113 protein-coding genes and 6 pseudogenes (2 of these 119 only partly in view) are annotated in these 112,346 nt (G+C 66.3%); 55 read left to right on the top strand and 64 right to left on the bottom strand.

The window, feature by feature from the left end; genetic code table 11:
* Positions 1-339: the 3' portion of an anthrone oxygenase family protein gene (locus tag CBI38_RS02005; protein WP_109325950.1), read on the top strand. It extends 129 nt beyond the left edge of the window; 339 of the gene's 468 nt are visible here — the last part of the coding sequence; its start codon lies off the left edge, out of view; its stop codon occupies positions 337-339.
* A 1-nt stretch (position 340) separates the two neighbouring features.
* Here the strand turns inward: CBI38_RS02005 and msrA are convergent, their stop codons facing one another.
* Positions 341-1,051, bottom strand: coding sequence for a peptide-methionine (S)-S-oxide reductase MsrA (gene msrA, locus CBI38_RS02000; protein WP_109325949.1), 711 nt, complete (start codon positions 1,049-1,051; stop codon positions 341-343).
* Positions 1,011-2,204, bottom strand: coding sequence for an acyltransferase family protein (locus CBI38_RS01995; protein WP_109325947.1), 1,194 nt, complete (start codon positions 2,202-2,204; stop codon positions 1,011-1,013). Before CBI38_RS01995 ends, msrA begins: the two co-directional genes overlap by 41 nt.
* Before the next feature lie 253 nt (positions 2,205-2,457).
* On the opposite strand from CBI38_RS01995, the gene CBI38_RS01990 reads away from it, so the two are divergent.
* The gene (locus CBI38_RS01990; RefSeq protein WP_109334800.1) at positions 2,458-3,081 is read left to right on the top strand and encodes a superoxide dismutase; all 624 of its coding nucleotides are present in this window, start codon (positions 2,458-2,460) and stop codon (positions 3,079-3,081) included.
* Positions 3,082-3,205: 124 nt separating this feature from the next.
* Positions 3,206-4,642 (top strand): amidase, encoded by a 1,437-nt coding sequence (locus CBI38_RS01985; protein WP_109325946.1) that lies wholly within the window; start codon positions 3,206-3,208, stop codon positions 4,640-4,642.
* Here CBI38_RS01985 and CBI38_RS01980 read toward each other — a convergent pair.
* Together CBI38_RS01980 and CBI38_RS40240 are read right to left on the bottom strand one after the other, a co-directional pair.
* A complete protein-coding gene (locus CBI38_RS01980) occupies positions 4,627-5,991 on the bottom strand; it encodes a YhgE/Pip domain-containing protein (RefSeq protein WP_109325945.1) in 1,365 nt (454 codons plus the stop codon). The two genes, CBI38_RS01985 and CBI38_RS01980, sit on opposite strands and share 16 nt — an antisense overlap.
* A gap of 69 nt (positions 5,992-6,060) precedes the next feature.
* Positions 6,061-7,509 (bottom strand): annotated as a pseudogene (locus tag CBI38_RS40240) (NF041680 family putative transposase).
* A 300-nt stretch (positions 7,510-7,809) separates the two neighbouring features.
* Here CBI38_RS40240 and CBI38_RS01970 point away from each other — a divergent pair.
* The 5 genes from CBI38_RS01970 (at position 7,810) to CBI38_RS01950 (ending at position 12,899) form a co-directional block, all read left to right on the top strand.
* Positions 7,810-8,337, top strand: a complete 528-nt coding sequence (locus CBI38_RS01970) for a peptidase (protein WP_109325944.1) — start codon at positions 7,810-7,812, stop codon at positions 8,335-8,337.
* A 284-nt stretch (positions 8,338-8,621) separates the two neighbouring features.
* A complete protein-coding gene (locus CBI38_RS01965; protein WP_109325943.1) occupies positions 8,622-9,320 on the top strand; it encodes a TMEM165/GDT1 family protein in 699 nt (232 codons plus the stop codon).
* A gap of 100 nt (positions 9,321-9,420) precedes the next feature.
* A complete protein-coding gene (locus CBI38_RS01960; RefSeq protein WP_109334799.1) occupies positions 9,421-11,097 on the top strand; it encodes an NAD(P)/FAD-dependent oxidoreductase in 1,677 nt (558 codons plus the stop codon).
* 13 nt (positions 11,098-11,110) lie between these two features.
* Positions 11,111-12,559 (top strand): ATP-binding protein, encoded by a 1,449-nt coding sequence (locus CBI38_RS01955; RefSeq protein ID WP_109325942.1) that lies wholly within the window; start codon positions 11,111-11,113, stop codon positions 12,557-12,559.
* Positions 12,552-12,899, top strand: coding sequence for a UBP-type zinc finger domain-containing protein (locus tag CBI38_RS01950; RefSeq protein ID WP_109325941.1), 348 nt, complete (start codon positions 12,552-12,554; stop codon positions 12,897-12,899). Before CBI38_RS01955 ends, CBI38_RS01950 begins: the two co-directional genes overlap by 8 nt.
* 9 nt (positions 12,900-12,908) lie before the next feature.
* On the opposite strand, the gene CBI38_RS01945 is transcribed toward CBI38_RS01950, so the two are convergent.
* The 3 genes from CBI38_RS01945 to CBI38_RS01935 form a co-directional block, all read right to left on the bottom strand.
* Positions 12,909-13,262 (bottom strand): hypothetical protein, encoded by a 354-nt coding sequence (locus CBI38_RS01945; RefSeq protein WP_109325939.1) that lies wholly within the window; start codon positions 13,260-13,262, stop codon positions 12,909-12,911.
* A gap of 58 nt (positions 13,263-13,320) precedes the next feature.
* Positions 13,321-13,911, bottom strand: a complete 591-nt coding sequence (locus tag CBI38_RS01940; RefSeq protein ID WP_109334798.1) for a dihydrofolate reductase family protein — start codon at positions 13,909-13,911, stop codon at positions 13,321-13,323.
* A gap of 118 nt (positions 13,912-14,029) precedes the next feature.
* Positions 14,030-14,338, bottom strand: coding sequence for a type VII secretion target (locus CBI38_RS01935; protein WP_109325938.1), 309 nt, complete (start codon positions 14,336-14,338; stop codon positions 14,030-14,032).
* A gap of 80 nt (positions 14,339-14,418) precedes the next feature.
* Between CBI38_RS01935 and CBI38_RS01930 the strand changes: the two genes are divergently transcribed.
* The 7 genes from CBI38_RS01930 to CBI38_RS01900 all read left to right on the top strand — a co-directional run bounded on the left by CBI38_RS01930 (position 14,419) and on the right by CBI38_RS01900 (position 21,700).
* Positions 14,419-16,059, top strand: a complete 1,641-nt coding sequence (locus CBI38_RS01930) for an alpha/beta hydrolase (RefSeq protein WP_230990055.1) — start codon at positions 14,419-14,421, stop codon at positions 16,057-16,059.
* 104 nt (positions 16,060-16,163) lie between these two features.
* Positions 16,164-16,649 carry an LppA family lipoprotein gene (locus CBI38_RS01925; protein ID WP_109325933.1) on the top strand — a complete coding sequence of 162 codons (486 nt, stop codon included), beginning with the start codon at positions 16,164-16,166 and terminating at the stop codon, positions 16,647-16,649.
* A gap of 103 nt (positions 16,650-16,752) precedes the next feature.
* Positions 16,753-17,520: an SDR family NAD(P)-dependent oxidoreductase gene (locus CBI38_RS01920; RefSeq protein WP_109325932.1), complete on the top strand. Its 768-nt coding sequence runs from the start codon at positions 16,753-16,755 to the stop codon at positions 17,518-17,520.
* An 86-nt stretch (positions 17,521-17,606) separates the two neighbouring features.
* Positions 17,607-18,236: a class I SAM-dependent methyltransferase gene (locus CBI38_RS01915; RefSeq protein ID WP_109325931.1), complete on the top strand. Its 630-nt coding sequence runs from the start codon at positions 17,607-17,609 to the stop codon at positions 18,234-18,236.
* A gap of 62 nt (positions 18,237-18,298) precedes the next feature.
* Positions 18,299-18,625, top strand: a complete 327-nt coding sequence (locus CBI38_RS01910; RefSeq protein ID WP_230990054.1) for a hypothetical protein — start codon at positions 18,299-18,301, stop codon at positions 18,623-18,625.
* Positions 18,622-20,907, top strand: a complete 2,286-nt coding sequence (locus CBI38_RS01905) for a TPR repeat domain-containing protein (protein ID WP_109325929.1) — start codon at positions 18,622-18,624, stop codon at positions 20,905-20,907. Before CBI38_RS01910 ends, CBI38_RS01905 begins: the two co-directional genes overlap by 4 nt.
* A gap of 112 nt (positions 20,908-21,019) precedes the next feature.
* Positions 21,020-21,700 (top strand): hypothetical protein, encoded by a 681-nt coding sequence (locus CBI38_RS01900; protein ID WP_204164864.1) that lies wholly within the window; start codon positions 21,020-21,022, stop codon positions 21,698-21,700.
* Between the two features lie 40 nt (positions 21,701-21,740).
* On the opposite strand, the gene CBI38_RS01895 is transcribed toward CBI38_RS01900, so the two are convergent.
* Together CBI38_RS01895 and CBI38_RS01890 are read right to left on the bottom strand one after the other, a co-directional pair.
* A complete protein-coding gene (locus CBI38_RS01895; protein WP_109325927.1) occupies positions 21,741-22,415 on the bottom strand; it encodes a YoaK family protein in 675 nt (224 codons plus the stop codon).
* Between the two features lie 37 nt (positions 22,416-22,452).
* Positions 22,453-24,009 (bottom strand): TM0106 family RecB-like putative nuclease, encoded by a 1,557-nt coding sequence (locus tag CBI38_RS01890; protein WP_109325926.1) that lies wholly within the window; start codon positions 24,007-24,009, stop codon positions 22,453-22,455.
* A 162-nt stretch (positions 24,010-24,171) separates the two neighbouring features.
* Here CBI38_RS01890 and CBI38_RS01885 point away from each other — a divergent pair, with 162 nt between their 5' ends.
* The 5 genes from CBI38_RS01885 to CBI38_RS01865 are packed head-to-tail and all read left to right on the top strand — an operon-like array spanning position 24,172 to position 27,548.
* Positions 24,172-24,825 (top strand): DUF6474 family protein, encoded by a 654-nt coding sequence (locus CBI38_RS01885; protein WP_109325925.1) that lies wholly within the window; start codon positions 24,172-24,174, stop codon positions 24,823-24,825.
* Between the two features lie 19 nt (positions 24,826-24,844).
* Complete coding sequence (locus CBI38_RS01880) at positions 24,845-25,363, top strand: hypothetical protein (RefSeq protein ID WP_109325921.1); 519 nt, start codon at positions 24,845-24,847, stop codon at positions 25,361-25,363.
* Positions 25,364-25,408: 45 nt separating this feature from the next.
* Positions 25,409-26,074 (top strand): YcnI family copper-binding membrane protein, encoded by a 666-nt coding sequence (locus tag CBI38_RS01875; RefSeq protein ID WP_109325920.1) that lies wholly within the window; start codon positions 25,409-25,411, stop codon positions 26,072-26,074.
* On the top strand, positions 26,071-26,604 hold the full coding sequence (locus CBI38_RS01870; RefSeq protein WP_109325919.1) for a copper resistance CopC family protein: 534 nt from the start codon (positions 26,071-26,073) through the stop codon (positions 26,602-26,604). The genes CBI38_RS01875 and CBI38_RS01870 overlap by 4 nt, the downstream gene beginning before the upstream one ends.
* Before the next feature lie 5 nt (positions 26,605-26,609).
* Entirely contained in the window at positions 26,610-27,548 is a 939-nt protein-coding gene (locus tag CBI38_RS01865) for a CopD family protein (protein WP_109334797.1), read from the top strand.
* A gap of 35 nt (positions 27,549-27,583) precedes the next feature.
* On the opposite strand, the gene CBI38_RS01860 is transcribed toward CBI38_RS01865, so the two are convergent.
* Together CBI38_RS01860 and CBI38_RS01855 are read right to left on the bottom strand one after the other, a co-directional pair.
* Entirely contained in the window at positions 27,584-28,501 is a 918-nt protein-coding gene (locus CBI38_RS01860; RefSeq protein WP_162603310.1) for an NADP-dependent oxidoreductase, read from the bottom strand.
* A 112-nt stretch (positions 28,502-28,613) separates the two neighbouring features.
* Entirely contained in the window at positions 28,614-29,258 is a 645-nt protein-coding gene (locus tag CBI38_RS01855; RefSeq protein WP_109325916.1) for a UdgX family uracil-DNA binding protein, read from the bottom strand.
* Positions 29,259-29,360: 102 nt separating this feature from the next.
* Here CBI38_RS01855 and CBI38_RS01850 point away from each other — a divergent pair, with 102 nt between their 5' ends.
* A complete protein-coding gene (locus tag CBI38_RS01850) occupies positions 29,361-29,726 on the top strand; it encodes a RidA family protein (RefSeq protein ID WP_109325915.1) in 366 nt (121 codons plus the stop codon).
* 139 nt (positions 29,727-29,865) lie between these two features.
* Positions 29,866-30,393 (top strand): MarR family winged helix-turn-helix transcriptional regulator, encoded by a 528-nt coding sequence (locus CBI38_RS01845; protein ID WP_109325913.1) that lies wholly within the window; start codon positions 29,866-29,868, stop codon positions 30,391-30,393.
* A 36-nt stretch (positions 30,394-30,429) separates the two neighbouring features.
* Here the strand turns inward: CBI38_RS01845 and CBI38_RS01840 are convergent, their stop codons facing one another.
* The 14 genes from CBI38_RS01840 to CBI38_RS01775 form a co-directional block, all read right to left on the bottom strand.
* Entirely contained in the window at positions 30,430-31,095 is a 666-nt protein-coding gene (locus CBI38_RS01840; RefSeq protein ID WP_230990052.1) for a TetR/AcrR family transcriptional regulator, read from the bottom strand.
* A 42-nt stretch (positions 31,096-31,137) separates the two neighbouring features.
* Entirely contained in the window at positions 31,138-32,169 is a 1,032-nt protein-coding gene (locus CBI38_RS01835) for an aromatic ring-hydroxylating oxygenase subunit alpha (RefSeq protein WP_109325912.1), read from the bottom strand.
* A 2-nt stretch (positions 32,170-32,171) separates the two neighbouring features.
* Entirely contained in the window at positions 32,172-32,387 is a 216-nt protein-coding gene (locus CBI38_RS01830; protein ID WP_109325911.1) for a recombinase-like helix-turn-helix domain-containing protein, read from the bottom strand.
* A 12-nt stretch (positions 32,388-32,399) separates the two neighbouring features.
* Positions 32,400-33,359, bottom strand: coding sequence for a PDR/VanB family oxidoreductase (locus tag CBI38_RS01825; RefSeq protein ID WP_204164863.1), 960 nt, complete (start codon positions 33,357-33,359; stop codon positions 32,400-32,402).
* Positions 33,360-33,500: 141 nt separating this feature from the next.
* Positions 33,501-35,642 carry a catalase gene (locus CBI38_RS01820; protein ID WP_109325910.1) on the bottom strand — a complete coding sequence of 714 codons (2,142 nt, stop codon included), beginning with the start codon at positions 35,640-35,642 and terminating at the stop codon, positions 33,501-33,503.
* A gap of 132 nt (positions 35,643-35,774) precedes the next feature.
* Positions 35,775-36,509 (bottom strand): oxygen-binding di-iron domain-containing protein, encoded by a 735-nt coding sequence (locus CBI38_RS01815; RefSeq protein WP_109325909.1) that lies wholly within the window; start codon positions 36,507-36,509, stop codon positions 35,775-35,777.
* Positions 36,510-36,619: 110 nt separating this feature from the next.
* Positions 36,620-37,561: an ABC transporter substrate-binding protein gene (locus CBI38_RS01810; protein ID WP_109325908.1), complete on the bottom strand. Its 942-nt coding sequence runs from the start codon at positions 37,559-37,561 to the stop codon at positions 36,620-36,622.
* A gap of 41 nt (positions 37,562-37,602) precedes the next feature.
* Positions 37,603-38,310 carry a class II aldolase/adducin family protein gene (locus tag CBI38_RS01805; RefSeq protein ID WP_109325907.1) on the bottom strand — a complete coding sequence of 236 codons (708 nt, stop codon included), beginning with the start codon at positions 38,308-38,310 and terminating at the stop codon, positions 37,603-37,605.
* Positions 38,307-39,461 carry an LLM class flavin-dependent oxidoreductase gene (locus tag CBI38_RS01800; protein WP_109325906.1) on the bottom strand — a complete coding sequence of 385 codons (1,155 nt, stop codon included), beginning with the start codon at positions 39,459-39,461 and terminating at the stop codon, positions 38,307-38,309. The genes CBI38_RS01805 and CBI38_RS01800 overlap by 4 nt, the downstream gene beginning before the upstream one ends.
* Positions 39,458-40,558: an LLM class flavin-dependent oxidoreductase gene (locus CBI38_RS01795; RefSeq protein WP_109325898.1), complete on the bottom strand. Its 1,101-nt coding sequence runs from the start codon at positions 40,556-40,558 to the stop codon at positions 39,458-39,460. The genes CBI38_RS01800 and CBI38_RS01795 overlap by 4 nt, the downstream gene beginning before the upstream one ends.
* Positions 40,555-41,598, bottom strand: coding sequence for an ABC transporter substrate-binding protein (locus CBI38_RS01790; protein WP_109325896.1), 1,044 nt, complete (start codon positions 41,596-41,598; stop codon positions 40,555-40,557). The genes CBI38_RS01795 and CBI38_RS01790 overlap by 4 nt, the downstream gene beginning before the upstream one ends.
* A complete protein-coding gene (locus CBI38_RS01785; RefSeq protein WP_109334792.1) occupies positions 41,595-42,401 on the bottom strand; it encodes an ABC transporter ATP-binding protein in 807 nt (268 codons plus the stop codon). The genes CBI38_RS01790 and CBI38_RS01785 overlap by 4 nt, the downstream gene beginning before the upstream one ends.
* Positions 42,398-43,249, bottom strand: coding sequence for an ABC transporter permease (locus CBI38_RS01780; RefSeq protein ID WP_109334793.1), 852 nt, complete (start codon positions 43,247-43,249; stop codon positions 42,398-42,400). The genes CBI38_RS01785 and CBI38_RS01780 overlap by 4 nt, the downstream gene beginning before the upstream one ends.
* 5 nt (positions 43,250-43,254) lie before the next feature.
* Positions 43,255-44,289: an NrtA/SsuA/CpmA family ABC transporter substrate-binding protein gene (locus tag CBI38_RS01775; protein WP_109325895.1), complete on the bottom strand. Its 1,035-nt coding sequence runs from the start codon at positions 44,287-44,289 to the stop codon at positions 43,255-43,257.
* Positions 44,290-44,527: 238 nt separating this feature from the next.
* On the opposite strand from CBI38_RS01775, the gene CBI38_RS01770 reads away from it, so the two are divergent.
* On the top strand, positions 44,528-45,277 hold the full coding sequence (locus tag CBI38_RS01770) for an IclR family transcriptional regulator (protein ID WP_109325894.1): 750 nt from the start codon (positions 44,528-44,530) through the stop codon (positions 45,275-45,277).
* A 27-nt stretch (positions 45,278-45,304) separates the two neighbouring features.
* Here CBI38_RS01770 and CBI38_RS01765 read toward each other — a convergent pair whose 3' ends face one another.
* The 10 genes from CBI38_RS01765 to CBI38_RS01720 form a co-directional block, all read right to left on the bottom strand.
* Positions 45,305-46,453 carry an MBL fold metallo-hydrolase gene (locus tag CBI38_RS01765; RefSeq protein ID WP_109325882.1) on the bottom strand — a complete coding sequence of 383 codons (1,149 nt, stop codon included), beginning with the start codon at positions 46,451-46,453 and terminating at the stop codon, positions 45,305-45,307.
* On the bottom strand, positions 46,454-47,584 hold the full coding sequence (locus CBI38_RS01760; protein WP_109325881.1) for an FAD-dependent monooxygenase: 1,131 nt from the start codon (positions 47,582-47,584) through the stop codon (positions 46,454-46,456).
* Positions 47,581-49,230, bottom strand: a complete 1,650-nt coding sequence (locus CBI38_RS01755) for a thiamine pyrophosphate-binding protein (protein ID WP_109325880.1) — start codon at positions 49,228-49,230, stop codon at positions 47,581-47,583. The genes CBI38_RS01760 and CBI38_RS01755 overlap by 4 nt, the downstream gene beginning before the upstream one ends.
* The gene (locus tag CBI38_RS01750) at positions 49,223-50,005 is read right to left on the bottom strand and encodes an SDR family oxidoreductase (RefSeq protein ID WP_109325879.1); all 783 of its coding nucleotides are present in this window, start codon (positions 50,003-50,005) and stop codon (positions 49,223-49,225) included. The genes CBI38_RS01755 and CBI38_RS01750 overlap by 8 nt, the downstream gene beginning before the upstream one ends.
* 16 nt (positions 50,006-50,021) lie before the next feature.
* Positions 50,022-50,771 (bottom strand): 3-oxoacyl-ACP reductase family protein, encoded by a 750-nt coding sequence (locus tag CBI38_RS01745; protein ID WP_109325878.1) that lies wholly within the window; start codon positions 50,769-50,771, stop codon positions 50,022-50,024.
* 2 nt (positions 50,772-50,773) lie between these two features.
* Positions 50,774-51,280 (bottom strand): cupin domain-containing protein, encoded by a 507-nt coding sequence (locus CBI38_RS01740; RefSeq protein WP_109325877.1) that lies wholly within the window; start codon positions 51,278-51,280, stop codon positions 50,774-50,776.
* A 14-nt stretch (positions 51,281-51,294) separates the two neighbouring features.
* Positions 51,295-52,077, bottom strand: coding sequence for an alpha/beta fold hydrolase (locus CBI38_RS01735; RefSeq protein ID WP_109325876.1), 783 nt, complete (start codon positions 52,075-52,077; stop codon positions 51,295-51,297).
* Positions 52,074-53,003: a VOC family protein gene (locus CBI38_RS01730; RefSeq protein ID WP_109325875.1), complete on the bottom strand. Its 930-nt coding sequence runs from the start codon at positions 53,001-53,003 to the stop codon at positions 52,074-52,076. The genes CBI38_RS01735 and CBI38_RS01730 overlap by 4 nt, the downstream gene beginning before the upstream one ends.
* Before the next feature lie 105 nt (positions 53,004-53,108).
* Positions 53,109-54,617: an aldehyde dehydrogenase gene (locus CBI38_RS01725; RefSeq protein WP_109325874.1), complete on the bottom strand. Its 1,509-nt coding sequence runs from the start codon at positions 54,615-54,617 to the stop codon at positions 53,109-53,111.
* Positions 54,614-55,996 carry an MFS transporter gene (locus CBI38_RS01720; protein WP_109325873.1) on the bottom strand — a complete coding sequence of 461 codons (1,383 nt, stop codon included), beginning with the start codon at positions 55,994-55,996 and terminating at the stop codon, positions 54,614-54,616. Before CBI38_RS01720 ends, CBI38_RS01725 begins: the two co-directional genes overlap by 4 nt.
* A 188-nt stretch (positions 55,997-56,184) precedes the next feature.
* Here CBI38_RS01720 and CBI38_RS01715 point away from each other — a divergent pair.
* Positions 56,185-57,260, top strand: a pseudogene (locus CBI38_RS01715) (zinc-dependent alcohol dehydrogenase); the annotation flags it as partial.
* 20 nt (positions 57,261-57,280) lie between these two features.
* Positions 57,281-57,898 carry a hypothetical protein gene (locus CBI38_RS01710; RefSeq protein WP_109325872.1) on the top strand — a complete coding sequence of 206 codons (618 nt, stop codon included), beginning with the start codon at positions 57,281-57,283 and terminating at the stop codon, positions 57,896-57,898.
* Here the strand turns inward: CBI38_RS01710 and CBI38_RS01705 are convergent.
* Entirely contained in the window at positions 57,860-58,399 is a 540-nt protein-coding gene (locus CBI38_RS01705; RefSeq protein WP_109325871.1) for an MOSC domain-containing protein, read from the bottom strand. The genes CBI38_RS01710 and CBI38_RS01705 overlap by 39 nt on opposite strands.
* A gap of 22 nt (positions 58,400-58,421) precedes the next feature.
* On the bottom strand, positions 58,422-58,871 hold the full coding sequence (locus CBI38_RS01700; protein WP_109325870.1) for a DoxX family protein: 450 nt from the start codon (positions 58,869-58,871) through the stop codon (positions 58,422-58,424).
* Positions 58,872-59,003: 132 nt separating this feature from the next.
* Between CBI38_RS01700 and CBI38_RS01695 the strand changes: the two genes are divergently transcribed.
* Genes CBI38_RS01695 through CBI38_RS01685 form a run of 3 tightly spaced genes read left to right on the top strand, consistent with a single transcriptional unit; the run spans position 59,004 to position 61,145 of the window.
* The gene (locus CBI38_RS01695; protein WP_109325865.1) at positions 59,004-59,711 is read left to right on the top strand and encodes an SOS response-associated peptidase; all 708 of its coding nucleotides are present in this window, start codon (positions 59,004-59,006) and stop codon (positions 59,709-59,711) included.
* A 46-nt stretch (positions 59,712-59,757) separates the two neighbouring features.
* Positions 59,758-60,162, top strand: coding sequence for a nuclear transport factor 2 family protein (locus tag CBI38_RS01690; protein ID WP_109325864.1), 405 nt, complete (start codon positions 59,758-59,760; stop codon positions 60,160-60,162).
* A 23-nt stretch (positions 60,163-60,185) separates the two neighbouring features.
* A complete protein-coding gene (locus CBI38_RS01685) occupies positions 60,186-61,145 on the top strand; it encodes an NAD(P)H-dependent flavin oxidoreductase (RefSeq protein ID WP_109325863.1) in 960 nt (319 codons plus the stop codon).
* A gap of 68 nt (positions 61,146-61,213) precedes the next feature.
* On the opposite strand, the gene CBI38_RS01680 is transcribed toward CBI38_RS01685, so the two are convergent.
* The 6 genes from CBI38_RS01680 to CBI38_RS01655 form a co-directional block, all read right to left on the bottom strand.
* Positions 61,214-62,365 (bottom strand): acyl-CoA dehydrogenase family protein, encoded by a 1,152-nt coding sequence (locus CBI38_RS01680; RefSeq protein ID WP_109325862.1) that lies wholly within the window; start codon positions 62,363-62,365, stop codon positions 61,214-61,216.
* A 21-nt stretch (positions 62,366-62,386) separates the two neighbouring features.
* Complete coding sequence (locus CBI38_RS01675; RefSeq protein WP_109325858.1) at positions 62,387-63,370, bottom strand: NAD(P)H-dependent flavin oxidoreductase; 984 nt, start codon at positions 63,368-63,370, stop codon at positions 62,387-62,389.
* Positions 63,371-63,393: 23 nt separating this feature from the next.
* On the bottom strand, positions 63,394-64,035 hold the full coding sequence (locus CBI38_RS01670; protein WP_109325851.1) for a TetR/AcrR family transcriptional regulator: 642 nt from the start codon (positions 64,033-64,035) through the stop codon (positions 63,394-63,396).
* Between the two features lie 11 nt (positions 64,036-64,046).
* The gene (locus CBI38_RS01665; protein ID WP_109325850.1) at positions 64,047-64,808 is read right to left on the bottom strand and encodes a 3-hydroxyacyl-CoA dehydrogenase; all 762 of its coding nucleotides are present in this window, start codon (positions 64,806-64,808) and stop codon (positions 64,047-64,049) included.
* 41 nt (positions 64,809-64,849) lie between these two features.
* On the bottom strand, positions 64,850-66,043 hold the full coding sequence (locus CBI38_RS01660; RefSeq protein WP_109325849.1) for a thiolase family protein: 1,194 nt from the start codon (positions 66,041-66,043) through the stop codon (positions 64,850-64,852).
* Between the two features lie 140 nt (positions 66,044-66,183).
* Positions 66,184-66,984, bottom strand: a complete 801-nt coding sequence (locus tag CBI38_RS01655) for a crotonase/enoyl-CoA hydratase family protein (RefSeq protein WP_109325848.1) — start codon at positions 66,982-66,984, stop codon at positions 66,184-66,186.
* 148 nt (positions 66,985-67,132) lie between these two features.
* Between CBI38_RS01655 and CBI38_RS01650 the strand changes: the two genes are divergently transcribed.
* Together CBI38_RS01650 and CBI38_RS01645 are read left to right on the top strand one after the other, a co-directional pair.
* Complete coding sequence (locus tag CBI38_RS01650) at positions 67,133-68,122, top strand: NADPH:quinone oxidoreductase family protein (protein ID WP_109325844.1); 990 nt, start codon at positions 67,133-67,135, stop codon at positions 68,120-68,122.
* The gene (locus tag CBI38_RS01645; RefSeq protein WP_109325843.1) at positions 68,119-68,904 is read left to right on the top strand and encodes an enoyl-CoA hydratase; all 786 of its coding nucleotides are present in this window, start codon (positions 68,119-68,121) and stop codon (positions 68,902-68,904) included. Before CBI38_RS01650 ends, CBI38_RS01645 begins: the two co-directional genes overlap by 4 nt.
* A gap of 100 nt (positions 68,905-69,004) precedes the next feature.
* Here CBI38_RS01645 and CBI38_RS01640 read toward each other — a convergent pair.
* The 3 genes and pseudogenes from CBI38_RS01640 to CBI38_RS01630 form a co-directional block, all read right to left on the bottom strand.
* Positions 69,005-69,862: pseudogene (locus CBI38_RS01640) on the bottom strand (alpha/beta hydrolase); the annotation flags it as partial.
* A 103-nt stretch (positions 69,863-69,965) separates the two neighbouring features.
* Positions 69,966-71,519 carry a succinic semialdehyde dehydrogenase gene (locus CBI38_RS01635; RefSeq protein WP_109325842.1) on the bottom strand — a complete coding sequence of 518 codons (1,554 nt, stop codon included), beginning with the start codon at positions 71,517-71,519 and terminating at the stop codon, positions 69,966-69,968.
* A gap of 80 nt (positions 71,520-71,599) precedes the next feature.
* Entirely contained in the window at positions 71,600-71,995 is a 396-nt protein-coding gene (locus tag CBI38_RS01630) for a low affinity iron permease family protein (RefSeq protein WP_109325841.1), read from the bottom strand.
* A gap of 310 nt (positions 71,996-72,305) precedes the next feature.
* On the opposite strand from CBI38_RS01630, the pseudogene CBI38_RS40505 reads away from it, so the two are divergent.
* Both CBI38_RS40505 and CBI38_RS38765 read left to right on the top strand, forming a co-directional pair.
* Positions 72,306-72,642: pseudogene (locus tag CBI38_RS40505) on the top strand (hypothetical protein); the annotation flags it as partial.
* On the top strand, positions 72,536-72,787 hold the full coding sequence (locus CBI38_RS38765) for a hypothetical protein (protein ID WP_230990306.1): 252 nt from the start codon (positions 72,536-72,538) through the stop codon (positions 72,785-72,787). The pseudogene CBI38_RS40505 and the gene CBI38_RS38765, both read left to right, overlap by 107 nt.
* A gap of 6 nt (positions 72,788-72,793) precedes the next feature.
* Here CBI38_RS38765 and CBI38_RS01610 read toward each other — a convergent pair whose 3' ends face one another.
* The 7 genes from CBI38_RS01610 to CBI38_RS01580 form a co-directional block, all read right to left on the bottom strand.
* A complete protein-coding gene (locus CBI38_RS01610) occupies positions 72,794-73,774 on the bottom strand; it encodes a 2-hydroxyacid dehydrogenase (RefSeq protein ID WP_109325834.1) in 981 nt (326 codons plus the stop codon).
* Positions 73,771-75,111 (bottom strand): glucarate dehydratase, encoded by a 1,341-nt coding sequence (gene gudD, locus CBI38_RS01605; protein ID WP_109325833.1) that lies wholly within the window; start codon positions 75,109-75,111, stop codon positions 73,771-73,773. The genes CBI38_RS01610 and gudD overlap by 4 nt, the downstream gene beginning before the upstream one ends.
* A 144-nt stretch (positions 75,112-75,255) precedes the next feature.
* Entirely contained in the window at positions 75,256-76,266 is a 1,011-nt protein-coding gene (locus CBI38_RS01600) for an ABC transporter ATP-binding protein (RefSeq protein ID WP_109325832.1), read from the bottom strand.
* Positions 76,259-77,287 (bottom strand): ABC transporter ATP-binding protein, encoded by a 1,029-nt coding sequence (locus CBI38_RS01595; protein ID WP_109325831.1) that lies wholly within the window; start codon positions 77,285-77,287, stop codon positions 76,259-76,261. Before CBI38_RS01595 ends, CBI38_RS01600 begins: the two co-directional genes overlap by 8 nt.
* Positions 77,284-78,294 carry an ABC transporter permease gene (locus CBI38_RS01590; protein ID WP_109325827.1) on the bottom strand — a complete coding sequence of 337 codons (1,011 nt, stop codon included), beginning with the start codon at positions 78,292-78,294 and terminating at the stop codon, positions 77,284-77,286. The genes CBI38_RS01595 and CBI38_RS01590 overlap by 4 nt, the downstream gene beginning before the upstream one ends.
* 12 nt (positions 78,295-78,306) lie before the next feature.
* Positions 78,307-79,233, bottom strand: coding sequence for an ABC transporter permease (locus tag CBI38_RS01585; protein ID WP_109325826.1), 927 nt, complete (start codon positions 79,231-79,233; stop codon positions 78,307-78,309).
* 68 nt (positions 79,234-79,301) lie between these two features.
* Positions 79,302-80,882, bottom strand: a complete 1,581-nt coding sequence (locus tag CBI38_RS01580) for an ABC transporter substrate-binding protein (protein ID WP_109325825.1) — start codon at positions 80,880-80,882, stop codon at positions 79,302-79,304.
* A gap of 364 nt (positions 80,883-81,246) precedes the next feature.
* Between CBI38_RS01580 and CBI38_RS01575 the strand changes: the two genes are divergently transcribed.
* From CBI38_RS01575 to CBI38_RS01505, 15 genes are all read left to right on the top strand, one after another.
* Positions 81,247-82,257 (top strand): 2-hydroxyacid dehydrogenase, encoded by a 1,011-nt coding sequence (locus CBI38_RS01575; RefSeq protein WP_109325824.1) that lies wholly within the window; start codon positions 81,247-81,249, stop codon positions 82,255-82,257.
* A 340-nt stretch (positions 82,258-82,597) separates the two neighbouring features.
* Positions 82,598-84,124 carry an ABC transporter substrate-binding protein gene (locus CBI38_RS01570; protein WP_109325823.1) on the top strand — a complete coding sequence of 509 codons (1,527 nt, stop codon included), beginning with the start codon at positions 82,598-82,600 and terminating at the stop codon, positions 84,122-84,124.
* Positions 84,121-85,125, top strand: a complete 1,005-nt coding sequence (locus CBI38_RS01565) for an ABC transporter permease (protein WP_230990050.1) — start codon at positions 84,121-84,123, stop codon at positions 85,123-85,125. Before CBI38_RS01570 ends, CBI38_RS01565 begins: the two co-directional genes overlap by 4 nt.
* Positions 85,122-85,928, top strand: a complete 807-nt coding sequence (locus CBI38_RS01560; protein WP_109334790.1) for an ABC transporter permease — start codon at positions 85,122-85,124, stop codon at positions 85,926-85,928. The genes CBI38_RS01565 and CBI38_RS01560 overlap by 4 nt, the downstream gene beginning before the upstream one ends.
* Positions 85,925-87,340 (top strand): ABC transporter ATP-binding protein, encoded by a 1,416-nt coding sequence (locus tag CBI38_RS01555; RefSeq protein ID WP_109325822.1) that lies wholly within the window; start codon positions 85,925-85,927, stop codon positions 87,338-87,340. Before CBI38_RS01560 ends, CBI38_RS01555 begins: the two co-directional genes overlap by 4 nt.
* Positions 87,341-87,569: 229 nt before the next feature.
* Positions 87,570-88,616, top strand: a complete 1,047-nt coding sequence (locus tag CBI38_RS01550) for a TauD/TfdA family dioxygenase (protein WP_109325821.1) — start codon at positions 87,570-87,572, stop codon at positions 88,614-88,616.
* Positions 88,613-89,599 (top strand): ornithine cyclodeaminase, encoded by a 987-nt coding sequence (locus CBI38_RS01545; RefSeq protein WP_109325820.1) that lies wholly within the window; start codon positions 88,613-88,615, stop codon positions 89,597-89,599. The genes CBI38_RS01550 and CBI38_RS01545 overlap by 4 nt, the downstream gene beginning before the upstream one ends.
* Positions 89,596-90,981: an alanine racemase gene (locus CBI38_RS01540; RefSeq protein WP_109325807.1), complete on the top strand. Its 1,386-nt coding sequence runs from the start codon at positions 89,596-89,598 to the stop codon at positions 90,979-90,981. The genes CBI38_RS01545 and CBI38_RS01540 overlap by 4 nt, the downstream gene beginning before the upstream one ends.
* Positions 90,982-90,990: 9 nt before the next feature.
* Entirely contained in the window at positions 90,991-92,061 is a 1,071-nt protein-coding gene (locus CBI38_RS01535) for a PLP-dependent cysteine synthase family protein (protein WP_230990049.1), read from the top strand.
* The gene (locus CBI38_RS01530) at positions 92,058-93,473 is read left to right on the top strand and encodes an MATE family efflux transporter (protein WP_109325806.1); all 1,416 of its coding nucleotides are present in this window, start codon (positions 92,058-92,060) and stop codon (positions 93,471-93,473) included. The genes CBI38_RS01535 and CBI38_RS01530 overlap by 4 nt, the downstream gene beginning before the upstream one ends.
* A 144-nt stretch (positions 93,474-93,617) precedes the next feature.
* Complete coding sequence (locus tag CBI38_RS01525; protein WP_109334788.1) at positions 93,618-94,037, top strand: Hsp20/alpha crystallin family protein; 420 nt, start codon at positions 93,618-93,620, stop codon at positions 94,035-94,037.
* Between the two features lie 166 nt (positions 94,038-94,203).
* The gene (locus CBI38_RS01520; protein ID WP_109325805.1) at positions 94,204-94,539 is read left to right on the top strand and encodes a J domain-containing protein; all 336 of its coding nucleotides are present in this window, start codon (positions 94,204-94,206) and stop codon (positions 94,537-94,539) included.
* An 86-nt stretch (positions 94,540-94,625) separates the two neighbouring features.
* A complete protein-coding gene (locus CBI38_RS01515) occupies positions 94,626-95,120 on the top strand; it encodes a hypothetical protein (protein ID WP_109325803.1) in 495 nt (164 codons plus the stop codon).
* Positions 95,121-95,226: 106 nt separating this feature from the next.
* Complete coding sequence (locus tag CBI38_RS40500; RefSeq protein ID WP_109325795.1) at positions 95,227-95,844, top strand: MerR family transcriptional regulator; 618 nt, start codon at positions 95,227-95,229, stop codon at positions 95,842-95,844.
* A gap of 130 nt (positions 95,845-95,974) precedes the next feature.
* Complete coding sequence (locus CBI38_RS01505; protein WP_109325791.1) at positions 95,975-96,739, top strand: GAF and ANTAR domain-containing protein; 765 nt, start codon at positions 95,975-95,977, stop codon at positions 96,737-96,739.
* A 23-nt stretch (positions 96,740-96,762) separates the two neighbouring features.
* On the opposite strand, the gene CBI38_RS01500 is transcribed toward CBI38_RS01505, so the two are convergent.
* Positions 96,763-97,437: a helix-turn-helix transcriptional regulator gene (locus CBI38_RS01500; RefSeq protein ID WP_109325790.1), complete on the bottom strand. Its 675-nt coding sequence runs from the start codon at positions 97,435-97,437 to the stop codon at positions 96,763-96,765.
* A gap of 92 nt (positions 97,438-97,529) precedes the next feature.
* On the opposite strand from CBI38_RS01500, the gene CBI38_RS01495 reads away from it, so the two are divergent.
* Both CBI38_RS01495 and folE read left to right on the top strand, forming a co-directional pair.
* Positions 97,530-98,018: a DoxX family protein gene (locus CBI38_RS01495; RefSeq protein ID WP_109325789.1), complete on the top strand. Its 489-nt coding sequence runs from the start codon at positions 97,530-97,532 to the stop codon at positions 98,016-98,018.
* 82 nt (positions 98,019-98,100) lie between these two features.
* The gene (folE, locus tag CBI38_RS01490) at positions 98,101-98,697 is read left to right on the top strand and encodes a GTP cyclohydrolase I FolE (RefSeq protein WP_109325788.1); all 597 of its coding nucleotides are present in this window, start codon (positions 98,101-98,103) and stop codon (positions 98,695-98,697) included.
* 14 nt (positions 98,698-98,711) lie between these two features.
* Here the strand turns inward: folE and CBI38_RS01485 are convergent, their stop codons facing one another.
* The 5 genes from CBI38_RS01485 to CBI38_RS01465 all read right to left on the bottom strand — a co-directional run bounded on the left by CBI38_RS01485 (position 98,712) and on the right by CBI38_RS01465 (position 103,824).
* A complete protein-coding gene (locus CBI38_RS01485; RefSeq protein WP_230990048.1) occupies positions 98,712-99,593 on the bottom strand; it encodes a metallophosphoesterase family protein in 882 nt (293 codons plus the stop codon).
* Between the two features lie 99 nt (positions 99,594-99,692).
* Positions 99,693-100,868: a molecular chaperone DnaJ gene (gene dnaJ, locus CBI38_RS01480; protein ID WP_109325786.1), complete on the bottom strand. Its 1,176-nt coding sequence runs from the start codon at positions 100,866-100,868 to the stop codon at positions 99,693-99,695.
* A gap of 23 nt (positions 100,869-100,891) precedes the next feature.
* Positions 100,892-101,485 carry a nucleotide exchange factor GrpE gene (gene grpE, locus CBI38_RS01475; protein WP_109325772.1) on the bottom strand — a complete coding sequence of 198 codons (594 nt, stop codon included), beginning with the start codon at positions 101,483-101,485 and terminating at the stop codon, positions 100,892-100,894.
* Positions 101,482-103,332 carry a molecular chaperone DnaK gene (dnaK, locus tag CBI38_RS01470; RefSeq protein ID WP_109325770.1) on the bottom strand — a complete coding sequence of 617 codons (1,851 nt, stop codon included), beginning with the start codon at positions 103,330-103,332 and terminating at the stop codon, positions 101,482-101,484. Before dnaK ends, grpE begins: the two co-directional genes overlap by 4 nt.
* Before the next feature lie 105 nt (positions 103,333-103,437).
* A complete protein-coding gene (locus CBI38_RS01465) occupies positions 103,438-103,824 on the bottom strand; it encodes an Hsp20/alpha crystallin family protein (protein WP_109325769.1) in 387 nt (128 codons plus the stop codon).
* Positions 103,825-104,015: 191 nt separating this feature from the next.
* Here CBI38_RS01465 and CBI38_RS01460 point away from each other — a divergent pair.
* Positions 104,016-104,836 (top strand): annotated as a pseudogene (locus CBI38_RS01460) (glycogen debranching enzyme); the annotation flags it as partial.
* Here the strand turns inward: CBI38_RS01460 and CBI38_RS01450 are convergent.
* From CBI38_RS01450 to CBI38_RS01440, 3 genes and pseudogenes are all read right to left on the bottom strand, one after another.
* Complete coding sequence (locus CBI38_RS01450) at positions 104,806-105,177, bottom strand: hypothetical protein (RefSeq protein WP_109325766.1); 372 nt, start codon at positions 105,175-105,177, stop codon at positions 104,806-104,808. The pseudogene CBI38_RS01460 and the gene CBI38_RS01450 overlap by 31 nt on opposite strands.
* 71 nt (positions 105,178-105,248) lie before the next feature.
* On the bottom strand, positions 105,249-105,968 hold the full coding sequence (locus tag CBI38_RS01445) for a GAF and ANTAR domain-containing protein (RefSeq protein ID WP_109325765.1): 720 nt from the start codon (positions 105,966-105,968) through the stop codon (positions 105,249-105,251).
* A gap of 48 nt (positions 105,969-106,016) precedes the next feature.
* Positions 106,017-107,447 (bottom strand): annotated as a pseudogene (locus CBI38_RS01440) (HNH endonuclease signature motif containing protein).
* Between the two features lie 229 nt (positions 107,448-107,676).
* Here CBI38_RS01440 and CBI38_RS01435 point away from each other — a divergent pair.
* Genes CBI38_RS01435 through CBI38_RS01425 form a run of 3 tightly spaced genes read left to right on the top strand, consistent with a single transcriptional unit; the run spans position 107,677 to position 109,351 of the window.
* A complete protein-coding gene (locus tag CBI38_RS01435) occupies positions 107,677-108,246 on the top strand; it encodes a DUF6230 family protein (RefSeq protein ID WP_109325764.1) in 570 nt (189 codons plus the stop codon).
* Positions 108,240-108,680: a DUF6114 domain-containing protein gene (locus tag CBI38_RS01430; RefSeq protein WP_257792466.1), complete on the top strand. Its 441-nt coding sequence runs from the start codon at positions 108,240-108,242 to the stop codon at positions 108,678-108,680. The genes CBI38_RS01435 and CBI38_RS01430 overlap by 7 nt, the downstream gene beginning before the upstream one ends.
* A gap of 23 nt (positions 108,681-108,703) precedes the next feature.
* The gene (locus tag CBI38_RS01425; RefSeq protein WP_109325763.1) at positions 108,704-109,351 is read left to right on the top strand and encodes a nucleoside/nucleotide kinase family protein; all 648 of its coding nucleotides are present in this window, start codon (positions 108,704-108,706) and stop codon (positions 109,349-109,351) included.
* A 9-nt stretch (positions 109,352-109,360) separates the two neighbouring features.
* Here CBI38_RS01425 and CBI38_RS01420 read toward each other — a convergent pair whose 3' ends face one another.
* Positions 109,361-109,747: a nuclear transport factor 2 family protein gene (locus CBI38_RS01420; protein WP_109325762.1), complete on the bottom strand. Its 387-nt coding sequence runs from the start codon at positions 109,745-109,747 to the stop codon at positions 109,361-109,363.
* The gene (locus CBI38_RS01415; protein ID WP_109325761.1) at positions 109,747-110,691 is read right to left on the bottom strand and encodes a tyrosine-protein phosphatase; all 945 of its coding nucleotides are present in this window, start codon (positions 110,689-110,691) and stop codon (positions 109,747-109,749) included. Before CBI38_RS01415 ends, CBI38_RS01420 begins: the two co-directional genes overlap by 1 nt.
* 225 nt (positions 110,692-110,916) lie before the next feature.
* On the opposite strand from CBI38_RS01415, the gene CBI38_RS01410 reads away from it, so the two are divergent.
* Positions 110,917-111,693, top strand: coding sequence for an SDR family oxidoreductase (locus CBI38_RS01410; RefSeq protein WP_109325760.1), 777 nt, complete (start codon positions 110,917-110,919; stop codon positions 111,691-111,693).
* Positions 111,694-111,737: 44 nt separating this feature from the next.
* A protein-coding gene (locus tag CBI38_RS01405) for an SDR family NAD(P)-dependent oxidoreductase (protein WP_109325759.1) crosses the window boundary here: on the top strand, positions 111,738-112,346 show its 5' portion. The gene runs 183 nt beyond the window's last position; only the first 609 of its 792 coding nucleotides appear in the window; the start codon lies at positions 111,738-111,740; its stop codon lies beyond the right edge, outside the window.

The following is a 112,346-nucleotide window of genomic DNA, read 5'->3' as shown; positions in this document are numbered from 1 at the left end:
CAGGCGATCAACCGTGCAGCGCCGAATGCGTTCTTCATAACCGCGTTGTTCGGTACGGCGGTGACCTCGATCGCGCTGGCGGTGGCGACGGTGGTCCGGCACGACGCCTCGGCGAGCTACGCAGTGGTGGCGTGCGTTCTCTATTTCACCGGGATCGTGTTGACGGTGGTCTATCACGTCCCTCGCAACAACGCGCTGGACGTGGTCGATCCCGGCGGGAACGACGCAGCGGACGTCTGGGGAAACTACGTGCGCGGGTGGACTGCGTGGAACCACGTCCGCACGGTCAGTGCACTGTCGGCCTCGGCGGTCCTCGTGTGGGCAGCGACCGGAACCTGAGCTACGACGGCGGAAGCACGTCCGTCTGAGAGGGGACCTCGTCCTGCTTCAGCACTCCGACGGGGCAGCTGACTCCGGTGGCGTGCACCGGGCAGTAGCCGCCGGGGTTCTTGGCGAGGTACTGCTGGTGGTAGTCCTCCGCGTAGAAGAACTGGGTGAGCGGGGCGATCTCCGTGGTGATTGCCCCGTAACCGGCGTCGGCGAGGCGTTTTTCGAAAGCCTCGGCCGTCGCTTCCGCGATCTCGATCTGCGACTCATTCATCGTGTAGATCGCGGACCGGTACTGCGTGCCCTGGTCGTTGCCCTGCCGCATGCCCTGGGTGGGATCGTGATTTTCCCAGAACTCCTTCAGAATTTCAGCGTAGGAGATCACGTTCGGATCGAACACCACGAACACGACCTCGGTGTGCCCGGTCCGACCGGAGCAGGTCTCCTCGTAGGTGGGATTCGGGGTATAGCCACCTGCGTATCCGACAGCGGTCGTGTACACGCCGTCGAGCTGCCAGAACTCTTTCTCGGCGCCCCAGAAACATCCCATCCCCAGCACCGCAGTCTGCATTTCTTCGGGGAACGGCGGCTGCAGCGGATGACCGTTCACGAAGTGCGTCGCCGGAACCGGCATCGACCGATCCCGGCCGGGGAGCGCACCCTCGGCGGTGACCATCGTCGACTTAGCGGTTGCCCGACCCAGCAGCTCGTCGTACCAAGACATGACTCGATGCTACGCGCGCAGTCGCAGGCGTTTCCTCGACCGATGTCGCCGTTTCACCCTGGTCCGGAATGTGCGCGGCAACCCACCGCGAGGCAGGCAATTCCACCCATCGGTACAGCGCCTCCGAGATCAGCGCGGTCACCAGGAGGAAGACGACGATGGCGCCGGTCGCGCCGAAATGACCGACGGTGTGCTCGTACACCCGGTACAGAACGAGCGTATGGACGAGGTAGATCGCGTAGCTGCGCGTCGCCGTCCAGCGGACGACGGCCCAGTGAGCGGCCGGGCCGTCGTACCGGCCGACGAGCACGACGCAAGCGGTGACGACGGCGAATGTCCACAGGTAGTGCTCCCCTGCCCAGTACACCCGGAAGTCGGTAGCGAGGTGTATGACGTTCACCTGGGCGAGCCCGGCGATGATGATCCATCGTGGCTCCGCGAGCCTGGCCCACCCGAGGTAGATGAGTTGACCGAGGAACACGGCCGGCAACGTCGCGGCGATCTTGGAGAGCATCGGGACCGTGTAGGGCTGCGGCACGTACAGGTTGTACAGCAGGATCAGGGCGCAGATCGCGGCGCCGGCGAGAGGCATCGCGATAGGGGCGGTACGTAGGACCGGCCGCGCGGCGACGCAGGCCACATAGAAGAGAATCTGCACGGCCAGGGTCCAGGTGACGCCGAGTACCGCGACTTCCGGTTTGAGGAAGAATCCGCCGAGCACGAAGCTCAGGAGGGCGTCGACGTTGGAGATTCCGTCCTGCCCGCTGAACATGCCGTTGATTCCCAGGCGTACCAGGACGACGGCGGCGAGAATCGCCACCCAGAATGCGGGCAGGATGCGCCCGAGCCGGTTGAACAGGAATCGCCCGGGCGGGTGACGAATGGCCGAACGGGTGATCAACACCCCGGTCAGCATCATGAATACAGCGACACCGAGAAAAGACAAATGCTGATTCAGTCCGGCCCGTTCGATGAATATCTGATAGACGACGTCGATGAACCACCATCCCGTTCCGAGATCGTCGATCAGATAGAACGAGATGTGCGAATAGATAACGGTCAGGACCGCGAAGAAACGCAGCAGATTCGCGCCCGTGAGCTCCACGCGCGGGGCGGCCGCGTGTGAATCTGCAACAGGTATCAGCAAAGGCACCGCGACAGCTTAAGGTTCCGTTCACCGGGCAGACGAATTTTCACGACCGCCGAAGCCGCCGTGTCAGATTTTTCGGGTAGCCGAACTTTACTGTGAGGGAATCGCCCCCTGTGCCCCGGTGTTGCGCACGGTGTACCAATGAGATTGGGTATATACCCGAGAACGATTGGAAAAGGCGGGTGCGTGACGCATGCTCACGCGGCGTTCGCACCCGGAAGAATCAGGGCCACACGCCCACAAAGAAGGGACCCTCGTGTCTGAATACACGCTGCCGGAACTCCCCTACGATTACGCAGCTCTCGAGCCGCACATCTCCGGCAAGATCATGGAGCTGCATCACGACAAGCACCACGCCACCTACGTCAAGGGCGCCAACACCGCCCTCGAGAAGATGGCCGAAGCCCGCGAAGACGGCACCATCGCCGACAAGGCGCTGCTGCTCTCCCGCAACCTGGCCTTCAACCTCGGTGGACACACCAACCACTCCATCTTCTGGAAGAACCTCTCCCCCAACGGTGGCGACAAGCCCACCGGCGAGTTGGCCGCCGCGATCGACGACCAGTTCGGTTCGTTCGACAAGTTCCAGGCTCACTTCACCGGTGTCGCGACCACCCTGCAGGGTTCGGGTTGGGCACTGCTCGGCTACGACACCATCGGCCAGCGCCTGGTCATCGAGCAGATGACCGATCAGCACGGCAACATCACCGCCGCGCTGATCCCCGTGGTCATGCTCGACATGTGGGAGCACGCCTTCTACCTCGACTACCAGAACGTCAAGCCCGACTACGTCAAGGCTTGGTGGAACATCGTGAACTGGGCAGACGCCGAGGAACGCTTCACCCGCGCCCGCACTCAGGGCGCCGGCCTCATCGGCTGATCTCCTCTCTTCTCTCACGAGCGCACAGAACGCCTCCGGGCATTTCTGTGCGCTCGTGCCGTTCTGGCGCCCTCACCACTCCGGAATTCGTCCGAGTTGGCCGTGCGTCCAATAGCCTTGATCCGTGACCGACAACAGCACGCCACGCAAGAACTCCGCCGTCCACGCCTTCCGCGACGATGCGCTCGGCGATCTGGACGCCACCGGTATCGCGGAGCGGATCGCGTCCAAGGAAGTCTCGGTCCGTGAGGTGACCGAAGCGGCAATCGCCCGCGCCGAGTCGGTCGAACCTTCACTGTGCGGGCTGGCGTTCCCCGACTTCGACCGCGCCCTGACAGAATCGGGACGCCCCCACGAAGGCGTGTTCGCCGGGGTGCCGACGGTCATCAAAGACAACGTCGACGTCGCCGGCCAGCCCACCCAGCACGGCAGCGCAGCGTTCACCGCCACTCCGGCCCGGGCCGACAGCGACTTCGTGGCGCAGTACCTGTCCACCGGAATCGTCTCGCTCGGAAAGAGCCGGCTACCGGAATTCGGGTTCAGTGCCTCGACGGAATTCATGGATGCAGAACCGGTGCACAACCCGTGGAACCTCGCGTACTCCCCCGGCGCCTCGTCCGGCGGTTCGGCCGCGCTCGTCGCGTCCGGGGTAGTTCCGATCGCCCACGCGAACGACGGCGGCGGCTCCATCCGCATTCCCGCCGCGGCCTGCGGGCTCGTCGGACTCAAGCCGTCCCGGGGTCGCACGGTGCCCGATGCCATGGACAAGACGCTGCCCGTCAGGATCATCTCGCAGGGCGTCGTCACCCGGTCGGTCCGTGATACCGCTCGGTGGATGGCCGCGGCCGAACGCTACTACCGCAATCCGACGCTGCCGCCCATCCGATTGGTGGAGGGGCCCAGCACCATAAGGCTCCGCATCGGGGTGGTCGTCGATTCCGTCACCACGTCTCCCACCGACGACGAGACACGAAAGTCGGTTCACGCCACCGCCGACCTGCTCGCCGAGCTGGGACATCACGTCGAGGAAGCACCGATGCCGGTGCCCCAGTCCTTCGTCGACGATTTCTGCACCTACTGGGGATTCCTCGCGTTCGTCATTTCCAACAACGGCAAGCGGATGCTCGGGCCGGATTTCGATCGAGCCGCTACCGACAACCTGACACGCGGGCTGGCTGCGATGTACCGAAAGAAAATGGCCAGAACACCCCAGATGCTCTACCGGCTGCGTCGTACGTACCGCGAGTACGCCCGGGTGTTCCAGACGTACGACGTGGTGCTCTCACCCACCCTCGCACACACGACACCCGAACTCGGATACCTCTCCCCCAGTCAAGGTTTCGAGGAACTATTCGACAAGCTCATCGCCTACACGGCGTTCACGCCGCTCAACAACGCATCCGGTGGCCCTGCCATCTCGCTGCCACTGCACGAGACGTCGCAGGGGCTTCCGCTCGCCTCGCATTTCTCCGCGAATCACGGGGACGAGCGCACACTGCTCGAGTTGGCGTTCGAGTTGGAGCAGGCAACTCCCTGGCGACGCATTCAGGATGCGCGCTGAAAGTTACCTCTTCGCAGGCTCATCCAGACGACAAAGCCGGCGAGTAGCACCGTGGTGCACCCGAATCCGACGGCCAGGTGACCGGCGGTCAGGATCGGAGTCGAGCCACTGACGCTGCGCGACACCGCGACCGGATCCGCGAGAACTGTCGCCAACTGCGTCTGCTGCGCCCCGGACCGGGCCGGCATAGCGGCCACGCCGGCATTGAGATCGGTCGACAGCTGCCCCGACAGTGCCTTCAATTTCGCGAAGCCGTCGACGATCTGCGTCGTGGCACCGGCCAGCAGCTCGGGAGCCTGATCAGCGATCGGGACGATGCCATCGTTCAGTTGGCGCGCGCCACTGCTCAGTTCGGCACTTGCGTCGGTCAGCTGTCCCATCGCCACCCGGACGAGTTCACCCAGGTCGGTGTCGGGGCCGACTTGCTCACCCAGAAGCCCCGGGACCGAAGTCAGCTGACCTGAAAGCAATCCCAGGTCCGCACTCACCTGCTGTAGGGCCGGAACCACCTCGGGCGCGACGGGAGTGGCCGCGAGAACGCGGATCGCCGCATCGATTCTCGTGCGCATCTGCACGGCACTGTCGTTCGCTTCACCCAAGGTCAGTCCCAGCGCGCTCAGCCGATCTGCCAGGTCGTTCGCCGTTCCGGCCGTCTCGTCGACCACACCCGCTACCTGATCCGCCACACCGAGGAGTTGCACTGCGCCCGATCGCGCCGTCTCGAGGTACGGCAGCAGCGTGTCGGCGCCTGCGGTGAGTTGCTGTGCCGCATCGTCCGCCGCGGACGTGCCCGCCGCGAGAAGTCCGGCGGCCATCCCCGCCTGCTGAAAGGTAGTCCGTGACTTCGACATGTCGGCCAGCAGGTCGGCGACACCGTCGGCACCGACCTGAGAAGACACCACCTCGGACAGTCTGAGGGATGCCGCCTCGTCGGAGCCCTCCACGTCGAGACCGAGGGTGGCCTGCCGCGGTTTCGTACCCCAGATCGACGACACGGCGGCGCTGAAGTCCTCGGGCACGGTGACGGTGGCGAAGTAGTTGCCGGTCTCCGCCTCGTCGGCCGACAGCACCGCCCAGTCGAAATCCTGATTCGCTTCGAGATTCTCGATCAGGGATTCGCCGGCCCGCACTGCCTCCCCCTCGACCGTGGCACCCGCATCGGCGTTCACGATCGCCACCGTCCGGCTGTCCGGCGCGTCGCCGAGAAACAGGGCGCCGAGGCCGGCCGCGGAGACGGCGACGAGCGCGGTCAGCCCGAGTGCGGCTGTGCGCCGGGGTGTGAAGAACTGTCGCATCGTGTCGGTTGCGGCGTGGTGGCCGACGGATTTCCCTGGGCGCTCAGACGTCATTCCGGTGAGGGTAGGGGGCTTTGATAGCGCGCGGTTGTGGGCTTTCTGAGGGTTCTCTGAGCTTGATCTTTAACCTGGGCAGGCGGCCCCGACGGGTTTTCTAGCTTTGGTTTCGGCGCGTTTGCCCACGTGGTGATGCGGTGCGCGGTGGGTGTTTTTCGATCCGGGTGGGCGTCCGGGTCCGGGTCGACTGGGTTTCGGTGCACTGGCCGGAACAGGCATCGTCGCGCGGGTGCGCGAAAACCCTCGACGAACCTGTGCCGGCGTCAATCGTGTTGGTGGGACGGGTCGTTCCCACGGGCGGCGTAGGTCCTCGGCCAGAGGACGGGCGAGCCGGAGTTGGGCGTAGGCCACCAGCACGATCCAGGTCCAGCGGTCGGCCGCCTCGGGACTGCGGAGCTTCGGGGCGGTCCACCCCAACGTCTGCTTGAAGAAACGGAAGGTGTGTTCGAGGTCGAAGCGCCGCAGAAACATCTGCCACAATCGGTCGATATCGGCGGTTCCCGCACCAGGATGTGAGTACCAGAGCCACACCGGTTTGGGATGCCGGTCCCGGGCAGGTGATCGACCGTCAGCCGGATCACCGTGCCTTCGACGATCGGTGGCGGTCCCGGGTGGTCCGCCCACGAGCCACGATGGACGAGCCTCGGGTGCAACCGATTCCACGCCGCAGCGGTGGCTGTTCCGTAGCGATCGGTGTCGGTGCTGGTGGTGGTCTCGGGTTCGGGCCAGGTCTGGGGTCGGCGAATTTGAAGTCGGAACCGTGCCGGGGTGGGCGCCCGGTACGGCCCGGTGGCGGCGCCGGGAAGCACAGCACCCGGTCCGAACGCATCCGACCCAGCACCTGCACCGGGAGATCGGCGAGCACGAACGCCAGCCGGGCCAGCTCGTACCCGGCGTCGAACACCAGCAGAATGTCCGGGTCGCCGTCGCGGTGGTGCCCGGCGTCGCGCAACCGCGTGATCACTTCACGCACCTGGGTGGCCGTCACAGCGGTTTCGTCGTCGTCGGGGCGTAGGCGGACCGCGTCGAGCACCGTCGTCCACGAGGTACGGCCGGTCTCGAGGGCGGCGACGAACGAGTACGGCCACCCCGGGATCAGCTGTGCCTGATTCTTCCCGCGGCCGTAGACGTGGCAGAACCCCGCTGCGGACTCGTCGGTGCATCCGGGCGCAACCAGGCACTGATGTCGACGGCCAACACGATCCGGCCGCCGCGATCACGCGGGATTGTCAGCCCGCCGAGGGCGCGGCGCAGCCGAGTGTAATCTATTCGGCCGCAGTTGATTGCGTCGTACAAGGCGCCGTGACCGCGCCGATGCTCGGCGGCCAGTGACAACTCGACCAGGGTGCGAACCGCGGTGCCGGAACACAGCAGCGCATCGGTCAACTCGAACAAAGCATCACCTCGGGCCGGCAGGGACCGGTAGAACTCTTCGCGGAACGACACCAGGTCGACACGCGGATCGGGGACCGATTCTTCCCCGACCGCCCGCCGATCGGGCACACTGATACTCACGGCCACCGCCTGTCTTCGTCTCGAAAGTTCTCTGGAAGGAACTTCAAGATGATCAGGCGGTGGTCGCCTCATGCCGCTGCGACACGCCGAACAACACCAGCACCAACTGCCCCACGCCACGGCAGAGGTTAAACGACAAGCTGAGGAACGGGCGCCCCCTGCCGACGGGTGAGCACTCCTGTGCGTTAGCACTCATATGCACTTGTGTGCCAGGCATTGTTCGGTGCATTCTTCAAGTACCCAACGAGGTGTGCGCACGAGGCATGTTTCCAGCACGTCATTCACACCGAGGAGGCAGAGATGAACAGGGACGGCTACATCGGCATCTCGCCCTTCCAGGCCGCAGGTACTTTGCGCGGATTCGTCATTTCGGGGCGTTGGCCCGACACCACCAAGGAATGGGCGCAGCTGCTTGCCCTCGCGGTCCGGGTGGCGTGCATTCCGGGGCTTCTGCACACCACGACGGTGTTCGGCGCCCGCGAGGATCTGCCGGAGGAACCGGAGCCCGAGACCGTCGGCCTCGTGGTTGCCGAGGGCACGGTCCTCGGTGAGTTCGCGCTGGCTCCCGGGCGGTTCGCGGACCATCAGCCACCGGCATTGATGATGCTGCACCCACCGTCGGAGACCACGCCGTCGTTGCCGGAATGTGCAGGCGCGGCATCCGGTTGCGTCCTGCTGCCCGGCCTGCCTCACCTGGGTCTCGACCACCGGGCGGCGTGGGTGGAGGCGGAGGCGGACGGCACGGTCACCTCCATGGTCAGCCGAGTGGGCATCGACCCGATCAGCGACCCCGACACTGCCGTTTTGGCGATGCTGCTGGCATCGTGAGGGTTCCCGAAACCTCACGACGAGGTTGCCCAAACTTATTGTCGCCTTTGCGTTTTCGGATCCGCCCCGCTAGCGTGAAGGTCAGCGAAGGGGAGTAGCCCCCAATCGCCAGTGTCGACATATCGGTACTGTGACGCGAGTCACCGGACCCGGCCTGGTGAACCGGCACCGAGAGGCCTCTCGGTGCCGGTGGGCGAGACCTTCGGCCGAGTGGGCGCGCCAGTGCCTGCCACGCCGGGGGACCCATCTGTCAATCCTCCGACTGACTGCTCTAGGAGGATGTTGTGCTGGCCGCCGTGCTGCTGAGTTTCGGGGTGATCTTCGTCGCCGAACTGGGTGACAAATCCCAGCTGATGGCGATGACGTTCGCGCTGCGCTACCGGTGGTGGGTGGTGATCTCGGGCATCACGGTCGCGACGACGGTGGTGCATCTGGTGTCGGTCGCCGTGGGTCACAGCCTCGGAGTCGCACTTCCCACCGGCGCGATCAGTGTGGTCGGTGGGGTCGCGTTCCTGATCTTCGGTGCGTGGACATTGCGCGGTGACCGCCTCAGCGACGATGAGCAACTCAAGGCCGGCCGCACCGCCCGCTCCGCGTTCCTGGCGGTGACATCCGCCTTCTTCCTCGCCGAACTGGGCGACAAGACGATGCTCGCCACCATCACCCTCGCCACCGACCACGACACGGTCGGCGTGTGGATCGGCTCGACTGTCGGCATGGTGGCGGCCGACGCCCTGGCTATCCTGCTCGGCGCGGTCCTGGGCAAGCACCTGCCGGAGAGAGTCATCCGCATCGGTGCTGCGGTGTCGTTCTTCGCCTTCGGGGCCTGGTTGCTGCTGGCAGGTCTGCTCCCGGGCAGCGCGGCGGGCCCACTCGCGGCCGGCGCCGTCGTCGTCACCGCCGTCGCTGTCGTAGCTGGTCGTACCGTGTGGTCCCGTCGCCGGACGCACGCTCCGGTGAAGGATCAGGAGTTGCTGCATTGACCGCACTCCGGTGTCTTCCCGGCGAGTCGACAACGTCACGCAGTACGGGCGATACTCGACGCGAAAGTTGCTCAATGTTCTCCGCGGACGAGAGGCGTGTGTGAACCATCCAGTTGCGAGCGCCAAACCCGCGCTTCTCACAGTCGACGACGATCCGGGAGTATCTCGCGCCGTCGCGCGGGACTTACGGCGCCGGTACGGCGAGAAGTACCGCATCATCCGCGCCGAGTCCGGCGAATCCGCACTGGAAGCGCTGCGCGAGCTGAAACTGCGCGGCGACCCCGTCGCGGTCATTCTCGCCGATTACCGCATGCCGGCCATGAGCGGAATCGAGTTCCTCGAGAAAGCCATGGACCTCTACCCGGTGGCCCGTCGCGTGCTGCTCACCGCATACGCGGACACCGATGCGGCGATCGAGGCGATCAACGTGATCGACCTTGACTACTACCTGCTCAAACCCTGGGATCCGCCGGAGGAGAAGCTGTATCCGGTGGTCGACGCGTTGCTCGACGCGTGGGCGTCGTCGGAGCGGCACCCGGTGGAGGAAACCAAGGTGATCGGCCACCGCTGGGCGGCCCGGTCGTCGGAGGTGCGCGAGTTCCTCGCACGCAACCAACTCTCGTATCGCTGGTACATGTCCGACGAACCGGAAGGCGAGCGACTCCTCGCCGCCGCAGGTGCCGACGGACTGCGGTTGCCTGTCGTCATCTGCCCGGACGGTGATGTCCTGGTCGAGCCGGCCGACACCGAGCTGGGCAATCGGCTGGGGCTGCGGACGTCGCCGTCGGAGAACTTCTACGATCTCGTCGTCGTCGGAGGCGGTCCCGCCGGGCTGGGCGCCGCGGTCTACGGCGCCTCCGAAGGTTTGCGCACCGCGCTCGTCGAGCGGACGGCAACCGGCGGGCAGGCGGGTCAGAGCAGCCGTATCGAGAACTACCTCGGATTCCCCGACGGCGTGTCCGGCGCCCAGCTGGCCGACCGCGCCCGTCGGCAGGCAACTCGGTTCGGGGCCGAGCTGATCACCACGCGCGACGTGGTGGCTCTCGAGGTGAACGGCTCGGCGCGCACGGTGCGATTCGCCGACGGCCACACCATCGACGCGCACACCGTGATTCTGGCCACCGGGGTCTCCTATCGGCGCCACCCCGCGCCCGGGATCGACGAGCTCACCGGACGTGGGGTCTTCTACGGGTCGGCCGTCACCGAGGCGGCCCGCTGCGCGGATCAGGATGTGTACATCGTCGGCGGCGCCAACTCTGCCGGGCAGGCCGCGATGTACCTGGCGCGCGGTGCGCGCACCGTCACGATCGTGGTCCGGGCGAAGTCGCTCGAAGACTCGATGTCGTATTACCTGATCCAGCAGATTCAGCAGAACCCGCGAATACGCGTCCGGCCGTGCACCGAGGTGGTCGGAGTGGAAGGGGACGGCCACCTCGAGAGGATCCGGCTGCGCGACAATGCTGGTGGGTACGAGGAGACCGTCGATGCCGGGTTCCTCTTCCTGTTCATCGGGGCCGCCCCGCGCACCGAGTGGCTCGACGGTGTGGTGATTCGCGACGAGCACGGATTCGTGGTGTCGGGCCCGGATCTCGTCGTGGACGGGAAGGCGCCGAGCGGCTGGCCACTCGACCGGCTTCCGCACCACCTCGAAACCAGCGTCCCCGGAATCTTCGCCGCGGGCGACGTTCGGTCGGAGTCGGCCAAACGGGTGGCGTCGGCAGTCGGTGAAGGGGCGATGGCTGTCATGCTCGTGCACCGCTACATCGGACAACCGTGACCGGGGGCAGACCGTGACCACACTTTCCTGTTCCCCGGAGGAGCTGAGAACGCTCTTCCTGTTCGAGAAACTCGACGATCACCAACTCGGCCAGCTGTGCGCAAGCGGTCGCGTCGAGCTGATCGAACCGGGTCCCGTCTTCGCCGAGGGCGATGCCGCGACCTGCTTCTACGTGCTGATGGAAGGCGAACTGGTCCTCGGCAAGTTGTCCGGGGGCGAGGAGATCGAGGTCAACCGAACCTCTCAGCGCGGCGTGTACGCCGGGGCGTGGCAGTCGTATCTCGGCGATCGCGCACCTCAGACGTACACGACATCGTTGCGGGTCACCACGCCGTCCCGGTTCTTCGTGTTGGACGCCGACCGCTTCGGCGCCCTGATGCACGAGTGGTTCCCGATGGCAGTTCACCTCCTCGAAGGGCTGTTCTTCGGCACAGAAAATTCCCGTCAGATCGTCGACCAACGCGAGCGGCTCCTCGCCCTCGGCTCACTGTCTGCAGGATTGACGCACGAGCTCAACAACCCGGCGGCCGCCGCAGTCCGGGCGACGGCCTCGCTCCGCGACCGGGTGTCGCACATGCGGCAGAAGCTCGGTGTCATCGCGTCCGGGGTGTACGACCGGCAGGCACTCGCGACACTGATTCGGTTACAGGAGGAAGCGGCTGAATTGGTGGCGAAAGCCCCCACACTCACACCGCTGGAAGCCGCGGATCGTGAAGACCAGCTCGGCGACTGGTTCGACACGCATGGCGTCTCCGGCGGCTGGGACCTCGCTCCCACGTTCGTGCAGGGAGGCCTCGACATCCCCTGGCTCGAGCGGATCGTGGCGAGCGTCGACGACGACGCGGTGGTCGAGAGCACGATGCGGTGGCTCAACTACACCATCGAGACAGAGCTTCTGATGAACGAGATCGCCGATTCGACGGCCCGGGTGTCGACTCTGGTGAATGCCGCGAAGCAGTATTCCCAGATGGACCGTGCCCCGTACCAGCGCGTCGACCTTCGCGAACTGCTCGACAGTTCGCTGGTGATGCTGGGACGCAAGATCGGCGACTCGGTCGCGGTGGTGAAGGACTACGACGCTTCCCTGCCTCAGGTTCCTGCCTATGCGGCGGAGCTCAACCAGGTGTGGACGAACCTTATCGACAATGCCGTCGCCGCGATGCAGGGGCACGGCACTCTCACCGTCCGCACCCGGCGGGACGGCGACATGGCGCTCATCGAGATCGGCGACACCGGTCCCGGTGTGCCGGAAGAGATCCGCTCGCGCATCTTCGAACCCTTCTTCACCACGAAGCCCGTCGGAGAAGGCACCGGCCTGGGCCTCGACATCTCCTGGCGCATCGTGGTGAAGAAACACCGCGGCGATCTCCGCGTGCACTCCGAGCCGGGTGATACCCGCTTCCAGGTTCGCATCCCGATCGAGCCGGAAGTGACAGCGATGGAAGGAGATTCGCATGGGTGAAGTGGAAGGCATCGACACGAGCGTCGCACCGAGCGGTACCGGTTGCGTCGAATGCGACGCCGCCGGTGGGTGGTGGGTGCACCTGCGGCGCTGCGCACTGTGCGGACACGTGGGATGCTGCGACTCCTCCCCGGCGCAGCACGCCAGCCGGCACGCCGCCGACACCGGCCACCCGGTGGTGCAAAGCTTCGAGCCCGGCGAATCGTGGTTCTGGAACTACGCCACCGATCAAGCGTTCCAGGGCCCGGAACTGGCTGCACCGCAGCATCATCCGCTCGAGCAGACCATTCCGGGCCCCGCCGACCGCGTGCCGCAGGACTGGCAGAAACACATCCACTGATCTGCCGACCTAGAGACCGGCACCGTTCACTTGTGCTGCGGTCGCAGCGTCCTGTTCGTCGTAGCGGGCAAGCGTCACCTCGAACGTCGCCTTCATCGCCGCGGCGTGGCGTTCGTGCGCGGCGAGAACACCGACCGCGGTGTTCTCGTCCGCCACACCCGAACCGCCCACGGCCGTCGCCCGAAAGCGCTCTGCCAGCGCCGCGGCCGACCACAGATGCGTTTCGCCCAAACCGAAGTTGTCGGGTGCGAGTTCCCGGTACGCCCGCAGTCGCAACTCCGCCATGTCCGACTCCAGCGCGTCACATGCCGCGATGCAGCGCAGCAGCGCCCCGCGATCGACTTCCATCTGATTCCCGGTCATCCGTCCCCCCACCGTTTTGCCTGCGCCTCCCGTGCGCACGCGAAGACAACCTACCCGCCTACTCCACAGGCCGGTAGGTGCACACGTGTACGCCCGTATTGCTCGTGACCGAGGAGACCAGCTCGAGAGTCCGGAGCCCGCCGTTCTCGGGGAAGATCGACTTGCCGCCGCCGAGGATCACCGGCTCGATCATGAGCCGTAGTTCGTCGAACAGGCCCTCGCTCAGGAGGGTCCGCGCCAGTGTGGCGCTTCCCATCACCAGCAGCGAGCCGTCACCGCTCTCCCGCAGCTTCCGGATTTCTGCGACAGCCTCGCCACCGGGAATGCGGGTGGTGTTCTCCCAGTTCAGTTCGTCGTCGCCGAGTGTCGAGGACACCACATACTTCGGGATGGCGTTCATCTGGTCGGCGAACGGGTCGCCTGCTCGCTCCGGCCACGCCGCGGCCATCGTCTGCCACGTGCGCCGCCCGAACAGCAACGCCTTTGCCCCGCTCAACGCGTCGTCGAAAGCGGTGCCCATCGCCTCCGGATCGAAGAACGGATGCGACCAGCCGCCGTGGGCGAAACCACCGTCGGTGTCCTCCTCCGGGCCGCCGGGCGCCTGCACGACACCGTCCAAACTGATGAAGTCCATGATCACAACGCGCACGGGACTCACTCCTCTTTTTCGTTACGGGGATGACGAAGGGATAGACCATCGAGCCGTTCGAAACTCATCGCGCCCGCTGTAACCACGAACAGAACGGTGTCCGGGCTTTTCTCCGCACTCAGGGGAGGAGGCGCGACACTGCGTCGGTAATGGCCCTGTCCTGCCCGTCATAGCGAGCGGCTGTACCGGCGAGGTTGTCGGCAATTCTGGCGAGGTCGCCGAAAAGCGCCTCTCGCCGCGTATCGAGATAAGCGCAGAACTGCGGGAAAGCCGCCCGCGACGTGGCAGCCCACGCCGCAGATGATCGGGCGATCACCCCGTCGATGGCCGCGAGCGCCGTATTCGCCTCCGTGAACACCCCCTCCATCTGCCCTGCTACGACACGCAGTTCCACGACATCGACGTTCACAGTTTGCCACTCCCCCACGACATCCCCCTTTACGAATCCGGCCGTGCTCCGCTACCTTACGTGCACAGTGGCACCCGGGGGGGACCGTGGATCTGAAGATGATTCGTGAGTGGGACACCGTCGCGCTCGAACAGTTGGAACAGGCTCTGTCGGCACGCATCACCGCCATCGACGACGTGCGGCGGCGGATTACCGAACTCGGTGATCTGCGCGGTTGGGAGGGCGAAGCCGCGCAGGCAGCACGACGTGCTTTTCAGGTGGTAGTGCAGGACCTCGCCGACGAGAGTGCGGTGATCGGCGCGGTCCGGCGGGTCACGGCGGACACGTTCGACGCTGTTCTGCACGTCCAACTCGAGGTCGCCGCGCTGATGACTACGGCGGACGACAATGCGTTCGTTGTGTCCGATGCCGGTGCGGTCACCGATGCGCCGAATTCTTCCGAACGGCGGCAGCACGAGTTCGCGGTCCGGGATGCCCTCGAGTCGAGTGCGCGAGCGCTGATCCTCGAGGCCGAGGACATCGACGCCGACGCAGCCCACGTGCTCACACACGCGATGAGCAGTGGCTTCGGAGATCGGGGCGCCGGAGACTTCGAAGCAGCCGATCAGCAGGGCAGACTGCCTGCCCCGGCGCCACCGCAGAACGCCTCCCCGCTGGAGAACCGGAAGTATTGGGACGCAATGCCGGAGTCGCAACGCAGGGAAATACTCGAGCGCCATCCCGAGTGGGTCGGAAGCAGTGACGGCCTCCCCTCTGCGGCGCGGCATCAGGCGAACCTCAACCAGTTCGACGACGAGCGGGTCCGGCTGACAGCCGAACGCGACCGGCTGCAGTCGATTATCGACGACGCTCCGTTCGGCGGTGCATTCACCAATGCTGATGCGGCGCTGTGGTACACCGAACAAAAGATGAAAGATCTGCGCACACTCGAGCAGGTCGTCGCGAAGAATCCGGACGGCCGGCTGATGCTGCTCGACCTGAAATCTGGAGAGCGAGGCATGGCGGCCTTCGCGGTGGGTGACCCCGATACCGCCGAGCACATCTCGGTGACGGCGCCCGGACTGAACACCACCATCGTCGACTCGTTCGAGGGAATGGTCGGCGAGGCACGTTCGTTGGGAGACACCAGCGTCGAGCAGTTGCGTCTTCAGGGCCGGGGAGACGAGACGGTCGCGACGATCGCGTGGTTGGGATACGAGCCGCCGCAGACAATGGGACCGGGGACTTTCGACACGGTTCGAGGCGTGCTGGACGTGACACAGAGCGACCGGGCCGCTGCCGGAGCGGTCAAGCTCGCCGCCTTCTACGAAGGGGTGAATGTTGCGTCTCGGCAATCGGATCCGCATCTCACCGCATTGGGACATTCGTATGGTTCCTACACGACTGGCCTGGCACTCCAGGATCCCAGCCCCGGCCAGCCGGTCGATGACGCAGTGTTCTACGGATCTCCTGGCGTCAACGCCGACGACGAGTCCGACCTCGGGTTGCGCGACGGGCACGGATACGTGATGGAAGCCGCCGACGACCGATTCGTCACCGAGGTAGGCAAGACACACAGGTTCGGCCCCGATCCGGGCACAGTGAGTTTCGAACAACTCTCGGTCGACGAGGGCATGAGCCCGGACGGGATTTTTCGCGACGGCGCACTGGGGCACAGCGGGTATCCGCACCGGGGAACCATGTCGGAGTACAACATGTCGGCAATCGTGGCCGGGCTGCCAGAGAGGGTGGTTCGGTGATTGCCGACCGCCGTCGCCCGGCTCACCGGGCCGCCGCAATTGCCGTGGGGATTTTTCTGACGGCCGTCACAGGAGGTGCTGCCGTCACAGGATTGGGGAGTGCAATGACAGACAACCCGTACAACGGCACTGCCGCCGACATTGCGGCCGCCGAGGGGCGGATGCGCCAGTGGTCTCCGCTAGAGGACGCGGAAGCGACGGTCGCGAGCGTGGCGCACCAGATCGCTGACGCCGCCGCAACCATCGTGCCCACGCTTCGCTGGGTATCGGCGGGCGACCGGACTCAGGGAAGCTGCTCAGTGCCGTTTGCGAGTACCGCCGGGATGTCGGTCTTTCTTCCCGACATGTATTCGACGAGTCCCATCCCCGACGCCGAGTGGCCCGCAGTGCTCCGGGCGGCTCGAGACATTGCGACGGCACACGGATTCGCGCACATCGAGGTACGGGCAGATCGACCGGGAGACCACAACGTGCGACTCCACAGCGGTGACGGCAACGAGATTCGTCTCGGCACAGCGCGAGCCGCACTGGTCAGCGGTCGAACAGGGTGCCGCTACCTGCGAGCGGACTTCGGGAATTCCACGGAGTAGCCGGTCGGGCACACCTTGCCTCTGCTGCCATGAGCTGGCCGCGTTATGGTGCAGGTCACCAGGGTTGACCAACTCGGGTCAGCCGGAGAAAAGGATTCGAACAGTGGAAATTCAGGGAACCGCCGCATTGGTCACGGGAGCAGCGTCGGGCCTCGGTGCCGCCACCGCCAAGCGTCTCGTCGACGCCGGAGCCACCGTCTTCGGACTGGACCTGCAGCAGTCCATCGAGCGCGCCGGCGACACCGTCCCGGAAGGCGTGACCCTCCTCGCCACCGACGTCACCAGCGGCGACGAGGTCCAGGCCGCAGTCGCGAAGATCGTCGAATCGGGGCTGCCGCTGCGCATCGTGGTCAACTGTGCCGGTGTCGGATGGGCCGGGCGCATCCTGTCGAAGAAGGGCCCCCACGACCTCGAACTGTTCCGCACGGTCATCACCGTCAACCTGCTCGGCACGTTCAACGTCATGCGACTGGCCGCCGACGCCATCTCCAAGACCGACACCGTCGACGAGTCCGGGCAGCGCGGCGTCATCATCAACACCGCGTCCGTCGCCGCGTTCGAAGGCCAGATCGGCCAGATTGCCTACTCCGCTTCCAAGGGTGGCGTGCACGGCATGACCGTCCCCGCCGCCCGCGACCTCGCCCAGTTCGGCATCCGCGTCAACACCATCGCCCCCGGCATCATCGACACCCCGATGCTCGCCGGCGTCACCGACGAGTATCGCAAGGGACTCGAGGCCGGGGTCCCGTTCCCCTCCCGCCTCGGCCAGCCCGCCGAATACGCGCAGCTCGCTCAGATGATTGTCGAACACGACTACCTCAACGGTGAGACCATTCGTATGGATGGCGCGCTGCGCATGGCCCCGCGGTAGGCGGCTCCGCCGCCCGTGCGCGGTTAACGAGTCTCTGGACTCTTCACCCGCGCACGGGGCGCGAAGCGCCCTGATGGGAGGACGGCATGGGTTTCTACATTGATCGGATCGTTCCGCGGCTCGTCGACATCAGCTGTGGATTGAAATTCACGGAGCCGACGCGCCGACGGGTCTGCGCCGGACTGCACGGGCGCGTTGTGGAGATCGGCTTCGGCTCCGGCCTCAACGTCCCGTTCTATCCACCGGATCTCGATTCCGTGAGCGCCGTCGAACCAGCCGATCTCGGCTGGAAGCTGGCCGCGAAAAGGCTGAGCGTGTCCCCGGTAACTGTGGACCGCGCCGGTGTGGACGGTCAGTCGCTCCCGTTCCTGGACAACAGCTTCGACAGTGCATTGTCCACCTGGACGATGTGCACCATTCCCGATATCGACGCCGCACTGCGTGAGGTGCGCCGAGTGCTGAGGCCGGGCGGAACCCTGCATTTCGTCGAGCACGGCCTCGCCCCTGACGCCGGGGTCCAGAAATGGCAGCACCGGCTGGAGCCCATCCAGAAGACCGTGGCCGGTGGTTGCCACCTCACCCGCGACATCCCTGCCCTGCTCACCGACGCCGGTTTCGACATTCGGGAACTCGACGTCTTCTACGAAAAATCCACTCCCAAGGTGGTCGGCGCCTACTCCCTCGGGTACGCGGCCGCACCGCCCGCTAGGCTCTAGCGCTGACGGTGGGGGGAGCCGGCCGAAGTGGCCGGCAGTCGAAGGGGGCCTTTGCGGGGACGTTGAAAGCTGATCTGGACCAGCTCGAAAAGCTGGGAGCAGTATTGCGCGGCCTGGCCGGGGAGGCGGGCAGTTTACGAGTCGGCCCCGCGGCAGGCCCTTTCATGTCGAGCCCGGGCGGCGTCATGTCTTCCGTCCTCGAGGCGTGCAGCATCTCGGGTGATCTCATCGACGGATCCCTCGTCCCCGCTCTCGTCGAGCGGCTCGGCGAAACCGGTGACGTGATGATCAACGTCGCCCGGGAATACCGGGATCAGGACGACGCGTCCGCCGACCGATTCGTCGCTGCGTACACAGACGCCACAGGTGACTGGAACGCTGAAGGATGACCGTCACCCGCACGCAGCTCGAATCGTGGGATCCGTCGCTGCTGACCGAGGTCGGTGGCGCGTGGATTGCGCTCGGCGTCAAGGTCGAGGACCTGTTCGGCCGTTACGTCGACGGCGTCACGAAGGTGAACGACTCATACTGGGAGGGCAAAACCGCAGAGGCCGCCCAGGGTCGGGCGAATGCCGACAAGAAGACCGCCCTCGCCCTCGTCGATCACCTCGAGGCGCTCGCCAACCGGGCGAAGCAGGGTTTCCACGAAGTGGATGCGCCATTGCAACGCGCCCGGATGGCGATCGTCGGCGCAGAAGCAGCCCAATTCCGCGTATCCGAGGACTTGGTCGTGACGGATCCGGTCAATTCCGAGGCGGACGCCGCTCGAGCGAACGACATGGCCGCCTGGCAGCGCGACCTGTCCGACGCAGCGACAGCGACAGTGAATGCCGATAGGACTGTCCGGGACGCCCTGAACACGGCACGTGACGGCCTGCGAGCGGCCTTCACGTCCGCCGCCGCGCTCGGTGCAGACCAGGGTCGCACCGATGCGGCCGACCTCGTGTCCGACCCGGGCGGGTTTACCCCGGAGCAGGTCCGGAGGCTGGGCGAGGCGGGTGCCCTGACGCCCGCACAGCTCGATGCAGTGAACAGCGGAAATGCCGCTACCATCCCCGCGTCCCAGATGGAGTACCTGAACCAGGTGAGCCGGTCGCTCGACGGGAAAAGTCCGCAAGAGATCCAACAGATCATGGAGAAGCTGCCGCCCGACGCCCAACGCTCCCTCGCAAACTCGCTCCAGCTCATCTCGAACGAGAAAGTCACCGCCACCGTCACCGGCGACTCCGAGGTGCCGACCAAGGGCGGAGGAGCCCTGCTGCCGGACAAGATGCGGGAATCGCTCACCCGGGACGACCTCGTCATCCGCGACTTCAAGATGGTGGGCTCCTCGGGCGCCTCCAGCGTCGAACTGAACGGTGTCGCGGACAATCAGGCCATCGCGAAGGTCGTCGAGGCCGGTGATCCGCAGTACCAGGTCGGCAGCGGCCTCGATCAGCACCTACTCGACGTAGGTCGCCAGTACCTCGACGCCCAGGTCGCGCACGAACAGAACCCCAATCACAAGTTCGAGTACTTCACCGTCGACGGCCGCGGCACCGAGAACACGGCCATCACCGAAGGTATCTTCGCGGCCGTCGCGGACGACAAGATCGCCGTCGAGAATGCGGTCACTCATCCCGACACCGGCCAAGGACTGGTTCGCGATGTGCTGGTTCACAATTGGTCCGACAACGGGCAGGCAGCCTCGACGCTCTTCGAGTTCAGGGCCGGTGATGCAACCGTCGAAGACACGAACAACCCGGCGGACGTCGCCGCCGCCACCCGCACCGGCAGCATCATGTCGGCCGTCGCGGAAAACATGAGCACCGACTGGGACACGCTGAGGAACATTCCCGGTACCGAAGGCCAATCCGTCGGGCAGGTCAACCCGGACCTGCTTCGGACCGTGTCCCACAGCATGAGCCCGTATGTCGGAGACCTCGCCGGTGCCGGGAGGCCCGAGACCCCCGGATTCGATATCGGCACCTGGGCAGATCCCGCCGACAACAACCACTTCGGCGGCTCGTCGAACGTTTTCGCGGTCCTCAACACCGACCCGGAAGCAGGAACACATTTCACCCAGTCGTCGATGCAGGAAATCCTCGCCGCAGAGGGCCGGTACGCGCACGACCCCTCGGCGCCCCTCTCCGGTGGCGACCTCTCCACAGCGGGTCGAATCCACGGCCTCATGGACAGAGGACTACTCCTCTCGACCGAGGACAGCTACAGCGACAAAGCCGAACAGGCGCAAGCCATTTACGACCGCAAAGCAGCGGCGTACGGCGCCCTGACGAGCCTCGGTGGCCAAGGAATAGACAGACTCCCGGGCGGTGAATACATCAACACCATGATCGACGCGGGCGGCGACCCTCTGAAGGACGCCATCATCGGCAAGGCACCGGGTCCGGCACCGTCAGTCGCCCTCGAAGCCCCCGACTTCTACCGCGATTACTACAACATTCTCCAAGCCGCACCCGTTCTTCCCGAATCGTTCCCCCAGAAGTATCCGTGGGCATTCGACGGGTCGGGCAATCTCCTTTCCTGGGATGACGTGCAGTCGAATCCCGATATGGCTCCGCGAATGAAAGATGGTTACCAGACCATGTTCAACCAGCTCGGAGACCCCGCCGATGGGAACGGGCAGCGCATCCGAAACGGCTACGACGACGTGGTGCGCAATGACGGCTGACAGGGGCGCACGAGTCACGTGTTGGGCCGCGGCGACGCTGATACTCGCATCAGGATGCGGGACGAACCCGCGCAATAAACCGGCACCGGCACCAAGCGTGCAAGACGGAGAAGTGCTGTATTCCCACGTTTGGTCAGCGGATCCGGGAGTTGATCTGTTCAGCCGGGGTGTCGAATTGGTACGAGCGAGCTTCGAGGCCGGCGAGTACACGGCGTTCGTGGGTCTGGAGAATTCGTATCCCGGATTCGGCGGCGCGGTGCGCGGTGAGGCCAATCACGGCGATCCCGACATCGAGTACTTCATGACCTCGCTGGAGGTCCAGACCGATACGCAGGCTCCGGGAACAAACTTCGCGCACATCACTGACTATGGGTCCACCGAGACTTCGGTAGCGGCAACGGTCTGCCATTACTACCTTTTCCCGGAAGACGATACGACGAATATTTCGCTCAATCCGCTCAGCATGGCGTTCCGTATCGAACTGGAGCGAGCCGGGGTGGACGCCGGGCCGGCTGGCATCCCCGATACCGACCCCGCCCGGAAGGACCCGCGCGCACACCGAGTACCGACTTGGAATGTGTTCGGCGATTGGAAGATCACCAGGCTTCACTACCTGCGCCCGTTGAACGGGGACGTCATCCCTCAGGGCTGCACCGACTGGTGGCGGCAGCAGTTTCCGAACTTCAGCCCGAACGCGGGCGGCAACCTCGTGCCCCCACCCGGATTCGAACCTCCCACCATGCCGGTCGCCGTGCAGTATCCGGAGTGGATCGGGCCCGCGACGCCGGAGTAGGCGACGTCACCGCCCGGGAGTGCAGGTACTCGACATCCGCTCACAGTCGGCGGCGTCGACGGTCGTCGATGTAGAACAGCACGAGTGCCCCGCACAGAAGGGCGGCTGGGATCCAGGCGGCGGCTCCGCCGAAGTAGCGGGTGGCGAACGCCCCGAGGACGGCTCCACCGGCGAAGCTGCCGACGATGGCGGCGTACACCCGTGTGTGCTGGCGCGATTCGGGGACCTTCTCGATGTATCCGGCGTACGCCGACTCGGTGAAGCGCATGAGGTTGCCCGTGGTGGCGACAGCGATGTACGACAGCGAACCGATGGTGCGGAACAGACCGAACTGCATGGCCGCCACGAAGGAGATGGGTACGGTCACCGCCGCGTTGGGGACCTTCGCGGGAATGAACGCGACCGCGACGAGGACGACGATTTGCGCGACCATGGCAATCCGGATGGGGTGGTCGAAGACGCTGTGGGCGAGTTCGCCTTTGAGTAGGTGGGCGAATGCGACACCGACGATGAACGCGAGGATCGGCCACAGGTGTGCCCGTGCGGCGTGGAAGTGCCTCTCCGACAGGTCGATGGCCATGAGGATGACGTTGCCGGTCTGGGCGTTCGCGAAAACTCCGCCGCGGCTGATGTAGGTGTAGGCGTCGAGGAAGCCGCCGGCGGCGGTGAGCAGCAGAGCGAACCGCAGCGTCGTGGATGTCTTCGGCACTTCCACCTGACCACCCCTACCGAATCGGCCCCTGCCTTGCAGCCTAGAGGTCGGACGCGAGCGGGATCTCCGACTCCGCTCGATCCGACATCCACTCGCGCAGCACTTTCGTGGCGATCACATCGTCTTCGTTGTATTGCAGGAGTCGCTCACGCTGGGTGAGGTCGGGTTCACCGTCGTAGCCGACGGCTTCGCGGTACCAACTCATCGAGGCCTCACCACCGGCGTCGGCGTCACGCCACCTGAAACCTGCGACAGGAGCGATCTTCTTCAGTCCTTTGCCGCCCGGGCAGATGAATTGATCGCTGACCGCTTGGTAGATGTCGACCCATTGTGGGCTGTCGATGAACTCGCGGATTTCGGCCTCGGTGGGGATGCCCGGGACTCCGGCGAATCGGCGGGCCGAATCGAGCAACCACTTGTCCTCGGCCGCACGTGAGTAGCAGTAGGCGGCGAACGTCTTGCCGCTCAGGGCCGCGGCCTCCCGTTCGGCCATCAGCCACGTCCAGAACTCGGCGAACGACCGCGCCTCGTCCTGTGTCGGTACGGGGTCCCAGCTGACGAACGGTCGATACACCGACACCCCGTCCATATTGAGCAACGTTCCCCACAGGTAGGCACCGTGTTCCTGGTAGCTCTCCATGTCGACGTCGATCTCGATGTCGGCGCGGGTCACCCGGATCTGCGGAAAGCGCCGAACCAGTGGCGCACCCGCCAGCCAGGCTTTTGCCGTCACCACCGCGTCCTCGAACGCACCGTGCGGCCAGTCCTCGAGAGGTTCGCGGTCCCAGGCGGCAAGGTCGTCGATGGTGTGACAACCGGCCTCGCGCAGCATGTCGGCCCGCGACCCGGTGGCCACCAGGCTCACGTCGTGCGTCAGCGTCAACTGTTCTTCGCAACCGGGCCACCAGGGGCACGACCGGCATTCGCCGATCCGAGACGGCACCGTCGCCGATTCCCCCCGCGCCACGGACAGTCGGTCGGCGAAGCGCTCGTCGTAGTCGGCGAGGATGGTGCTGAGATCGTGCACGAAGATCACGTCGGAGCCGTATCCGATCGCCCCGGCCAGGCGGGCCGGACTGGCCAACCCGTGCCGCTCGAGCATCCGGTACACCTGTGCCACACGCATCTGGTCGCGGACCTGACTGCGGGGCTTCCTGGTCGGATCCTCACGCGGCTCCCACTCGAACATGCCGGACGTCGTCGCGCCCCGACCGGGATCCGTGACCTTGTGGTTGACGACGATCACGGGGATGTACCCGCCGCGGTCCGCGTCCCGGATGAGAATCTCGCAACGGGCTTTGCGGCCGGTGTCCCGTTCGAGCGGCAGCACGGCGCCCCAGATCCGGTCCGCGCCTGCCCTGCACGCGGCCACCGTGTCTTCGGCACGAGTGCGCATGCTGCCTTCGGCGTCGATCACTACCCACCGCTCGGGATCGTATTCGACGAGAAGCCGACGAATGTCTTCGCGGCGGGCGGCGGCCGCATCCTGCCGCTGACGGACGCCGATGTCCTCCGGCGCAGCAGCCAGGGCGGCGGGGAAGGCGGCGTCGAGATGCACACGGTGACGGCACCGCGTCAGTGCGCTGGCATCGATCACCGGCCCGGGCACCTGTCCGGGAGAGGCGCCGGGTTCTGTTTGCTGACCGATATGGGAACACACGATGACGAAGATTATGTGCTCCCCTAGGCTGATCCCGAAGCACCGGATGCAGTTGGTAGCGTGGGCTGCGCAGAAACACCAGGAAAAGGGGTCTTTTCGATGGGGTTGTTGAAGAAACGTAAGTCCCGAGCCACCCGTAAGGCAGAAGCTAAGGCACTCAAGCACAAGGCGGGAGTGGAAGCGAAGCTGAAGGCACGCAACGAACGCAGGCGGGACAAGGCCGCGTTCAAGTCCGCGCGCAAGCTCGAAGCTGCCGAACTGAAATCACAGAAGAAGATCGAGAAGGCTCAAATCGCTACCCTCAAAGCTCAGGAGAAGGCGGCCGCCCAGAAGGGCTTCACCGTGGCCTCCGTTCGCAAGTATCTCGGTGTCGCGCGACTCCTCACGCCCGTGCTGCTCCCCATCGTCTACCGCGCCGCAACCGTCGTGCGCGGCCAGATCGACGCCAGGCGCGCCGATCGAATGGGCGTCGGCATCGACCAACTCGCCAACTACACGGGTCACGGTGCCAAGCTCAGCGCCCGCATCGCCGGTGCCGAAAGCTCCACTACCGAGATTCTCGGTCAGAAGCCTGACGACGCCGAGACGCAGAAGTTCGCCGGCGCAATCCGCGAACGCCTCGGCGATCTGAATACCGCCGTCCGCGCGGCGGAGCAAATGCCCCAGGCGCGCCGGAAGGCCGCTCACCAGGCCATCTCGTCCGAACTCGACGGTGTCGAAGCGGATCTCCTCGCCCGCCTCGGCGTGCGCTGACCGACTTCGACGCACTTTCATGTCCCCCGCCCGCTCCGACGCGACCGCCACCCTCAGAGGCGCGGCCGTCGGTGCGCTTTCGGCCGGTCTCGCGGTCGCGGCGCACGGCGCGGGTGGGGGCGGATTTCCCGCATCGGCAGCACTGACGTTGCTGCTCCTCGCCTGTAGCGGCGTGGGCGCGATCACCGCGAACCTGCCGCCGCGTTTCCACAGCAGCTCGGCCCTTCTCGGCGCGCTCGGTTTCGGACAGGTCGCCGGCCACCTCACGCTCGCAGCCACAGCACACGTGCACGCAGTTCTCCCCGCTGCACCGATGCTGCTGGCGCACGCAGCCGCCACCGTCGTCTGCGCGTTGCTCATTGCCAGCGCCGAACGGCTCTACCGTTCGCTGGTCCACGTATGGCGGGTGGTGTTACGCGGGGAGCCTCGACCCGTCGCGGTCGCTGCTGCGCTCCCTCACCCCGTCCCCCGCAGAAACCCCGTCGACGCACTACTCCGAGCGAGCATCTCCCGTCGCGGTCCCCCTGTTCTGGTCTGAACCTTCATCTCACTTCGCCTTCAGACCAGTAAGGACCTTGTTTCGATGAACTCCCTAGTTTCGCGTGCCCTTTTCACCGCCGGCGCCGCCGGTGGTGCCATGTTGCTCACGGCCGGTGTTGCCGCCGCACACGTGACGGTCGCGGCTCCAGGCGCCGAGCAGGGCGGCTACTCCGTCCTGACGTTCCGGGTGCCTACCGAATCCGAAACGGCTTCCACCACCGCGCTCACTGTGACACTTCCGGGCCTCAAATCCGCTCGCACCGAACCGCTGCCGGGCTGGACGGCCGTCGTCGCCAAGGACCCGGGTTCCAAGCTCGCGACCTCGGTGACGTGGACGGCCGATCCCGGTGTCGGGGTGGCACCCGGCCAGTTCCAGCAATTCGTGCTGTCGGCCGGACCGCTGCCCGAACAGGACGAGGTGTCGTTCCCGGCAGCACAGACCTACAGCGACGGCAACGTCGTCAACTGGGATCAGCCCGCCGGCCCGGATGGTGCCGAACCGGACAAGCCGGCACCCACGCTCACCCTCGCGGCCTCCAGCGGGGAAGACGGCAGCCACGACGCCGTGTCCTCGTCGGGTGACGACCACGAGTTGGCGGCCCAGGGAACCGACGACACCGCCCGTTGGTTGGGTGGTGTCGGGCTCGTCCTCGGCGCGCTCGGTGCGGCCCTCGGTCTCGGCGCACTGGTTCGAAGTCGTCGCTCATGAAGGCGCGCGCAACGCTCACCTCGATGAAGGTGATCGCCGTCGGACTGCTGGCGATGTTGGCGAGCATGATCGGTGTCGGCTCCGCCACCGCCCATTCGGTGGTACTCAGTTCCAACCCGGAGAACGGTGCACAGATCGCGGCAGCGCCCGAACGGGTGAGTGTCACGTTCAACGAGGCGCTGCAGGAGTCGTTCGCGTCGCTCACCGTGGTGGGCCCCGACGGCAACCTGTGGACCAAGGGCGACCCCTCGGTCGAAGGGGCCACCGTGAGCGCGGAGCTCGGTGAACTGGGCCAGGCCGGTGACTACACCATCGCCTTCCGCGTCACCTCCGCCGACGGACATCCGGTGAGCGGAACCCGAACATTCACGCTCACCCAGGCGGGGTCGGGCACACCGGGCGCCGCCGCCGACAGTTCAGGTGATTCGGGCTCCGGAGGCATCCCGTTGTGGCCGTTCGTCGCCGCGGGTGTGCTCGTGTTCGGTGCCGGGCTGTGGTTCGCGCTCCGCACACCGCGCGAGCGGAACTGAGCACGGTGGGCACGGCGCGGCAGTGGTGGCTGCTGTTCGCCGTGCCCACCTCGCTCGTGGGTGTTGCCGGTGGGTGGGCGCTGGCTCGACCGGAAGACCCCAGCCCGTCGAGCGCTGTCCGGGCTCTGTGCTTGATCCTGGGGTCGGTGGTCCTGGGACTGGCCGCACTCGGGTGGTGGGGCCGGACCGACAGCCGACCCCTCGTGCAGGACGCCAACCTGTGGCGACTGTTGACGGCCGTGGCCGGATCGTGGATGGCCGCCGAGGCGGTCGTGTTCGCCATGACGGCGGCGGAAGCCGACGCCCTCCCGCTGTCCGGGTTGACGGTCGGCCGGTTCGGTGCCTACGTCACCGACATCAGCGCCGGACGTATCGACCTCGCCGTCTTCGCGTGCACGGCCGCAGTCACCGCATGGTCGCTGTTCGCGTTTCGGCATCCCGGGGCTCGTCTTCCCGTTGCGGTCGCTGTCCTGACGGCCTTCGCCATCGTCGCGCGCCCGGTCACCGGGCACATGTCGCAGCAGGTCCTCGGTTCGGTACTCGACGCCGTTCACGCCCTGGCAGCCGCCACCTGGTTCGGCCTGCTGACCGCCATGGCATTGACGCTGCGCTCACGGGGTGACTGGTCGAGGTGGCTGCCCCGGTACTCGGACGGCGCGGTGTGGTGCGTGTGTCTGCTCACCCTGACCGGTGTCGTGGACGCGGCTGTCCGGTTGGGCGGGGTGTCGGCCCTGACCGACACCGGCTACGGTCGCATCGTGGTCGCCAAGGCCGTGGTGCTCGCGGCACTGCTCGCACTGGGGTGGTGGTGGCGCCGCACCTGGGTGGGCCGAGCCGCCGCGCATCGGATGAGCGCAGACGACTCCTTGCGGCGCGCCGCAGTCGAGGTGGTGGCGATGGCGGTGGCCTTCGGTCTCGCTGCCGCCCTCGCCACCACTGCCTGACCCCCCCCCTGTGAGTACTTATTAACAACCCGTTGTTAATAAGTACTCACAGGGGTCAGAACGAGCTTCCCCCGGCTGCCGCCCTTCTCACCCTCACGATGGGCGTCCGCAGCACTGGCGAGGGCAAAGGTGCGGGCGGGTGGCAGTGCCAGTGCTCCGTCCGCGGCCGCACTACCGAGGCGTCGCAGGATTTCGGCGCTCCAGTCGTCGGAGGTGCCGGAGGAGAAGGTGATACCGAGCTCGAAGGCCGCCCCGTCGGACAACGTCACGATCCGCTCGGTACCGCCGCGCAGCTCGACTGCGGCCGGCAGCCCCCCGACTCCGGCATCGAGGACGGCGTCGACACCTTGCGGTGCGAGTTCGCGCACCCGCTGGGCCAAGCCGTCACCGTAGGTCGTCGGGACGACGTCCAGTGCTCGGAGTGCGTCATGGTGGCGTTCGCTGGCGGTGCCGATCACCGTGACTCCTCGTTGCCGAGCCAATTGCACGGCCAGGGTTCCGACTGTTCCCGACGCCCCGTTCACCAGAAGTGTCTCACCCTCACGCAGGTCGAGTAGTCGCAGTCCGCGATCGGCGGCTTCCCCGGCCACGGGAATCGTGACGGCGTCCGTCCAGCTCAATTCGCGCGGTTTAGGAACGATGACGGTGGCGAGCACGTAGTCGGCGTAACCGTCGGTGTCGGACCAGCCGAACATTTCGTCCCCGACCACAGCCCCGGTCGCAGACGGACCGACGGCATCGACGACGCCGGCCACCTCACTGCCTGGAATTTTCGGGAACTGCACCGACATCACCTCGGCCATCGAACCCGACCGCACCTTCCAGTCGATCGGGTTCACCCCGGCGGCGCGGACAGCGAGGCGCACCTGATTCCCCGTGGGTTCCGGAACGGGAACATCGACCACTTCGAGTACGTCGGGACCACCGTAGGAGGAGTAGGAGACGGCCTTCATGGTCTGATTCGGATTCGTCATAACCACCATGTTGTCTCGCGGGGCGGTCGCTCGCCTACCCCTGTGAGTACTTATCGACAACGGGTTGTTAATAAGTACTCACCGCAGGGCCTCACAGGGCAAGGGCTGCCTTCTTCAAGTCCTCGACGAGTCCGGAGAACGCCTCGTCCCGATCCGGTCCGCGCAGGACGGCGGACGGGTGGATGGTGACGAAGACGTCGGGATCGCCGGCGACGTCCACTTCACCGTCGAGATGCAGCCGCTCCCCGCGATGCGTGGTGAGCCGGAACGACGGTCCGAGCAGCGCCTGGGCGGCGGTGGCGCCGAGGCACACCAGGACATCGGGCTGTACCGCGTGCAGCTCGGCGACGAGCCACGGCCTGCACGCCACGATCTCGGTGCGGTTCGGCTTCTTGTGGATGCGGCGCTGACCGCGTTCGGCGGGTACGTACTTGAAGTGCTTGACCGCGTTGGTGACGTAGGTGAGATCCCGGTCGATGCCCGCCGCTTCGAGGGCCTTGTTCAGCAGCTTGCCCGCGGGCCCGACGAACGGTTGCCCCGCGCGGTCCTCCTGATCACCCGGTTGTTCGCCGATGAGCATCATCCGGGCGGAGCGCTTGCCGGCGCCGAAGACGGTTTGCTCGGCGTCGCGGTAGAGATCGCAGCCGCGGCATCCGCCGGCGGCGTCCGACAACGCGTCTAGGTCGACGGTGTCGGGCACGAACGGCGCTGCCGACTGTTTCGTGGCTCGTGGCATGCGGGTCGAGTACCCGCAGGAGGGGTCTTCATTCGCCGGACCTGCCAATTAGTTTAGCGCTAAGATATACTGAGTCGACGCCTACTTCGAAAGCGAGTCCCCATGTCCATGACTGAAGTCTCCGCCCATCACCCCTACAGCCCGGCCGTGGTCGCCGGAGGGTTGGCCTTCGTTTCGGGTGCCCTGTCCGTCGACGCCGAGGGCGTTGCCGTACCCGGGCGCACCGAAGCTCTCGACGCCGCCGTGGACCGGATGGTCGATCGCCTCGCCACCGTGGGTGGTCAGCTTCAGGACGTCGTGAAGCTGACCTACTACGTCACCGACCTGACCCTGCGTGAAGAGGCCAACCGGCAGTTCGAGCGCATCTTCGACGAGCCGCGCCCAGCCCGCACCTTCCTCGAGGTGAGTAGCCTCCCGTACGGCGCGATCGCGGAGATCGACGCCGTCGCCGCAGTCGGTGGCCGCTGAGCCACTCCCCCGACCAGACGACCGCGGGTCCCCGTCCTCGACACACCGGACGGGGACCCGCGGCGCGTCCCCTCCTCCCGACAATCCGATACCTTGGGACTCAACAGTTCAGGACCCACAAAGTTCAGGAGGCGCCCCGGTGACGCAACGCCCGGTTCCCGACCGTGACGCCGTCGACGACATCGTCGATCAGTGGGCGCACCAGTGGCCTGAGCTGGATGTGAGTCCACTGAAGGTTCTGGGCCGCTTGCACCGTTCGTACCTGCGTTACCAGGCCTCGCTGGCTGTCGTGTTCGAAGAGCACGGCATCAACATGGCGTCGTTTGATGTGCTCGCCGCGCTGCGGCGTTCGGGTCCGCCCTACCGGATGACGTCCGGGCAGTTGGCGGAGTCCGCTCTCGTGACCACCGGGGGCGTGACCCTTCGGGTCGACCGGCTGGAGAAGGCGGGTCTCGTCGAGCGTGAGCGGGACGCCGAAGACCGCCGGATCGTGTACGCACAGCTCACCGACGAGGGCCTTCGGGTGATCGAGAAGGTGGCGGAGGCCCACTTCGCGAACGAGGCGCGAATTCTCAGTGGTATGTCCGCGAAGGATCAGGCGTCACTCGCGGAACTGCTCCGCAAACTCGAACATTCGATCGTCGACAACCAGACGCCCCTCACCTAGGGAGACAACCAGACGTCCCTCACCTGGGGACCTGGTTCAGCAGGCCGGCCTCTCGACGAGTTCGGTGTCGCAGTCGAATCCGATGAAGCGTTCGGCTGCCGCCGTCATCTCGACGATGAACCGACGTTGCTCGTCCGGGGAGGCGCCGATCAGGTGGGCGGCTCCCCGCCACTGCGCATCCGACAGCTTGCGGGCGAGCTGGGCGGCCTCGGCGCAGGGCCGTGCGATCCCGGCCTCGTCCAGCCTTTCGATGAAGCGGGTGTACCGGGCCAGGATCCGGGTGTGCGCCTGCGACAGCTGCTCACCGACCACGGGGTCGACGGCCGCCCGCGCTTCGATGACGGTGAAGAGCCGGCCGACGCTGTAGACGGTGTCGATGAATGCGGCAGTGGCCGCGCCCAGGACGGTACGAGGGTCCGCGTCCGGCGGTACCGCGGTGCGCTGCGCTTCGAGGAACTTCTCGAACACGGCGGCGGCCACCGCATGAAATGCGTCCTTCGTGGACCGGAAGTGCCGACGGAAGTCTGTCACCGACCTGCCGGCGTTCTCCGCGATGACCGCCTCCGTGGTCTTGTCGTATCCGAGCTCCGCGAAGCAACGACCCGCCACCTCGATCAACGCACACCGATCCGCAACGCCGTCGTTTTCGTGCACCGCTCGCGCCTCCTCGTACCGGCCGGCTCCCGACGTGTCGGCCGTCACACATTCTTGGTTGACACTTCATTCAAGTCAACCCGCGCGACCTTACGCTCCAGCGAGCGCCTCCGCCTGCGCTGCGGCCTGGCTCCGGTAGAGACGGCGCAGGCGAATGACCCCGAGGTCGTGCTGGTAGAGGTTCTCGGCCTGGTCGGCGTCGGCGGCCATCGCCTCGAGCATGACCCGGTCCTGTTCGAGAACCGCCCAGTGCCGCTCCTCGAGTTTCGTGCGGTAGAGGAAGCGCCAGACGTCGCGCTCCCAGCCCTCCACCCGGCGGTACCGCCAGAAGAAGACGGCGGTGGTCTCGGCGTCGATGGGCGTTCCCATCCCGACGATGCCGAACGATCCGCCGGGGCCTGCGGTGGGCGGGTACGGGATTTCCAGGTCGACCCAGTCGACTCCGGTCCGGCAGAATTCGACCCAGTCGAAGTTCACGCCGCGCTGATCGGTCTTCTCGAAGAAGAACCCGCGATCGGTTTCCCGGATGCGGAACTTGGCGGACGTTTCCCCGCCGAACATCGAATGCGACTCGCGGTGCAGGAACGCGCCGTGCATCGGATCGAGCAGGTTCTCGAGGGTGAAGCGCCAGGGCGCCTTCCATTCGGCGTAGCAGAGGAAACGGGAAATACCGTCGTCCACCAGGCGTTCGGGGAGGTCGAGGGGACCCGGTTCGGCGTCCGGATCCGTGCCGAACCATGCCAGGACTGCGCCGGCCACCTCACGCACCGGGAGGCTGGTGACGAGCCGCTTTCCCTCGAGATTGCACCCGGGCATTCCCGGCACGGACACGACGGTTCCGCCGACGTCGACCTGGACCCCGTGATATTTGCAGGCGACCCGGTCGCCGAGGTGCTGTCCCTGCGACAGCGGCGCTCCGCGGTGCGGGCACCTGTCGGCGAGCATGCGGAGGCTTCCGTCGGACTGACGGAAGAGAAGCCAGTCCTCGCCGAGGCGTCGCACCTTCTTCATGTCGCCGCGCGCGACGAAGTCCGAGGGACAGACCGCGTGCCATTGGTTCCGCATGCCGGTGGCGAAGATCTCGTCGCTGGTCAGTGCCGTCTTGTTCAGTCGATTCACCATGTTCAGGCCGCCATCCGTCGCATCTCGTCTGTGAACGTGTCGGGGGTCCACGGTTCCCCAGTCGGGCTGCAGATACCGAGGTCGTTCAGCCCCTTCACCAATCCCTCGAGGTGGTGCACACCGGTACCGAAGACCTCTTCGATGGCACCGGCAAGCTTGAGCTCGTACGGAGTGGGGCCCGTGGTGCCGGCCTGCCGCGGTTGCAGGTAAAGACTCATGGTTCTTCCCTTCTAGAGGTCCAGCACCAGCTCGTCGGAGCGGGCGCGGGAAACGCAGATCATCATGGTTGTGCCGGACTCCTGCTCGGCGCTCGAGAGCAGCGAGTCACGGTGATCGGGGGTGCCGCACAGGACACGGGTTTCGCAGGTACCGCAGATGCCTTCCCGGCACGAGTTGGGGACGTCGACACCGGCTTCCTCGAGCGCGTCGAGGACGGTCCTGTCGGCGGCGACGGTGGTGGAGATGCCCGACCGCTCGCAGACGACCCGGACCGGCCGGTCACCGGCCAGCGTGTCGGCGGGTATTTCCTTGGCTTTGAAACGTTCGAGCTGAATGGACCCTTCGGGCCACGCGGAGGCGACGTTCTCGATGGCGGCGAGCAGGCCTTCGGGTCCGCACGCGTAGACGAGGGTGTTATCGCGAACCTCGCCGAGGAGAGCGTTCAGGTCGAGGATGCCGTCCACGTCTTCGGTGACGACCTGCACCCGTTCGCCGTGCGCGGACAGTTCGTCGAGGAATGCCATCGACGCGCGGGAGCGTCCGCCGTAGTGCAGTTCCCAGGCGGCGCCCATCCGCGTGGCTTCGCCGATCATTGCGAGGAGCGGTGTGATTCCGATTCCACCGGCGACGAACAGGTAGCGGGGAGAGGGAAGGAATTCGAAGTTGTTTCGCGGTGGGCTCACCGGAACGGTGTCGCCGGGACGCAGCGTCTCGTGAATGTGCCGGGACCCGCCGCGACCGTGTGCCTCGTGCAGGACCGCGACTCGGTATCCGGTCTTGTCGTCGGGATCGCCGCAGAGGGAGTACTGCCGCACGGTGCCGCCGCCCAGGTGCAGATCCAGATGGGCACCCGGGGTCCACTCGTGGACGGCCCCGCCGTCGGGCCGTTCGAGGCGGAGCGAGACGACGCCCGAGGACTCGACCCGCATCTGACGGACCATCATGGGGATGGTGTCTGCGTCTGTTGTCATCGATACTCCTGCACTCGGCATTTCCTTAGTGCTCAATAATTTAGCACTAAGATGTATCGTGCGCCACAGTTGCAGGAATTTCGTTCCTACGAACGAACGGTGACCCGGCCGTAGGGCCGGGTCACCTGGTACTGCTGTCGATCAGACGGTCCGCTCCCACACCCGGTGCGACCGCATCAGCGTCGTCATGCCGTCGAGCAGCCCCTCGGTCTCGTCCGCCACGACGATTCCGGGAGCATCGGCCGAGATGCCGGCGCCGACGAGCAGATCGCGGCCGGCAGGCCACCCGCCGATCGCCTTGCAGTGACGGAATGCCTCGGAGACGAGCACCAGCAACCGAGGATCGGACGGGGATGCGGCGAGGAGGATCGCGTCGAATTCCACCGAACGCATCGTCAGGAACGTGCGCGACACCGGTACCGCCTCCTTCCCCGACCCGAGTTCACCGCCGTGGGGTCCGATGACCAGCGGAACCATCCCGCCCGCATCGATCGTCTTCACGGCTGCGGCCACCTCGGCGAGGTCCGACGTCTCGTCCGCGACGATGCCGATGATCCGGCCGTCGACCGGCCACTCGGCGCCCACCTGGGACAGCGCGGGGCTGACGATCGGCGGCGCCTCGTGGGCGACGGTCGGCTCGGGGGCCGGGAGTCCGAGGCCGGCAGCGACCTCCGCACACAGGCCGGTATCGATCTCGGCGAGAACGCGGAGTGTCCGCTCCTTGATGGCCTGCTCGTAGCACTTCCCCAGTTCGAACGTGTACGCCTGCGCGACGTGGGCGCGTTCGATGTCGGTGAGGCTGGCGTAGAAGAGCCGGGCCTGCGAGAAGTGGTCGTCGTAACTCGCGGGGGCGCCCCGGAGTTTCGTCGACTCCGGCATCGGCACCGGCACCTCGACGAAGGCGCTGGTGTCTGCTCCGGCCAGGAACGGGCATCCCCCGTCGAGCGAATTGGGCCGGTACGGCGCGACCCCGGGGTGCACTCCCGTCTGGTGCATGCCGTCGCGCAGCATGTCGTTGACCTCGGTGTGGGGACGGTTGATCGGTATCTGCCCGAAGTTCGGGCCACCGAGCCGGCTGATCTGTGTATCGAGATACGAGAACAACCGGGCCTGCAGCAGCGGATCGTCGGTCACGTCGATGCCGGGAACGAGGTGGCCGGGATGGAACGCCACCTGCTCCGTCTCGGCGAAGAAGTTGGTCGGGTTCGCCGTCAACGTCATGACGCCGATCGGCTGCACCGGAGCCAATTCTTCCGGCACGATCTTCGTGGGGTCGAGGAGGTCGATTCCATCGAACATCTGGTCGGGAGTGTCCGGGAACGCCTGGATTCCCAGTTCCCACTGCGGGTAGGCACCGGCTTCGATCGCATCGGCCAGATCGCGTCGATGGAAGTCGGGGTCCATGCCGTTGATGATCTGCGCTTCCTCCCAGACCAGCGAGTGCACGCCAAGCTTCGGCTTCCAGTGGAACTTCACCAGAGTGCTTTCGCCGTCTGCATTGATCATGCGGAAGGTGTTGACACCGAAGCCTTCCATCATCCGATACGACCGCGGGATGCCCCGGTCGGACATGTTCCACAGCGTGTGCGCCGTCGCCTCGGTGTGGAGGGACACGAAGTCCCAGAAGGTGTCGTGGGCGCTCTGGGCCTGCGGTATCTCGCGGTCGGGATGCGGTTTGCCGGCGTGAATGATGTCCGGGAACTTGATTCCGTCCTGGATGAAGAAGACCGGAATGTTGTTGCCCACCAGGTCGAAGGTGCCCTCGCTGGTGTAGAACTTGGTGGCGAAACCGCGGGTGTCCCGGACGGCGTCTGCCGAACCACGCGAGCCGAGAACAGTCGAGAACCGGACGAAGACGGGAGTTTCGACGTCTTTGCCGAGGAATGCGGCCTTACTGATCGGCTCGGCGGCGCCGTAGCCGCGGAACACACCGTGCGCAGCAGCGCCCCGGGCGTGGACCACCCGCTCGGGAATCCGTTCGTGATCGAAGTGTGTGATCTTTTCCCGCAGATGGTGATCCTGAAGGAGGGTCGGTCCCCGCTTCCCCGCTTTGAGCGAGTGGTCCGTGTCGTACAGACGCGCCCCCTGCGCGGTCGTGAGGTACTCGCCCTTCTGTCCCCTCGCCGTCTCCGCACCCTTGACGGGCTCACCCGTCGCGGTCCGCAATGCAGGCGACCGCTGATCGGACTTCGGTGGAAGCGGCTCTCTGGGCTCGGTCGGCTCGTCGACCGACGGTGTTCCCGATCCGGGTGTTCCTGGGATCAACGGCTTCTTCTCGGACACGTAAGTTCCCCTTCGCTGTCGCTCGAGCAAGGCCGGTGCCGCATCGCTGTTGTACGGCGCCGCTCTCGATGCAGAGTGCCCAGACGGGAGCCGCGCAACCCATCCGCTGCCCGCGCCCCTAGGACGCGGGGGTCAGTGCCGGCCGGCGTACCGTTCGCGTTCGGCTTCGAACCGTTGCTCGTAGGCGGAAGCGAGGTCGTGCAGCGCCTGGACGCAGTCGCCGGTGAAGGCCGGTGCATGCATAGGTGCCAGGGTTGAGGGTTCGAGGTCCGCCAATGCGCGGATGGTCGGTTCGAGCGCCGGTGTCAGGCACGTCGCCCTCCCGTTGTCCTCACCGTCCAGCGCCGGACCGAGCAACTCCTCTTCGGTCAGGGCGGGATGATGACCGAACGCGGTGAACAAATCTCCACAGAACAGGGTCGACGTCGTCTCCTCGAACATGAGTCCCGCATCCCAACCGTGCGGGACATGCGGGGTGTCGATGTGGCGCACCCGCCGCGTCCCCGTCTCGAGGACGTCGCCGTCGTCGAGGGGCCGAGGCATACGGTCGGCCAGGTCGTTCACCTGCACGAAGCAGCCCATCGCCCCATGTGCGACCTCGGCGTGCGGCGCAACCCCGAGCCACGAGTTCATCGCGCCGCACTCGTCGGCCTCGACGTGGCCGAACGTGATCCATCGCAATCGGTCGAGTGGGATCAGCCGAGCGACCGCCTCGGATGCCGAGGGGAAGAGGAACCGCTGTCCGGTGTGGAAGAGCAGCGGTTCCTCACCGTCGACGAGGAACTGGTTCATGATCAGGTTCGCGTCGTCGATGTACGTCGACATGCGGTAGATGTCGGGTGCGATCTCGGTGATCGTGGTGTCCATGTCCGGCCTCCGCAAGGGTGACGGTGTCCTGGAACACCACCCTCCCCCTCCCCGTCCGCGGAGACAAGGGAACCGCACGAGTCGCGGACCCTTGGCCGCGGGAGCCCCGCCTACACGGCGGCGCGATCGGCGGTGACCAACTCGCCGATCTCCGGTACCACGGCGTCGCGGACCCGGATCGACCGCGGGAGGAGTCCGTTGGCCAGCAGGAGGTCGGCGGCGTGTTGCTGTTCGTCCAGGAATTCGTCGGTCACCGGGTGGATGCCGAAGGGCCGGCCGCGCAGCGCCGCTTCCCAGGCATCGAGACTGGCGGTGCCGCCACGCCGCTCGACGTCGTCGACGAAGAACTGCGCCGCTTCGCGCGTGTGTGCCTCGATCCAGGCGTCCGACTCCTGCAGCGCCTCGACGACGGCCCGCAGCTGCTCGGCGTTGTTTTCCGCGAAGGCGCGGCGGGTGAACCACAGCGAGGGGTGGCTGAAGAGTCCGTCCGTTTCGACGAGCGTGCGCAGTGCGTGCTCGGCTTCGATCTCCGCCAGCCCCGGGTATGCGCCGACCCACGCATCGATGGTTCCGCTGACGAGTTCGCCTCCGCCTCCGCGCACGTCGGTGTCAACGGGAACGATGTCGGACCAGGTGAGCCCGGCCCGGTCGAGCGCGAACAGGAGCAGCGTCGTCTGCCATGAGCCGTGTGCGATGCCGACGCGCTTTCCGCGAAGATCCTCGACGGCGTCGATGCCGGACTCCGCCTTCACGACGAGGCGGCCGTTTTCGACGCGGGGCCCGGAGATGCCGATGTAGACGAGGTCGCGGTCGTGCGCCAGGCCGGTGATCGGCGGGGTGAATCCGGTGCCGATGACGTCGTAGCCGCCGTCCTCGAACAGCCAGTCGGAATGCAGGGTCGGAAGGGCGTTGGTGGGATCGACGGGCGGCTTCGACGGAAGGTTGCGCAGATCCACCCATTCGACGTCGGGTAGCCGACGCTCGAGGATTCCTGTGTGCCGCAGCACGAAAAGCGAGTTATTGTGCGGGAAGTATCCGACACGGACTGTCATGGCCGTTGCCTGTTCTGTTCGATTTGGGGAAGGTGAGGACATCAGAGGAGGCCGCGCCGGCGGGCCTCGTCGGCGAGCCCCGAGCGTCCCCACTGCACGGCGAGGTTCGAGGGGTCGAATTCGACCGAACCGCCGAGAGATTCGGCGATTGCCTGGAATTGTGCGCCTTCTTCGAGGAGAACGACGAATTTTGCGAGCTCGAGCAGGCCGTTGCGGCCGATCACGTTGACACCGCCGTTGGCCTCGAAGATGGCCACGAGGTCCGGGTCGTCCTGCAGGCGCTCGAGGATGAAGTCGCCCGCCGACTGCGAACGATCGATGTGCGGCGGAATCTCCCGCGAGAGCGTCAGTCGCTGTGACGCGGCGTACCGGATCGGCAAGGTGCGGTGGGTTTGCGCCCAGCCGCCGAGCCACGGTGTGTGGATGTGGACGACGCTGGTGATCTCGGGATGCTGCCGGAAGACGGCGGCGTAGCCGGTGACGAATCCGGCAGAACCGTTACCCGACAGCACGTCACCGTCGAAGGTCGCCACGACCGGTGACACGTGGGGATCATCAGCCCACGGGCCGGGATCGTTCAGCGCGACGGCGATCTCGGTGCCCGGGACCCGTTCGACGAAATTGACGGTGCCGTTGGCCGACACGGTACCGGTGCTCCGGAATACGGCGAAAGCCTTGTCCGCGGCGCGCCTCGCTGCCTCCACGAAGGTGGTGACCTCGGAGTTCACGCGATGCTCGGTTGTAGTCATGGTGTGTCCTGTCCGAAAATGGGAAGTGGTTGGCGTTGCAGGAGGGGAAGAACTTCTTCACCGACGCGGTATGCCTCCTCGAGGTGAGGGTTGCCGGCCAGGATGAAGGCGTCCACGCCGAGCTCACGCAGTTCGTCGAGACGTTCGGCGACCTGTTCGTAGCTGCCGACCAGTCCGAAGGCCGGGCCGCCGCGGATGAGGCTGAACCCACACCACACGTTCGGCTGAACTTCGAGATCGCGGTACCCGGTGATGTGTTCGGGCACCCACCCCTTGATACGGGCCGCACCGACGGAATCACCCTGCGCCGCACGGTCGGCGGCACCCTTGTCGACGAACGCCCAGCCCTTCTCGATCTCGGCCCAGGCGGCCTCCTCGGTGTGACGAGCGACGACGTCGATGCGCACCGCGAACTTCGGTGTGCGGCCGAGCTTCGCGGAATGCTCACGCACACCGTCGAACTTGGCTCGCAGGTCGGCGTACGGCTCGAGCCAGGAGAGGTAGTAGTCCGCGTGCCGTCCCGCGGCAGCCACCGCGGCGCCGGAGGAACCGGAGAAGTACACCTCGGGAAACGGTTGACCGGCGAGGCCGGGTGGCAGGGCGGCGCCTTCCGTGCGGAAGAAGCGGCCGTCGAAATCGAACGGACGTCCGTCCCACACGCCCCGGAGCACGTCGAGGAACTCCGAGGTCCGGGTGTAGCGGTCGTCGTGATCGACCTTGTCACCCCACCACAATTGCGGGGCGCCGCCACCGCCGCTGATGATGTTGTAGACCAGTCGCCCACCGGTGGCCCGCTGCAGGCTCGCCGACATCCTCGCCGCTTGCAGGGGGTGGAGGAAACCGGGCTGGAAGGCGACCATGAAACGGTACGTGGTGGTCTCGGCGGCCAGCGCGGCCGCTGTGGCCCACGGATCGTCCGTCATGGGGAACGACGGCAGCAGCCCGCCGAGAAAGCCGGCAGACTCGGACGCCTTCGCCACGGCCGCCATGTGGTCGATGTACCCGTAGCCGTCGAGTTCACCGTTCCGAATCGCCGGCGCGATGTTGCCGGGACCGTATCCGCCCGCATCGCCACGGTTGTAGCGACGCGGCGTGCGCAGTGACGCGTGGTCGCCCTCCATGCCTATGCGCCAGTAGAAGTCGATACTCATGCGTGTACCTCCTGACCGGCGAGGGTGCGTCCGGCGGGGTCGACGAGATGGAGCAGGTGTTCGCCCGCACGGTGAAGTTCCTCGATGTGTGGTCGGCCGGTGAGGACGAAGCCGTCGATATCCCGGAACGACGACAACTCGCGGGCCACGTCCTCATAGCTGCCGATCAGGCCGATGGGCTGGTCGTAGCCGAGGCGGTCGAACCCCGACCACTGGGAGTTCTCGCGTGCGAGAGCGCGGCTGTCGCCGCTCACACCGTCCGGGTGCGCCTCCCGCCACAGCCGCTCGACGCGCGCCCACGCCTCGTCCGTCGTCTCACGCGCAATGATCGGCAGCCGCAACAGCTTTCGCACCGACCTGCCCTGCTCGAGTGCACGGTCGGCCAGGGTGCGCGCGGACGTCTCGTACCCGGTGTCGGTCAGCATGAATTGGTGGACGTCACCGTGCTTGGCAGACAACCTCACAGCCTCGTCCGAATTCCCGGTGAGGTGTACGACGGGGAAGGGAAGCCCGGAGAGGATGCCGCGGAATCCGCCGTCGATCACGTCGTAGTGGTTTCCGGCGAAGTCGTATCCGGTGCCGCCGAATCCGCCCGGAAGGACCTCGCTGTCATTCCACACACCGCGAGCCACGGTCAGGAACTCGTCCGCACGCGCGTACCGGTTCCGACCCGTCACCCGGTCGCCGCGAGCGCGGGCGTCGGCCGGGTCGGTCCCGACCTTCAGTCGCCACTCGAGCCGTCCACCGGAAAGCCTCTGCAGGGTCGCGGACATCTTCGCCGCGTACACCGGAGTGCCGAAGGCGGGATGGAATTCGACCGCGACCCGCGCGTGCCGGGTCTGCCGCAGTGCCGCCGCGGCCACCACCCAGGATTCTTCACCCGACGGGTCGTAGGGAGCGATCACTCCGTCGACTCCCGACAATTCCGCGGCGTGGATCACCTGGGCGAGTTCGTCGAAGGGGCCGAGCTTGCCCGGACGAGGATCGGTGGCGACCGTCACCGGACGATCGGCCCCGAACCCGCCACGAGTGTTCAGCCCGGATGCGACCCGGCGCCCGTCACCGCGGGACGGTAACTCCCAGTAGAAGTCCGTCACGTCGTGGGCTCCTTCTCCGCGGCGAGCTGCGCGTTGGCCTGCTCGAGGGGTTCGCGCGACACCCAGGATTCGAGGTCGAAATCCCTGGCGAGGAAGCCGTGGGCGTACAGGAACTGTTTCTGGACGCCGAGAAGGTCGACCCGCTCCTCGGACAGGTTCAGGTGGAGCCCTTCGTGGAAGTTCTCGCCGTACGCCGCGACGACGCCTTCCGGTCCGGACTGTGTCTCGGTCTGGAAGACGGCACGTACCTGTTCCACGTTCGCCGCCGCCCAGTCCGCGGCACGCAGGCTCTCGGCGAGGAAGCCGATCACGATGTCGGGGCGGTGTTCGAGGAGGTCGGCGTGCACGGTGACCGGGCGTGGGGTGCCATTGTTCACCCGATCCCGCAGCGTGGCAGTGGAATCGAGGTCGACCGCGACGACCAGCCCGTGCTGCCGAGCCACGTCCTGGGCGCGGGCGCCCTTGACGTACACGGCATCGACATCACCCGCCAGCAGCGACTCGATGCCCCAGGTGGTGTTGCGGTCGGGATTGGCGGTGCGCACCTGCGGAGCCGCCGTCGTCGCAACCTCCACGAGCTTTACGTCTGCGAAGGAGAGCCCGCCGAGGCGCAGCGCGGAGGCGACGCCGTGCAGTGCCATCGCACGCGGGAAGCTCCGTGCCCGGTCGGCGGCCCAGGCGGGGATGCCGACGCGCAGCCCGGCCAGCTCGGCGGCCGCGCGGATACCGGACTCCGGGCGCACGAGAATCGCCTGCGCCTCGTCGATCCAGGTGAGTCCGATCAGCCGGGTCGGTGAACCTTCGGCGCGTGCGGCGAGGGCCGGCACGTTGCCGCCTTCCCGGATGAGGCCCGGCAGTCGGTGATCGAAATGTCGCACGGCCAGTTCGGGACCAGCGTCCTGCAGGACACCGAATTCGACTCCGGCGGCGTCCGCGGTCCGGCCGAGCCAGCCGAGATTGTTCGCGAGGCCGCTCGCCGTGGGTACCGGGCAGCGGGTGTACCAGAGGGTGTCGAGCGCAGTTCCGGTCGTCACAGTCATGAGTTGTCCTTATCTGGTGGGGAATGGCGTCCCACTCCCAGTTGGGCGAGGAAGGTCGCGCGGTAGCGGAGCGAGTCGGGATCGTTTCTGTCCCGCGGACGCGGGAGGTCGATGTCGACGTCCACCGCGAAGCCGCCGTTGTCGAGGATCAGTACCCGGTCGGCCAAGCGCACCGCTTCGTCGACGTCGTGCGTGACGAGCAGAACGGCCGGGCGGTGACGGGCCACCAGGTCGCCGACGAGGTCCTGCATCTGTAACCGGGTCAGCGCGTCGAGCGCGGCGAAGGGCTCGTCGAGTAGCAGCAGTTCTGGTTCGCGGACCAGGGCACGGGCGAGTGCGACCCGTTGCGCTTCGCCGCCGGACAGGGTGGCGGGCCAGGCTCGCTGTTTGTCGCCGAGATTGACTTCGGCCAGCGCACGCTGGGCGTTTTCGCGGGTGACGCGTGACCGACGTTGCCCGACCGACACATTCGCCAGGACACGCTTGGAGGGGATCAAGCGCGGTTCCTGGTACACCACCGTGCGTTGCCGCGGCACCAGAACGTCGCCGCTGTCCGGCGGCTCGAGTCCCGAGAGCAGTCGCAGGAGTGTCGTCTTGCCGGTACCGCTCGGGCCGAGCAGGACCACGAACTCGCCGCGGGTGATCTCGAGGTCGATTCCGGCGAGTACGTGCTTGTCGCCGAACGACTTCCGCACTCCCTTCAGCGACACGGCAAGTGGGGACCCGGCTCGTCGTTCCGCTGCGGTGGTGGCGGTGCGTTCGCGGGGGGCGAGCGGCGGCAACGGCGCCTCTGTGGTGTTCATCGGGTCACCGACAGTTGCCGCCACGGCATCGCGAACTTCTCGATCACCCGGACGACGGCGTCGAAGATCAACCCGAGAACCGCATACAACACGATGCACAGAACCATGTAGTCGGTGCGGTTGTATTCCTGCGCGAGGGTGACGAGGTACCCGATCCCTTCGCGGGTGCCCACCTGTTCGGCGGCGATGAGCCCGGTGATGCTGAGCGACAGGCAGATACGCAGCCCCATCAACACTCCTGGCAGTGCGGTCGGCAGGATTGCGCCGAACACCAGCCGCCCGCCGGTGAGCCCGAACCCGCGGGCGGCCTCGACCATCTTGCGGTCGACGCCGCGCACTCCGAGGTAGGTGTACGCGTACATCGGAGCAAGGGTTGCCACGGTGATGAGGACGACCTTGAACGTCTCGTCGATGCCGAACCACGCGATGAACAGCGGAACGAGCGCAAGGAACGGCACCGCCCGGTTGATCTGCATCGTGGAGTCGATGAGCTCCTCACCGAGTGCGGAGAGTCCGGACAGCACTCCGAGCACGAGCCCGATGACGACGCCGCAGCCCACACCCAGCGCCGCGCGTTGCAGCGACGCGATCCCGAAGTCGAGTAGCTGGCCCGACTCGTACAGCTCCGCGAAGGCCAGCCACACCGCAGGCGGTCCGGCGAGGATCTCGGGGCTGAGGATGCCGGTGGAAGACCCGATCCACCACCCGGCCACGAGCAGCGCGGGGACGAGGAATCGGAGGGGGATCGAGATCCACCGGGGCCGTTCCCGGGTGCGGCGATAGCGGGGTGTCTCCAGTGTCAGGGTTCCCGGCGCCGTGTCGCGCGCGGGTTCCGTCAGGGTCACCACCGAACTCACTTACCCTCGGCCGACGCGCTGTCGAGTGCGGCAGGGAGATCGAAGATGACGTCACTGCCCTTCAGCGGCCGCTGAATGACTCCGTTCTCGGCGAACAACGCCGCGATGGACTCCAGGTCGGCGGCATCGGCCGCCGTCGGGTACCGGAAGTTGGTGATGCGGCCGCCCAACTCGATCGCGTCGTCGAGTCGCTGACCCGACAGCGCCCGCGGCCCGGTCTTCTCGAACACGTTCTCGAATGACGCAGGATCCTGGCGCTGCTTCTCCGTGAGCTGCTGCGTCACTTCGAGGAACTTCGCGACCTCCTCGGGATGTTCCTCGAGCACCTCGGTACGGCCGGCGATGATGGTGCTGTCCACCGAGCCGATGCCCGCTTCGGTGACGATTTCGACCGCCCCCTTCGCCTTCGCCTCCTGGTACGGGATCAGGAACGACGCCCAGGCGTCGACCTGCCCGGTGGAGAACGCCGACGCGGCGTCGGCCTGCTGCAACGGCACCCGCTCGACGGAGTCGATAGGAACACCCGCCTGGGTCAGCGCCTTCAGGGTGATGTACTCGCCCTTACCGGCGGGGTTCACCGCGATCCGCTTCCCGGCGAGATCCGCGACCGTCCTGATCCCGGATTCGGGCCGGGCGATGATGCCTGCCTGATCCTTGTTGTACGGGTCGGAGGTCGCGAAGATCCGCACCCCCACATCCTTGGACAGCGCCCCCACCACCGGGCTGTACGCGCCGGTCTGGATGTCGAGTTCACCGGTGTTGAAAAGTTTGAGGTTGGAACTGAATCCGGGTGTGGTCTTGACCCATTCGATCTTCGCACCGAGTGATGCAAGGGCATCGTCGTAGGTTCCGTCGCGCTTTCCGACAGCGATGGCGCCCGAGTTGCCCGGATCGAAGACCTTCAGAGTGACGTCCGCACCGGCACTGGCTCCTCCGGGCTCCTCGGAAGAACCACACGCCACCGCCAACCCGGCCAGCGGGATCATGGCGAGCGCGGCGGCGGCTCGTGGCAGTCGACGTAAGCGGGACATGTGGGGAACTCCTTCAACGGATGAATCGTCAGGTGTGACGACCGTTGACGCTATGTCCCCCGCCCCCGATTTCCTCCTGTTTGTTTTCTACAGATCGGAAACCTTGACAAGTCCCGGAAACCCAGTTCACCGGCGTGCGCTGGACATTCGGCACACGCGAGGCCCGCCGTTTTCCGGCAGGCGGAAAGTATGGTGCCTTCTGCCCGGGACGCCGTTCCGGCCGACGAAAGGACCTTTGGTGACCGACTCACGTGCTGTGGGAGTTCGGACGGTGTCGCGGGCCCTGACGATGCTCTCCTGTTTCGGTGGGGGTGAGGAGCTGGGCGTCTCGGAGATCGCCAAACGCCAGGACCTCGCAGTGAGCACCACCCATCGCCTGCTCCAGTCCCTGGTCGATGCCGGCTTCCTCGACAAGGATGCGACGTCGGGCCGGTACCGCCTGGGAAGTGCCCTGGCCGCGTACGGTCACATCTCTTACCGGCAGCACCGCATCTACCTGTCCGAGCCCTATCTCGAGCAGTTGGCGGCCACCACGGGGGCGTCCGCCTCACTGGCCATGCGGCACGGTCACGACGTCGTGCTCTTGGGCTTCAGCCGGTGGCGGGAAAGTGACGGGCATGTGCTGCAGGGTGTTCGGCTTCCCTTGCACGCCAGCGCCTTGGGCAAGGTGTTCCTCGCGTGGTCGGACACCGACGACGCCGAACTCGCCTCGCTACCGCGGACGGCCACCACGTCCCGCGCTATTACGGACGTCGCCGGAATTCGAGAGGAACTGCACCGCACCCGTGAGCGTGGCTACGGTTTCAACGACGAGGAGCTGACCCCCGACTTCCGCACCATAGGGTTGCCGATTCGCGACTCCGACGGAGTCGTCCGGTTCGCTCTCGGACTGCGCGGACCCACCGAACTCATGATCGACCAGCGCATACCGTTCTTCGTGGAACTCGCCCGCGTCACAGCCGGGGAAATCGCCGCCGTCCTGTTGTGAGAGGGCAGGGCGGCAGACAAGAATCGCTCAGCGACGCTGCCCCACGCCGACCTGCACCAGATCGTGCCCGACGGTCACGGTGCCGGAATACGTCGATGACACGCCGCTGGTCCATTGATCGTCGGTGACCTGACGGGGGTCGCCCGGTCCGATGTGCGACAGCACCACCTGGCGGACTCCTGCTTCGGCCGCGACACGTCCTACGTCCTGAGCGGTGGTGTGTGCGTGAATCATGTGCTCGACGAGGGCGGGACCGGAGGTGGCGGCGTAGAAATCGACGTCGATCACCTCGTGGACCAGGATGTCGGATCCCGTCGCGAGCCGAACGACGTTGGGTGACTTCGCGGTATCACCGGAGAACGTCACCGCTCCATCCTCCGTGTCGAAACGGTACGCGTACGACGGGAAGACGGGCCCGTGCGGGACCAGGGTCGCGGTGACACGCACCCGGTCGTCTTCGAATACGGGGAACGGCTCCATGTCCGGTGACGTGTTGTCGGCGGACGCCCCAGCCGACACCGGGGGCAGTACGTCGTGCAGGGCGAGCCGCTGCCCGTAGTCGGACTGCGCACCCTTCTCGGCATTGCGAATATTGATGTCGTAGGCGAACGCGTCGAGCACTCCGGAGAACAGCTGGGTCAGGCCAGGAGCCGGTGCACCGGGACTCTGGACGGGAATGCTCGCGCCACCACGCGGGACGGGCAGCTTTCCCGCCGACCCAGGGCCGTACACCGGCACGACGTTGCGGAAGGTGTACGACGGAGTGCCGCCCGGGAGCCAGAAGACGTTGAACAGGTCCGCAATGTGATCGCTGTGCATGTGTGTGATGAACACTCCACCCAGAGAATCCGCATCGATACCTGCCTGGATCAACTTTCGACTCGACCACGGACCCGCATCGATGAGATACGGTCTGTCGCCGACGACGAGCACGCTGGCTGTGCCGCTACGCCCGGGTACCGCAATGGGACCCGCCGCTGTTCCCAGCATAATTAGCTTCGTCGTGTATCCGTCGACGTCGCCGGACAGCTCGTAGGCGTCCGGTGGTGTCGCACCACTCGGCTGCGCGTCCGAGGTGTGTGACGCACAACTCGTCGCTGCGACGGCCGCCGCAGCCGAACCGAGCAGAGCCAGTGCACCGCGTCTGGAGATCTGGTGCCGTCGTGATGTTTCCATTCACGCTCCTGCCCGCATGGTGGCCGGCTCGAGCGGCACCCTCCAGGCGTCGTATTCGTAGACCCAGTCGCCGTTGCCTGCGACCTTCAGCCATTCGTTGGACCGGGAGCCGCGCTGGATGCGTGAGGTGCGCTGCAGGCGGGTGTGCTGGTAGGTCTGCAGCGCGACCGCGGGTTCGTCGAACATGCCGAGGCAGCGGGCCAGTACCACGGCGTCTTCGATGGCCATGCCGGCGCCCTGTGCCATGAATGGCATCATCGGATGTGCCGCGTCGCCGAGGAGCACCGAGGTTCCGTCCGTCCACGACTCCAGCGGGTCACGCACGTAGAGAGCCGATTTCAGGACGTCGTCGCAGGCGTCGAGCAGGGCTCGTGCGTCGGGGTGGAAGCCGCGGTAGAGGTCTTGCAGCTCCGTGACCGAACCCGGGGTGGTCCAGGATTCCTCGGTCCACTCCTCCTGACCGCAGGTGGCGAAGACGAAGATGTCCTTGCCTTGGTTGAGGGGGAAGGTGACGATCTGCGTCGACGAATCCGGCCCCCACCACTTGGTGAAGCAGTCGAGGTTCGGGAGTTCACCGACGCGTTCGGTGGGGACGACGGCACGGAAAGCCACGACTCCGGTGAACGTCGGTCGCTCCTGTCCGAGAAGAGCGGTCCGGACCGCGGAGTGGATACCGTCGGCACCCACGATCACATCTGCGGAAGCCTTACTGCCGTCAGTGAATTCGATCCGTCCGTCGCCGACGCCGCTGACCCGCCGGCCCATTTCCACGACGCCCGGGGGCAGCCGATTCTCGAGGGCAGTCATGAGGTCGCCGCGGTGCATCGTCAACTGCGGTGCACCGTACTGCTGTTCCGCTGTATCACCCATCGGTAGCCGCGAGGTTTCGACTCCGGTGTCCCAGGTTCGGCTGAGCCGGAACTGGGGCCGGGCCGCGGACTCGCGGATTTCTGCACCGACGCCCAGTCCGTCGAGTGCGCGGACCGCGTTCGGGGTGAGGTTGATGTCGGCGCCGACGCGCGCGAACTGCTTCGTCTGCTCGTACACGGTGACATCGAGACGGAGCTCGCGGAGAGCGATGGCCGTGGCCAATCCCCCGATTCCGCCACCGCACACTGCGACCGTGGTCATTTCGCATCCTTTCCGGGCACTGTGACGGGAGGCGTGAATGGCGCGGGCATGTCGCCGTACGCGGCGAGATCCACCTCGACGATCACCGGCGCCTGCCGCGAGACCGCGTCCGCGAGCACGGCATGGGCCTCTTCGGCACCGCCGATCCGCAGGTACGGCACCCCGATCGACTGGGCGAGCAGCGGGAAGTCGGGCGTGACGAGGTCGACCGCGTAGGTGTCGTCACCCCCGCCCTTCTGCATGTTGCGGAGCACGCCGTAGCCGCCGTCGTTGAACACGAGCAGCACCAGCCACGGCTTCTCCTGCGCCATGGTGAGGATCTCGCCGAAGTGGACGGCCAGGCCGCCGTCGCCGACGAGCGCCAGGGTGGGCCGGGTTTCGTCGGCCAATGCGGAACCGATGGCCATGCCCAGACCCTGCCCGATGCCACCGCCGCGGGGGAAGACGTTGGACTTGGGGTCGAACATCGGCAGCAGCCGGTTGCCCCAGGAACTCGACGCAATGGTGACGTCACGGGCGATGACGGAATCCTGCGGGAACGCGGCACGCACTGCGTCGCACAGCACGGCGTGATCGCCGAGTCCGGCGCGCTGCTTGCTGCGGACGAGTTCGCGGGTGGTGCGGGCACGTTCGGTCCAGGCGGCGTCGACCGGAGCCAGATCGGTGAGTGCCCGAAGGAACGTTCCGATCTCGGCGGTTACCCCGGCCTGTGCGGGGTACACGCGGCCGAGCGCGGCGGCATCGACGTCCACCTGCACGTGCACGGCGGGAACGGGCATGGAGTAGTCGCCGGTCTCGTTGGACCGGAAGTGGGTTCCCAGCGACAGCAGCAGGTCGGCGTCCTGGAGGAGTTCCCGGCCCACCGGCGTGTTGCCGTAGTTGCCGATGCACAGTGGATGGTCCTCGGGCACGGCGCCGCGCCCGGAGTTGCTGGTGAGCAACGGGACTCCCCACAGCTCCACCAGCTCGGTCAGCTCGGCACCGACTCGTGCGACACCGCCGCCGGCCCAGATGACGGGGCGCTCGGCCGCAGCCAACAACGACCGTGCCGCGGCGAGTTCGTCGGCGTCGGGGGTCCGGACGCTCTCCGACACCTGCTCGACCACGTCGATGTCGTGCTCGGCGTACTGGAGGTCGATCGGCCACTCGATGCTCGCCGGTCCGCCGGGCGTTGCCAGAGCCTGGGCGACCGCCTCCCGCAGCGTCTTTCCCGCACTGTCGGTGTCGAGGATGGTGGCGGCATGCTTCGACGTCGCCGTCAGCATCCCCAGCTGATCCTTGGTCTCGTGGATGAATCCGCGACCCGAGCCGAGGTACCGGCTCTCGACGTTGCCCGTCACATGCAGCACCGACGTACCGGCACTGAGCGATTCGATCAGCGAGCCGGCCGCGTTGCCAGCACCGGTGCCGGTGCTCGTGAGGGCGCAGCCGAGTCCGCCTGTGGCCCGGGCATACCCGTCGGCCGCGCTGACCGCGGTGGCCTCGTGCCGGACCGGCACGAACCGCAGGTGCTTGCTGACCGCCTGCACCAGGGGCTGATTGTGGACGCTCACGATGCCGAACACGGTGTCGACACCGGCCTCGCGCAGCACCTGGACGAGCAGGTCGCCGCCATTTCCTACGGACATGGTGTTCCTCTCAGACATAACGGGCGACGCCTCCGCAGACGTCGAGGCTGGTGCCCGTCACATAGGACGAGCGGGGAGACAGCAGGGTCACGATCATGGCCGCCACCTCGTCGGCGCGGCCGAACCGGCCGAGTCCGATGCCGCGGTCCTGGGCGATCTCCGCCTCCCATTCGGCGAAGGTGGCGTCGGTGCCGGATTCCTCGTAGCGGCGCCGCCACTGGCCGGTGTCGACCAGTCCCAACGACACCGAGTTGACGCGGATGCCGTCGGCCGCGAGTTCCAGCGACAGCGACTTGCTGAGGTTCAGCAGTCCGGCCCGGGCGGCGCTGGTGGTGACCAGCCGCGGCTCGGGCTGCCGCGCGAGCACCGCCGAGATGTTGACGATGGCCGCGGCGTCGGACTTGCGCAGCAGTGGCAGGGCGGCCTCGACGGTGTTGAGGACGCTGGAGAACTTGAGGTCGAGTTCGTCGCGCCAGTCGTCGAGGGTCGCCTCACCGCGCGGGACCATGCGGGACTTGCCTGCGTTGTTGACCAGACCGTCGAGGCCGCCGAACCGCTCGACCCCCGCCTCGACGAGTGCGGCGACCGCGGCCGGGTCCCGCACGTCACAGGACGCGGTGAGAACGCGGTCGCTGCCGGGCAGCGGTGCGATGACGGAGTCGAGCCGGTCGCGGTCGCGCGCGCAGGTGACGACGTTGGCACCCTCCTCGAGCAGCATCGCGACGGTGGCGAGCCCGACTCCCGAGCTTCCGCCGGTCACCAGGTAGGTGCGGTCTTTCAGTTGCAGGTCCACGACGTGGTCCCCTTCTCTAGTGCAGGACGAATCCGCCGTTGACGACGAGTTGCTGACCGGTGATGTACGACGCCTCGGGCCCCATCAGGAACGCGACGGCGCCGACCAGATCGGACGGTTGCTGCGGCCGCTCGAGTGCCCGGTTGAGGCGGTACAGCTCGTGCCGGTGCTCCGGAACCTTCTGCGCCGATTCGCTTTCGGTCAGACCGGGCGAGACGGTGTTGACGGTGATGCCGTGCGGGCCGAGGTCGCGTGACATGGCCCGGGTGAGGGCGGCCACCCCACCCTTGGAGGCGATGTAGTGCGCAAGACGGGGTGAGCCGTACAGGGCGGCGTCGGAGCCGATGGTGACGACTCGTCCGCCTCCGTTCCCGATGATGGCGGGAATGATCGCCCTGCTCACGAGGAAGGTGCCGCGCAGGTTGACGCCCAGCACCTTGTCCCACTCGTCGATGTCGAGTTCGTGAATCGGTTTGCCGCCCACTCCATCCGCGAGGGCCGCGTTGTTGACGAGCCCGTACAGAGGGCCACCGGAGGTCACGGTGGCGGCCATTGCGGAGACGGCTTCGGCGTCGCACAGATCGACGTGGACGAACTGTGCCTTCACGCCGTCGGCGCGCAGGCTCTCCACCGCCGACTCTCCCCAGTCTTCGCGAATGTCGGCGAGCCACAGATCGGCGCCGTCCTCACCGAGCCGGCGGGCGATGGCCAGACCGAGGCCGCGCCCGGCACCGGTGACGACGATGGATTTCCCGTCGAGATTCACGATCAGTCCCGTGTCACACCGTGCATGGCCGACGTCTCGGGGTACGTCGGGATCTGCGGCTTCTGCGCGCCGATGATGACGCAGAACAGGGCGTCCTTGTCGCCATTATTCTTCAAGCTGCGCGGAACCCCGGCCGGGACGACGATCATGTCTCGGTAGCCGAGGGTGCGCTTCTCCACCTTGCCGTCGCGGTGAACACCGACCTCCACCTCGCCCTCGAGGACGAAGAAGGCTTCCTCGGCGTCGTGGTGGGTGTGCTCGGGACCCTCGGCGCCAGGGGGAAGGAGCATGTTGGAGAAGGTGAATCCGCGCGACGGGATGGTCCGGTTGTCGTTGTCGTGGTTCCCGGTGGCTCCGGAACCGACGTAGCGGATCTGTGCGCGCTTGAACTGGTCACCGGCCTTGGCCTGGAAGCCCAGGGTGTCCCAGTCCTCGTGGCGGGAGCCACGGGTCAGGATCAGCGAATCGGTGAATTCCTTCAGGTCGGCGGTGCCGTAGTCGAGTGTCATGTCGTGCTCCTTCTCTAGAGGTGGTTGCGTAGGCGTTCGGTGATGAAAATGAAGGACTCGACCCAGGCGTTGAACGCGTCCGGTCGCTCCTGGTTCGCGAGATGTCCTGCACCCCTGACGGTCACGAAAACGGCGCCCGGAATACCGCCCGCCAGCACCTGGCTCGCAGGAATTCCCGTCACGGTGTCCTCGTCTCCACTCAGGACCAGGGTCGGGATGTCGATCTTCGCGAGGTCGGCGGTGTGATCGGTGGCTGCCATGGAGTCGGCGGCGTACCCGTAGCCGGGGAGCCGGATCGACGCGGCCATGATCGCCGTGGCCTTCGCGGTCAGTTCGGCGCCGGCCGTTCCGGACAACAGGCGTGGGGCGCGTTCCCCCGCAAAGGCTTCGGCGCCTTGCTGAGCAAGCGTTGCAGCCCGGGTCCGCATCCGGCCGGCAGTCTCGCCGTCGGCCCCCGAACCGACGGTCGAACTGCCGAGCAGGAGGCTTCGCACGAGGTCGGGATGACGCAGGGCGATGCGGGTCGCGATCACCCCGCCCCACGACATACCCAGGACGTGTGCCCCAGCATCACCGCAGCGGTCGCGGATCACGTCGGCCGCTGCGTCGGCGTAGTCGTCGAGGTCGAACGGACGGCCCGGGTCCTCGCTGCGGCCGTACCCGGGAGCGTCCCAGGCCAGCAGTCGCAGCGAGTCCGACAGTTCGTCGAACTGCGGTGCGAAACTGTCTGCACTGCCACCGATGCCGTGCAGCATCAGCAGTGCGGGGCCGGAACCGGATTCGACGACGTGCGTCACGACGCCCGCCCGAGGTCGAACCGCTCGAACGCGCCGGGGTCGGGGATGCCGGCCATGTGGTCGCGGACCTGCTTGGACGGCGGGCCCGCGGTGCCCCACAGGTCGGAGAGTTCGGGCACCCGTCGCCACACCTTGCACAGCCACCGGTCCTCGTCGACCTGCGCGATGCCGGAGGTGTACTCGCACACCAGCCCCGCCGGGTCGGCGAAGTACGAGAAGGTGTTGTCGCCGGGGCCATGCTTGCCGGGACCCCACAGCGGCACGGTGCCGTGGTGCCGAAGCCGCCCGATGCCGCGCATGAAGTGGTCGACGGTGGGCATCTCGTAGGCGACGTGATTCACCGACGTCCACTCGGCCTGGTTGAACGCGATGCTGTGATGGTCGGTGTTGCAGCGAAGGAACGCCATCTGGTGCTCGGACCAGTCGGAGACCCGCATGCCCAGGACGTCGCAGTAGAACTTCACCGCGGCGTCGATGTCGACGGTGTTGAGGACGACGTGCGTGACGCCCACCGGGACGGCGTCCTCCCGGCCGAGCTTCGGGACCGCCAGCGCATCGGCGAGCAGCTCGACGACGCGACCTTCGGGGTCGACGAGGCTCACACCGTATCCACCACCGAGGTCGTCGACGGGGCCCGGCCCGCTGACGATCGGCACACCCCAGGACTCGAGTCGGCGGGCGGCCTCGTCGACCTCTGCGGGTGTGGCGACTGCGAAGGTGATGCGGCCGAGGCCGTTCCGCTCGGCCTGGGTGAGCTGCAGCGCGTGGTGGTGCTCACCGGTTCCCCGCAGCCAGGCACCGGTCGCACCCTGATCGACAACACGAAGGCCCCAGACCTCCGAATAGAACTCGGTGGATTCCGTGCTGGCTTGCGTCCGCAGCTCCACGGAGCGCAGGCACCGCAGCCGGGCTATGGGTTGATTCATCGCGTGCCTCCAGTTGCTTAGGTCTCAATATCTTAGCGCTAAAGTATTGGGCCGTACAGAGCTGGTGGGAGATTTTTCTGTACGCCCTATCTACGAGCGGGTCGCTCAATCAGCCCACGGGTTGGGTTCTTCGTCGAGGCCCCAGTAGATGCTCTTCTGCCGCGAGTAGGCGGCGATACCGCTGCGCCCCTTCTCGACTCCCAGCCCGCTTTCCTTGACGCCGCCGAACGGCGTGGAGATGCTGAACTGTTTGTAGGTGTTGATCCACACCGTCCCGGCCTGTAGTCGGCGGGCGAGTTTCCAGGCCCGGCGATAGTCGCCGGTCCAGATTCCCGACGCCAGCCCGAACACCGAATCATTAGCCTGTGCCACCAGATCGGCCTCACCGTCGAACGGCAGGACCACCAGCACCGGCCCGAAAATCTCCTCCTGACACGTGCGTGACGTGTTGGGGAGCCCGTCGATGATCGTCGGCAGGTAGTACGCGCCGTCGCGGAGCCGTTCGTCGTCGGGGATCGCCCCGCCGCACAGCACTCGTCCGCCCTCTTCGCGAGCGAGGTCGACGTATGCGGCGACGCTGTCGCGGTGCTTGCGGTGCACCATCGGTCCCACCTGGGTGTCGGGGTCACGGCTGGGACCGAGTCGCAGTCGCTGCGTCTTGGCCACCAGTTTCGCGAGGAACTCCTCGTAGATCCGGCGGTCGACGAACAACCGGGATCCGGCGATGCAGCTCTGCCCGGTCGACGAGAAGATCCCGTACATCACGCCGTTGACCGCCGCGTCGATGTCGGCGTCGTCCAGCACGATGGTCGGCGACTTACCGCCCAGCTCGAGCGAGACGGGCATCAACTTCTCGGCCGCGGCATGGGCAATGGCGCGGCCGGTGTTGGTGCCGCCGGTGAACGTCACTTTCCCGACACCGGGGTGGTGGACGATCGCGTCACCGACCACCGAGCCCTTCCCCGGGAGCACCGACAGCAGTCCGGCGGGCAGGCCGGTCTCGTCGAGAATTCGAGCCAGTTCCAGCGACACCAGCGGTGTCCACTCGGCGGGCTTGAGGACGACGGCGTTGCCCGCGGCGAGGGCGGGCGCGATCTTCTGGGCGTCGCTGGCCACCGGCGAGTTCCAGGGCGCGATGGCACCGATCACGCCGATGGGTTCGTGGACGCTCATCGTGAGGTAGTTGCCGCGCGGCGTGGTCAGGTCTTCGTCGGCGGTCTCGAGGACCGCAGCGAAGTACCGGAACGTACCCGCGGCACTGCCGACCAGCGCAGTGGTTTCCGCGACGGTCTTGCCCGTGTTGTAGCTCTGCAACAGTGCCAGCCGGGATGTGTTCGCCTCGATCGCGTCGGCGATGCGGTGCAGGAACTTCGCCCGCTGATGCGGCAGCAGGCTGCGCCAGGCTGGGTCCTCGGCGGCGGCGCGACCCCGACGGACCGCCTCGTCGACGTCGGTGGTCGTCGCCTGGTGCACGACCTGCAGGACCTCGCCGGTGGACGGGTCGGTGACCTCGAAGGCCGGCCCGGTCCCCTGCCGCCAAGTTCCGCCGACGAAGATGCGATCGGCGATCGGAGCGAACGGCAGCGTCGCTTCACGGAAGTCGAGAGCGGTCACTGTGAAATCTCCTCGAGGGTCTTCTCGCGGGTTTCGACGGCGAAGAAGCCGACCACGAGGGCACCGATCAGGGCCACGGCCGCGAACATTCCGAAGACCATGGTGAGGGAGCCGCCGCCGCCGAGGATGGCGCCGACGACCAGCGGTCCGACGATGATGCCGAGGCGACCGCTTGCGCCGCCGATGGCGCAGCCGATGGCCCGCATCCGGGTGGGATACAGCTCGGCGGTGTAGACGTACAGCGCCATGTTGACGGCGAAGACGAACAGGGCGGATCCGGCAGACCAGAACAGCACCTTGGTTGCGGTGTCCGCACCGGTCGCGGCCAGCAGGAACAGCAGCGACGAGCACAGGACCATCGATGCGGTGATGCAGATGCGGCGTCCGAGGTTGTCGATGAGGAACGCGACGAGGACACAGCCGAGCAGACCGGCGACGCTGGTGACAATGCTGTAATGCAGCGCCGTGTCGACGCTGACGTCGAACGCGGAGTGGTAGAGCGACGGCAGCCAGGAGGCGATGCCGTAATTGACGAAGTAGGCGCATCCCCAGATCGCGGCGAGCATCAGCGTGCGGCGCAGGTAGACGCCCTGGAAAGCTTCGATGAACCGGCCGCGGCGGACGTCGACCGCGACAGCGGGCAGCGGTTGCGGGGTAGGCAGAGTCTTGCCGTACCTGTCGGTGATCTCACGTTCGATCTGCGTCATCGCCTTGTTCGCGTCTTCGAAGCGTCCGCGGGAGGCCAGCCAGCGCGGCGATTCCGGGAGTTTCCACAGCAACGGCAGCAGAAGGATGGGCAGCGCGCCGAGGGCGAACAGGATCTTGTAGCCGAAGTTCGGCACCACCCAGGCCGACACGACGGCCGACATGACGAGGCCGACGGGGAAGATGACCTCGTAGAGGAGGACGAAGCGTCCTCGTTTGTGGGCCTTGGTGATCTCGCCGATGTAGCTTGCAGCCACCGGGACTTCGGCGCCGAGGCCGATACCCTGCACGAATCGGAAGACGAGGAACAGCATCAGGCTGTCGGTGAACGCCATCCCGAGACTCATCACCGCATACAGGGCGAGTGAGGCGATGATGACGTTGAGGCGTCCGACGCGGTCGGCGAACCAGCCGCCGGCGAGTGCGCCGACCAGCATGCCGATACCGCCGATCGCGATGACCCAGGCGATCGAGGACGGAGTGAGGTTCCACTTGGGAGTGAGAACGGGAAGCGAGTAGGCGATCATCAGCTGGTCGAATCCGTCGAAGAACGTGACGGCTCCGACGATGACGCGCGCCTTGATGTGCCACCTGCTCATGGGCAGGCGTTCGAGGCGGGCGCTGATCATCTCAGCTGTGGCAGCCATGGCGGGCGATACCGTCGTCATGAGCATCCTCAGGGTTGTGTCGAGGCATTTACTTAAGCCCTCAAAGGCTTACCGCTAAGATGTAATCTCACGCACAAGACATCCGTCAACCCTTGACTTTAGAAGAAACACGTTGTTCACATCCATTCACCCACCGTGAACGCTGGGCCGCCCCGCCGCGCCACGTGTTTTGTTCGGGCCGACGCGGTACTTGCCCCAACGACGCGATCGTGCGGGTGGCATTGGCCGCGATCTGCGGATCGGACCTGCATCTGTACCACGGCATGATGCCCGACACCCGGGTCGGCATGACGTTCGGCCACGAGTTCATCGGCGTCGTCGAGGAGGTCGGCCCGTCGGTACAGAACGTGCAGCGCGGCGACCGGGTGATGGTCCCGTTCAACGTGTACTGCGGTTCGTGTTACTTCTGCGCACGCGGCCTCTACTCGAACTGTCACAACGTGACCCCGAACGCCACCGCTGTGGGCGGCATCTACGGGTACTCCCACACGTGCGGTGGCTACGACGGTGGACAAGCGGAGTTCGGGTGCGTGCCGTTCGCCGACGTGGGCCCCGCCAAAATCCCCGAATGGATGGACGACGAGGACGCGCTACTCCTCACCGACGCCCTCGCCACCGGCTACTTCGGTGCACAACTCGGCGACATCGTCGAAGGCGACACCGTCGTGGTGTTCGGAGCGGGGCCGGTCGGGCTGTACGCGGCCAAGTCGTCCTGGCTCATGGGTGCCGGGCGAGTGATCGTGATCGATCACCTCGAGTACCGACTGGAGAAGGCTCGCACGTTCGCACACGCCGAGACCTACAACTTCGCCGACTACGCCGACATCGTGGTCCACATGAAGAAGACACCGACCATCTCGGGGCCGATGTGGCCGCCGACGCCGTCGGTGCCGAGGCCGACGGCAACTTCCTTCAACACGTCACGGCCGCCAAGTTCAAGCTGCAGGGCGGTTCCCCGATTGCCCTCAACTGGGCGATCGATTCCGTCAGGAAGGGCGGGACGGTTTCCGTGATGGGCGCCTACGGTCCGATGTTCAGTGCCGTCAAGTTCGGTGATGCGCTGAACAAGGGGCTGACGCTTCGCATGAACCAGTGCCCCGTGAAACGCCAGTGGCCCCGCCTGTTCGAGCACATTCGCAACGGTTACCTGAAGCCCAACGATATTGTCACGCATCGCATTCCGCTCGAGCATATCGCCGACGCCTACCACATCTTCTCGGCCAAGCTCGACAACTGCATCAAACCGGCCATCGTGCCGAACGCCGGCTGATCGACGAGGAGGACCTGATCATGGCCTATACAGCCGAGACACCGAAGCGTCCACTGACGAGCGACGAACTACGCGCGCGCATTCCGGGTTGGGGTGTGGACCTCGACCCCAAGGACCGGCCCGCGGTACCGAAGGAGCGTTTCGACCCCGGCGCGACGGGCGCCCACTGGGATTTCCCGGAGTGCCAGGAGGAGAAGTGGCCGCGTGAGCGGTCGATCGGGCATCAATTCCTGACACCCGTATTCGGCACCTCGTGTCCTCCCAAGGGCCTCTCCGGCGCCATGCGGAAATTCGCGTTCCGATACAGCGAGGGCCGGGCTGCGCACTGGCTCATTCTGCTGGCCGCCGACCGGGTTGATGCACTGGAGAGCCACCTGGTCTCGTTTGCGACCCTGCATCCCGACAACCCCATCACCCAGACGGGCATTCGCAGCGAGCTTTCCCATCACGGTGTGTCGTCCCGGCTCGGGAAGAAACGCGTCGACCTGAACCACCAGTGGATGGACCCGTTCATCGTCGCGGCGCCCTGGGTACTGTCCGCAGCCGGCGTCGCCTACGCCGTGACGGGCGTCCTGCAGAAAGTCCGGCGACGCTCGAAGTCACACCGGCGCGAGTGGCCTGTGCGGCTCGGGCGGTAACTCGAGGGAAATGGCGTCGCCGGGCCGGACGTCGCCGCCTTCGAGGACGATCGACATGATGCCCGACTTGCGGACAATCGTGCCGTTCACGTCCCGGTCCACCGTGTGCGACAGGAGACCTGCGCGGAACGCCTCGATCTGCTTGCACGGATTCCTCAGACCCGTCACTTCCACCACCGCCCGCGCGCCCAGGTGAAGACGAGTTCCTGTCGGCAATGCGAGCAGGTCGATACCGCGGGTGGTGATGTTCTCGCCCAGCTGACCGGCCTGGACCTCGAAGCCGAGGGAGTTCAACTCGTCGAGAAACTCGGCGTGCATGAGGTGCACCTGCCGCAGATTCGGCTGCGTGGGATCACGCCGCATCCGGTAACGGTGTCGGGCGGTGACGCCCTGGTGAGCGTCACCGTCCACACCGAGTCCGGCGAGCAGGTGGACGGCGCTCTCGTTCGACTTGCTGAACGAGTGCCCGCCGCTCCGGCTCACGGCCGTGATCGTTCCCACGCACTCCAACCCTGCCGACCCCTCAACGCCGGATCGGCATGATCGTACGGACCCCTGCGTCGCGCAGCCACAGCCCGCCCCACACGAAGATGCCGACGTAGACGGGGAACAGAATGGTGCTGAACAGCGGTTGCTCGGTGAGCATGTTGGTCGCCACCGCGCCGCCGAGATATCCGGTCAGGAGGACGGCACCGAGAATGCTCGTCGCCGGAACCAGGTACAGCACGAGGCAGACCAACATCACGATTCCGATCACGACGGCAATGTTCTCGTCGAAACCGAGTTCGGCCATCGCGTCGCGAACGGACTGAATGTTCGCGATGTGGATGATCGCGTCGAAAAGCAGAAAAGCGGTGACCAGACCGGTGATGATCAGCCCGGCGATCCTCGCCTTACGCCCGACCGGCGCCGCGTTCTCGGCAGAACGAAGCGGTCCGGCGGTCTTTGCGGTGGAATGTGGTGTCGAGGTCATGGCGATCTCCGAAGGTAGAAGGTGACGGGGTGGGGAGCGTGTTCCGTTCCCTCGAAAAGACAGACTGCCGGGCCGAGGAAAACTCATCGCGGCTCGCGGACCGGGGCGAGAACCCGAGCGAGGAGACCGAAAGTGTGCGGACGGTACGCCAGCACCACCACGGACAAGGAACTGCGGTCCATCTTCGAGGTCGCCGAGATCGTCGGTGAGGAGCTGGGTCCGTCCTACAACGTCGCTCCCACCCAGCAGGTCCGGGTCGTGCTGGAACGCCCGCCGCGTGCCGAACCCGACGCCGACCCCGTCCGTCAGCTCCGGACTGCGAAGTGGGGGCTGGTGCCGCCGTGGGCGAAGGACGTGAAGATCGGCAACAAACTCATCAATGCCAGATCCGAGTCGATCACGGAGAAGCCCGCATTTCGGAAGGCCGCCGCCCGACGGCGCTGCATCATTCCCGCCGACGGTTACTACGAGTGGTTGAAGCGAGACGACGGCACCAAGATCCCGTACTTCCTGCACGGCGACGGGGTGCTGGCGATGGCCGGCCTCTACGAACTGTGGCCCGACCCCTCCCTTCCGGAGGGCGACCCGAACAGGTGGCTCTGGACCACCACGGTGCTCACCACCCAGGCCACCGACGTCCTCGGCCACATTCACGACCGTTCACCGGTGGTCCTGCCACCTAGCTTCCAGGAACACTGGCTCGACCCCACCCTGACCGAGCGCGAACAGGTCGATGCACTGATCGCGTCGATTCCCGAGCCCCGTCTCGAGCCATACGAGGTAAGTACCGCCGTCAACTCCCCGCGCAACAACGGACCCGAACTGCTCGAGCCCGTGTGACGGATCCGTTCTAGCGCTCGTTCAGTTGGCGTGTCATGCTGGCCGGATGAACGCCGCACTCCCAGTAGCCCCGCGCGTCGTCACCCGCTGGCACCAGGTGGTCGACAACCACGACTTGGGCGCCCTCGACGCCCTGATCGCGGAAGACGCGGTGTTCTCCTCCCCCGCCGTGTTCACACCGCAAGAAGGAAAAGCCAAGGTCCTCGCGTACCTGCGCGCGGCACTCACGGTGTTCACCGGCACCGGCTTCCACTACCGCGAGGAGTGGTACGGCGACCGCTCCGCCGTCCTCGAATTCGCCACCGAACTCGACGGCGTCCATGTGCACGGCGTCGACATAGTGCACTGGAATGACAACGACCAGATCACGTCGTTCACAGTGATGGTCCGCCCGGTGAAAGGTCTGCAAGCGCTCATTCCGCTGATGGCCGCCCAGCTCTCCCAGTCGTAGAACCCCCACAGCAAGGAGCTTTCATGAGCCTGTCCCCCATTCTCCGAGACCGGTTGCGCCTGCCCGTCGTGGCCTCGCCGATGTTCATCGTGTCCGGTCCCGACCTGGTGATCGCCCAGTGCACCTCGGGCGTGGTGGGCTCGTTCCCGTCCCTCAACGCGCGGCCGCAGCCGGTACTGCGGGAGTGGCTCACCCGCATCACCGAAGAGCTCGCTAAGCACGACGCCAACAACCCGGAGTCGCCGTCCGCCCCTTACGCGGTGAACCTGATCGTCCACAAGAGCAATGACCGGCTCGACGAGGACCTCGCCACCGTCGTCGAGTTCGAGGTCCCGATCGTCATCACCTCCCTCGGCGCCCGCACCGACGTCAACGACGCCGTCCATTCCTACGGCGGCATCGTCCTGCACGACGTCATCAACAACAGGTTCGCGAAGAAGGCCGTCGAGAAAGGTGCCGACGGCCTGATCGCCGTCGCCGCGGGTGCGGGCGGACACGCAGGCACCCAGTCGCCGTTCGCGTTGCTGCAGGAAATCCGCGAATGGTTCGATGGCCCCGTGTTGCTGTCCGGCTCGATCGCCCACGGACGTTCCGTACTCGCCGCACAAGCCGCCGGCGCCGACCTCGCCTACATCGGATCCGCCTTCATCGCCACCGAGGAGGCTAACGCCGACGCCGCCTACAAGCAGATGATCGTCGACTCCACCGCCTCGGACATCGTCTACTCCAACCTCTTCACCGGCGTGCACGGCAACTACCTCCGCGGCAGCATCGAAGCGGCCGGATACGATCCCGCAACCCTCCCGGTGTCGGATGCGAGCGCAATGGATTTCGGCACCAACGAAAAGTCGGAGTCCAAGGCGTGGCGCGACATCTGGGGTGCCGGTCAGGGAATCGGCGCGGTAGACGCAGTCCTCCCGGCAGCCGAGGTTGTCGAGCGGCTCACTCGGGAGTACGCCGACGCGAAGTCCCGCCTGCTCTAGGCGCTTCGCGCCTGTGAGTGGTTAAGGAGTCCAGAGACTCGTTAACCACTCACAGGCGGCGGAGCCGCCTACTGTGACGCGATATCGCGCCCGATGATTTCCTTCATGATCTCGGTGGTTCCGCCGTAGATCGTCTGGATACGGCTGTCGACGTACGCGCGGCCGATGGGGTACTCCATCATGTACCCGTAGCCGCCGTGCAGCTGGACGCAGCGGTCGACCACTCGCTTCTGTAGTTCACTGGCCCACCACTTGCCCTTCGACGCGTCGACGGCGGTGAGTTCACCTGCGTTCAAGGCGAGTACGCACCGGTCGATGTGGGATTCGGTCACCTCGATCTCGGTGATCATCTCCGCCAGCGCAAACCGGGTATTCTGCAGATCGCCGATCGGCTTGCCGAACGCCTTGCGCTCGAACACGTAGTCCCTGGTCCACTGGTATGCCGCCTTCGCCGCGGCTATTGCGTTGACCGCGATCGAAATACGCTCGAGTGGCAGGTTTTCCATGAGATGGACGAAGCCGCGCCCCTCGGTGCCGAGCAGATTGATCGCGGGCACCCGCACGTCCTCGAACACGAGCTCCGCCGTGTCCTGACCGGCCAGTCCGACCTTGTGCAGCTTGCGACCACGACCGAAGCCGGGCATGCCCCGCTCGACGACGAAGAGCGAGAACCCCTTGGAACCGGCGTTCGGGTCGGTGCGGGCGACGACGATGACGAGATCGGAGTGGATACCGTTGGTGATAAACGTCTTCTGGCCGTTGATCACCCACTCGTCACCGTCCCGCACTGCGGTGGTCTTCACGCCCTGCAGGTCGCTGCCGGCGCCTGGCTCGGTCATCGCGATCGCGCCGATCAGCTCACCCGCGGCCATGCCGGGCAGCCACCGCTGCTTCTGCTCGTCGGTGCCGAGGTTCACGATGTATGGGATGACGATGTCGTCGTGCACGCTGAGGCCCGAACCGAATGACGTCGTCGCGGTGCGGGCGATTTCCTCGGCGACGACGTACCGAAAACGGTAGTCGCTGACGCCGGAGCCGCCGAACTCCTCCGGCGCACCGAGCCCGACGAGGCCGGACTTGCCGGCCGCGAGCCACGCCGATCGGTCGATCAGCTTGTCGGACTCCCACCGTTCGTAGTGGGGCTCGATCTCCCGGGCGAGGAACTCGCGCACGGTTTCCCGGTACGCCTCGTGATCCTTCTCGAAGATGGTGCGCTGCATGGTCTCTCTCCTAGGATTCGATCACACGCCGACGGAAACCGACAGACCCGCGAGACGTTCCGCGATCAGCGCCTCCGCCTCGCGGACGATGCGTTCGACGAGTTCACCGGCAGTGGGGATGTCGTGGATGATGCCCTGGACGGTGCCGACGGTCCATATACCCGCGTCGGTGTCGCCGTTCTCGAACACCGTGCGGCCGCGGGCACCGGCGACCAGCTCACGGACGTCCTCGAACTTGCCGCCCCGATCGAGGATCTCCACGACCTCACGGCTCACGGTATTGCTCGCGACACGCGCCGTGTTACGCAGCGGCCGGAAGATCAACTCGGTGTCGGTCTCCTTACCCGCGACGATCGCCTCCTTGATGTTCTGGTGAATCGGGGATTCGGCGGTGCACATGAAGCGGGTACCCATGTTGATTCCGTCGGCGCCGAGGGCGAGTGCCGCGACCAATCCACGGCCATCCGCGAACCCGCCCGACGCGACCATCGGGATGGTGATTTGTTCCGCGGCGGCCGCGATGAGCACCAGCCCGGGGATGTCGTCCTCACCGGGGTGGCCGGCACATTCGAAGCCGTCGATGCTGATGCCGTCGACACCGGTGTCCTGGGCCTTGATCGCGTGCCGCACGCTGGTGCACTTGTGCAGCACCTTCACGCCCGCGGCGTGGAAGTCGGGTAGATGGGGGGCAGGGTTGGAGCCGGCCGTCTCGACGATCTTGATTCCGGATTCGATGATGACCTGCCGGTACTCCTCGTACGGCGGCGGCGTGATCGCCGGCAGAATCGTCAGGTTCACACCGAAGGGCTGGTCGGTGAGCTCGCGGGTGCGGGCGATCTCCTTGGCGAGGTCCTCCGGAGTGGGCTGGGTCAGCGCGGTGAGCAGGCCCAGCGCACCGGCGTTGGCGACGGCGGCGACGAGTTCGGCGCGACCGACCCACTGCATGCCGCCTTGAACGATCGGATGGCGGACGCCGAAGGTCTCGGTAAACGCTGTGGAAAGCATGGGACGGCTCCTCTGGGAAACGGTCAGTGGGCGGGTCGGTAGCCGACGGTGTGGAGAGCGATGTCGACGTAACGCTCGGCGACCTGCTCGGGGGTCAGTGCCCCACCGAGCTGGTACCACCGTGGAATGGACTGGAGCATCCCGAGGAGAGCGCGCACGGTCTCGGCGACGTTGGTGGCGGAGAACGCACCCACGGCAACACCCTCGGACACCAGGTCGATCACCATGAGCTCGAGTCGTTTTCGCGTGGCCGCGTACCGACTCCGGCTGTCCACGGAGACGTGGCGCAGCTCGGTGTCGAGGCAGACGTGCCGCCCACGGTTCGTCATGTACAGGACGATCGCCTCGACGACGTTGGAGAATTGCGCGACCACGTGGTCGCCGGCCTCGCGGGCGGCTGCCTCGGCGCGGTCGTTGAGTTCGCGCATCTGCAGTTCGAACAGTGCCACGAGAACGGCTTCCTTGCTCTCGTGGTGGTAGTACAGGGCGGGGACGGTCACCCCGACACGACGGGCAATTTGCCGCACCGTCGTGCCGTGGTAACCGTTCTCGTTGAACAACTCCAGTGCCTGCTCGAGGATGGGCGTCAGCGGCAGGGCCTCGAAGGTCCGCCAGTCGGCGAACATCGGCTCCGTGGTGATCATCCCGTCCTCGCGCAGTGTCACAGGGTTGCCGATCAGCGCGGTGCCATGCGGATGGCGCCGTCGAGACGGATGGTCTCACCGTTGAGCATGGGGTTGGACACGATGTGCGCGGCCAGAGCGCCGTACTCGGACGGGTCGCCCAGACGCGACGGGTGCGGCACCTGCTGTCCGAGGGACTGCTGCGCGGCCTCGGGGAGGGAACCGAGCAGCGGGGTCTTGAACAGGCCCGGTGCGATGGTGTTGACGCGGATCAGCAGCGAGGCGAGGTCGCGGGCGATCGGCAGGGTCATGCCGACGACGCCACCCTTCGAGGCGGAGTACGCGGCCTGACCGATCTGGCCATCGTAGGCGGCGACGGAGGCGGTGTTGATGATGACGCCGCGCTCGCCGTCGATCGGCTCCGTCTTCGCGATCCGCTCGGCAGCAAGACGGGTCACATTGAACGTGCCGATCAGGTTGACGGTGACGATCTTGGTGAAATCGGCGAGCGGGAACGCGCCGTTCTTGCTGACGGTCTTGATGGCGTTGCCGATGCCGGCGCAGTTGACGGCTACCCGCAGCGGGCCGAGGGACTCCGCGACGTCGAGGGCGGCGGACACGTCGGCCTCGCTGGTGACATCGCCCGCGGCGAAGCGGACGCGGTCGCCGAGTTCCTTGGCGACGGTCTCACCGTTGGAGGAGGGCAGGTCGACGATGACGACGCTGGCGCCGTCGGCGAGCAGGGCCTTGGTGGTAGCGAGTCCGAGGCCGGAGGCGCCGCCGGTGACGAGAGCAACGCTGTCGTTGACGATCATGTTGTGCCTTTCGAAATTGCAGGGGTGGTCAGAAACGGTGATCAGATGCGTTCGATGATGGTGGCGTTGGCCATGCCCGCGCCCTCGCACATCGTCTGCAGGCCGTAGCGTCCGCCGGTGGCCTCGAGCTGGTTGACCAGCGTGCCGAGCAGGCGGGTGCCCGAGGAGCCGAGCGCGTGGCCGAGGGCGATCGCACCGCCGCGGGGGTTCAGCTTGGCCGGGTCGGCACCGAACTCGTGCGCCCACGCCAGCGGCACCGGGGCGAACGCCTCGTTGACCTCGTAGGCGTCGATGTCGTCGATGCTCAGCCCCGACTTCGCGAGGATCTTCTTCGTCGCCGGGATCGGAGCGGTGAGCATGAAGACCGGGTCGTCGCCGGCAACGGAGAACGAGTGGAACCGCGCCCGCGGCGTCAGGCCCAGCTTGGCGGCCATCTCCTCACTCATGATCAGGGCACCGGACGCACCGTCGGTCAGCGGGGACGAGTTACCGGGGGTGATGTGCCACTGCGCCTCGGGGAACCGGGCCGCGTACTTCTCGGAGTAGAACGACGACTTGAGCCCGGACAGCCCCTCTGCCGTGGTCGAGGCGCGCACGGTCTCGTCGACGAGGTGCGTCACCGTCTCACCGGCCGCGTTGGTGACGTCGATCGGCAGGATCTCCTTGTCGAACAGCCCCTTCGCGGCGGCCTCGGCGGCGCGGCGATGCGACTCGGCCGAGTAGGCGTCGAGGGCGTCGCGGTCGAACTTCCACTTCGCGGCGATCAGTTCGGCGGAGATGCCCTGGTTGACCAGGCCCTCGGGGTAGCGGGCCGCGATGCCCGGGCCGGACGTGTCCTGCCCGAGGGTCGTCGTGCCCATCGGCACGCGGGACATCGACTCGACGCCCGCGGCGATCACGATGTCGTAGGCGCCGGCGATGACGCCCTGCGCAGCGAAGTGCGCCGCCTGCTGGCTCGAGCCGCACTGGCGGTCGATGGTGGTGGCCGGGACCGACTCGGGGAAGCCGGCCGACAGCACCGCGGTGCGGGAGATGTTGAGGGCCTGCTCGCCGGCCTGTCCGACGCAGCCGCCGATGACGTCGTCGACCTGCGCGGGGTCGATGCCGTTGCGCTCGACGAGGCTGCGTAGGACGTGCGCGAGGAGTTCGACCGGGTGGGTGCCGGACAGGGCGCCGCCCGGCTTGCCCTTACCGGAGGCGAGGCGGACGACGTCCACGATGACAGCGTTGGTCATGAGAGTTCCCTTTCGAGGAGGAGAAAAAGTGGTGGTGGCCCGGTGTCCGGGGTCGACAGAACACCGGGCCGAGTTCTGGTGCCGTGAGTACTTGTTAACCGCCCGCGGTTAAGAAGTACTCACAGGCGCGAAGGGCACATTCAGCGGCCCTGCCACACCGGCTGGCGTTTCTCGGCGAACGCGGTGGGCCCTTCCTTGGCGTCCGCGCTGGAGAACACGACGGCGAGCGCGGCGTTGTTCGCCTCCCACGCCCGGTCGCCCCAGTCGTCTTCGGTGGCGGTCCGGTGGATCATCGCCTTCGATTCGCGCACAGACAGCGGCGCGTTCGCGGCGATCTGCTCGGCGAGTTCGAGCGCGACGTCGAGTGCGGTGCCGGCCGGGGCGACCCGGTTGACCAGGCCCAATTCCTTGCCCTGCGCCGCGGTGATCGGCTCGCCGGTGAGCGCGATCTCCAGCGCGACCTTCTTCGGAATCTGCTGCTGCAGACGGATCACCCCGCCCGCCGCCGCGAACAATCCGCGCTTGACCTCGGGCAACCCGAGGGCCGCCCCTTCATCGACGACCGCGAGGTCACTGGCCAGCACCAGTTCGGTGCCACCGCCCAGGGCGAACCCGTTGACCGCGGCGATGGTCGGCTTGCTGATCCAGTGCTGCGCGTATCCGGCGAAACCCCACTCCGGATGCCCGTCCGCGGAGATGGCCTTACCGACGGAAAGTTCCTTCAGGTCCGCGCCTGCGCAGAACGCGCGACCCGACCCGGTGATCACGACGACCCGCACCTCCGGGTCGTTCTCGGCCTGCTCGAGCAGATTGCCCACCGCGGTCGACAATGCGCCGTTCACCGCGTTGAGCGCCTTGGGGCGGTTCAGCGTGATGATGCCGATGCCTCCGCGCCGCTCCCACAATGCGGCTGCCTCCGTCGTCTCCGTCATTTCCGGCACTCTCACCCTCCGACTCGCGCATGATTACTGATCGCTCGTTAAAGTTAGTACCATGGCGACGGGGCACGGTCAATGGCCAGCTTTACCTAGCGCACGTTAAGTTGCGTCTGGTATGGATAGTCCAGGGACCGACGGAGGAGATCGCCACGTGTATGCCCAGCAACTGACTGTTCAATCCGGACCGAGCGGTGTCCGGCTCGCCGAGATCGACGAACCCGACGGATCCGGTCTCGTCGTCGTCGATATGCACGCCGCCGGGGTGGCCTTTCCCGACCTTTTGCAGACCACGGGCAGCTACCAGGTGGTGCGCGACCTTCCGTGCGTGCTCGGTGTCGAGGGCGCCGGAGTGGTACGAGAAGCTCCGGAGGACAGCGGTTTTCGCGCCGGACAGCGGGTGGCGGTACTCGCCTCCGGTGGCGCGTGGCAGCAGACCGTGGCCGTGGAACCCCACTCCGTGTTTCCGTTGCCCGACTCGGTGTCGCTCGAAGCCGGCGCCGGTTTTCTCCTGAACTACCTCACCGTGCACTTCGCCCTGGACGAGCGCGCGCGGTTCCGCGCCGGCGAAACGGTTCTGGTCCATGGCGCCGCCGGGGGTGTCGGGGTGGCCGCACTTCAGGTGGCGGCCGCTCTGGGACTCGAGACGATCGCCGTGGTCAGCACCGAGGAGAAGGCCAGCATCGCGAAGGCCCACCGCGCCGACCACGTCGTCCTCCTCGACGGGTGGAAAGACCGTGCCCGGGAAATCACCGGCGGCCGCGGAGTCGACATCATCCTCGACCCGGTAGGCGGCGACCGGTTCACCGACAGTCTGCGCAGCCTCGCCCCCAACGGGCGACTCATGGTCCTCGGTTTCACCGGCGGCGAGATCCCCACGGTCAAGGTCAATCGCCTTCTTCTCCGAAATATCTCGGTCCTCGGAGCCGGGTGGGCCGAGTACGTGCGCACCGATCCCGGCTACACGAAGCGGCAGTGGGCCGCCCTGGAACCGCTGCTCGAATCCGGTGCACTGCAGATCACCGAACCCACCATCTATGCGTTCGAACACGCTGCCGACGCCCTGCGCGCCCTCGAAACCCGATCGGCCGCAGGCAAAATCGCGCTGTCCCTCCTCCCCCACGACACCGAAGGACCCTCATGACTTCCGACCTACCCGGTGTGGACACGACCGTCGACAACGGCGTCCTCCGCATCACGCTCGACCGGCCCTCCCGCATGAATGCCGTCACCACCGAAACACTCGATGCCGTTGCGGACGCGTTGGACAAGTTTTCGGGTGACGCCGAGGTGCGGGTTGCCGTCCTCACCGGGGCAGGCCGGGCGTTCTGCACGGGCGCCGACCTGGTAACGAGTCCCGACGTGTCGGGCCCACCGTCCACCGCCACGATCGACGCCGCCAATCGCGTCGTCGCCGCGGTCCGGGCGTTCCCCTGTCCCGTGATCGGCGCCGTCAACGGTCCGGCAGCCGGTGTCGGGGTCTCCCTCGCGCTGGCCTGCGATCTCGTTGTCGCTACCGAATCGAGCTACTTCCTACTGGCGTTCACGAAGGTGGGTCTGATGCCGGACGGAGGCGCCACCGCCCTCGTCGCCGCATCGATCGGCCGAGCCCGCGCCATGCGGATGGCCCTACTGGCCGAACGTCTTCCGGCAAGGGAGGCCCTCGACGCCGGTTTGATCTCGGACGTCTATTCCGACGACGAGTTCGCCGACTCGGTGGATGCCCTGACCCGACATCTCGCCGACGGACCGCCGCAGGCCTTCCACCTCACCAAAGACGCCGTCAACGATGCCACGCTGACCGAACTCGACAGCGCCTGTGCCCGCGAGCGCACGGGACAGGAAGTGCTGCTCGCCGCGCCCGACTTCGCGGAAGGCGTTGCGGCATTCCAGGAGAAGCGGCCGGCAGTGTTCGGCCGGGTCTGAGGAGCTCCGAGACGGTCGGCGGCCGGCCCTCGCCCACAGTGCGGATCAGGAATTCGATCTGGTCGGCCACCACCTTCTCGAAGAGCTCACCGAAGTAGACGTCGAAGTGACCGCCCGGGTACTCGCGTACCTCGGCATCCGGGGTCTTGGCCGCGGCCTTCCGAGCGCTACGCGTGAAGGTGACAACGTCGTTGTCGGCGATGGCGAAGAAGACCGGACAACCGATCTGCGCGACCGCCCTCGTCGGCCGGTAGAGCGCCGCCTGCAACGCGACGCGTCCGGGAGTTTCGTTGCGCCACGTCGAACCGGGCGGGTCCATGGCGCGATATCCCGCCTCCGCATCGGGGGTGGTGATGGCCGCGAACGACCCCGGCGGCCCGACGACGGGGAACATGTGCGGCGGCCGACGTCGTAACTGCGCGAGCCGATCCCGCAGGTAGGCCACCGACATGCGGGCCAACCCCGCGATGCCGAGCCTGCGAAGGTTCGTCAGCCCGTCGACGTACGGCACCTGCGACACCACGGCCGCCACCCGGTGATCCCGCGCGGCCGTCGTCAGGACGAGACCGCCGGCCAGCGAGGTGCCCCAGATCGCGATGCGGTCGGGGTCGATCTCGGGACGGCTGCGCACGTAGTCGAGAGCGCTGGCCCAGTCGACGAGCTGACTGTCGAGGTCGAGGAGTTGCCGGGGTTCCCCTTCGCTGGCACCGAAGTAGCGGTAGTCGAATACCAGTACCGCGAATCCCGCGGTCGCGAACCGCTCGGCGTACGCGTCGAGTCGTTGTTCACGCACGCCGCTCCAGCCGTGCGCCAGCACGACACACGGAAGCGCCGCCGAGGTGGGCGATGGGGGGCGATAGAGCCAGGCGACGCAGCGCTGTCCGCCGGAGGAGAACTCCACGTTCTCACGCTGGATGCCAGGGCAGGGGTGTTCGGCTGGTGTCGGCCGAGAATTCATGAGGGGCGCCTCCGCGGGTGTAACCATCACCCACAGCCTCCACCCGGGAATTCACCGGCGACAGGCGCCCCAGGGTGGGTAAACGACCACCCCGGGGCGAAAGTCAGCGTCCCGGCACGTACTGCAGCGCCTTCACGAACGGTGGCATGATCTTGGCCCACACCTTGGGCGGCAATCCGCGCGGTCCGCCGAGATTGAGAAGACGGGTGGTGGCGATGGTCTGAGGTTCGGTGTACTTGAGGAGCCCGTCCGCACCGTGGCGGCGCCCGACCCCGGACACTCCCATCCCACCCATCGGCGCGCCGGTGCTGCCCCAGGCGGGGGCATAGCCCTCGTCGACATTGACCGTTCCGGCGTGGATGCGCGCCGCGATGGCCTCACCCTCCGCCTTGGTTCCCGCCCACACGCTGGCGTTGAGCCCGTATTCGGTGTCGTTGGCACGTTCGATCGCCTCGTCGACATTCGCCACCGGGTACACCGACACCAGCGGTCCGAACGTTTCCTCGCGGTAGCATTCGGCGTCCTCGGGAACCCCGGTGAGGACGGTCGGCTCGTAGAACAGCGGTCCGAGATCGGGGCGCGCCTTGCCGCCGGCCACCACGGTGGCACCCTTGACCACGGCGTCGTCGACGTGGCTGGACACCGCCTTCACCTGCGCCTCCGACACCAGGCTGCCCATTTCGATGCCGAAGTCGTAGCCGGCGCCCAGTGACATGTTGCGCACCCGCTCACCGAACATGCGGGTGAACTCGGGGGCGATGGATTCTTCCACGTAGATGCGCTCGATCGAGATGCACAGCTGACCGGAGTTCGAGTAGCAGGCGCGCACGGCGGCATCGGTGACCTCGCGGAGGTTGGCACCGGCCGTGACGATCATCGGGTTCTTGCCCCCGAGTTCTGCGGAGAAACCGATGAGCCGGCGACCGGCCTGCTCGGCGAGGAGCTGCCCGGTCTGCGAGGACCCCGTGAACATCACGTACTCGGTGTTCTCGACGAGCGCCGTGCCGACGACCGAGCCCGGCCCGGGGACCACGGCGAACAGGTCACGCGGGAGTCCCGCCTTGTAGAGCAGGTCGACGCAGGCCAGCGCGCAGTACGGCGTCTGACTGTCCGGCTTGAGCACCACCGCATTGCCGGCGAGGAGGGCCGCGACGGCGTCGGACACTGCGAGGGTCATCGGGTAGTTCCAGGGAGAGATGACGCCGACGACGCCCTTGGGCTGGTACCGCACCACGGTCTTGGTGAGCACCGGCAGCATCCCGGAGACGCGGCGGGGGCGGAGCAGCTTCGGTGCGACGCGCGCGTAGTGGCGGGCCGTCATCGAGATGTCGAGGATCTCCTCCTGGGCGGCCGTGCGGGATTTCCCGGTCTCTGCCTGCGCCATGTCCATCAGGGCGTCGCGGTGCTCGAGCACCAGTTCGCGGTACCGGTGGAAGATGGCGGCCCGTTCGGTGACCGGCCGCTGTGCCCAGTCCTTCTGCGCGACCCGGGCACGAGCGATGGCGTCCACGGCATCCTGGGCGGTACCGATCGGGACGGTCGCCAGTTCCTTACCCGTGAATGCCTCGACGACGGAACGCGTCGGACGATCCGCCGCATCCGGGATGGCGATGAGATCGGCGAGCCGCGCGAATGTGGCGGCGGACGGAACAGGCATTTCGTACCCCTACTGGTTAGTAGTTTTTGCGGTTACACATAACCTACCTGCTTGGTGTGCCAAGTCACAGGGGCGGATGGCTAGTGCCGGTCTTCGAGCCCGACAGCCTCCCGCAACTTCTCCTCCACCTTCTTCAGCTCGGGGTTGTCCTGGGCGGAGGAATCGAGCAGGGCGGCGAGCGCCTCGGCGATGACGTTCAGCTTCTCCTGCAGAGCCTCCGTGGCGCGGCGGCTGGCATTCTCGAGCAGGACCACGAGGAGCAACGTGAAGACGGCGCCGACGGTGTGGATGGCGATCTGCCACTCGTGAAGGTCCTTCCAGAGCGGAATGCTGACGACCCACAGCGCGACCACTCCGGCGCAGACCCCGAAGAACGGCGCCTGGCTGACCCGGACTTCGATCTGCTCCACGAACCTGTCGAACGCCGAACGCTGATCGGTGGGCTGCTGACGTGCGGCCTTCGCGTTGCGCACCATCTTCGGAGTCTAGGCTCAGCTGCCACTCCCGATATGCCCGTTTCACCCGAGCCGCCTCGATGACGGCGTCTAGGGAGACGACTCAGCAGCCGTCGCGGTGGAGCGCCATCCGGGCCGCGCTCGGTTACATCGTGGAGTGCGGGGGTCCGGAGGCTGCTGCACCAGTGCGTACTACTCGAAGTGCGCGGATGCGCGTGCCGCTGATGCAGCGCCGCTCTATGTCCCCGGTTATCGATCGATCGGAGCTCGATCGCGACGACAACGGCGTCGCGTGTGAATGAGAACCTCGACCGCCGGCGTCGCCCTTTCATTGGTGGCAGCGATTCCGGGCGTGAAGTCTCGGGCGCGGACCGCGCCGATGCAAGCCGGGAAAGCTTCGCGCCGACAAGGGCTACGACTACGACATTCACCGACGGTGGCTGCGCGAACGAGGCATCATCCTGCGGATCGCCCGCCGCGGCATCGAGCAAAACGATCGCCTCGGCCGGTACCGATGGAAGATCGAACGCACCATGCGCCTGGCTCACCGGCTACCGGCGCATGACCATCCGCTACGAGCGCCACGGCGAACACTTCGCCGGCTTCCTACACCTCGCCGCCGCACTTACCCTCCTTCAAGAAGCTCCCCACAAGAGACACGCTCTTGACCGATCGGTCGGCAATGGTCGCGGGCGCGTCCTCGACGCGCACCCGCAGCTGAAGAGGCGGCTGGACACCGTCCCGACCGAGGGACCGGCCGTCGAGTGGCGCGCGAAGGCGCTGACGATCGCCGAAACCTGCGGTAACTATTGACGGACGCTAACCGGGGCGGACGGTGCGCAGAACGGTCTGCCCGGCGTCGAGCCGGCGGATGTTGTCGGTGATATCCCGGACTCGTCCGACGAAGGTGTGCCGGGTGACGCCGGACGAATGCGGTGTCATGAGAAGGTTGCGCAGTTCCCGGAACGGGTGCGCGGCCGGGGCACCTCGACCGTTCGGGTCGGGGTCGGCGTACCAGACGTCTACCGCCGCCGAGGCGATGACGCCCGTCGCGAGAGCGTCGTAGAGCGCCCGTTCCCGAATCAGCGGGCCGCGGGCGACGTTGATCAGCACACCACCGGCTCCCAGTGCGGCCAATTCCGCGGTGCCGATCATCCCGCGGGTCGCGGAGTTCAGCGGCGCCGACACCACCACGATGTCGGACTCGAACATCAGCCGCAGCAGCGACGAGTGGTCGCCCGCCCACACGAGTCCTTCCGCACCGGCGTCGACACGTCCCCGGCCGGTGACGGCGCTGCCGGACGAACCGAATGCCCGAAGCAGGTTCCACGACCGCCTGCCGATGTGACCGAACCCGACGAATCCGATGCGGGCGTCGTGCATCGACGCCGGCTGCGGGATCGCGTCGTCGTAAACAGAGCTGGCCCATCGGTCGCCGCGCAGTGAACGATCCTGATCGAGAAGTCCGCGTCGCAGCAGAACCGCCGCCGACACGATGTATTCGGCGATGGAATCTTCGTGATGAAAGGTGTTGGCCACCAAAGTATCAGCGGGGAGGGTGTCGAAGTCGACCTTGTCGGTACCCGCGCCTGCTACGTGCACCAGACGGAGTTTCGGTGCGGCGGCGGCCATCGCGGCGGTGAACCTGCCACCCACGTACACGTCGGCGTCGGACACATCGGTGACAATCAGCGGTTCGTCGAACCTCTGATGCCAGGACACGAAAGCCCCGGACGGCAGGCCGGATTCGAACAGATCCTTGTGTGGCAGCAGGTTCCGGTCGCCGACGACAATCTTCACCGGCCGCGTACCAGTGCGGGCCGCTTGCTGTCGAAAGTCCAGTCCGGCACGAGGAACTGCATGCCCACCGAATCGTCGCGGGCGCCCAGACCTTCACGGAGATAGAGTTCGTGCGCCGCCTCCACCCGATCCATGTCGAGCTCCACGCCGAGACCGGGCGTGGTCGGCACGGTCAGGTATCCGTCCTCGATGGCGAACGGCGCCTTCGTGATCCGCTGACCGTCCTGCCAGATCCAGTGCGTGTCGATGGCGGTGATGTCACCGGGCGCGGCCGCTGCCACATGGGTGAACATGGCGAGGGAGACGTCGAAGTGATTGTTGGAATGCGACCCCCATGTCAGCCCCCAGGCGTCGCACAGTTGCGCCACCCGAACCGAACCCGCCATCGTCCAGAAATGTGGGTCGGCCAGGGGAATGTCGACGGCTCCTGAGCGGATGGTGTGGCCCAACTCCCGCCAGTCGGTGGCGATCATGTTCGTGGCCGTCGGCAGTCCGGTTGCCCGCTTGAATTCACTCATCACTTCACGGCCGGAGAAGGTGCCCTCGGGACCCACCGGATCCTCCGCGTACGCGAGGACGTCACGCAATCCCCGGCACGTCTCGATCGCCTCTGCCAGCAACCAGCCGCCGTTGGGGTCGAGCGTGATGCGCGCGGACGGGAACCGTTCGGCCAGCGCGGTCACCGCCGCCGCCTCTTCGCGCGGGGCGAGCACCCCACCCTTCAGCTTGAAATCCTCGAAACCGTAACGCGCATGGGCCGCCTCGGCGAGGTGGACGATCGCCTCCGGGGTCAGGGCTTCCTCGTGCCGCAGACGAAACCACTCGTCGGACTCGCCCTCACCGGACAGGTAGTCGAGGTCGGTCGCCGTCCGATCGCCGATGAAGAAGAGGTAGCCGAGCGCCTGTACGCGGTCCCGTTGCTTGCCGTCACCGAGCAGGCCCGCGACCGGGACACCGAGGTGCCTGCCGAGGAGATCCAACAGGGCCGACTCGACCGCGGTCACGGCGTGAATCGCCACGCGCAGGTCGAAGGTCTGATTGCCGCGTCCGGCGGCGTCGCGATCCGCGAACGTCCGGCGCATGTCGGCGAGGACGGCGTTGTACTCGCCGATGCTGCGACCCGTCACGATCAAGCGGGCGTCCTCGAGGGTGCGCCGGATCGGTTCACCGCCGGGTACCTCTCCCACGCCGACGTTGCCGTCGGAATCGGTGAGGATCACCAGGTTGCGGGTGAAGTACGGGGCATGCGCGCCGGAGAGGTTCAGCAACATACTGTCTCGGCCTGCAATCGGGACCACACGCATGTCGGTGACGACCGGGGTGTCGGCTGTTCTCATTCCCTACCTTTCGAAGCACGAGACCGCCGGTGACGCGGCTCACAAGAATCGTATGGGCGGCCATCGATACGTGTCCAACACTTGTTGAGCATCGATCGATGCACATCGTGCATCACCTCAGCTGTCGTCCCCGGCCGGCGAAAATCACCCGACCGCGAGGGGCATGCCCAGTTCCGCACGACCGCGGGGATGGTGACATTCGGCGATGTGGTGTGCCTCTCGCGCGTCCACGGCCTTCGGAGGGATCGTGCTCGCGCAGATGTCGGTCGCGTGGGCGCAGCGAGTGCGGAACCGGCAGCCGGACGGCGGGTTCAGCGGCGAGGGCACCTCGCCGTCGAGAATGATCCGGTGTTTCCGCGAGGCGGCGTCCAGCTTGGGCGCCGCGGACATCAGCGCCTCCGTGTACGGGTGGGCGGGACGGTCGAAGACGGCGTCCGTCGCACCCGTCTCCACGATGCGCCCCAGGTACATCACCGCCACCCGATCGGCGACGTGCCGGACCACGGACAGGTCGTGGGAGATGAACACGTACGAGATCCCGAGTTGCTTCTGCAGATCGCCCAGCAGGTTCAGCACCTGAGCCTGGACCGAGAGGTCGAGTGCCGACACCGGTTCGTCGCAGATGACGACGCTCGGGTTCAGTGCCAGGGCGCGTGCGATTCCGAGCCGCTGACGCTGCCCGCCGGAGAACTCCTGCGGATACCGGTTCTCGTCACTCGCCCGCAGCCCGACGAGCTGCAGCAGTTCCCGCACCCGTGCGGTGCGGTCCCGACCCGACTTGTACAGATTCTTGTGGGTTCGCCACGGTTCGGCGATGATCTCGCCCGCCGACATGCGGGAGTTCAGCGAGGCGTACGGATCCTGGAACACCATCTGCACGCGGCGGCGCAGGGCCAGCAGATCCTTGCCCCGCAGCGAGAACGGGTCGACCCCGTCCCACGTCACCGAACCGGAGTCCGGGCGCTCGAGCATCATCAATGTGCGGGCCAGAGTGGACTTGCCACAACCGGATTCGCCCACCAGGCCGAGAGTCTCACCGCGAGCCAGGTCGAGGTGGATGCCGTCGAGAGCGCGTAGCTGGTTCTTGCCTGCCTTGTTGGCGGGGACCTTGAAAGTTTTGGTCAGCCCCCGCACCTCGAGTATCGACTCAGACACCGGTTACCTCCTCGGGGAAATGACATGCGGATCGACGACCGGCTCCTCGGACCTTCTCGAGCGGCGGCCGGGTTGTGCGGCAGAGATCGCGGGTCAGCGGGCACCGGGCCTGGTAGACACAGCCCGAGGGAATGGAATGCAGGTCCGGCGGGGTTCCGCCGATGGACTTCAGATCCTCTCCGCGCACCGCGCGCACCGGGACCGAATCGAGTAGGCCCTTGGTATACGGGTGGCGCGGATGGGCGAATACCTCGGACACCGGGCCGGTCTCGACCACGTTACCGGCGTACATGATTGCGACGCGGTCGGCTTCCTCGGCGACGAGAGCGAGGTCGTGGGTGATGAGGACGACCGCCATGTCGTGTTCGCTGCGCAGGTCGCGCAGCAGGGACATGATCTGTGCCTGCACGGTGACGTCCAACGCGGTGGTCGGCTCGTCGGCGAGCAGTACCGACGGGCTGAGCGCGACGGCCATGGCGATCAGCAGTCGTTGGCGCATGCCCCCGGAGAACTGGTGCGGGTACGAGTCGGCGCGGGAGTCGGGTTCGGGGATGCCCACCCGGCGCATCAAGGCGATCGCTTCCCGGCGAGCCTGTTTGGCCGTCATACCGCGGTGGAGCCGAAACGGCTCTGCCAGTTGCTTACCGACGGTGTAGACCGGGTTCAGCGCGGTCAGGGCGTCCTGGAAGACGATGGCGAGTTCGGTGGCGGCCAGGGCGCGGCGGGTCTTGGTGTTTGCGGTGACGAGGTCCACCTCCCCGAGGCGCACCGAACCGCTGGTGATGTCCGCGATCGGCTCGAGCAGACCGACGAGTGCCTGGGCGGTCATCGATTTGCCACACCCGGATTCGCCCAGCAGGGCGAGCGTTTCACCACGGCGGGCGGTGAACGACACCGTGTCGACGGCCCGGACGGTCCCTGCGGGGGTACGCAGGTCGACGGTCAGATCCGAGACCTGGAGGGCCACACGGTCGGTCTCTGCGACCTCGGGAGATTCGACGGCTGCTGCGGGTGCGCTCATGAGACAACCTTTCGGGTGGGGAGAAGGCGCGAACGGCGCGAGCGGGGCACGGTCAGGCGCCAGCGCTGGCCCGGGTCGGTGGCGATGCGCGCCCACGCCGCCAGTACGGTGGCTGACACCGTCGTGATCACGATGGCCAGACCGGGGAAGAACGACAGCCACCACGCGGTCTGCAGGTACGTGCGGCCCTGCGACACCATGAGGCCCCAGCTGATGTCCGGTGGCTGAATGCCGATGCCGAGGAAGCTCAGTGACGATTCGGCGAGCATCACGTAGCAGAAGTCGAGGGTCGCGACGGTGAGGAGAGTCGGCAGGAGGATCGGGAACACGTGCCGGCGGATGATTGCTCCGCTGCGAGCACCGAAAGTCCTTGCGGCGTCGACGAACAACCGGCTCTGCAGTTCTGCCGACTCGGCACGGGCCGTGCGCAGGTAGATCGGAATGCGGGTAATCGCCAGCACCAGAACGATGTTCGCCGCACTCGGTGAGAAGACGTACAACACCACCACGGCCATCAGCAGGGAGGGGAAGCTCATGATGACGTCGGCGACTCGCATCGCCGTCGTCTCACGCCATCCGCGGTGGTAACCGGCCCACATGCCGACCAACGAGCCGATGACGCAGGACAGCGCGACCGCGGGTAGTGCCACGAGAAGAGTGGTGCGGCACGCGACGACGAGCCGGGCGAGCATGCTGCGGCCGAGCGGATCGGTGCCGAGGATGTTCATCCAGCCGTTGGTCACGTCGAAGGGCGCGAGGGTGGATTTCTCGAGGTTTTGGTCCGTGGCCGCGTCGCCGACCAGCCAGGGACCGAAGACGGCCACCAGGAACACGATGACGAGGATCGCCGCGGCCACCGTGGCCATCCGGTCACGCAGCAGCAGCCGCCACAGCGGCATCTTTCCTGCCGCCGGTTTCTCCCGCCTGCCGGGTGCGGTCGGGGCCGGTTCGCTCGGCAACGGGACTGCGGTGGGCTCGTCCACCCGGGGAGGGTTGTCGATGGACATGTCGGCGGCCTCCTAGACCTTGGACTTCTCGCGGACACGCGCGTCGAGAAGCGCATACCCGGCGTCGATCAGGATGTTGAGCACGAAGATGCTGACCGCGGTGACGAGGACCGCGGCCTGCAGCACCGCGAAGTCGCGCTGCAGAATCGCGTCGATCATCAGCTTGCCGATGCCGGGCCACCCGAAGATCGCCTCGACCACCACGGCGCCGTTGACCAGGCCGACGGTGAGGTCGCCGGCCACCGTGAGCGCGGGTGCGGCCGCGTTGCGCAGCGCATGGTGGGTGACCACCCGCAGGTCGCCAGCGCCTTTGCTGCGGGCAAGACGTACGTATGGTGCGGAGAGCGCGGACACCATCGCACCGCGCACTACCTGGGTGAGCACGCCGAGCGGTCGGATCAGCAGCGTGGCGATCGGCAGGATCCACGACAGGGCACTGCCCGTTCCCGATGTGGGGAGCACGCCGAGCACCACGGCGAAGATCCACACGCCGGTGATGGCGAACCAGAAGTCGGGGATGCTGGCGGCGGTCATCGACAGCAGGCTCGACACCCGGTCGGCCGGCGAGTTGGGCCGGTACGCGGCCCAGCACCCGATCACGACCGCACCGATCACCGCCAGCAGCATGGTGAAGAACGCGAGCTGGAGGGTGGCGGGGAAGGCCCGGAGCGCCATGGCGGCGGCGGATTCGCCCGTCCGCAGCGACTCACCGAAGTCGAGGTGGATGACCCCGGAGAGGTAGTCGAGCATCTGGCTCAGGACCGGCTTGTCCAGACCGTTCTCGGCGGCGAACTCCGCCCGCTGATCGGGTGTGGCCGACACCGGCAGGTACAGGTTGGTCGGATCACCGGTGAGACGGGCGAGGAGAAACACACCGAACAGCACGACGAGCAGTGGAACGAGACTGGTGTACACGCGTCGACGCAGGAATGCGAACACGGGTCACCGCCTTTCGGACGGTATCGATCGGGACATCAGGATTCCTCCGGGTGGGCTGGGGAGAGGGGTTAACTGCTCGCATCGGTGTCGGCGCGGGTCATCTCGCTCAAGCGCATCTCGTCTCCCGTCGCCGAGTTCGGCTCGTACCGGACGGACGGTGACTTGGCGAGCACCGCATTCATGTGTGCGATGTACGCGAACTGGCGGAGCTCTGTCGGTTCGTCCGCGAGAACCGCCGCGAAGGCGTCCTGGCGGGCGTCCCCGACGAGCTCTTCGGCCGCGTCGATCCGAGCGTCGTATGTGTTTGTGCCGAAATAGCTCTGGTAACCGTCACTGCGCATGTACTGGTCGACGGTGAACTGCGCGTCACCCGCCTGGTTGCCGTGCTGAATCATCAGCAGCACCGGACCGGCGTCGGGAAACGGGCGGATCTGGTACTGCATCTGCCCGGCCGTGTCCATCATCTCGATCTTGACGTTGAGACCCGCCTCGCTGAGCGCGTTCTGGATGGCCTCGATGGTCTCGTTGATCTTCGGGAACTGACCGGTGCGGCCGATCAACCGAATTTCCTTGTCGACCGGGACGCCGTCGGCCTTCGCCTCGGCGACGAGGGCGGCCGCCCGGCCGGGGTCGTACGGTGTGGGCTGCAGAGCCGGATCGAATCCGACGATGCTGCTGCCGACCAGCTGCGCTGCCGGATCGCCGAGCCCTTGGAAGAGCGCCTTGACGATGCCGCTGCGGTTGACGGAGTAGTCGATCGCCTCGCGGATGCGGTAGTCGTCGAGCGGCGGTTCGTTCGCCTGCATCCGCAGCGCCGTCGTCTCGTTGTTGGGGTACGCGACCCCCAGGTCGCCCGCCCCGTCTTCCGGGCCAAGATAGGTGGCGAGTTCCGCCTCGTCGTTGGTGACCATGGCGGCGCGCACACTGCCCTCGGTGCGCCACTGGTAGATCGCGCGCGCATACTCGGGCACCGAACCCCAGTAGGTGTCGTTCCGGACCAGCGACAGGCGCTGGCCGTGGTCCCAGTAGTCCACCCGGTATGGACCCGTTCCGATGGGTTCCCGCACCTTGTCCTGCGCGTCCGTGGTGGTGGGCACCATCTCCACGAACGAGATCCGCAGCGGAAGGATGGGATCGGCGGTGGGCGTCGTCACCGTTACCGTTCCGGGGTCGACCGCCGCGACCACCAGCGGGTCGTCACCGAAGACGTACCCGTCCACATCGCAGCCGATGGTGGAGTTGACGGCCCGGTCGATCGAGAAGGCGGCGTCCGCGGCGTCGAACACGCTGCCGTCGCTGAACGTCACGCCGGGGCGGATGCGGAACGTCCACACGTTCCCGGACGTCTGCTCCCAGGACTCGGCGAGTTTCGGTTCGAGGTCTCCCGTGTCGGCATTGCGCTCGACCAGGGGTTCGGTGATGTTCGACCGCACCACGACACCGGTCGAGGTGAGGGACGCGTCGCAGGGTTCGAGCGTGGGCGGCTCCTGGGGGAGCACGATGCGCAGCGTGTCGGGGCTGGCGGCATCGCTGTGGTTCGAATTGGCCACTGAGCAGCCGGCGGCCAGCGCCGACACCGTCATCGCGGCTGTGGCTGCAATGGCGGCGCGGTAACGGGTTCCCTGCTGCAACGAACGTGCAGGGCTCATGGTGTCCTCCGTAGGATGTGTCGCGACTGTCCGCGAATGAAGAGGGCCCGTCTGTGACGGTAGACACACGCTAGAAGCGGCCCGGAACAGCGTCAACAGCGGTAAGTCGAGGTTGCCGCGCCAAAAGGCCAGGTGAGCCCCGTCACACGACGTCCGCCGAGGAGACTGCGATCACCCCCGGGCAGGCCCGTGACCGGTGGATATCCGGTGGCGCTCCCCCTTACCGTCGCCAGAGAGGCCGTCAATCATGCCGTTTCGGTATCGGTCCATGTTATTTACGTGTTGGACAGGCATTGGGACCCGGCTTAACGTTCGAGTATCCCGATGCGTGGAGACTCGCTCCACCTCGTGCGAGGAGGACCGAATGGCGACGGCAGAGACTTCTCCGAATTCGATTGCGGCGCAGGATGTTCACCTCGGCGGAGTGCTGATGGTCGGACCGCTGAAGCCCTCCCTCGCGGCGACGCTCACGGAGCGGTACAACGCACTCGACCTGCCCATGGGCGACGGGCGGTCGAATTTCCTGCGCGAGCACGCCGAGTCCGTCACTGCGGTGGTCACATCCGGCCGGACCGGAGTCGATGCGACGTTGATGACCGCCCTCCCCCGCCTCGGGGCGATCGTACACTTCGGAGTCGGTTACGACACAACAGATGTCGCGCTCGCCGAGGAACGCGGCATCGGCGTGAGCAACACTCCGGACGTGCTCACCGACTGCGTTGCCGACACCGCCGTCGGACTGCTGATCGACACCCTTCGAGGGTTCTCGGCCGCTGACCGCTACGTGCGAGCGGGGCGGTGGCCCGTGGACGGCAACTTCCCTTTGACCCGCAAGGTGAGCGGCACCCGCGTCGGCATCGTGGGGCTGGGGAGAATCGGCTCGGCGATCGCCACCCGACTCGAAGGATTCGGTTGCTCGATCTCGTACCACAACCGGCACGAGGTGCCCGGCTCTGCGTACACGTATGTCGATTCGGTTGTGAAACTCGCCGCGGGAGTCGATGTACTGGTGGTGGCAGCGGCCGGAGGTCGGGGCACCGAGAAGCTCGTCGACCGCGCCGCGCTCGAGGCGCTCGGTCCCGACGGCTATCTGATCAACGTTGCCCGCGGCACGGTCGTGGACGAAGAGGCACTCGTCGAGTTGCTCACCGAACGACGCCTGGCGGGGGCGGGTCTCGACGTATTCACCGACGAGCCGCACACTCCCGAGGCGCTGCTGGCCCTCGACACCGTCGTCCTCCTTCCCCACGTCGGGAGCGGCACCGTCGAAACCCGAGCCGCCATGGAGGCGCTCACGTTGCGCAACCTCGACGACTTCCTCACCTCGGGCACACTGACCACCCCGGTGGTGCAGCCGAAGGTACTCGCCCGCTGAGTCACCGGCTACCGGGTTTACGGAATGCCGAAGTCTCGGTTTCCGCCGACCGAAGTCGAGGGCTGTGAGTTCCCTCACAGTCGATGTCCGGGCCGACATAACTTGTCACTCGTCCAGTTTTCGTACGCGACTTGAACGCCGTTCGGGATTTTTCCCGCTCAGCCAGGCATCGCGTTGCGTCGACGGACTGGGGGGCGCACCCGAAACAGTCGCGACTGCACCCATGCGAGATCCCGGCGGCGCATCCCGCCGGAAACACCGTCCTGTTTACAGGCACCGACAAGTTAGGTTATGCATTCCATGCTTTGTTGGTGTTCGTTGAACTCGAAGGTGTGCACACGTGACTTTCTCCCGTCGGCAATTCATCTCTGCCGGACTCGGCACGACGGCGTTGATCGCCCTTGCTGCCTGTAGTTCCTCCGAGTCTTCGGATGGATCCGGAAATCCCAGTTCGGGTGGCACGTTGCGGGTCGGCGCACTGGGACAGCCGTCGAAGATCGAACGCGACCCCCATCAGACGCTGAGCAATGACAGCGACTTCTTGATCACCTCGCTGGTATACGACGCACTCACCGTCCCCGGCGAAAACCCCAACGTGGCACCGCGCCTGGCGTCCGAATGGACTCAGCTCGAGGATCTCCGCAAGTGGAAGTTCACGCTCGCCGAGGGCGCGACGTTCCACGACGGAACACCGGTGACCTCCGAGGACGCGGTGTGGTCGCTGCGGCGCCTGCGAGAAATCGCCGGCGAGACCAAGGTTCCTGTTGCTTCCGTGGAGGACATCGTCTCCGACGGCCCCTCGGCCGTCGTGATCACCACCGCCGCACCGAACCGCGAGCTTCCCCTCCTGCTGCGGTTGATGACGTTCGTCGTGAAGAAGGACACCACTGACTTCACCACGCCGGTGGGTACGGGACCGTTCAAGCTGGAGTCGTACCGCGACGGGAACGCGCGCCTGGTGCGCAACGAGAACTGGCACGGCGGCACCCCGCTCCTCGAGGCCATCGAGGTGACGCGCTTCGACAGCACCACGGCGATGGCCAACGCGGTGATTGCTCAGCAGATCGACCTCGCTTCCAACGTCGGAGCCGTGGCGGGCCGCACCGCCGACGGGCGCGACAACCTCACGGTGGTGCGCCGTCCCAACGACGTCGTGATCCCCATCGTCATGCGCACGTCCGACGGTCCGTTCGCCGATCCCCGGGTGCGTGAGGCACTTCGACTCGCCGTGGACAGGGACGCCATGGTCAAGCAGGTGACGTCCGGGTACGGCACCGTCGCCAACGACGTGCTGGGCACCGGCGATCCCACCTACGACTGGTCGCTGAAACAGCGCAGCCGCGATATCGAGAAGGCGAAGCAGCTGCTCCGCGAGGCCGGCTTCGATACCGGCCAGACGTACACCCTCTTCACCAAGGAGGAAGCGGCAGGCGAGGTCGACTCCGCCAAGCTGTTCTCCACCCAGGCCCGGGACATCGGTGTGACGATCGACGTGGTCACGCAGGATGCCAACGTGTTCTACGACGAAACCTGGCTGAAGGCTCCGCTGTACACGGCGAACTGGGGCACCAACGACTCCGTCATCTTCTTCGCCAGCAAGGTGATGTATTCGGGCACCAAGTGGAACGAATCCGGGTTCCGCGATCCCGAGTTCGACGCCGCCTACCTCGAGGCGCTGGCGGCTCCTGACGACGACACCTACGCCAAGGCGAGTCGCACTCTGCAGGAGATCGAATACGCACGAGGCGGTTACCTGGTGTGGGGCATGGCCGACGGAGTCGACGTCGCCTCCTCGAAGGTGCAGGGCCTGCCCCAACTCGGCGGATACGGACGCGTACAACTGGAAAAGACCTGGCTGTCGAGTTGAGCGAGTCCACCACCACGGCCACGTCGGCCGCCACAGTCGTGGCGGCCGACGCCCGTCGGTTCACCACCTTCGGGACGCGGGTCTCGGTGGTGCTCGCCCAACGGGTGTCGATCCTGGTACTCGTCCTGGTCCTCGTGTTCGTCGCCATCGATCTCCTCCCGGGAAGCGCGGCGCGCGCAGCCCTCGGCCGTGATGCCACCGAGGAACAGATCTCGGCTGCCGAGCAGTCGCTGGGACTCGACCGGGCACTGCCGGTGCGATTCCTGATCTGGTTCAAGGGGCTGCTCACGGGTGACCTCGGAACCACGGTGCGTGGCACCCCGATCACCGAGATACTCGCGTCCACATTCCCGAGCACGTTGCTGCTCGGGGGGCTCGCACTGGCCCTGACCACCATGGCGGCGCTGCTCGGTGGTGCTCTGTGGGCGTTGCGCCCGCGCAGTGCCGGCGCCCGCGTCCTGTCACCGGCCACCACGATGGTGATCGCGGTTCCCGAATTCGTCATCGCCACCCTGCTCGTCCTTGCCTTCTCGCTGGGAACCGGCTGGTTTCCGGCCGTGACGATCACCGATTCGGCAGGCGGCCCCCTGGACTCCTCCATGCTGGTGCTGCCCGTCATCGCACTGGCAATCCCTCAGTCCGGGTGGAACATTCGGGTGACGCGTGCAGCCCTGCACGAGGCCGCGCAGGCGCCACACGTGCTCGCCGCCGTCCTCGACGGCCTGCCCCACCGGCACGTACTGCTACGCCATATCCTGCCGATCGCGCTTCCGACCATCGCCACCTCCCTGGCCACCTCCGTCGGAATGCTGCTCGGGGGCGCGCTGGTCGTCGAAACGATCTTCAACTATCCCGGCATCGGCTCCGTCCTGTCCGGTTCGGTCGCCGACCGTGACGCGGCACTGGTCGCCTCGGTGGTCGCACTGACCGGTGCCGCAATCACCTGTGTACTGCTGGCCGCGGACCTGTTGCGCGCGTGGTCGGTCCGGGGGCGCGCATGAGCCGGCCCTGGATGCGTCCTGCGCTGCTCGCGCTGCCCGCTGCCGCCGTCATCGCGCTGGCGGTACTCGGCCCCTTCCTCGCACCGCACGCGGTGGACGCCGGTGTCGACATTCCCTACGCCGAGCCGTCTACGGCGGCGCCATTGGGCACTGATCACCTCGGCCAGGACGTCTTGACGCACCTCCTCGTCGGGGGGTGGGGACTGCTCGTGCTCGCCGCGGTGATCGCCGTCCTCGTCACGGCGCTGGCGGCCGTCATCGGTACCGTTGCGGCTCTGCGGCCCCGGGTCGGCGCAATCATCGAACGGTCCACCGACGCCCTGATGCTGCTTCCGCCGATCCTCGCGATCCTGCTCGTGATGCTGTCGTGGCCGAGCTCGGGCGCCGCCGGCCTGGTCCTGATCGCAGTGGTCGTCGGTACGCCCTACACCGCGCGGGTTTTCGCCGCCGCCGCCAGTGGTGTCGCCGCATCGGGATACATCGAAGTCGCCGCCGCGAGTGGCGAGCGCCTTGCGTATCTCGTCTTCCGCGAGGTACTCCCGAACCTGCGTATCACGGTGACCACCCAGCTCGGCCTCCGCTTCGTGGAGGCGATGTACCTCGTGAGTACTGCCGCGTTCCTCCAGTTGCCGACGGCGCTCGGGGATTCCAACTGGGCTCTGATGGTGCGGGAGAACAGCTCCGGGGCCCTGCTCAACCCGTGGTCGGTTCTCGCACCCAGCCTCGCGATCGGGCTGCTCGCGGTCAGCGTCAATCTCGCCATCGCCGCCGCCCGGACCGGCCGGCAGGGGGTGCAGGTATGACGGATCCGGCAGTGGTCGCCGAACACCTGACCATCACCGCCGCCGGCACGGCGGCGCCGCTCTTGCAGGGCGGGTCGATCACCCTGCGCCCCGGCACGGTCACCGCAATCACCGGTGAATCCGGATCGGGGAAAACAACACTCCTGCAGGCAATCGTCGGATACCTTCCGGCCGGAGCCCGCCGCGAGTCCGGCAGCCTCCGAGTACTGGGGCACGACGTACTGACGATGGAGCCCGAACCCCTGCGCCGACTCCGCCGGGCACACCTGGCTTTCGTGGGACAGGATCCCGGATCGGCCCTGAACCCCACCATGCGAGTAGGCGCGCTGCTCCGCGAAGTCGCCGCCACCCGCGACCCCGACAAACCGGCCCGCGTCCTGGAGCGTGTGCAGTTACCCGCCTCGGTTCTGCATCGCCGTCCGGGCGCCCTCTCGGGCGGCCAGCAGCGGCGGGTGGCGCTCGCACGGGCCCTGATACGAGGTGTCGACGTACTCCTTGTCGACGAACCGTTCGCCGGATTGGACGGGCGTGTGCGGCGCGAAGTCGCCGACGTCCTGCGCCGTCTCGCCGACACCGGTGTCGCAGTCGCGGTGTCCGGTCACGACACCACGATCTTGCACGAACTCGCGGATCACACCGTGCACCTGGGCGTCCCCGTCACCACCAGGGTGCACACCACTGCCACGACGGCAGAGACTCCACGCGGTTCCGCCGTGCTGTCCGCATCCGGCCTCGGTCTCGTCCGTGGCGGTAGAGCTGTTCTGGCGGGTGTGGATCTCTCGGTCCACCCGGGTGAGGCGACCGCAGTTCTCGGCGAATCAGGAGCCGGGAAAACGACTTTGGCGCGGGTGCTCGCCGGCCTCGAATCGGCCGCGACCGGAACGATGCGGCTTCACGAGGCACCGCTCCGACTTCCGATCGCCCGCCGGCCACGGTCGCTGCGCGGCCGGATACAGCTCATCCCGCAGAACCCGCTGTCGACACTCAATCCCGCTCACACCGTGGGACATACCCTCGCCCGCCCCCTGCGGCGTCGGGGTGTCCGCGGGAGGGCCCACCTCGACAGCACGGTCACCGCGCTGCTCGCCACCGTGGGGCTCACCGGGGCATTCGCCGCTCGTTACCCTTCCGAACTTTCCGGCGGTCAGCGCCAACGCATTTCGATCGCGCGCGCACTGGCTGCAGAACCCGACGTCCTGATCTGCGACGAGGTGACATCGGCGCTCGATGCCGCTACCGCGCAGTCCGTTATGGATGTGCTTCGCGGGACGATGCACGAGCGACATACGAGCTTGATTGTGATCACTCACGATCTGGAACTCGCGGCCCGATACTGTCGGGACGTACTCGTGATCGACGACGGACGGGTAGTCGAATCCGGTTCATACGCCGCGGCCGACCGGCTGCGCTGACCCGTCGAATCCGAAGGTAATCAATCGTTAAAGCACACTGCCACATAGGAATACGCTAATCCGTCCAGTAGTGTGATCTGTCGCACAGAAGGTTTCGGTTGGCCTAAAATGAGGTTAGCCTTCCCATACACTGATTCCGGCCGTGAGCCTTTTCGAATCTCGCACTCACACAACACTTTCTTCTCAGCAACGACGGTTCTCGATCGTCTGACCGAAAGTTGGATACTCCATGCCCACAGCATCAACACTGACCACGCGTGCCATCTCGGTTGCCGGAGCGGCGGCCACTGCAGACCTTCTCGCGGCGGTGGTGTCGGCTTACGGCACCGTCGACAATCCCGATCTGATCGGTGAGGCAGCGGACATCGCGAGAACGCTGCCCGCCGAGGTCCGCGAGGCGTGCGCGATGGAGCCGCGCGGGCTCGGATTCCAGGTGCTGTCCGGGTTCGAGATCGACGATCGGGCAATCGGTCCCACCCCCGCGCGATGGAACGACGTGGACCCCCACCGGACGGCCGAGTGGGACGTGCTGATGCTGCTGCTCGCGCATGTCGTCGGCGCCCCCTTCGGGTGGTCCGGCCAGCAGGAGGGTCGCCTGGTCAACAACATCGTGCCGTCTCCGGGACACGAGACGGAACAGACGGGGGCGAGCAGTACCGTCCTGCTCGAACCGCACACCGAGGACGCATTCCACCCGGGCCGGTGCCACTTCCTTCTGCTCGGCGGGATGCGTAATCACGACCGGATCGGCACGACCATCTCCTCGGTCCGGGAAGTGGAACTCGAACCTGCCGAGTTCGTCGAACTCGCCAGCGCCACGGTGCCGATCCTTCCGGACGCCTCCTACGAGACCAACCCGGCGGCGGGCGTGCCCACGGCAGTACCCGGCGCCAATGCTCTTGCGCTGCCGACACTCTGGGTCGGTGAGGACGGGCTGTGCCTGCGTTACGATCCGGCCTACACGCCACTCGGCACGGCTCCCGAACGGTATCGGCGCGCCTACGCCCGACTGTCCGACGAACTCGCACGCCATGCCCGCACGATCTCCCTCGACGCCGGGGAGGTGCTGATGATCGACAACGACGTCATAGTGCACGGGCGGGTTCCCTTCACACCCCGCTACGACGGCACGGACCGGTGGCTCAAGCGCATCAACGTGCGGGTCCCGGGCCGGCATCGACCCCCCGCCGAGGACTTCGAGGACGGGTACGGTGAGGACGTCGTCGACCCGTCGGGAGTTCATCCGATCTACTCCGTCAGGAGCGCGAGCCGATGAGCGCACCCCATCCGATCCTGACGCTGACGGCGAGCGATCTCGACAAGGTCGAGGTGTCCTCCGGTGAGGTGCTCGCCGCGGTCGAGCAGGCGTACAGCGCGCTGGCGGCGGGAGAGTCGACGAATCCCGGGAAACTGACCGTCGCTCCCGCCGACAAACATTCGGTGGCCTACTCGATGCTCGCTCGGGACGGGCAGAGCTCCACCGTGGCTTTCAAGACCTCCTACAAGTTCGACCCGGACCGGGATCGTACGAGTAAGCGCTACTACACCACGCTGTCGCTGTACGACGACGCCACAGGACTCCCTATCGCCCTGATGGATTGCGGACGCATCGGCGCCCTGCGCACACCGGCCGTATCGGGGCTGATCATCCGGGCCTGCGCGGCACCGAGCGCGTCCACCGTGCTCGTCGTCGGTTCCGGAACGCAGGGGCGGTTCGCGCTGCCATTGGCCCTCACCGCACACCCACAGTTCACCCACCTCGAACTCTTCGGCACACATTCGGATGGAATTGCCGCGGTTCGAGAAGAATTGGCTCGTCAGTACCCGGACCGCACCGTCACGGTCAGTACCGATCTGGAGGCGTCCGCCCGTCGGGCCGACGTGATCCTCGCGGTGGCCGGTGAAGCGACGCCCGCGCGGATCGAAGCCGACTGGCTCGCCCCTGGAGCGCTCTCCATCCTCGTCGGCTACGGTCTGTTGCCGTCGACCCTGTCGGGCGCGGATTACGTGGTGGCCACCAACGCCGAACAGATGCGTACCACCGGTACCGACATGGCCGGCCCGGACGGGGTCCTGCGTTCGGTGGATGCTGAACTGCCCGACATTCTGGCCGGCCGGGCGGCGCCCCGCCTTTCCGCGACGGACCGGGTGTTCGCCTACAACAGCGGACTCGTGGTCACCGACATCGCGCTCGGACTCCTGTTCGCACACAAGGCACGTGAGCAAGGCCTCGGCAGCCCGTTGGAGTTGTGGTCATGACCCGAAGCATCCTGCGGTCGGTGCGACTGCCGGCATTGACCACCCCCTGGACCGACACCGTCACCGCGGACCCGTCGCTGTTGCGCGCCCTCGTGCGGGGATTCGGCGGTGGGACGGTGCATCTTCTAGACCCGGCACAGTTTTCGCACAACGCCCGCAGCTTCGCGGCCGTCTTCGACGATGCCGGGGTGGACGGGACCGTCTACTTCGGGAAGAAGGCCAACAAGGCGAACGCCTTCGCCGATGCCGTCGCCGATCTCGTCACCACAGACCGCCGCGCCGGACGTTCGGGCACCTTCGGTATCGATGTGGCCAGCGCTGGGGAATTTCGTCAAGCCCTCTCGGCGGGGGTACGGGGCAGCGACCTGTTGATCACCGGTCCCGCCAAGCCGGCCGAGCTTCTCGCTCTGGCCGTGCGGCACGACGCCGTCGTCACCATCGATTCGCCGAGCGAGCTCCGGGCACTCGCCGATCTGTCCGACGGACTGGGCGTGCGGGTCCTCTTCCGTGTTCTTCCGCAACCGGAGACCAGCCGATTCGGGATGAACGACGACGAATTGCGGTATGCCGAACAGCTTGCGCTCGATCGCGCGGCTGACGTGACGATGCTCGGGTACAGCTTCCACCTCTCCGGGTACAGCATTCCCGAGCGTCGCGATCAGGCCGGCCAACTGGTCGAACGCCTCCGTGCCGCCCGCGCGCAGGGGCTCGCTGCCGGAACGATCAGCCTCGGCGGCGGGTACCCCATCAGCTATGTCCCGCAGGAGGACTGGCAGCGATTCATGGGCGAATCGGCCCACGCATTTCATGCCGGTAAGCGCTTCGACAGCTACTACCCGTACCACTCGGCGATCACCGGAGCGCACGCCTTGCGGGCCATCCTCACCGAACCCGCACCGGGACGAAAATCTCTGGCCCAGTTAAGCCAGGACCACGGCATCTCGTTCTTCGCCGAACCGGGTCGCGCCCTGTTGGACCGCGCCGGGGTCACCGTGTTCCCCGTGCTGGGAGTCAAGGAACGCGATCCCGGAATGATCGTCGTCAACGGCACGAGCCTGAGCCTGTCCGAACAGTGGTTCGACACCGAATTCCTCCCGGACCCTCAGCTGGTGTCCGCAACGACGCCCGCCGAGGACCGCATCCCGTTCTTCGCGTCGGTCGGCGCCGCGACCTGTTTGGAGTCGGACATGCTGACCTGGCGAGTGATCGAGTTTCCGCACCGACCTGCCCCAGGCGATTTCCTGGTGTACCACAACACCGCGGGCTACCAGATGGACTCGAACGAATCCGCGTTTCACGACACCCCCGTCCCGCCCAAGGTCGTCATCACACTCGTCGACGGCCGACCCGCTTGGGAACTCGACCGCCCCACCAGCAATTAGGAGAACACAGTGGAGACCATTGCCACTACCGCCCGCGTCGTCAGCCGAGTGTCGGATCTGATCGGTTCCACTCCCCTGCTACAGCTGTGCACCCTCGAAAACGGGACACGCTATCTCCTCAAACTCGAGCAATTCAATCCGACCGGGTCCATGAAAATCCGTATGGCGCGCCAGATGGTGATCGACGCCGAGGTCGCGGGGCTGCTGCGTCCCGGAGGCCACATCATCGAATCCACCTCGGGCAACACGGGACTGGGGCTGGCTGTGGTCGCGGCGGAACGCGGATACCGCTTCACCGCCGTCGTCGACAACCACGCCAGCGCCGAGAAGCTGCGATCCATGCGGGCGATGGGCGCCCACTTGCACTTCGTCACCGAGGACGGCGAAACCGAGCTCGCCACCTCGGCCCGTGAGGACCTCGCCGAGCAAATGGCCGCGGCGGACCCGGACGGGTGGTTTCCCGAGCAACACAACAACCCGAGCAATGCCGTGGGCTACCGCGCCCTCGCCGCGGAGCTCCTCGACGACGCGGCCTCGCCGATCGACGCCTTGGTCTGCGCGGTCGGAACCGGCGGCTCGCTGTTCGGGACGGCGCGCGAACTGCGGCGGCTCGGGCAGTCGACCACCGTCATCGGCGTCGAACCCGTCGGTTCCATCGCCTTCGGCGGACCCGGTGGGCCGTACCACCAGTCGGGCACCGGCACACCTCCCGGAGCCACCATCGGAACCGCAGTCGATTACTCGCTCCTCGATCAGGGCATCAAGGTGTCCGATGTCGACGCCTTCGCGACCGCTCGGGCTCTGGCCCGGCGGAACGGGCTGATGGTCGGTGGTTCGTCCGGCGGCGCCATCTTCGCCGCACTCGATGTCCTCCCGACGCTGCCCGCCGGCAGCACCGTCGTCACGATCGTCTGCGACGGTGGCGAGAAGTACCTTGATACAGTTTTCGACGACGAATGGATGACACGCCACGAGCTCCTCGACCTCGCCGCCGAGCTGCACGTGGACGAGAAGCTCGATGCGGCCGGAGTACCGGCAAGCCGGTCCGCCCGCGAGCAGTCGCCGATCGAGTACGCATGACACACGGAAGCACAGGAACCATCGCGCCCACACAGAGTTACCGGCAGACCAGTCGCGAACTCGCCTATCTCTCTGCGCCGATCGCCCTGACCCAGCTCGCGCAGGTGGCGCTCACCACCACCGACACCGTGATGATGGGCTTGATCAGCATCCAGGCGCTGGCGGCAGGCGGTCTGGCCATCACCTTGTTCAATCAGTTGCGCACCATGGGCGTCGGGCTGGTGACCGCCGTCGGCAACCTCATCTCCGGGGCTGTCGGCCGCGGTGAGCGGACAGGCGACACCACACCGTCCGAGGCCACCGCGGAGGAAGTTCGCGACATCGTCCGGTCGAGCTTCCTCATCGCCACAGTCGCCGGGATCGTCGGCGGCATCCTGCTCGTCGGGCTCGGTTACGGTCTCCGGTTCGTCGGCCAGGACGCCGAGGTTCTCGACATGGCGTTGCCGATGCTCATCGCGCTCGCCCCTGGCCTGGTGCCGTGCTTGTGGTTCCAGGTGATCCGCCAGTTCACCGTCGGCATGCGGCGACCCAAGGCGCTGCTCGTGATCACCATCCTGTCGGTGCTCTTCAACATCGCCCTCAACTGGGCCTTCATCTACGGCACCTTCGGGCTTCCCGCCCTCGGCCTGCCGGGCATCGGTGTCTCCACCTCGCTGGTGTACCTGCTGACCTTCGGGATCTTCGCAGCCATGGTGCGCCGCGACGACGTGCTGTCGCCGATGCTCAGCCTTGCCATCCACCGTTCCCGGCCCGAGACCGTACGGACGATCCTCCGTCTCGGGGTCCCGATCGCCGGAACCTACGGCAGCGAGGCGGGTCTGTTCTCGGTGACCGCGGTGATCATCGGCAGCTTCGGCGCTCCCGCTCTGGCCGCCCATACCGTGGTCAACCAGCTCACCTACATCGTCTTCCAGGTGTCGGTGGGCATCTCGCACGGTTCGTCGATCCTGGTCAGTCGATTCGTCGGACTCGGTGAGGCGATCAAATCGCGTCTGACCGCCCGAGTCGCCTTCTCCCACGCGGCAATCGTCATCGCGGTCGTCGGTGTCGTGTATCTCCTGGCACCGACCTGGGTGCTGTCGCTGTTCATGGACACCTCGGACACCACGGCCGTGTCCATCGCGACGGTGCTCCTCGCGATCGCGATTTTCCAGCAGTTCGCCGACTCCGCCCAGAACATCGGTATCGGACTGCTACGCGGCGTGGGCGATACCGCCTCGAGCTTCGGGATCACCCTCATCGGGTATTGGCTGGTGGGTTTGCCGGTGGGCCTTCTGTTCGCCTTCGGGTTCGGCCTCGACACCTACGGCATGTGGATCGGCCTGTCCTGCGGATTGCTGACCGCGGCGATCCTGTTGCTGCGCACGTTCCAGCAGCGTCTACGGACGATCGAGACTCAGCCCGCTTCGTGAGTGTGGAGGGACCAGAAAAGGACTCCCACCAGGAATTCTCTTGCCAGATCTCTTGTTTTCAACTACGACAGATGCTATAACGAATCTACAGCATCTGCTGCAGGTAACCTGTCACAACGAGAGGGTTTTCTGGAGGTGGACACGATGTTGATGCGCACAGATCCGTTCCGCGACCTCGACCGTTTGACCCAGTCGATCCTCGGTACCGCTGCCCGCCCGGCAGTGATGCCCATGGACGCTTGGCGAGAAGGTGAGAAGTTCATCGTCGAATTCGACCTGCCGGGAGTGGACGCCGATTCGCTGACCCTGGACGTCGAACGCAACGTTCTCACTGTGCACGCTGAACGGCCGAGTCGGGACGAGAACAAGGAAATGGTCGCGGCCGAACGGCCACGGGGTGTGTTCAGCCGGCAACTGTTCCTCGGTGAGAACCTCGACACCGACCGGATCGAGGCTCGCTACGACGCCGGGGTGCTGACCCTGACCATCCCAGTCGCCGAGAAGGCCAAGCCGCGCAAGATCGAAATCGGTACCAACACAGAGAAGAAGGCAGTCAACGCCTGACCCTGAACCGGGGAGGGGCGAGCGCGATGACACCGGAAGACATCACGCCGCAGGCCGTCGTCCTGCTCAGGTGGGTGACTGTGGGTACGACCGGATCGCCTCGCCCCCTCCCACTGCCGGCACCCTGGACCCCATTCGCGGCGCCGGTACCGGAGACCCGCGGATCATGAACACCCGCACCGACTTCTACGACATCCTCGGGCTGCCACGCACCGCAACCCAGAGCGAGATCACCAGCGCGTACCGGCGCAGATTGCGGCAGTTCCACCCCGACACCCGCGAAGCCGCACTCGACACCCAGCCTTCGGACGAGTCGCTGCAACACCTACTGGCCGCGTACGCCGTGCTCCGTGACCCGCTCCGTCGCGCCGAATACGACCGGCAGAGCCTGATTGCGCCATCGAGCGCAGGGATCCCATCAACGATTATTCGCGTCCGGCACCACGCATCGAGCGACCCGGCACCGATGTTCCGGGCCGGGCCGGTCCGGCGTCACCGTTGACGATTGCGCGGTAACGAACGCCGGATCCGACCTGCCTGATCCAGCCCTGGGTGCGTGTTCCCCATCGAGATGGGTATTCGTCGCTCATGGCTTCGGACCCAGGTGGCCGGGCGTATCCGGAGGCAAGGTTTGTCGCCGGACATCTGATCGCGCTGGTCGCCGATCGAGACTACGCGGCGCTCTCTGCGGAGTTGTCCCCGCTTGTGCAGTCGCCCGGGAGTTCGCTGTCTCGGCCGGCCCTGTACGGGGATGTACTGACCTGGATTGTCACCGCGCTCGCGGACGTGGTCGTCGCGCGCCTGGGCGCGGCGGCGGATGGGGAATCCTTCGTCCTCGAGGTCCGTACCACCGCGGGCCGAACGGTGGGCGCCGGCGATCTGCCTCCCGGACAGGGCCGGGTAGGGCGGTCGGTGCTGGCGTTATTGGCCGACGATCGCGCCGCCGCCCGTGCGCAACTCGCGGCGGCGGAACGCGAGTCCGATCCAGCGGTGCGGGCCACCACTCTGGTCGAGGCCCTGGTCTGGCTCAACGCCATGCTCGATGCCGAGACCTCCACCTTCCCCGACCTGCCGCCCCGGTGAGGGCGAGAAACCACATACCTGCAGCAATTACTGTAGGTTTATTACAGCGTCCGGAGTAGTATCGGGTAGACGTAGGCAGCGAGAATTCCGCTCCCGAGGAGGTGTCATGCCGAAGAAAATCCTTCCGAAATCCCGGCGCGGCCTCTACGGCATCTCCGTCGCCTCCGAACTGTCGGGCATCGCTGCCCAAACGCTGCGCTTCTACGAGCAGTACGGACTGGTCACCCCGGCACGCACCAGCGGAGGTAACCGCCGCTACAGCGACTACGACCTCGCACGCCTCCAGCGGGTCTCCGAGCTTATAGAGGCCGGCGTCAACCTGGCCGGAATCGGCCGAATTCTGGACCTCGAGCGCCGCACCGAGAAACTTCAACGGGACAACACCCGCCTCGCTGCTGACAACGCCCAGCTACGAGCAGAAAGGACACCGACCATGGACATCGATCTCTCCGATGCCGTTCCGGAAGCCGACCAGCTCGAGCAAGCACAACCCGCCGACCCCACCGATGCAGGGAGCCGCTCGATCGCCGACGAGCAGCCCGTGACTTCGCGGTCGTCGTGGGACGCTCCCGAGGCCGACAGACTCGAACAACAGCAGTCGGCAGCGCCCGTCGCCGAGCTGATACCACCCACCTCTGGCAGGTGGGACGCACCCGAGGCCGACGCGTGGGAACAGGCTTTCGCGGTGCCCATGGACGACGACCGAGAAATCGCCGACGAATAGGCCTCGACGCAGCAGAAAACTGCCGGATGAACAATCTCGCACACGGTCTCACTGCGCAAACGTCGAGACCATAGCGGCGAGAGGCGCTGTGTCAGGTCGACCAGTCCCGACACCCCTCGAGGAGGGCGAGATGCCCGAGCAATCTATCGGGGGATTGTCGCTGACCGAGGTAACGCACGCTTTGGACGTGGTCACCGGAGCGCTGAATGCGCTGCGCGACGAGACCGTCGCCTGCGAACCACTCGAGACGGCCTTGCAACGAGTGGCTCATACAGCCGTCACGGCACTCCCCGAGGCCGATGCCGCCAGCGTGACCCGCCTCGTCGATGGCGTTCCGGACACAGTTGCCACGACCGACGCCGCTGTCGCCGCCATCGACGAACGCCAGTACGCCGCGGGCCGTGGGCCCTGCCTACAAGCCGCCCACACACGAGAGACGGTTCGCGCGGTCGTCGGCCGACACCGAGAAGAATGGCCCGAATTCACCGCCGCAGCAGAGGCGGCCGGAATTCACGCCTACCTCTCGGTACCCGTTCTCCTCGCCGACCGAGCCCACCACTCCGAACTCATCGGATCTCTCAACGTGTACAGCTATCGCACGGAAGCGTTCGACCCCTTCGACGAACAACTGGTGCGGCTGCTCACCTCGGCGGCCTCGGCGGCCATCGCCAATGCACTCCGCTGGCAGCGCGCACACGACCAAGTCCTCCAGCTTCACAATGCACTGAGGTCACGCGCCGACATCGATCAGGCCAAGGGCGTACTGATGGCCATCCACGGAATCTCGAGCGACCAGGCATTCGAACGGCTCGCCGAGATCTCCCAACGCACCAACACGAAAGTTCACGAAGTAGCCCGGAAATTCATGCGCAACTTCACTGCGCCGTCGTCGTGATCGGTTCGGGTCGAGGCAGACAGTCAGGACTCCGGAGGGTCGACCACTACACAGCACCGGTCGGGTCGCGGATCGAGTTTGGCCCGCGCAGTGGGTTCGGCGCTTCCGGCGATCATCCCCTCGACGAGCCGTAAGTTCAGCCCGCACACCACGTCCAGATGGTCCTGGGCGACGAGATGGAACGGGCAGTTACGTAACTCGACGCGGCCTTCGTCAGTTACCTGAGGCAGATAGCCGCAGCTTCGGAGCGCTGCCAGAAGGTTGCCCCCGGACTCGGCGGCAGATCGCCGTCCGGCATCGAGCGCAGCCTCGTTCACCGCGTTCCGAACGGTTCCGCTGACATCCTGTTCCACCGAGGAGACGAGCAACCGGGCGAGCAGTTCGTAGTCCCGCGGCGGCACACTGACGGCCATCTCCGTCGTGGCCCGGGCATACAGCTTCGCCGGACGCCCGGCCCCAGGACCGCTCCGTCCGGCAGGCCGCTGATAGCTGATGGTCAGCAGGTCGGCATCGGCGAGCTTGTCGAGGTGATAGGCCGCGAGGGTTCGACCGATCTCGACGGCCGCGGCCGCTTCCTCGCGGGAAACCGGCGTGGCGCTTTCTGTCACATATTCGTACAGCTTGCGCCGCAACGGATCGTCCAGATTACTCAGCGCCGCCAGAGCCGCCGGCGCAGCGGATCGGGCTGTGGAGGACATGCCTCAACTCTATCACCAAGAACTATTGACAAATAGGTGCGAGCGGGCGGATTCTAAAAACAGTTCCTATTACTTTTACAGAAGGATCAGTGATGAACGCCCCGACGCCACGCTCCTCGTCAGCAGTCTCTGAACATTCCCTCGATGCCGCCGTTCAACGCGCACGCAGCGACCCCGCCTATGGCGCATTCCTGTTGCTACGCATCGGCTTCACCGTGCTGCCGATCGTCATGGGCCTCGACAAGTTCACCAATCTGCTCACCACTTGGGAGAACTACCTGGCACCCTGGATCGTCGACATCGGCCCCCTCAGCGCCCACCAGACCATGCTGGTGGTCGGAGTGATCGAAATCGTCGCCGGGATCGCGGTCGCGATCAAACCGCGATACGCGGCCTACATTGTCGCCGCCTGGCTCGCCGGGATCATCGTCAACCTGCTGAGCTACCCGGACTTCTACGACATCGCACTGCGCGACTTCGGCCTGATGCTCGCGGCAGTGACCCTCGGCCGACTGGCCTACGTATACGACCCGGCGTGGCACCGACGCACTGCACCGGCCACGAACTTCGCAGCCGCGTAACCGACATCCTCAGTTTCCCGTCCACTCGACGAGTCTCCGGCCCGTCGGGTGGACACCCCACTGCTCTCAGAAGGACTCGGTCATGACCTCGAACGCGACACTCCATATTCTGCCCCCTGCCGCCGGAAGGGACCTCGCTGCCGCCGAAGATGCGGCCGCAACCTTCCTGGAAGCGCTCGGGGTCGACCTGACTTCCGAGAGTCTGCGCGAGACTCCCCGGCGCATGGCCCACGGCTATGCGGAATTGTTCACCCCCAGGGCGTTCGATCTGACCACCTTCCCGAACGACGAGAACTACGACGAGCTCGTCCTGATCCGAAACGTCCCGCTCAGGTCGGTGTGCGAGCACCACCTCCTGCCGTTCGTCGGCACCGTCCACATCGGATATCTCCCCGGTGAGCGCATCATCGGGCTTTCCAAACTCGCCCGGGTGGCAGAACACTTCGCTTGCCGGCCACAGCTTCAAGAACGGCTGACCAAGCAGATCGCCGATTGGCTCGACGAGCAACTGCACCCCCGCGGTGTCGGGGTCGTCATCGAAGCTGAGCACAGTTGCATGACGCTGCGCGGCGTGCAATCACTAGGGTCGGCCACCGTCACGTCGACGCTCCTCGGTGCGCTGCGCGAGGATCCCCGCTCACGCCAGGAGTTCTTCTCCCTGGCTGGTGTCAACAGCTGACCCAGCATCTACGGTCAAGCCGGAGTTTCTCCTCGGCGCCTGGACTCGAGAACCCGGTTGAGCGGCCGCGTGGGGGTAACGGCGTCCGCGTCGGCGAACGGGTTGACCCGCGCGTCGCCGGACGCGGGTGTCACCGCGACGTGCCTGCCGAGCGCCGCCACATCGACGACGACCATGTTGTTATCGATCGGATCGCTGTTGCGGCCCAACCCGTCGATGACGGTGCGATAGTCCCCGCCGTCGAGGAGGCTTTGGTAGCGCTGGTGAAAATGTCCGTGCCACAACCGAATCGGCCGAACCGCGTCGACGATCATCCGAAGTCGATCACGGTTCTCTGCCGTCGCGCGCAACTCGTCGGGTGGCACCCCGGCCTCACGACGAGCCGACCCGGGAACGGCTATTCCGGCGGGACAGTCATGGCAGAACATCACCTCGGCGCCACCAGCGGAAGTGATGGCGCCGACCTCGTCGGCGCTCAGGGCTTCCTGCGGCCACCATGAGGTGTGTGGGGTCCGCAGTATCTTGTCGAGCGAGCAGGCCCCGCCGACAGCCAGGCACCGCAGCTGACCCCACTGCCAGCGCAGCCCGCGCGGCAGGTGGACGATGCGTTCCCGCAGGTACCGCAGTCCGTCGTCGGCGATCGGTTGTTGCAACAGCCAGTCGAAATCCTCATGATTGCCATCGACGAAGCCGAGGACCAAGCCCTCCTCCGCGAGGGCGGCGTCGAGGCTGTCGAGGTATGCGGGGCGGAAGGTGTAACCGAAATCGCCGAGCTGGACGATCACATCGGCGGCGCGGGCTCCCGCACGGGCGATCGCGCCGACGGCGTAGTCGGTGTCGGCATGCCAGTCCCCGGCGACCGCCACCCGCCTTGGGGTGGCCAGGAAGCTGTCCACAGCCCACCTCCGTTCCGGAAATCCCCCATCATCGTGTAGGAGATACCCATTCCGCCGGCGCACCAACCTCGGTACCGAGTGGGGTGATCGTCATGAGCGTCATCCGCGACCGGGCCAGTGGGCGCGCGGATCGAATCCCGCGGACTTCTCGGCTTTCTCGTACGTGCGCAGCGCATCGACCGCATGCTGATCCAACCGGGACGGCACGGCGACCTCCACGGTCACCAACAGATCTCCGGGTGGTCCGCTGCGGCGCGGTACGCCACGCTCACGTAATCGGAAGGTCCGACCGGTCGGGGTACCCGGTGGAATCTTCACGCTGACACGACCGTCGAGAGTGGGAACCGAGATCGTTGTGCCCAGGGCTAATTCGCTGAACGTCGCCGGTACGGTCACCGTCAGGTCGTCACCGGCACGGGCGAACACGGGGTCGGGATCCACCTGCACATTCACGTACAGGTCGCCCGACGGCGCGCCCCGCAGACCCGGCTCACCCTGTGCGGGAAGCCGGATTCGTTGCCCGTCACTCACCCCGGCGGGGATGCGCACCGAGATGGTGCGGGTGCGGTTCGCGACTCCGGCTCCGTGACAGTCCGTGCACGGTGAATCGACCACCGAGCCGGTGCCACGGCACTCGTCGCAGGCGTCACTGAACCCGAACCCGCCTTGGTTCCGGTTGAGCACGCCGGAACCACCGCAGTAGGGACACCGACGCGGATGAGTTCCCGGACGAGACCCGCTGCCGTGACAGGTGGTACACACGGTCGGTCCACTGATGCGCAAGGGTACAACCGCACCGTTGACCGCATCCCGGAAGGACAGATGTGTCTCTGTCTCGATATCGCTACCCCGACGTGGGCGCGCCCGGGTGGTCTGTCGGCGACTCCGGAACAGATCACCGAACACGTCACTCATCGAGCCGGCATCGGCAGTCGTGAAGTGCGATCCGTTCCCGAAAAGATCGCCGAGGTCGAAATCGCTCATACGGGAGGTGCCGGTCGGGCCTGGGCGGAATCCCGTGTTACCGAACATTCCTGCCTTGTACAGCCGCCGCGTCTCGTCGTACTCCTTACGTTTGGCAGGGTCCGACAGCACGGCGTGCGCCTCACTGACCGACTTGAACCGTTCCTCGGCGCGGGAGTCGTTCGGATTGGCGTCCGGATGCAGCTCGCGGGCCAGCTTCCGGTACGCCTTCTTGATCTCGTCCGCCGACGCACCAGAGGGGACGCCCAAATCGGCATAAAAGTCCCGCTCCAACCATTCCTGCTGCGTCACCGGGCATCCTCCTTCCACAATCCCTACGATCGGTGAGCGTCCACCACGGTAACCATCGCCGTCCGTAACACCTTGCGGTCACCGAATTTGTAGCCGCGACGCAGCACACTTCCCACGACGAGCTCGTGCCCGTCGCCCTCGTGCTGAACTGCCTCGTGCAGAGTCGGATCGAACGGATCGCCCTCCTCGCCGAATGCGGCCACCCCCAGGTCAGCAAGCGTTGCCCGGATCTTGGACGAGATAGCGCGCAGTGGTCCGTGCTCGAGGTCGCCGTGGTTGCGTGCCCGGTCGAGGTCGTCGAGGATCCCGAGGAACTTTTCCGCTACGGAAGCCTTCGTGATCTCGGCCGTGACCTGCCGATCGCGTTCGACCCGCCGCCGGTAATTTGCGAACTCGGCCTGCAGTCTTTGCAGATCGGCGGTCAGCTCCGCTACTCGATCCTCGTCGGGCGCGCCCCTCTTCCCACCGGCGGCGGACTGGCTCCGGCCGCCGGCGACCGGGGGGCGCGAGGGCGTGTGCTCTCGAACCTGCCCGGTCTCCGGATCGACCCGGCGTTTATCGGTGATCGAAATCGGTTCTCGCGGTGGTTTTTCCCCGTTGGTGCGCTCAGTGCTCATCGCGCATCCTCCCTCCCCGGTTCGTCCACCACCTCCGCATCGAACACCTGCTCGGATCCATCGGACCCCGTGGTCCCGTCGCCGCCGGGCGCGCCGCCCTGCTGCGCCTGGGTGTCGTACAGTGCCTGACCCAAGGACTGGGACTCCGTGGCCAGCTTCTCGACCGCGGACTTGACCGCCCCGATGTCGGTGCCGGCCAGAGCATCCTGCACTTCCTTGATCGCCGACCGCACCTTGCCCTTGACGTCCTCGGGAACCTTGTCGTCGTTGTCCTTGATGAACTTCTCGGTCTGATACACCAGCGACTCGGCCTGGTTCCGCGTTTCGGCCTCCTCACGCCGTCGGGAGTCTTCGGCCGCGTGGGCCTCGGCATCCTTGATCATCCGGTCGATCTCTTCCTTGGACAGTCCGGAGCCCTCCTGGATCCTGATGGTGTTCTCCTTGCCGGTGCCCTTGTCCTTCGCCGTCACGTGCACGATGCCGTTGGCATCGATGTCGAAGGTGACCTCGATCTGCGGCACCCCGCGCGGAGCCGGCGGAATACCCGCCAACTCGAACGAGCCGAGCAGCTTGTTGTGCGAGGCGATCTCGCGCTCACCCTGGAACACTTGAATCTGCACCGACGGCTGATTGTCGTCGGCCGTGGTGAAGGTCTCGGACCGCTTGGTCGGGATGGTGGTGTTGCGCTCGATGAGCTTGGTCATCACCCCACCCTTGGTCTCGATACCGAGGGACAGCGGCGTGACGTCGAGGAGCAGCACGTCCTTGACCTCGCCCTTGAGGACACCGGCCTGCAGGGCAGCGCCCACCGCGACGACCTCGTCCGGATTCACACCCTTGTTCGGTTCCTTACCGCCGGTGAGCTCCCGAACCAGGTCGGAGACGGCGGGCATGCGGGTGGAACCACCGACGAGCACGACGTGGTCGATGTCCTTGACCGCGATACCGCTGTCCCTGATCACCGATTGGAACGGGGCACGGGTGCGGTCGAGCAGATCGGAGGTGATCTTCTGAAACTCGCTGCGGGAGAGCTGCTCGTCGAGGAACAACGGGTTCTTGTCCGCGTCGACGGTGATGTACGGCAGGTTGATCGAGGTGCTCTGCGAGGAACTCAGCTCGATCTTCGCCTTCTCCGCCGCCTCACGCAGGCGCTGCAGCGCCATCTTGTCCTTGGTCAGGTCGATGCCATTCTGGGCCTTGAACTTGTCGACCAGCCAGTCGACGATGCGCTGGTCCCAGTCGTCACCACCGAGGTGGTTGTCGCCGGAGGTGGCGCGAACCTCGACGACACCCTCGCCGATGTCGAGCAGTGAGACGTCGAAGGTGCCGCCGCCGAGGTCGAACACCAGGATGGTCTGTTCCTTGTCGCCCTTGTCCAGGCCGTAAGCGAGTGCCGCGGCGGTGGGCTCGTTGATGATGCGCAGCACGTTCAGGCCGGCGATCTGGCCGGCTTCCTTCGTGGCCTGACGTTGCGCGTCTTCGAAGTAGGCGGGGACGGTGATCACGGCGTCCGTGATGTCCTCGCCCAAATACGACTCGGCGTCACGCTTGAGTTTCATCAGAACCCTGGCACTGATCTCCTGCGCTGTGTACTTCTTGCCGTCGATCTCCACCGTCCACGGCGTGCCGATCTCGCGTTTGACCGACCGCACCGTCCGGCTGACGTTGGTGACCGCCTGGTTCTTGGCGGGCTGGCCGACCAGCACCTCACCGTTCTTGGCGAATGCGACCACCGAGGGCGTGGTCCGGGACCCTTCCGAGTTGGCAACCACCACCGGGTCGCCGCCCTCGAGCACTGACACGACCGAGTTGGTTGTACCGAGGTCGATACCGACCGCGCGTGCCATTTTTCTCCTCCTCAGTTAGTGAAAGACTGCGTTTCAGAGTTGAGCCTGTTGGACTCAATTTTCCGACTCCCGAGCTGGTCAGTCAAGGTTTCCGGCCCTGTCGAGTCAGCCCGAGGTGATCTCAATCCGTCGGGCTCGCGCAGCCTCGGCCTTCCCGATTTCGACGCGCAGCATTCCGTTCTCGAGCAAAGCGGCGACCTTGTCGCCGTCGACCTCACCCGGCAGGGTCGCCCGGTAGCGGAACTGGCCGGTGCGTCGGGTCTGATGGCGGATCAGACCGACACGCTTGCGTTCGGTGATCTCACCCTCGATCGACAACTCGTTACCGCTCAGGTTCACGTCGATATTCTCGCGGGGAACGCCGGGCACCTCGGCTTCGACCACGTAGGAGTCGGCAGTTTCCTCCACGGTCACGGGCGGGGTCCATGAGTCCCAGATGCGGAACGGGTCCGACTGCGCCATATCGGCATGTCGGCCAATTGGCCATGCCATCGTCCTCGACCTCCTCGTCCACGAGTGAATGCGGAAGCGTGTGCAAAGTTGAGCGCATCACACTCAGGTTTTATTCCCCTTCGGCCCGGAAACTCGCTCGAAGTACGCCATCATTTCCATCCGACCGACCACCGAAAAGCGCTCATGCTGCTTCGTCCGGGCTCCGCCTACCCTGGGGGCGACGTACGACGGACCCCGTCATCAGCCAGATGAAGCTGATCGCCGAGCCGTGGGACCTCGGTCCCGTCGGGTACCAGGTCGGCGAGCCCGGGGCGCTCGGCGAGATCGCATCCCGCATCACCGGCTCCGCCGACCTGTACGAGCGCACCCGTCGACGGCCGGTCGCCTCGATCAACTTCGTCACCGCCCACGACGGATACACGCTCCGCGACCTGGTGAGCGACAACCACAAACACAACGACGCCAACGGCGAGAACAACAACGACGGCGAGAGCCACAACCGCTCCTGGAACTGCGGTGCGGAGGGTCCAACCACCGACCCGGAGATACTCGCGCTCCGGGCGCAGCAGAGCCGGAACTTCCTCGCCACCCTCCTGCTGTCGCAGGGTGTGCCCATGCTCAGTCACGGTGACGAACTGGGCTGCACCCAGCACGGCAACGACAACGCCTACTCCCAGGACAACGCGATCATCTGGGTCGACTGGGCGGCCACCGACGGGGCGACAACCTCCCCGACATCGCCTGGCTGCGGCACGACGGAAGCGAGATGACCGAGGACCACTGGCTCGTCGACTTCGGACGTGCCGTAGGAATCTTCCTCAACGGCAACGCTATTCCTGATACCGACTACTACGGGTCACCCGTCACCGACGACTCGTTCCTGCTGTACCTCAGCGCACATCACGGCAGCATTACCTTTCCACTGCCGTTGATCGAGTACGGAAAGTCCTGGGAGCTCGTCGTCGGCACCCGACTGCCCGAGGCCGAACAGCCGAAGGCGATATTCCCGCACAGTCGGTCCTACCTCGCCAACCGGAAACCTCCGACCTGATTGCCATTGACGTACGTGGTGCCGGTGTAGGAGCCGTCCCCGTTGGCCACCATCGTGTCAGTGAGGAATCCGAGACCCGAGGGGCCGTAATCGATGACGGTTCTGCCCGCCGCATCTTCGTAGTAGCTGCCGCTCAGACCACTGAGACCGAACACGAAATTGTTGGTGACCGTGCCGTTCCGGAAGGTCTTGCCCTTCCAGATCAGTCCGCCTCCGGGCGCGTCGGTGGTTCCCTGATAGGTCCCGTCCGGGACAGGTTCCGCAGCAGCGGTACCCGCTCCGACGAGGATGATGCCGGCCGACAGTGCGGCCGCGGCGATGCCTGCTGCGAACTTGCGCATAATTTCTCCTGAGCGTGTAGGGACCCGACTCGACGGACCGCTTACCCACCTTCGGCGCCCCACACACAGGGTCATCCGCGCTCACCACGTGGCTCCTCGGGAGGAAATGTCACACGAGCGGCGATGATGTCTTCCGCAAGCGCGGTGATCCTGCGCTCCTCGGCGAAGGCCATTGCCCGCAGCCGGGAGATCGCATCAGCCGGCGAGATACGTAACTGGCCCGCCATCATGCCCGCCGCGACGTGCACATTGCCGTGGGGGAACAACGCCGGATCCGTCCAGACCGACGGGTAGCGAGTGGGGTCGAGCTCCTCGAGCACGGTCGGCCCGAGCCTCGCGGCGCAGTCCTCGGCGGCGCGGTACTGGGCAACGTCGAGCGTCCGGGGCTTGTCGCTGTACAGCTCGAGGACACCGACTCGTCCCCCGTTCCACAGTCCGAGCGGAAAGGCGTAGATGCCACGGACCCCAAGGGCGACCAGCTCCGGCGCGAACGCCGGCCATCGCACCGAGACACCCGGATCGGCCATATCGGCGTGAAGCTCTGGCCTGTGCGAACGGTATGCGGCGAGGCACGGCCCCTCGCCGAGGGTGAACTGCAATTCGTCGATGCGCTCGGCGGTCGAGTTGGTGGCGTACACCAGGTCACGAGTGGTGTCACCGGCGAACACGGCGACTGCCGACCCATCCACGCCTACCGTGGCCAGGCACCCCTCGCACAATGCACGGGTGCGGCCGAGCAACATCAGCGCAGGATCGTCGTTGCGATGAGCTGGATCCTCTCCGTGCGTCATTTCTCCAGCGTGCCCCGGCACACTGTCGGGCAAACGCCCTACCTCCTATCAGGCCGACTCGTCGTATGCGACGGGCAGGTCCCCGGTTATCGGGTCGACGACGTCCGCCATCGGTATCGGGAGAGCCGGTGCCATCGTCTGGTAGCGGTGCCCGGTCGGGGTGAGGAAGTCGTACGCGTGTACCTCCCCTTGCCGCCGCTTCGGTGTGGCCGCGTGCCAGCCGGCAGCCTGCTTCGCGTAATTGCACGCAGCACACAAACCTGCACCGTTGTCGAGAGTCGTCGGGCCACCCTTGTGCCACGACCTGATGTGGTCGTGGTGCCGGATCGGCGCATCACACCAGGGCGTGCGGCACGTGCGGTCGCGCAGGTCGATCATGCGCGCCAGTCCCACTGGGAACTTCCGCGCCTGCGACTCCACCGCGGTGAGCGACCCCGACTCCGGGCACGCGTACACCCTCCGCAGCAACATCATTGGCTCAGTAGCCGGAGCTGTGCCCGTGGTCTCGCGACCTCCGGCTGCATCACGACCCCCAGTCTCGCGACCCCCAACTGCCTCGCCATCTCCACTCTTGCCGACCCATTCCCGCGCCAGTGCGGCCGGCACGGGGCCGTACCCCTGCAGGTGCGCAGGCTCGGGCCCGCCGGCGAGCAGGGCGTGGTCGGACATCACCAGATTTACCGTGACCGCACATCCCGAAGCGTCACCGGCGCCGGTGACCCGTTCGAAAAGCAGGTCCGCCATGATCTGACCTCGACTCCGCCCGTCCCCGGCTGCGATGAGCGCGGCTGCGTCCCGCGACAACGTCGTCTGCACCGCGACACCCTGCTTTACCGGCAACAAGGCGCTCACATACGCCATCGTGTCCGGTGCCGGACGGCAGGAGACCCGCCGATCGGATTCCGCCCGCCGGGCGCGGCGCACCACCGCTGCCGCGTCCACCTCTGCAGCCCATGCTCGGGCCTTGGCCGCGACCGCACGGTCCCCGAGGCCGTCCAAGGTGGCCGGGTCTGCACATAATCGGTGATCCAAGGCTGCCCGGTCTTCCCGGGACAGGCAGGCCGTCTCCTTCACGAGCAACGTCGCTCGCCATTCACTGAGCAGTCCGCGTTCGAGCAACCGCAGGGTGAAGGGCATTTCGTGCACCAACGCCGTCGCCATGCCCAGGTGCCGGTTCCCTCGCCAAGGTGAGTCCCGACGCGCGAGTCCCACCTGCGCCGCGATTCCCCGCCCGCGCTGCGACACAGGGACTTTCGCCGACCCGGCCGCTTCTTGTTGCGAGGAAGCGAAATCGGCGGTTACCCGAGCCTGAGCCCCCGCACAGGCCGCTTACAATTCCTCCAACGCCCGCAGTAGATCGACCCGCACACCGTCGTCACAGTGGCGCTCGACGACGCGTAAGCGGTCCACCACCTCGCGCACGTCAGCGACACCGATCGTCCCGGCATCGTCTGCATCAACTGAATCCCCACCCGCCATCGAACCCCCAATTCGAACGTATGTTCTACCCTAACCGCTTCATCGATCCCACCGCAAGCCCCGTCGACTTTGCTACACGATTTGCCGGCTGTTAGCCTTGCGGCCGCGGTTGAGCATGCAGCCCGGGGACGGAGCCCGCTCCCTTCCCACGCCGGCCAGCTCATTCAGGAGATTCATGATCCTCACCATGCCCAATTTCGTTCGCGCACTCCAGAGTCGGCGGTAACCGATGGGAGCCCTGCGTAAGGGACGCTTCGCCGCGATCGTGTCCGGCGGGTTACTTGCCGCCACGATCCTCGGTGCCGGGATAGCCGGCGGACAACTACCCATGAACGTCGCGCTGTCGGGTCAGAGGTTCGTCGGGACGATGTCGGCGGTGGAGGGCGAGAGTATCACCGTCTTTCCTCGCCAGGTCGAGACGAAGGCAGGGCAGTTGCCCACGGTCGCGATCCTGATCGAGTCCGCTCGACTGACCGACGTGTGCCTCTCGACGGTCGCACACGGCCTGCCCCTGGTCGGGGACGTCACGATGTTCCTGCGGGTCCCGGGTGAGGGCACGACAGCCCGCGACCTCGTCGCCGATGCGTCCGTCCTCGGTGGTTCGATCGGAATCTCGAACGTCGAGATGGGCGCTGATGTCTCGGCCACCGGCGACGTGCAGGGTGTGGTCACGTCGGGGATGGTGGCCGCAGAATCGTCGATGACGGGCGCCCGCCTGGAAGGAGTGTCTCTCACCGCGACTTCACTGTCGTTGCGCGACTTCACGATTACCTCGGAGATGGGTGCGAAAAGTTGCTGACAGCTGAACCACCGCTCACCCGAAGGGAACGCTTCCGGCATTGGCGCGGCATGCGCCCGTTCAGGGGCGCGGTCATGCTCACTGTCTCCGCTGTGTTCCTCCTGCTTCCCGCCTACACCACCGTCGAGGTCGGTGATCTTCTGATTTCGATCAGCACCATCTCGGGAGTGTCCACGCTATTCCTCGGCGCCTCCATGCTGATGTGCGCAGGTTCGGTGCTGGTGCGGCCGAAGACGCGGGTCGCGGCAGGTGGAGGTGCGATGCTCCTCGCTCTCGTCGCGCTTCCGGCCGCCAATTTCGGCGGTTTCGGCGTCGGAACGCTCATGGGTGTTTTGGGTGCCGCCGCCACCCTCGCCTGGACGGATCGTTCCGGCGCGCCACCGGCGAGGACGACAGCACCACGAAGACGTCCGACTACTCTCACCGCAGACTGACGGCACGATCAGACGGGCGCATCATGGATAACCACGCGGTCGCGGGTTCCGCCGACCCCCAGGAGCTGGCCCAGCGTGTGCTCGGACTCCGGGTGCAGGGGCAACGCCTGATCGTGGGGGTGACGGGACCGCCCGGCACCGGGAAATCGACGTTGGTCACCGAGGTTGCGGCGGCCCTGCCGAGGCGGGTTCGGACGGTGGTGGTCCCGATGGACGGTTTCCACCTCAGCAACACCGTGCTGCGCGCGTTGGGGTCGGCGGATCGCAAAGGTGCCGTCGACACCTTCGACGACGCCGGGTTCGCCGTGCTGCTGGAGCGGCTGCGCAGCCGCGACGAGGACGTCGTCTATGCGCCCGACTTCGACCACGCCTTCGGCGATCCGGTGGCTGCCTCGATCGCAGTGCCGCGCGCCGTCGATGTGGTGTTCACAGAAGGCAACTATCTGCTCGCCGCTTCAGGTGCCTGGCCGCGCGCACGTTCGGTGATGGACGAGGTCTGGTATCTCGACACCCCACGCGAGCTCAGGTTGGCGCGTTTGATCGATCGGCACCGCGCGGCAGGTAAATCGGGTCCCGCGGCCCACGCCTGGGCTCACGGCACCGACGAGATCAACGCGACGATGGTGGCCGAAACGCGCGGGCGCGCGGACCTGATCATCTACAGCAGGTGACGGACATGCTCAGAGCTCGGTCATGTCCGACGGCGACCAGTACGCCCGCATGCTGGCGATGGCTCCGCGGTCGTCGAAGGTCATGACGTCGATGGGTTCGATGGCGTAAGCCTTACCGTCGATTTCTGTGACGACCCGGAAATGGAAAGCCGCATTGTTGCCGCTCACCCGGACCGTCAGCAGTTCGGTCTTGCAGTCGACGCCGTCGAGAGCGCTGTAGAAGGCTTCGATCGCTTCGCGCCCCACCCGAACCTCGCCGCCCACCGGGTCTTCGAGGGTGGCGTCCTCCGCATACAGTGCGGCGATGGTGCGGGACGGGCCCGCGGACACGGCGTCGAGGTAGTTGGTGACGGCGGTCCGGATCACGTCGGCGGTGAGCAGTTCCTGGTGTGTCATCAGTTGTTTCCGTTTCTCGGTTGCGGCGCCGGTGCGGTGATCAGTTTGTGCCGCAACGTTTCGATGGTTCCTCGGCTCAGTCCCAGTCCTTCGGTGAGGTAGCGGTCGACTGTGCCGTACTTCTCGGCGAGCCTGCCGAGCCCCGCCTCGAGATAGCTGCGGTCGACCCCCAGCAGAGGCTTATAGATCTGTGCGACGGCCTCGCCTCGAGAAGCAACGATCTGGTCGTACGTCACCTTCATCGACGCGGCCGTGTACTCGTTGGTCAGCAGGTAGTCGTCGAAGATGGTGCCCTCGGGCACTCCCGCGATGGACAGCAGCAGCGCGGACGCCCAACCGGTGCGGTCCTTACCTGCCGTGCAGTGGAACAGTTGGGGCCCGGCCGTGCGGGCCATTTCGGTGAGCAACTGGGCGAATCCCGCTCGGGTGGCCGCGTCGTCGACGAAGCTGCGGTTCATATTCTGCATGAACGCCACCGCATCGGCGGGTGACTTCAATTGCGCCACTGCGGCGCCCAGATCACCCGAGAGAAGGGGGATGCCGAGGTAGCGCGGTCCGGCGGGGAGCCTGTCCGGCTTCGCGGCGACCTCTTCGACCGTGCGGACGTCGTACACGGCGGTCAGGCCCAGGCCGGTGAGCACGGCGAGATCCTGGTCGTTGGGCACGAGCGCGCTAGAGCGGTAGAACACACCCCTCGTGACGTGGTCACCCTCTGCGGTGGCGTACCCCTGCCCGGTTCCGCCGACGTCCCGGAAGTTGTCGACCGACGCCAGACGCGGTGTTTCGACGACGGGTCGTGCATTACCCAGGGAACCGAAATCGGGGATGCTGATTCCCGGTGGTGAGAGCGGCTGCGCTGACACGGCCGCGGGACCACCGAGGCCGGTGAACAGGACGCCACCGGTGATCAGCACAGCGGCGGTGGATTTTGCACTTCGAGACATGAACAGCCTTTCGTCGGAATGTCGCGAGATTCGCTTCCGTCCGGCTTGCGCGGAACATCAGCGGGTAATCCACATCACAGTGCCCCGGCGTTTCCCGTGGCTACGAGTTATTCCGATGACCGGGAGAACCCGTTCCCCGGGCGGAGACGCCCGCAGCAGACTCGGGCCGTCGGCACGGGCGTGCCGACGAACGGAATTTGTCACGAGACGAGGATGTGAGCTGAGATGACCGAGATCCCACAGCAGGTAGCGGGGAAGGTCGTGATCGTCTCCGGAGCGTCGCGCGGGCTCGGTGCCGCGTTCGCCGCCCGGATCATCGACGAGGGCGGGAGCGTGGTGGTGGCGGACGTCCTCGATGACGAGGGACGCGCCACCGTCGACAAGCTGGGCGAACGCGCCCGATACGCCCATCTCGATGTCACCGACCGTCAGCAGTGGCAGGATGCGGTCGACCTGACGGTCAGCGAGTTCGGTCGGGTCGACGGCCTCGTCAACAATGCAGGCATTTCGGCCGGCCAGTACATCGAACACGAGACGGCCGAGAACTTCCGCCGTGTCCTCGACATCAACCTCACCGGTGTCTTCAACGGCATCCAGACCGTGATTGCACCGATGCGGGCGGCCGGGGGCGGATCCATCGTCAACATCTCCTCCGCGGCGGGCCTCATGGGCTTGGCCCTCACGGCCGGATACGGCGCCTCCAAGTGGGGCGTCCGTGGATTGACCAAGATCGCGGCGGTCGAGCTCGGCACCGACAAGATCCGAGTCAACTCGGTTCACCCCGGTATGACGTACACCCCGATGACCGCCGACCTCGGGATCCAGCAGGGCGACGGCAACTATCCCAACACCCCGATGGCGCGAGTGGGCGTACCCGAGGAAATCGCCGGCGCCGTCAGCTTCCTCCTGTCCGACGCTGCCGCCTACGTCACCGGCGCGGAACTGGCGGTCGACGGCGGCTGGACCGCGGGACCGACAGTGAAATATGTGATGGGCCAATAACTTCTACCAATCAGCACCATCCGACCACATCGAGGAGTATCGACATGAATCGTTTCGCAGAGCGCCGGGTGCTGGTGACGGGCGCCGCCTCAGGGATCGGGCAGGCCACCGTCCTCCGCCTGCTCGAGGAAGGCGGCACCGTCGTGGCCGCCGACGTCTCCGACGACGGCCTGAAGCGCACCTGGGCGCTGGCCGAGGCGAAGGGCACCGCCGGGCGTCTCGACACCACAACCATCGATATCGGTGACGAGACGTCGGTGATCGACGGCGTACGTGAGAGCATCGACAAGCTGGGCGGGCTGGACGTACTCGTGAACGCGGCAGGAATTCTCCGTGCCTCGCACACCCACGACACCTCCCTCGACCTGTGGAACCAGGTGATCGGCATCAACCTCACCGGCACGTTCCTCGTGGTCCGCGAATGCCTGCCCGCGCTGCTGCGGTGCGAGCGCAGTGTGGTCGTGAACTTCAGCTCCACCTCCGCCGCGTTCGCCCATCCCTACATGGCCGCGTATGCGGCGAGCAAGGGCGGAATCCAGTCGTTCACCCATGCGTTGTCGCTCGAATACGGCAAGCAGGGCCTGCGCGCGGTCAGCGTCGCACCAGGCAGCATCAAAACCGGAATCACCGACGCCACAGCAGGTTATGTGCCC

This window comes from Rhodococcus oxybenzonivorans (genome assembly GCF_003130705.1).
GTDB lineage: Bacteria > Actinomycetota > Actinomycetes > Mycobacteriales > Mycobacteriaceae > Rhodococcus_F > Rhodococcus_F oxybenzonivorans.
This window is presented reverse-complemented; position numbering and strand designations above follow the sequence as displayed.

Excerpts from the sequence above, each read along its gene's own strand:
- msrA (WP_109325949.1), bottom strand. The coding sequence starts at position 1,051 with ATGTCTTGGTACGACGAGCTGCTGGGTCGGGCAACCGCTAAGTCGACG.
- CBI38_RS01980 (WP_109325945.1), bottom strand. The coding sequence starts at position 5,991 with ATGACGTCTGAGCGCCCAGGGAAATCCGTCGGCCACCACGCCGCAACC.
- CBI38_RS01970 (WP_109325944.1), top strand. The coding sequence starts at position 7,810 with ATGAACAGGGACGGCTACATCGGCATCTCGCCCTTCCAGGCCGCAGGT.
- CBI38_RS01950 (WP_109325941.1), top strand. The coding sequence starts at position 12,552 with ATGGGTGAAGTGGAAGGCATCGACACGAGCGTCGCACCGAGCGGTACC.
- CBI38_RS01945 (WP_109325939.1), bottom strand. The coding sequence starts at position 13,262 with ATGACCGGGAATCAGATGGAAGTCGATCGCGGGGCGCTGCTGCGCTGC.
- CBI38_RS01930 (WP_230990055.1), top strand. The coding sequence starts at position 14,419 with ATGATTCGTGAGTGGGACACCGTCGCGCTCGAACAGTTGGAACAGGCT.
- CBI38_RS01925 (WP_109325933.1), top strand. The coding sequence starts at position 16,164 with ATGACAGACAACCCGTACAACGGCACTGCCGCCGACATTGCGGCCGCC.
- CBI38_RS01915 (WP_109325931.1), top strand. The coding sequence starts at position 17,607 with ATGGGTTTCTACATTGATCGGATCGTTCCGCGGCTCGTCGACATCAGC.
- CBI38_RS01905 (WP_109325929.1), top strand. The coding sequence starts at position 18,622 with ATGACCGTCACCCGCACGCAGCTCGAATCGTGGGATCCGTCGCTGCTG.
- CBI38_RS01885 (WP_109325925.1), top strand. The coding sequence starts at position 24,172 with ATGGGGTTGTTGAAGAAACGTAAGTCCCGAGCCACCCGTAAGGCAGAA.
- CBI38_RS01880 (WP_109325921.1), top strand. The coding sequence starts at position 24,845 with ATGTCCCCCGCCCGCTCCGACGCGACCGCCACCCTCAGAGGCGCGGCC.
- CBI38_RS01875 (WP_109325920.1), top strand. The coding sequence starts at position 25,409 with ATGAACTCCCTAGTTTCGCGTGCCCTTTTCACCGCCGGCGCCGCCGGT.
- CBI38_RS01870 (WP_109325919.1), top strand. The coding sequence starts at position 26,071 with ATGAAGGCGCGCGCAACGCTCACCTCGATGAAGGTGATCGCCGTCGGA.
- CBI38_RS01860 (WP_162603310.1), bottom strand. The coding sequence starts at position 28,501 with ATGAAGGCCGTCTCCTACTCCTCCTACGGTGGTCCCGACGTACTCGAA.
- CBI38_RS01855 (WP_109325916.1), bottom strand. The coding sequence starts at position 29,258 with ATGCCACGAGCCACGAAACAGTCGGCAGCGCCGTTCGTGCCCGACACC.
- CBI38_RS01850 (WP_109325915.1), top strand. The coding sequence starts at position 29,361 with ATGTCCATGACTGAAGTCTCCGCCCATCACCCCTACAGCCCGGCCGTG.
- CBI38_RS01835 (WP_109325912.1), bottom strand. The coding sequence starts at position 32,169 with ATGGTGAATCGACTGAACAAGACGGCACTGACCAGCGACGAGATCTTC.
- CBI38_RS01830 (WP_109325911.1), bottom strand. The coding sequence starts at position 32,387 with ATGAGTCTTTACCTGCAACCGCGGCAGGCCGGCACCACGGGCCCCACT.
- CBI38_RS01825 (WP_204164863.1), bottom strand. The coding sequence starts at position 33,359 with ATGACAACAGACGCAGACACCATCCCCATGATGGTCCGTCAGATGCGG.
- CBI38_RS01815 (WP_109325909.1), bottom strand. The coding sequence starts at position 36,509 with ATGGACACCACGATCACCGAGATCGCACCCGACATCTACCGCATGTCG.
- CBI38_RS01810 (WP_109325908.1), bottom strand. The coding sequence starts at position 37,561 with ATGACAGTCCGTGTCGGATACTTCCCGCACAATAACTCGCTTTTCGTG.
- CBI38_RS01805 (WP_109325907.1), bottom strand. The coding sequence starts at position 38,310 with ATGACTACAACCGAGCATCGCGTGAACTCCGAGGTCACCACCTTCGTG.
- CBI38_RS01800 (WP_109325906.1), bottom strand. The coding sequence starts at position 39,461 with ATGAGTATCGACTTCTACTGGCGCATAGGCATGGAGGGCGACCACGCG.
- CBI38_RS01790 (WP_109325896.1), bottom strand. The coding sequence starts at position 41,598 with ATGACTGTGACGACCGGAACTGCGCTCGACACCCTCTGGTACACCCGC.
- CBI38_RS01785 (WP_109334792.1), bottom strand. The coding sequence starts at position 42,401 with ATGAACACCACAGAGGCGCCGTTGCCGCCGCTCGCCCCCCGCGAACGC.
- CBI38_RS01775 (WP_109325895.1), bottom strand. The coding sequence starts at position 44,289 with ATGTCCCGCTTACGTCGACTGCCACGAGCCGCCGCCGCGCTCGCCATG.
- CBI38_RS01765 (WP_109325882.1), bottom strand. The coding sequence starts at position 46,453 with ATGGAAACATCACGACGGCACCAGATCTCCAGACGCGGTGCACTGGCT.
- CBI38_RS01760 (WP_109325881.1), bottom strand. The coding sequence starts at position 47,584 with ATGACCACGGTCGCAGTGTGCGGTGGCGGAATCGGGGGATTGGCCACG.
- CBI38_RS01755 (WP_109325880.1), bottom strand. The coding sequence starts at position 49,230 with ATGTCTGAGAGGAACACCATGTCCGTAGGAAATGGCGGCGACCTGCTC.
- CBI38_RS01740 (WP_109325877.1), bottom strand. The coding sequence starts at position 51,280 with ATGACACTCGACTACGGCACCGCCGACCTGAAGGAATTCACCGATTCG.
- CBI38_RS01730 (WP_109325875.1), bottom strand. The coding sequence starts at position 53,003 with ATGAATCAACCCATAGCCCGGCTGCGGTGCCTGCGCTCCGTGGAGCTG.
- CBI38_RS01720 (WP_109325873.1), bottom strand. The coding sequence starts at position 55,996 with ATGCTCATGACGACGGTATCGCCCGCCATGGCTGCCACAGCTGAGATG.
- CBI38_RS01710 (WP_109325872.1), top strand. The coding sequence starts at position 57,281 with ATGGCCTATACAGCCGAGACACCGAAGCGTCCACTGACGAGCGACGAA.
- CBI38_RS01700 (WP_109325870.1), bottom strand. The coding sequence starts at position 58,871 with ATGACCTCGACACCACATTCCACCGCAAAGACCGCCGGACCGCTTCGT.
- CBI38_RS01690 (WP_109325864.1), top strand. The coding sequence starts at position 59,758 with ATGAACGCCGCACTCCCAGTAGCCCCGCGCGTCGTCACCCGCTGGCAC.
- CBI38_RS01685 (WP_109325863.1), top strand. The coding sequence starts at position 60,186 with ATGAGCCTGTCCCCCATTCTCCGAGACCGGTTGCGCCTGCCCGTCGTG.
- CBI38_RS01680 (WP_109325862.1), bottom strand. The coding sequence starts at position 62,365 with ATGCAGCGCACCATCTTCGAGAAGGATCACGAGGCGTACCGGGAAACC.
- CBI38_RS01675 (WP_109325858.1), bottom strand. The coding sequence starts at position 63,370 with ATGCTTTCCACAGCGTTTACCGAGACCTTCGGCGTCCGCCATCCGATC.
- CBI38_RS01665 (WP_109325850.1), bottom strand. The coding sequence starts at position 64,808 with ATGATCGTCAACGACAGCGTTGCTCTCGTCACCGGCGGCGCCTCCGGC.
- CBI38_RS01660 (WP_109325849.1), bottom strand. The coding sequence starts at position 66,043 with ATGACCAACGCTGTCATCGTGGACGTCGTCCGCCTCGCCTCCGGTAAG.
- CBI38_RS01645 (WP_109325843.1), top strand. The coding sequence starts at position 68,119 with ATGACTTCCGACCTACCCGGTGTGGACACGACCGTCGACAACGGCGTC.
- CBI38_RS01635 (WP_109325842.1), bottom strand. The coding sequence starts at position 71,519 with ATGCCTGTTCCGTCCGCCGCCACATTCGCGCGGCTCGCCGATCTCATC.
- CBI38_RS01630 (WP_109325841.1), bottom strand. The coding sequence starts at position 71,995 with ATGGTGCGCAACGCGAAGGCCGCACGTCAGCAGCCCACCGATCAGCGT.
- CBI38_RS38765 (WP_230990306.1), top strand. The coding sequence starts at position 72,536 with ATGACCATCCGCTACGAGCGCCACGGCGAACACTTCGCCGGCTTCCTA.
- gudD (WP_109325833.1), bottom strand. The coding sequence starts at position 75,111 with ATGAGAACAGCCGACACCCCGGTCGTCACCGACATGCGTGTGGTCCCG.
- CBI38_RS01595 (WP_109325831.1), bottom strand. The coding sequence starts at position 77,287 with ATGAGCGCACCCGCAGCAGCCGTCGAATCTCCCGAGGTCGCAGAGACC.
- CBI38_RS01590 (WP_109325827.1), bottom strand. The coding sequence starts at position 78,294 with ATGTCCATCGACAACCCTCCCCGGGTGGACGAGCCCACCGCAGTCCCG.
- CBI38_RS01580 (WP_109325825.1), bottom strand. The coding sequence starts at position 80,882 with ATGAGCCCTGCACGTTCGTTGCAGCAGGGAACCCGTTACCGCGCCGCC.
- CBI38_RS01575 (WP_109325824.1), top strand. The coding sequence starts at position 81,247 with ATGGCGACGGCAGAGACTTCTCCGAATTCGATTGCGGCGCAGGATGTT.
- CBI38_RS01560 (WP_109334790.1), top strand. The coding sequence starts at position 85,122 with ATGAGCCGGCCCTGGATGCGTCCTGCGCTGCTCGCGCTGCCCGCTGCC.
- CBI38_RS01555 (WP_109325822.1), top strand. The coding sequence starts at position 85,925 with ATGACGGATCCGGCAGTGGTCGCCGAACACCTGACCATCACCGCCGCC.
- CBI38_RS01550 (WP_109325821.1), top strand. The coding sequence starts at position 87,570 with ATGCCCACAGCATCAACACTGACCACGCGTGCCATCTCGGTTGCCGGA.
- CBI38_RS01545 (WP_109325820.1), top strand. The coding sequence starts at position 88,613 with ATGAGCGCACCCCATCCGATCCTGACGCTGACGGCGAGCGATCTCGAC.
- CBI38_RS01540 (WP_109325807.1), top strand. The coding sequence starts at position 89,596 with ATGACCCGAAGCATCCTGCGGTCGGTGCGACTGCCGGCATTGACCACC.
- CBI38_RS01530 (WP_109325806.1), top strand. The coding sequence starts at position 92,058 with ATGACACACGGAAGCACAGGAACCATCGCGCCCACACAGAGTTACCGG.
- CBI38_RS01525 (WP_109334788.1), top strand. The coding sequence starts at position 93,618 with ATGTTGATGCGCACAGATCCGTTCCGCGACCTCGACCGTTTGACCCAG.
- CBI38_RS01520 (WP_109325805.1), top strand. The coding sequence starts at position 94,204 with ATGAACACCCGCACCGACTTCTACGACATCCTCGGGCTGCCACGCACC.
- CBI38_RS01515 (WP_109325803.1), top strand. The coding sequence starts at position 94,626 with ATGGCTTCGGACCCAGGTGGCCGGGCGTATCCGGAGGCAAGGTTTGTC.
- CBI38_RS40500 (WP_109325795.1), top strand. The coding sequence starts at position 95,227 with ATGCCGAAGAAAATCCTTCCGAAATCCCGGCGCGGCCTCTACGGCATC.
- CBI38_RS01505 (WP_109325791.1), top strand. The coding sequence starts at position 95,975 with ATGCCCGAGCAATCTATCGGGGGATTGTCGCTGACCGAGGTAACGCAC.
- CBI38_RS01500 (WP_109325790.1), bottom strand. The coding sequence starts at position 97,437 with ATGTCCTCCACAGCCCGATCCGCTGCGCCGGCGGCTCTGGCGGCGCTG.
- CBI38_RS01495 (WP_109325789.1), top strand. The coding sequence starts at position 97,530 with ATGAACGCCCCGACGCCACGCTCCTCGTCAGCAGTCTCTGAACATTCC.
- folE (WP_109325788.1), top strand. The coding sequence starts at position 98,101 with ATGACCTCGAACGCGACACTCCATATTCTGCCCCCTGCCGCCGGAAGG.
- grpE (WP_109325772.1), bottom strand. The coding sequence starts at position 101,485 with ATGAGCACTGAGCGCACCAACGGGGAAAAACCACCGCGAGAACCGATT.
- dnaK (WP_109325770.1), bottom strand. The coding sequence starts at position 103,332 with ATGGCACGCGCGGTCGGTATCGACCTCGGTACAACCAACTCGGTCGTG.
- CBI38_RS01465 (WP_109325769.1), bottom strand. The coding sequence starts at position 103,824 with ATGGCATGGCCAATTGGCCGACATGCCGATATGGCGCAGTCGGACCCG.
- CBI38_RS01450 (WP_109325766.1), bottom strand. The coding sequence starts at position 105,177 with ATGCGCAAGTTCGCAGCAGGCATCGCCGCGGCCGCACTGTCGGCCGGC.
- CBI38_RS01445 (WP_109325765.1), bottom strand. The coding sequence starts at position 105,968 with ATGACGCACGGAGAGGATCCAGCTCATCGCAACGACGATCCTGCGCTG.
- CBI38_RS01435 (WP_109325764.1), top strand. The coding sequence starts at position 107,677 with ATGGGAGCCCTGCGTAAGGGACGCTTCGCCGCGATCGTGTCCGGCGGG.
- CBI38_RS01425 (WP_109325763.1), top strand. The coding sequence starts at position 108,704 with ATGGATAACCACGCGGTCGCGGGTTCCGCCGACCCCCAGGAGCTGGCC.
- CBI38_RS01420 (WP_109325762.1), bottom strand. The coding sequence starts at position 109,747 with ATGACACACCAGGAACTGCTCACCGCCGACGTGATCCGGACCGCCGTC.
- CBI38_RS01415 (WP_109325761.1), bottom strand. The coding sequence starts at position 110,691 with ATGTCTCGAAGTGCAAAATCCACCGCCGCTGTGCTGATCACCGGTGGC.
- CBI38_RS01410 (WP_109325760.1), top strand. The coding sequence starts at position 110,917 with ATGACCGAGATCCCACAGCAGGTAGCGGGGAAGGTCGTGATCGTCTCC.